We start from the raw sequence: 115,343 nt of genomic DNA, 5'->3' as shown, positions 1-115,343 counted from the left end.
CATACCGTTATTTGTGTTTTAGGTGCCGGTTTAGGAGCAAGGAGCCGGTGGTTGCTGAGGAATTGCCGTTACTTGCTGGCATTTTTTCCTGCGTTAGACCAAAGGGTGTAATTTTTCACGCCAATTGAATGAGTGCAAATACCGGCAGGCTTTACACATCCCATATTGTGGACTAACCTCATCGACTCTTTTGGTATTACCAACTTTTAGATTTTGGTGTCACTTAATGTAGTAATGACAAACCAATATCGGTGCCACCTGTCATTCCAGGTGAGCGCACTTCTGACTCACCATAAAACAACCGGGTCAGAGAGAAATAATAAAAATTTAAAAATGATAACAAGATGAACGTGATGAGCATTTCAGCAGCTAACCCATTTATATCCCTGGCAGGTTGACTCCTGCGTACTTCATTTTTGTCGACAGCTGATCGCTGAACAGCTGGTAAAGCGTTCGCAGCGTCTCGCGCGTTTGCCGATACCCAGAACAACAGCACAGTTGAAAAGAAACGGGCCGAGTGCCCGGATTTTTTGCACCAGTTTCATTTGTCATACCGTAGATCAAAAGGGGGCGGTAGGGCAGTGAAGGAGGGCCGGCGGCTGCACAGCCGTTGGCTAACAACAATAAAACAGAAAACCAGGAGTATTCGATGAGAGTCCCAAGCACACTGATGGCCACCTCCATGGCCGCGTTGCTGGGCAGTCTGATGACTGGCTGCAGTGACGAAGGCAGTAAAAAAGAGCTGGTGGAATTGAGCCCTATCGTGGCGGAAGATCCCGATCCGATCATTCCATCGCCGGATCCGCAACCAGAACCTGAGCCAGAACCCGAGCCAGAACCCGAGCCGGAACCCGAGCCGGAACCCGAGCCGGAACCCGAACCGGAGCCCGAACCAGAACCTGAGCCCAGCGCCTTCACCTGCCCGGAAACCGGCCTGTATTTCTGTGACGATTTCGAAGACGGTGAATTCGCCAGCAGCTGGGATGCGGTAATCGACGGTTATGGCCTCGCCGATCCCGGTGTCTTCGATATTCTCGACGAGGGCGAAAAAGGAAAGTCCCTGCGTTTTACCGCCGGTACCCGCGGTGAAAACCTGAGCGATGGCGAACTGATCCTGGTCAAGGAAGGCGCCTTCGGCAGTGTGCCTGCGGACTATTTTGTCGAGTACCGTATTCGTCCCCGCGCCAACGGCAACACCGGCAACAAATACCTGTACAGCATCGGCCGCTACCAGGGACCACTGCAGTGGTATTTCGGCGGCCTGAATATGCAGAATAGCAGCGAGTCCACCCAGGTGGAGGCGGGCTATGCCAACGGCAGTTCCGTCAGCCGCGAAGTGCAGGCGAAAAAACCGCTGTTGCTGGGTGAACAGGATGCTACCGATGGCAGCTGGTACACCGTGCGCTATGACATGGTCGGCAGTAATGTCACCGTATATCTCGACGGCGAAGAGCTGGGTACCTATTCCGACGCGGACAACCAGTACAGCACCGCTGGTCGTATCGGCTTCTTTACCTACAACCGCTCCTTTGAAGTGGACTACGTAAAAGTCGGCGATCCCGCAGTGAAGCCGGTACAGCTGACCATCGACTATACGGAACCTACCTGGGCCGCCACCGCCGGTGATCCCGCGTTGGAAATCAATGTCGTCGCGATGCAGAGCGACGGTGTCACTGCCGATTCGTTTAATGTCGTTTCCAGTGATAGCAGTGTGGCCGCGGTGGAAGTCACCGATAACCTGGTGAAAGTGATCCCGCTGGCGGAAGGCACCGCGGAAATTACCTTTATCAGCGGCTCTGACAGTAGCCTGCAGCGTAGCATCAGCGTGGAACTGGCCAAGGCTTTTGCCATGCCGACTGCGACCTACGGTGACATTGGTGCGCTGGTGACCCCGCTGCCCGGTGCCACCGGAGAGTATGAAGATACCCGCCTGAGTATCACCTTCGACAATGCGCCCACCCTGAACGAAGCCGTTGGCTCGGTGCGTATTTTCCGTGCTGATGACAACACCGAAGTGGACGCCATTCGTGCGGGCGGTGAAACCGATACCCTCGGTTACAACGGCCAGGCGCAAACCCGCGTTCTGAACGCCACGCCTTTCTATATCGATGGCAATACTCTGACCATCGCGCCGCACACCGATGTGCTGGAAGCCGGAGTGGAATACTTCGTGGCCATCAGCTCCGACCTGGTGCAGGGCGCAAAGCTGAACGGCAGCGACTTTGTCGGACTCGGTAAAGACGCCGGCTGGACTTTCACCACCCGCGCGGTACTGCCCATGGGGGCCGATGTGACCGTGGATGACGACGGTGCTGCGGACTTCCGCACGGTGCAGGGCGCGCTCAACCATGTGATGGAAAATGTCGGCGCAGACGATGCCGCCAGCATTTCCATTGCCGCTGGTGATTACCGCGAACTGCTGTTCCTGTCCGGTAAAAACAACCTCACCATCAAGGGTGCCGGTGCCGATCAGACCCGTATTCACTACGCCAACTACGAGGCGCTGAACGGTGGCTCCGAAGGCCGCGGTCTGTTCCTGGTGAAGGGTGGTGACATGCTCACCCTCGAAGACCTCACCATCGAAAATACCCACCGCCGCACCGGTGGTGGCGACCAGGCGGAAACGATTTACTTCAACAGTGAAGGTCGCCTGATCGCGCGTAACGCCGCGTTTATTTCCGAGCAGGACACCCTGTTGCTGAAGGGCTACAACTGGTTCCACAACTCGCTGGTTGCGGGCAACGTGGACTTTATCTGGGGTTACAGCACCGCCACCGTGTTTGAAGACACCGAGATTCGTTCTCTGGGGGATTCCAAAAGCACCGAGGCCACCAGCTCCGGCGGCTACCTGCTGCAGGCGCGCACCCCGGATCCCGCCGCCCCCGGTTTTGTATTCCTGAATGCAAAACTGACCCAGGGCGCGGGTCCCACCGGTGTCACCATCGAGCAGGGCACCACCCACCTGGCGCGCAGTGGTGGTAGCAGTAGCTATTACGACAACGTCACCTTCATCAACACCGCCATGGACACCCACGTTGCCGACATTGGCTGGGCTTACGAAGGTATCAACGGCCAGCCTGCACCCAACCCGGTTACTGCTTCGGCAACCGGCGGTTGGCGTGAATACGGCAGCACCGACCTGGCCGGCAGCCCCCTGGACCTGTCCAAGCGTTGCGACGGCAATGGCAGCTGTTACGAGCTGAGTGCGGAAGAAGTGGCGGCGAGCTTCTGCTCCCGCGCGCAGATTTTTGCCAGCTGGAACAGTGGCGAAGGTTGGGACCCCTATCCGGAAGACACCAGCGACGATTACTGTGTGACGGGCTCGGGTGCTCCTGAGGGAATCTGGCGCGCAACCGATGTGAAACTCGGCGGTACCACCACCGGTATTTCCGGCAGCATCGACGCGGAGACCGAAGACAGCGTCACCTTCACCGTCGAAGGCGGCAAATTTGAAACCCGCAAGTTTGCTTTCTTTATGGCCTCAAAAGAGGTCACCGGTGATTTCGTCCTTACTGCAAAGGTGAAATCTGTTGGCTCACTGCGGGAGAGTTCCTCCTACCAGTTCCAGGCGGGCCTGATGCTGTGTGAGTGCGACGCTACCAGTGCCACCAGCAGTCCGCTGGCGCATATCGGTATCAACGATATCACCGCGGATGAGGCGGTTGATCTGGTGGCCAGCTACGGCCACGTCACTGCGGATGATGCAGGTTGGGGCAAAACCGGTGATACGCCGGTCACGCCCGGCGATTCGCTCTACTACAAGTTGGAGCGTTCCGGTCAGTCCTACTCCGTTTCCTATTCCGCGGACGGCGGCGTTACCTACACCGGCATTGGCGGTAGCGGTTTTACCGACCTGGCGGACACCGTAAACGTCGGTATGTACGCGGCGCCCAACGGCAGCGGTGCACAGACTTTTGTGTTTGAAGATATCCAGCTGGTTCAGTAATCAACTGGAAAAATAAACCGTAAACAACCGTAAATAAAAGGCCCCGCGTACTGCGCGGGGCTGATTTTTCAGGATGTACACTATGCAACAGTCCTTGCGTTCACTACTGGCCCTGGCACTCTGCGCCAGCCTTACCGCCTGTGGGGGTGGCAGCGACGGTGGTAATGCCTCCGGCAGTTCGTCGAGCAGTTCCAGCAGTTCTTCATCGAGCTCCTCCAGTTCTTCATCCAGTTCCTCAAGCTCCTCCAGTAGCTCGTCTTCCAGTTCGTCGAGCAGTGGCTCGTCCAGTAGTTCTGGTTCCAGTAGCTCGGGGTCCAGCAGCTCAAGTTCCGGGTCGTCTGGCGGCAGCGCCGATGGCGGTTTTGCCGGTTACCAGTACAGCCTCACCGGCGGTGCTGGCGGTCTGGTGTACACCGTCAACAACGGTGCCGACCTACAGGACAAGCTGGATGCAGCCAAAGATGCGAGCCAGCCGGTGACCATCTACATCGATGGCACCATTACCGATTTCAACACCGGTACCGGCGCCAGTATCCAGATCAAGGATATGGATAACGTGTCGCTGATTGGTGTCGGCGAAAACGGCGAGTTTGACGGTATCGGCCTGTCCATCCGTCGCGCCAACAACATCATCGTGCAGAACCTGCTGTTCCATGAAGCCTGGCCCGGCCAGGAAAAAGATGCGATCAGTATCGAGGGCGATGACGACGGCTCTACCACCGGCCATATCTGGATCGACCACTGCGAACTTTACAGCTCGTTGACTGTGGACAAGGACTACTACGATGGCCTGATCGATTCCAAAAGCGGTGCGCGCTACATCACCCTGTCGTACAACTATCTGCACGACTCCTGGAAAACCTCACTGCATGGCCACACTGAAAATGACACCAATCCGGATACCGATCGCCTGGTGACCTTCCACCACAACCGCTTCGAAGATCTGGAATCCCGCGTGCCCTTGTACCGTCACGGCAAGGGCCACGTGTACAACAACTACTACAACAATATCCACTCCACTGCGATCAACAGCCGCGCCGGTGCAGAAATGCTGATCGAACACAATGTGTTTGAAAACACCCAGAACCCGGTGGTGTCTTTCTATTCCGATGTGGTGGGTTACTGGAATCTGAACGGCAATGTGTTTGGCAGCGGCGTCACCTGGACCAGCGGCGGCGGCACCGACATCACCGCACAAAATGGTGAGTCTACCTCCGACTACACCGTGCCCTACGAGTACACCCTGGATTCCACCGACGGCCTGAAGGAATACATCATCGCCAACGCCGGTCGCGGCAAGCTGGATCAGTCCGATCTGGAAATTCCCGACCCGGTGACTCCGGTAGATGAAGTGCCGGTGGAAGAAGAACCCACTATTGAAGATGTGGCGCTGCCCTACAGCGAAAACTTTGCGACTGATACCGCAACCTTCTTCACTAACAGCTATCGCGACCTGACCGGTGCACCCGGCAGCGGCACACCCATGTACCACAAGGTCACCGGTACCGCAGAAATCCAGAGCGGCGCTCTCAGCCTGACCGGTAGCCGCGTATCCATTGGCAACAGCACGCCGGACGTCAGCACCTCCAGTGGCGATGGCAACACCGGCGTGTTCGACCTGAGTGTGCCCTGGCAGATTACCTTTACCGTGGTCAGCGTGGGCGGCGATACCAGTCGCAACTTCCAGCTCTATGTGGATAACAACACACCATCCAGCGGTAACTCCATCTGGGGCAGCGCTTCCAAGTTCCATCAGGTGCTGCTGACCGATCTGGTGGCGGGCGAGACTTATACGGTCACAGGCCTGACCGCCAGTGCCAATTCGTTCGTGACCCTGAGAACCGAAAGTGGTGCCACGGTGGTGGTCGATGACATCTCCATTGAGGCGGCGCCCTGAAATAGCGCCCTCGGTCAGCCAGGTCAAATAGTGGTCTGGCCGATTTTGATCAGAAAAGCACCGCTTTAGGCGGTGCTTTTCTACATGTAATTACGGTTTTTTTGTAGTTTAACTACATGAATAGTGCTTTTTGCCCACAATTTGTGCGGCAAAGAGTGAAATCCCGCCTGCCTGACACAAGTCACAAATAACTTCATTACCAATTGGTACAAACGGTTGTATATGCCTAACCAATCTGGTTAGATTGCCAAACCAATAAGTATTAAAGCTGGGCCTGGATGGTTACCGAGCACGCAAAGTGCAGCATCCAGGAGACGTATCCAGGCTCATAAAAATAATGACTAACAATGAGAGAGAAGGGGTGAGCATGAAACCTTTACCTTGGGCAAAGTCCGCACTCGCGCTGTGCATTATGGGGACGCTGACCGCCTGTGGCGGCGGTGGCACTGATGAGAACAACCAGGGAGATGTGGTTACTACACCGCCTCCGGTTTCCAGCAGTTCCTCCGGCGGTAGCTCTTCCAGTGGTGGTTCATCCGGCGGCGGCGCCGAGGGTCCCATCCTTTCCGAAAACTTCGGTGACGACCTGTTCGTCAACTTCGACGAAGCCGATACCCAGTTTTTCTTCAGCCAGGAATACAAAGCCCTGGCCACCAACAATGCCGAAGATGCCTGGCCGTCTTTCTTCTATCCCACCTGCTGTTTCTTCCTGAATGACAATCCCGCAGACGGCGTAGAAGTTTCACTGGACCAAATGGGCATTGTCAGCGACGCGGGCAACCCGGCCATGCTGCTGAACACCGGCCGTTTCAGTGCCGGCCAGACCCGCCTCAGCATCGACGACTCCGATCCGAAAAAAGACACCACCACCTCTGACGATGTAACCACCTGGGGTGAACTGGATCTGAGCAGTCCTTACCGTATTTCGTTCTGTGTGAAAGATGCTTCCGGTACCCGCAACATGCAGGTGTATGTGGATAACAACACCTCCGGTGAAGCCAACTCCGTATGGGGCGGCGGCGGTTCCGGTTCGCGTATCTTCAACGTGCCGGCAGCAGACCTGATCCCGGGCAAGCGTGTACAGATCAATGTACCCGGCGATATCGCCTACGAGCAGGGCGGCGAAGTAAAAGACGTGCGCCCGGCGCAAGTGGGCAGCGCGACTTCTTTCCTGCAGTTCCGCGTGGAAGGCGGCAGCTCGATTATTTTCGATGACCTGCTGGTAGAGCGTCAGGAAGACGACGGCCAGGCAGACCTGCCGGCCTGTACCGTATTCCAGCCGGCCACCGCGCCGGAAGCACCGGAGGCCCCGAGCCTGTTTGCCACCGACGCACAGATGTCCGTTAGCTGGGCTTCTGCGATAGGCGCGACTTCTTATGACGTGGCCTATAACACCAGCGACGATGTAAATACCGCAATGCTGGTTGAAGGCCTCACCGAAACCACCACCACCCTGACCGAGCTGACCAACGGCAGCACATACTCTGTATGGGTGCGCGCAGTGAACAACGTCGGCGCCGGCGACTGGAGTGAAGCGACCACCGCAACACCGGAAGCACCGGTGGGCGACAGCTGTACGCCGACCACTTCCGTGGATCCGTCTGCAACCAACAGCATTATGTGGAATGTCTACGACGGCTGTGGCCATCCGGGTGAGCTGGGCTCCGTGGTAATCAACGGCAGTGAAGCGACCAACTTCAGCTTCAGCGATGAAGAGTTGCCCTGGTTCGAAGTGAGCGACCTGGGTGTAATGACCATGGATACCCGGGAAGGTGATGACAATACCAAACCGGTTGGTGACCTGGACGGCGTGATTGCCGGCGATGCCACCATCTATCCAAAGCACTTCACCTTTATCGCCCGTATCGACACTTCGCTCGCGACCACGCTCGACAGTGTGCGCGGTTTCGAGATCGAAACCCACCTGGGTGATGGCGGCGTTGCCGATCGCGGTCCCGCTCGCATCAAAACCATCCTGCGTCCAGACGGCAACAAGATCCAGTTGGACAAGTTCCTGTCTGACGATTCCACTGCGGAAGTGGACATGGATATGACCGATGGCTATCACATTTACCAGATCAGCTTTGTGGTGAATGATCCTGCGACGGCCGGTGACGAATACATCACCTCTAAGGTTTACCGCGATGGTGTCGAAGTCGGCAGCTTTACCGGTAACGGCCGTGATGGCGGTAACAGCGGCAGCCGACTGCGCATCGGTGAAGGTTCTGGTAGCCCGTTCTATGCCGACGTCGACTGGCTGGTATGGACCGACAGCGCCGCAGCCGCAAGCCTGACCCCGGCTGAGCTGGTGGGTGAGCTGCCGGCGGGTATCGGTGAGTTGGATGTTTACGCCGGTACAGATGCAAGTGCCGCGTTTGAAGAAAGCTTCAACGGTGTCGGCCTGGTGGAAGATTCCGAAACCGAAGATACCAACTTCTTCAGCGCCGATTACCGCGGTCTGTCTTCGGATGCCAGCAAGCCGATGTTCAACGTCACCAGCGGTAGCTCACGCATTGCCGTGGCCGACGGCGCCCTGGCTATCCACAACGCGCGCTTCTCCATTGGTGATGCGACTCCGGATGTGGACACCGCGGATACCGATACCAGCGGCCGCGGCGACCTCGACCTGAGCAAGCCGTACATCATCACCTTCGATGTGCTGGAAAACCCCAACACCTCTGTAGAGACCGGCAAGTGCCAGGTGTATATCGACAACAACACCTCCAGCTCCAGCAAGTCCATGCACGGTGGGGATTCCAAACTGGTTGAGAAGTTTGCGGCCCAGCTGGCGGATGGCGATCAGCCCACCGGCACCGTGACCATCACCAGCGACCCGGAAGATCACGTGGGTACTGCCAACTCCTTCCTGCAGGTGCGCTGTGACAGCGGCACGGAAGACAAGGCAGTCGTGATCGATAACTTCAAGGTCAGCTACCAGTAATCAGCGTCACTCACAGGATGCATTGGTAAGGTGCGCCGCCGGCAAGCGAGCAGTCTGTCGGCGGCCAGAATAAAACATCGCAACGGCCACAACGGAAACGGGGCCGGAATAAAAACGATGGGAGAGTCAAAAATGGCTTATAAAAAACAGATTCTCGCCGTGGCCATCGCCATGGCTGCTTCCTCAAGTCTTGTGGCACAGGAAGCGGAAAAAGAGCAGCAGGAAGATTCCAGCTTTGCGGTTGAAGAAGTCTACGTAGAAGGTGTGCGCAGTGCAGACCTGAACGCCCGCGCCGCTGAGCGCGACAAAGACAACTTCAGCTCCGTGGTAACCCAGGACGACGCCGGTAACTTCTCCGACCAGAACGTGGCCGAGCTGCTGCAGCGCATGCCCGGTATCACCCTGCAGAAAAGTGAAGGTGAAGGTAAGTTCGTCAACCTGCGCGGTCTCGGCGCCGGCATGGTGAGCGTGCGTATGGATGGCGGCGCCATGGCGAACGCCGGCGGCGGTACCAACGAAACCCTGGAAGACCGTGCCTTTTCTCTCGACAGCCTGCCGTCCGACGTACTGCAGTCCATCGAGGTTAACAAATCCTTGACCCCGGACATGGAGCTGGATGCCATTGGTGGCTCCATCAACGTGAGAACCCTGTCGGCACTGGACCGCGGCAAAAGCAGCCTGAAATTCCGTGCACAGAACTATTACCAGGACCAGGTAGAAGCGGATTCTCCCAAGGTGACCTTGCAGGGCACCAACCTATTCCTGAACGACACCATTGGTGTGGCCTACACCGGCTCCTGGGAAAAGCGTAAAACTCGCGGCTTCCAGACCAAGCATCACTCCGACACCCTGCCACAATACGTGGATATGGGCAGCGACCAGATGCTGATCCCGTGGGAATTCACCAACTACGAAGAAAACGCCGAGCGCGAGCGTATCGCGGGCTTGTTGAACCTGGAATACGCGCCCAACGACAACAGCCGTTATCACCTGAAGCTGAACCACACCAGCTACTCCGATAACGACATCGCCATGCGCGAGTACTACCGCTTCAACTGGGCCAACGGCGACGAAGACCTGGCATTTATCGATAAAGAAAATCAGGTATTTGGCGGCAGCAGTGTCGACCTGCAGCAGCAGTTCTTCATCCAGGAATCCGAAGTCACCACCGATACCGTCTCCCTGGGTGGTGAAAACCGCTTCGGCGACGGCTGGGAAGTGGACTACGAAGTGGTTGCCTCCCGCAGTGAAAACGCCAAGCCCGACGGCCGCCGCGTACAGTTCCGCCTGCGTGAACTGAATGCCATCGGCAGCTACGGCGACGACTTCCTGAACGGCCAGCTGATCTCCGGCCCGCAGCTCGACGAGCTGGCGGAAACCGGCAGCATCACCACCGGTGCGGTATCCGGCCCCAACGGCTACCAGTACGGCAAGGTCAAGCAGCCGAACCTGAACTACGACAACCTGTTCCTGGAAGATGCCCTGCGCACCGACGAGGTAAACCAGTTCTCTTTCAACCTGCGTCACGACTGGGATGCAGGCATGGTCAACTATGTGAAGACCGGTGTGAAAGTGAACCAGCGCAGCCGCACCAACGACAAGAACCGTGCGAGCATCGTACCGTTTGACCGCGCCGTAGCCGGTTGTGCGGGCGACCTGGAGTGTGTGTCCCTGGCCGGTGCCCGTCTCGGTGACTTCACCACTTACGTACCGCTCAACGGCAGCTTCGACCACGCGATGATTACCCGCGAGGACGCCGAGCGCCTGATCAACGGTACCCGCGCCATCGGTGACAACTACGACCCGGAACAGCAGGAACTGGATTCCACCAAGCTCGACTATGAGCTGAGCGAAGATACCGCTGCGGCCTACCTGATGGCCGAAGTGCAGGTACTGCCGCAAGCCACCCTGATTGCCGGTGCGCGTTACGCCTACACCGACTTCAAATCTACCGGCTACATGGCGCTGCGCAACGACCGCAACGAAGATACCCAGGGCCTGGAGTCTCTGGATATCGCGCTGCCGCTGGAAGAAACCGGCAATGACTATGGCCTGTTCCTCCCTGCGCTGCACTACCGTCACGAGCTGAGCGACAACCTGCTGGGCCGCGCGTCCATCTGGACCAGCTTCTCCCGCCCGGATTTCGGTAAGAGCCGCGCCTTCTTCGAAGTGACCGACCGCGTTGTCTTCTGTAACACCGATCCGGATTACACCGGTGAAGAAGTCTGCTCCGACGACCCGAATGCCATCGGTGCCTCTCGCGGCGGCGACCTGGCATACCAGGCCGAGTTCTTCGAAATGTCGGCGGACAACACCGTGCGTATCGGTAACCCGGGCCTGGATCCCATGCGCGCAACCAACCTGGACCTGTCTCTGAGCTACTACGGCGAGAGCACCTTCCTGGAAGGCGCACTCTTCTATAAAGACATCCAGGACTTCATCGTCGACGCCAATGGCGTGAAGTTGAATATCGGAAGCGACCTGTCCTTCGTACTGCCGACAGACCAGGTCACCATGTTCAATATCCCCGGTGACACCACCCTGACCAACGTCAACACCTACCTGAACGGTGAATCCGCTAAGGTATACGGTCTTGAGTTGAGCGCCAGCCACTACTTTGATGGCCGGTGGGAAAATCACGACATCGGTCGCTACCTGGACAACATCTTCATCCAGTCCAACCTGACCCTGCAGACCAGTGACGGTAACGTGGGCGACTCCGTACGCGTTGGCTCCATCCAATTGCCGGAAACTGCCGATACCGCCGCCAACCTGACCCTGGGTTGGGAGAACGACGACTTCTCCGTGCGCTTCATCGCCAACTACACCAGTGAAATCCTGAAGCGTATCGGCGGTTGTACCGCGGATGATATCGCTGCAGACAACGAGCTGGGCTACGCCGCCAACTGTCGCGCCTGGGCGGATATGTACCAGGACGAGTCCCTGACCTTTGATGTGAAGGCGACTTACCGTATTGCCGATGGCATCCGCGCTTACTTCGATGCCGTGAACCTGTCCGACAACGTCGACCAGCAGTTCTTCTCCGGCAACGCGGATTCCGGTGGTCACATCCTCTACAACGTGGAAGCTTACGGTCCCTCCTACCAGTTGGGCCTGACCGTCGACTTCTAAGGTTGTATTCAAGTTTTGCCATTGTTGCCCCGCTCTGCGGGGCTTTTTTCGCTTTGGGGTACCGGAAATAGCCGGGCACCAGTTCCATAAAACCCGGTTCCCGATTCATCGGCGGGACGTGATGTGTTTTTGTAGTGGAGGTTTTTATGCTCAGTAAACAATTATTGCCACTGGTGGCTGTTGCGCTTTCAACAGTGCTGACGGCCTGTGGTGGTGGCTCCGGTGGTTCCAGTGGTGGAGGTTCCTCAAGCTCCTCTTCCAGTTCTTCCTCCAGCTCCTCGTCCAGTAGTTCAAGCTCGTCCAGCAGTTCCTCGAGCAGCTCTTCCTCCGGTGCTGGTAGTTCAAGTTCCTCCAGCAGCTCATCCGGTGGCAGTTCCAGCTCCTCCTCCAGTGGCGGAAGTGCGGGCGTCTCCGCCGCCTGTGAACAACTGGCGAGCGATCCCGCAGTTAACTGGCGCGACTCTGCCGAACTGGATAGCGACCAGAAAATTGTCGAGTGCCTCGCCAAAACCCTCGGCACCGCCGTGGGCTACGGCGAAAATGCCACCGGCGGTTACGATCCCGCCGGTAACAGCCAGCTGGTGGTTATCCAGAAAAACCAATCCAAATCCGTCGAGCAGCAGATTTACGATGCCGTGAGCAGCGATGCCTACAACTGGATCGTATTCGACAAACTGGACTTTACCGAAGAAACGGAAGTGTCCTTCCATCGCCTCTACTGCAACCGCGACACGGTGCAAACCGCAATAGAAGGCACGGAGGCCCAGTGCCTGAACTACACCCAGTGGTGTGCCGACAAAGGCATTGATGGCGAGCAGGCCTGCCTGACCGAATTTTTCAATGTGGCGCTGAACAAAAGTCTTCCGATCGGAAACGCCAGTGTGGGCTCCAACACCACCCTGGACGGCCGCCAGGCCAAGGCCTACTTCCGCTTCAATGGTTTTGAAATCAAGGGTGAGGAAAATGTGATCCTCACCAATATCGACTTCCGCGGCGCCGGCCACACCGAAGACCACGAGGCGGACCCGGATATGATCCGTAGCGACGCCTCCCACGATATCTGGATTCACAAAAACAGCTTCAATTACACGGGCGATTCCGCGTTTGATGTGAAGCAGGGTGCCTCCGGTATCACCATGTCATTCAATCGCCTGGTCGACGTGAAGCGCGCGAGCCTGCACGGCTCCAGCGACGACCGCACCGTGAACGAAAACATCACCACCACCATGCACCACAATGCGTTTATCACCACGGACGCCAACTACAGCGCCTTCAGCGGCACCGCTCGCCGCGTACCGCTGATCCGCCGCGGCAAAACCCATATGTTCAACAACGTCTTCATGAATTACCGCAAAGACGTATTCAGCGCGCGCGTCGGCGCCCAGGTACTCTGGGACAGCAACGCCCTGTTGATGAACAGCAGCCACGGCGTATCCGTAACCACCCTCGCCAACGAACTGGCCCGCGACAACTATAGCAGCGACAACACCAGCAACCAGAGCAACTTCCGCTCCGAAGACTCTCACGTCTGGCTGGCCGATGCCGCCTGTACCCTGAACGAATCGTCCACCGCAGAAATCAGCAACAGCTGGGGCACCGTGGAAGACCTGAGTGCAGGCTACTCCGCCGACTCACAGGCAGCCATCAGCGCGCAGAAAGCCAATGCTGGCCAGCAACTGGTCGACTACGTACTCTCCACGGCGGGTGTTGACGGCGAACGGCCATTCAACTCACCCCTGGGGATGGCGCAGTCTTACGTGCTGGACCTGAACAAGGCGGTCTGCCAATAGCAGATTGCTGGTTTGAAAAGATGAAAATAGCGCCGGGCCAGTCCCGGCGTTTTTATGTCTAGATATGGATATATTGCCTGGAGCCCAGCCCTTCCAGATCTGGACATAATGCCCAGATATACACATATTCTTCCAGATATGGGCATAATGCCTAGATCTGGAGCTATTGAATAAACTGTTAACACTCTATGAACATCACAGATCTCGAGCAGAGAATAAGAGATTTTATAAATAGTGCCAGACGCCAGTCAGCACTATCAGAGAATTCTGCAGATTGGAATAGGCTGTGTAGCTCCTTGGATCTCATCGGTGACACTCAGCTGGCAATCCAATCGTATCCCACCTTGTGCAAAAGTGAGGGTGATGGAGCAAGCTACTTAATCGTATATGGGATTCTTCAAACACTCTTGTTGCAGCAGGATGCCGCAAAACATATAGCGGCTTCGCTTAAAATAAAAATTAAATTACCTAAAGAGCTAGAAAATATTCGAATTGTTCGAAATAGTGCTGCTGGCCATCCTGGATTTCAAAAGGAAAATGGCCAATCAAAATCTTGTTTTATATCAAGGATGTCATTGAGTCCTTTAGGATTTGATTTAATGACAACATACTCGGAAGGTGGCGATTACAAAATCGAGTATGTAAATATTCCAAAACTGTTAAAAACACAAGATTCCTATCTCGAAAAAGTTCTAGCGGGAGTTGTCAAAGAACTGGAAACACAAGAAGTGGAGCATAGAAAAATGCATAAAGAGGTTAAGCTGGTTGACTGCTTCCCACAAACAATTCGCTACTTTTTGGGAAAGTTGTTTGAGGCAACTTCAGGGGAAGATAAATATTCTCTTGGCGCAATGCATTTAGATCTTATTCAAAATTGCTTGGATGATTTTCGAAGTAAACTTGAAGCTCGAAGCGAGTGGGATGTTTACGAATCTATCAACTATCACTATGAACAGCTGTCATACCCGATGGCAGAACTTAAAATGTATTTTGATTCTAAAAGTGATTCAAAACTGAATGATAAAGATGCATATATTTTTGTTTCATTTTTAGTAGAACATATAGATACGCTGAAGCAGATTGCGGCGGAAATAGATGAGGAGTACGCGGAGGCTCCGTAGTGTTAACAAAGCAATGCAGCCGACGCCTTACTTTGTGCACTTTTTGCACGGTCGCTGCGCTCCCATTTTCGTGCAAAAAGCACACAAATTAAGCCGCGGCTGATTGCGGCGTTATATGTAAATGAAAACTGACGAGCTAATCATTTGGATCCTTCTGGTCATCGTTGTCGTGATGACCCAATATGTCGCATGGAAGAGACTCATATGTGGTTGTTTAGTTGTAAAGGCCTATAAAAACTATCAAGGCAAATACTGTTCGCATAGAAGATCACCATTGATGGTGATACTCAAAAATAATTCCTTTAGAGAACAGATCGTAGAAAAAATCGATCTCCTTGACCATATGAGAAACCATTTGTATTCCATGGACATGAAAGACACCAGTATCAAGTCTGGTAGCAGCTCAGGCATAGATATTGGAGGATTGGAGTTGCAGTTTGGAAACACGTCAAATCCAGCCTGTTTTGTTAGAGTATTGGTGCGGAGCGGTAAGGAATATCACGGAAAAATTAGTGAAAAACGGTGGTATCACATATAACAATCGCAGGCGGGATGCTCCGGCCCTTCGGGCCTCCGCGGGACGCCCAACGCAATGCACATTTTGTGCGGGTCGCTGCGCTCCCAGTTTCGCACAAAATGTGCAAAGCATTGGTCGCCCCTGCTGCGGGCGTTCTGGCTGTAGAAAAACTCTTAAAACATAGCTGTTTTTTGATAAAATATGAGGGTCAGAACTGAGAAACCCTCCATGCCAAACTTCAAGCCATATGATTACAATCAGGACGCGATGGTTGTAATCAACTTCGAAGAGCAGCTACAGCCAAATACCTTCGAATATACCCTTCATCAGTTAATTGATAACCATATCAATCTTTCAGCGTTTTACGACAAGTACAAGAACGATGCTGGTGGGCGCTCGGCATACGATCCAGCCATACTCTTGAAGGTCGTTCTGTTTGCCTATTCCAAAGGCATCACGTCCAGCCGAGAAATCCAGTGGCAGTGTGAGCACAATATTATTTTCAAGGCACTCTCCTGTGACAGCGTTCCACACTTTACCAGTATCGCCAGCTTCGTCAGCAGCTATCCAGATGCTATTGAGTCAGTCTTTGAACAGGTCTTGATGGTTTGCGACCAGGAAGGACTTCTCGGGAATGAGCTGCTTGCGATCGATGGCTGCAAGATGTCATCCAATGCAAGTAAAGCGCATTCCGGTACCTTTAAGGAGCTGGAACAGAAGCGGACGAAGATTCGCAAAAAGATTCAGCACTGTTTGAAGGAACACAAGAAGTTGGATGGCCGCAAGCCTGTGGAGCGGGAACGAAAACAGCGTTTAAAGCAGGCAAGTGCAACCCTGAAAAAACACTTTGAAAAGATCGATAAATTCCTAAAGACGCAAGCCCCAAGGATGGGGCAAGGCAAACAACCGAAAGAAGTAAAAAGTAATCTTACCGACAACGAGTCGGCCAAGATGACCACAAGCAAGGGAACTATCCAGGGCTATAACGGTGTTGCCGCCGTGGACAAAAAGCATCAAATTATTGTCGAAGCCTTGGCCTTTGGCGAAGGTGCCGAGCACCATACTTTAAAACCTGTTCTCAATGGTGTGACTTCCCGTTATCGGAATGCGGGCATTCACCAAGATATCCTTGGGGAACAGGTCATCGTTACTGCGGATACCGGTTTCTCCAATGAGAGTAATTATGCGTACCTGAGAGAAGAAGGTATCAACGCTTATATCCCGGATAACCAGTTCCGCTCACGGGATAAAGCCTTCGCTCGACAAAAGGAAAAGCACGGTAAGCGTCACCGGGAAATGCTGGTCGGAGTAAAGGCGGTGATTCCGGCGAGTGAATTTCAGTTCGACAAACGGCGCAAGCGCTGTATCTGCCCGGCAGGTAAAGAGCTTCTTCTATATAGAGAAGAGCAGGTCAGCGAAGGTAAGCGCAAGCTGTTCTTTGAGGGGCGCCTGACCGACTGTCGACATTGTCACTTGAAACACCAGTGCATGCGTAATCCCAGCTCGGCCGATACGCGAGAGGGGCATGGTCGACAAGTATCCACCACCTGGACCAATGGCCGTACTGCAACAGACTGGATGAAGAATCGCGTTGATAGTATCGAAGGTAAAACGATTTACAGTCACCGAATGTCGGTAGTGGAGCCGGTCTTTGGCAATATCGGCACGAATAAGCGGCTTAGTCGCTTTTCTTTGCGTGGAAAAAATAAGGTTCAAGGTCAGTGGCGAATGTTTTGCTTGGTGCATAACATCGAGAAATTGATGCGATATAGTGCTCTCCATTAATGCACAGAGATATCCACATTCGGTTGCGTGAAAATCACCGTGAGTACACGGAAGCGTGATTATGTTAAAGGTTTGTGGTTAAATCTTGGCCAGGTAATGGTCAATTGAAAAGAGCTGGACGAGAGTAGTGATGAATATCGTTTTTCTACAGGCTCGTTAGGGCACCATGAAGAAATTTATCCTCATCTCAATATTTTTATTCCCAGCGTCCTCATCCGCCTGGGAGTGCCCGCATTATTTTGAAGAGCATGGTGAAGAGGATTCTCTAGAGCACCTTTGGGAAAATAAGAAAAATGTATTTATTGGTAGTTTGGAGAAAGGCGAGGTTAAAAATAGCAGAAACGAGTTTCTGTACGTGATAGACGTTGAGGATGTTCTCAAAGGCGACACAGGTAAAAAAATCAGTCTTGAGGCTGACTGGATGTCACCGCTAACTTTTGGGGAAACTTATATCTTCTTTATAGATGATGATCAAAAGCTCGATTTCTGTGACTTTTCAAGAAGCTTCTCTCTTGAGTGGCTTCATCAGGAAGATATTCCATCTCACCGTGAGTTTGTAGAGAGGATCGTTGAGATCACCGGATACGGTGGTTCGCCCTAACAATTTGCTGCAGCTGACGTCTTACTTTATGCACATTTTGTGCGGTCGCTGCGCTCCCAATTTCGCACAAAACGTGCATAAAATAAGCCGCCGCTGAGCAAAGCGTTAGGCATTCGCAAAATATCATGCAAAATTCGGTTTCATTATCGCAGTACGTTAAGAAGCGAAACGGTGTTGCGCTGGGTGCAAACCGTTCCATGAGAAATATGCTATCTCGCTCTTTAGGTGCCGGTTCATTCCCGATCTTTTGGCATTATTGGAACCCAATATGGGGCTACTATTTGTCTCGCAACATGATGAAACCGCTCGGTTTATTCCTGCCGAGCTGGTTAGCAGTCATTTTTACGTTTCTTGTTAGTGGTGCGCTTCATGATTTAGCGGTATCGCTCGTTAAATGGAAAGTAATTACATTTTTCACGCCATGGTTTGCCTTTATGGGTATTGCAGTTGTTCTTTCCAAGTATTTATCTATTTCTTATCGCCCATATCCATGGTTTGTTCGCGCATCAATAAATGTGCTTTTTATCGGTAGTACGCTGCTGGTAACATATTTCGTAGAGGGTAAGTATGCCTAGCAAGGCACTGCAGGCCGACGGCCAACTTTGTGCACTTTATGCGCGGTCGATTCGCTCCCATTGTCGCGCATAAAGCGCCAAAAATTGTCCGCCGCTGAGCGCGGCGTTATGCACTAATCGAGTTCATTCCAACGAAGCAGCGATTGAACGTAAGGTAAGGACATAGATATGAACACTCATTCAGAGGTGATTGAGCTTCATCGAAATGCTTGGAGTGATTACAGTAAATATACGGAATATTTGGAGAAAGCTATATCCTTATGCGAAGTGGAGTACGAAGCTGGCGAAAGGTCGTTACTTTTCATAAACAATTATGCAGCTTTGCTTCTTGATCTCCATCGGGATGCAGAGGCTTTGCGGCTTCTAAAAGACCAAACTCCAGAATTTTCTGAGTATTGTTCAAACTATGCAATCGCAATTGCAAAGTCAGGGTATGACATTGAAGCAATCCGAAAATGGAATAGGGCGGCCTCGAATTATCCAAAACGAGAGAATGCAATAGTGGCTTATATGGACTGGCAGGCGCTGTAAAGGTTGAAGTTGCTATATGGGCGAAGCAATTGCATAACAACAAATTGGTGCAGTGGAGCCGGTTACGTTACGTAAATTTTATGGTATCGCTCCGCTCTTTTTACCGTAAAATTCACTCCGCTACACTGGTCCACTGACCAAGGTGTCATCCAACATCAAGGAAAATATGAAGTACGAAGTCGATTGGAAAAAACTTTGGAGCTCGCTCACAAAGTATATGTCTCTAACCATCATTTTTTCAGTGACTGCAATAGTGTTGGTTCGCTACGTGTCTTCTGGGTTTAATTTTGGAGAAACCTTTAAGCATTTAACCCCACTCGGCACGGTTGGCCTGATCGCTGGTTGCTGGCTATTCTCAGCTTTTTTTGCCCTTATAATTTCTGTCTGGTTTAAATTGGCATATGTGACTATTAAAGACGGAGTGATCGCAGGGCGTAACTACTGGGGTAGGAAGAAGTCATTCCCTCTAAGTCAGCTAAAATCGATAGATAGTTTCAGTGACAATGGTATTAATGCTGTGGTAGCAAATGGCGGTAAATGCGGAAAGGTTTTTGTTTACTATCAAACTGAAAAAATCGAGGAGATAGTCAAGATTTTAGAGGCGCACCTTCCTGAGAAAATGGAGGCGTAATGCATACAATGCGCTGCAGGCCGACGGCTAACGTTGTGCACTTTATGCGCGGTCGCTCTGTTCCCATTTTCGCGCATCAAGCGCCCAAATTTGTCCGCGGCTGAGCGCGGCGTATGGATCTTTAGCATGAAGTCAACCCTTCTAGCTTTTTCACTGTTCTTTTCCATCAGCTCCCAGGCTTCATGCGTGGTACTTTTGCATGGCCTCGCTAGGTCACCTAGTTCGATGGAAAAATTGGAAGAATCCCTTTCAAAAGAAGGCTTCATCCCAATAAACCGAGGTTACTCTTCACGAGAATATCCAATAGAGCAGCTGGCTGATTTGGCAATCACTCCTGCTATCGAAAAATGCCCAGAAGGCACGACAGTAAACTTTGTGACCCATTCACTCGGCGGGATTCTCGTGCGGCAATACCTCAGCAACCACACGATCCAAAATTTGGGTAGAGTGGTTATGCTTGGCCCACCTAATAAAGGTAGCGAGGTTGTCGATAAGCTTAGGGATGTTCCTGGCTTTCACTTTATAAATGGCGATGCAGGCATGCAGCTTGGCACTGGAGAGCTAAGCATTCCAAACACACTAGGCAAAGCCAATTTTGATGTCGGCATCGTTGCCGGAACACGCAGTATCAACTTGATATTATCGGCTCTTATACCAAGCACGGATGATGGAAAGGTTTCTATCGAAAGTACGAAGCTAGAAGGGATGAAAGACCATATTACAATGCCAGTCACACACCCATTTATGATGAAGAACGATAGAGTCATAGATCAGGTAGTTAACTATTTAAAAAATGGTCGTTTCGAGCATGACAGTAATCCATAGCAAATTGCTCAACTCACCTCCGGCCGTAAACGGCCTACGCGGGACAAACTGCTGCGCAGTTTGCCCCTTAGCAAGGTGTTGTGCACTTTAGCTGCGTTCTGTGAATTTAAAAATAATCGCTATTTACACATGCTTTTCGATCGTGCTAGGGATTATTGCTGGTATTCCTTTCGGTTTCTGGATGGCGCATGACGAGGAGATTATTGATTCTCCCATCTACTATTCCTTAAATTATATGACTGGATTTATGGTAAGTTTTTTCGTTTACTATTTTCTATTCAAAGTAAGAATGGAGAGGCCGATTCTGCATACTGTGATCGTCGGAGTTTTGAGCTACGTATTAGCAGCCTTGGCTCTCTATGTAGTGGCGGGCGTGTTTTCTCCAGATCTATTTTTGTTTGTAGACTCATTGCTGATGGTTTTCACCATAGGTCTAGCGCGCCATACTTGTGAAGCGAGGGGAGAGTTCGGCGTTCGCATATAAAAAGGCCGGGCAATTTTCTCCGGGCCTGCGCCCTTCCGCGGGGCAGCTTACCTTTTGAACATTTTGTGCAGGTCGCTCCGCTCCCGTTTTTACGCAAAACGTGCAAAAAATAAGCTGACCCTGAGCGCGGCGTTACGTGTCCAAGTTACGGAGAATCGAGCATGGAAGTAAGAATAGTTTCCGTAGGTGATGCGGCTCAGCTTTCAAGATTCTACAAGGAAAATGAAGAGCATTTGCGTGCTTGGGAGCCTCGCAGAGATAGCGGGTATCATTCTGTAGAGGCTTGGAAGCATCGATTAAAACAGTGTAGCTCTACTAAACACGACAGTAGCTCGGTACATTTCGTTTTAACCGAATCAGATTGCGATAACATTATGGGCATTTGTTTTCTCACAAATATTGTGAAAGGTCCATTTATGGCATGCAATATGGGTTATGCGGTAGCGTGTAAATATGAAGGCAAAGGCTTCATGAAAATCCTCTGCCAAAAAGCTTTAGATTATGCGTTTAAAGAGCTAACCCTAAATCGGGTTATGGCAAACTACATGCCGAGCAATCACAGGTCGGCTAAGTTACTCAAGAGCCTCGGTTTCACTAAAGAGGGTGAGGCCAAGCGGTATCTTAAAATAAATGGTTCCTGGGAGGATCATGTTCTTACATCGCTCCTCAACCCCGGCAACACGTAACAAGGCCTGGCAGTTTGCTACGGGCCTTCGGCCCTCCGCGGGACAGCTTAGTTTGTACACATTTTGCGCGGGTTGCTACGCTCCCATTTTCGCGCAAAACGCGCACAAGGTAAGCTGCCCATGCTGGCGGCGTTATGGAAAATATGAAAATACTAATCGAGCCTGTTAGCTGGTTTAACGTCTCCCTATTCGTATTGATATTCGCTCTCGAATGGTGGGATGGCGGCTTTTCCTCCGCGACTTGGATGGCTTCGTTTGTGCTGTATCTAGTTGCGGGGTTTAGAACGGCCGCATCCTTATCGCTTCAAGCTGTCAATCGCCCATTCCGGCCCAGTTTTTGGGATACAGTCTGTTTGGCTTACATCGTTTTTTTTATTCCTGTTGGAATCTTCGAATTAGGATGGGGGAGACCGAGTATATTATTGCTTACGCCTTTAATTTGCTGCTTCTTATTTTCGCTGATAGTACTTGTTGCAAGACGGATTCAGCAGAGGTAAAGCCACAACAATGCCAACCAGCGGACCTCCGTTCCCAGGTATTTTGAGCCTCCGCTACGGCCGCTGTTGGCGACGTTATACGAGTACATTAATCGAGATTCGGCATGGAAGATTGAATTATGCTTAAGAAATCTATAGAAAAATACTTGGAAGTACTCAAGCAATCTGGTTCTTCTGCAGCAGATACCTTAGATCAAGTTGACCCAAACTCAATACGAGAGGGGGTTCTATTTGACGAGGTTGATCTCACTGATGAACTTGTAAACTATTTTTCTATGGTCAATGGATATGACTACAAAAAATGTGATGATCTAGGAGTTGATAATCCTGATTTCGCATGGGGAATGTATGCTCTGTCTTGGAATCAGGCTCGGGATCAATATAGTGAGCTTTCTGGGATAGGTGGAGATGAAAATCCAGATTATTGGCCTAAAGGGTTTTTTCCTATTTTGTATGATGGCTCTGGCGACTTTGTTTTAGTTAATTGTATATCTAGTTCTATTACTTATGGCTCGCTATATGATTTAAGTGAAGGTGTTGGATGTAATCGTATTTCTGATTCAATATCTGAATTTCTCGATGCTTCAAGTGTTGAATTGGAAGAGAAGTTTCGAATATTTGAAAATGAAGAAATCTCACTTATTCCTGATGTAAGAGCACAGCTAGAGAAAGGAAGAAAGATCTTCGGAGAAACACCATACTTTTCGCGTATGGGTAAAATGGACACGCAGATCATAGATTGGAAATGAGAGAGCTGTATATCAAAGCGCTGCAACCGACCTCCGGCAACTCTTACTTTTTTTGCGGAGCAAAAAAGTGCCAGTTACCTACAGCGGCCGAGCGCGGCGTTAGAGCCACACCACAATGAAGAGCCTGCTGATATTAATACTATGCCTAGAAAGTTTTCCGGTGCTAGCAATAAACTTGGATCTTGATTATCAAGAGCCAGATGAAGCAATTATGCACTACATTGGCGGCCTTCGGTCTGGCGATTTACCGACCATTAAAGAGGTCTTGTTGCCACTCCCAGGAAAAGAGTTTCAATTTCATCTGCCTGGGCCAATATCAATTCATCATGTAGAGAAAACTGGCAAACGAGTATATACAGCAGAAATGGTTAAGGCTTGCAAAGCCACGCCAAAGCCCGAAGAGGGAGATGTAGAACTTGAGGTTAAGCAATACATGGGGCCACGTAATGACGCTTTTATGTATACCTACATACTGCGAAAAATAGAAAACAGCTGGTATATTTTGTCGGCTACGTCATGGGATCAACCTTGAAAGTTCTAACAAGTCAATCAGCTTCGCGCTTTCGCCCCCGGGCAGCTAAAAGCGTGGCTCCGTCACAACGCTGCCGGCTATTGAAGCATTATGGCATATGAGGTGGCATGATCTTTTTCGCTTGCTGGTCATTTGGATTATTATTAATTGCTTTCTGGTTTTACTGCCATGGGAAATTTTTAGGCCGCCTCAAGAGTGCTTACCCTCAGATTTATAGTGAGCTCGGTGAGCCACGAACGTTTACAAAATATCCTATATCTACGAGCTTTATCGTAAATGATTCGAGTCCAAATAAAGCTCTCACGAAGTACGCGGAGTTCATGTCGGGCAAGAAATGGAAGGAACTGCGTGATAGTGAGCTTGATTGGTGTGTTCGCTATAGGCGGTTCACACAGTGTGTCCTGGTGGCAGTATTTGTCGTGGCGTTCATGAGTGTTGAGCCTAGGTCATAACAATGTCGAGGACAATAATCCAGGCCTTCGTCCGTCCATGAGGCGGCTTGCCTCATGTGGTGGGTGATATGACTTCAAGAAGAGTAACCAATGAATCTTAGATATTTGATCGCTTTATTAGCAGTTACAGTTTTAGTGTCGGGTTGTAGTTCAAGCGAAGATGACTCCAGTGCTGAATTTTCCGATATTAGAATGGGAGAACAGCAGAAAGAGAAAAATAAATATCTAGCTTATACACATAGAATTTCAATTGATTTACCTGTCAATAAGGTGAAGGATCGATACGACGAGCTAGTTGAATGGTGTGTAGATGATAGAGAATTTAAATGCATGCTGTTAGATAGCAGTTTGTCTACGAGTAATTTTGTGCATGCAAAGATTCGTGTGAGGATTGTTCCTGAGGGCGTTGTCCCTTACCTCACAAAAGCATCTGATCAGGGATCTACTACGGAAAAATCAACTGAAGTTGAAGATCTGGCCGAATCGATTGTTGATAATCAAAAGCGATTAGAAATGCTAAGTGATTATCGGGATAAGCTGGAGGCGCTAAGTGAGCGATCCGATGGAGATGTTGAAGCGCTAGTAAAAATTGCATCTGAGCTGGCCAAGGTGCAGTCCGATCTTGAATATTCATTGGGGAAGAAAGCGCATTTGATGCAACGGGTTGAAATGGATGTCGTAAATTTAAACCTGTTTTCCAGGTCTCAAAAATCATTTTGGCGCCCAATTGGGGAGTCTATCTCTGAATTTGGAAGTAATCTTTCAGAGGGGATCTCTTCCGTAATAACTATTATCGCGTACCTTATCCCTTGGACAATTTTGCTAAGCATTATTGTGTTTGTAGCAAGAAAATTATGGGTTCGGCGTAAGAGGCTATAGAAGTAGCTACGGTTGATCTGGGCCTTTGGCCCTGCGCAGGGCACGCAAAGCGTTGTTTCGCCATGGATTTATTGCTGAAGGAGTCTTTGTTGGGAATCTTGTTAGTTCGACGAACGGGAGCGTTTAAATTACTGTCTGTGATGTTTTTTCTTTGCTTTGGAGTTCCAGCAATTCTTAAGGCAAATGAGATCAATGCATATCTATGTGTGTTCACGGTCATAGTGTTTTTTACGATTTTATTTCATTTTTCCTTTAATCATAAAGTTTTGGTGAAAGACCTTAGGGGTGATATTTTTATTTCCTTTAGTCCATTTCCTTTGTTAAAAACGAAAGTTGGAAATGTGAGGAATGCGCTCTTTATTGGTGTTCAAGAAGGAGGCTACTCGAGACTCTCTTCAATTAATGAGTATGGTGGTCGCGCAGCGTCAGGAGAAATGCGGTGGGTATATGTTGCATTTCGTGGGAATGTTAAGAAATACTTGGTTGGTTACTTCGATAGTGCATCGCGTCAAATGGCCAGTAGCACAGCAAAGGCATTAAGTGACTTCCTGAATATAAAGTATATAAAAGGCACTGAAGTCCGAAGGTCATAACGGGTTCAAGGAGTTTGCTGCGGTCCTTCGGGCCTCCGCCGGGGGTTCGGCGCCATACAAATTTTATGCAGACGCTACGCATCCAGTTTTACAAAAATGTGCATAGTAGTGGTCGCCCTTTTTATGAGTGTTATGTTTAAAACGAAAATATGAAATTTATTACCTGGCAGTTCAAATTTTTTGTATGTTGGTTTGGTATATTTTTTTCATGCACAGTGGTTGCAATGGCAACAGCGCATGAAGCTGCTATCGATGCGGTTCTGCTGTTACTGATCGTTTTGGGTCTTGTCATGTTGGCTACGACTGGAAGGGATGCTTTTCTTTCTGTGGCAAGTAAAGATTGGCCGAGGACTGAGTTCTCTGTATTGGATTCAGGAATCCAAATTCAATCCTCGACTGAAGGGGCAAGAGTCTTTTATAAGGCTTATTTCGAACTTGGATATAATGTAATTGGTCGTGAGTATCGCTTGTTGCATCATCATTTCAATGTCCCGAATCACGATAGTAGATCGGACGCAAATGCATATATAGAGGAAGTATATAATGGGAAGCACGGGAAACATGTCTACTATATGCCTGGTTCTCCTGAAAAAGCTTATGTGAGTCCCGGGTTGAAAATTAATCACATCCTGGCCATTTTTTTGGTTTAGGATTTGTGGTTATACCAATGGCAATCATGCTTGGATATGTATCAGCATAAAAGGTTTTTTTATTCTCCCATTAGAGTTTTGAGTGTTAATAATGAAAAAAATAGTAATTTTCGGCCTGCTGGCCTTCGCTGGCTGGAAGCTGTACCAAGATAAATTCGCTGGTCATGGCGTTCGCTGGGGAGACTACGAGGTAGAAAGTGTTGGTCATTCTGTTGATGGCATGGAAACTATCAAACTTTCTCCATCCAAAGAGCCAGTGAAATCTAGCCAGGCTTCATATCAAAGGTTTAAATGTGATGGCCGGCAGCATTGTAGCCAAATGACGTCCAGAGAAGAGGCGGTTTTCTTTATAAGAAACTGCCCCGATACAAAAATGGATGGAGACAATGATGGAATTCCCTGTGAGAACGACTCCAGGTTCTGAGTCCGCCAGCTCTAATAGTCATAGGTAGCGTACCGACACAGAAAGAATGTCTCATCAAGTGACAAAGTGCTTCGAGGCATGATCTGACAGTGAAGGGTTTAACATCGTCACCTGCGATGTTCTCGCTTGATTAGTAGCCGTAGGAAATGAATCTGGGATTATTTACCAATTTGTGGCGGTGAATGGGTAGGTGTAAATTGAATTTCTCAAGGAATGATAGTGATTGAACAAGTATCAGAAGAGAATCTGAAAGAGGTTTTGCCTCTGATTCGAGCCTATCAGGAGTTCTACGAGGTATCGGATATCTGCGATGAGAAGAATTTTGAATTCTTCTTGCAGTTCTGTAGAAACCCCTCGACAGGAAGCCAGTTCGTGTGCTGGAAGGATGGGCGGGTAGTTGGATTTGCCACCGTGTATTTTACCTTCGCTTCTTCAATCATCTCGAAAGTTGCAATATTGAATGACCTCTACACGGTGCCGGAGAGCCGCGGTAACGGTGTAGGGCGGAAGTTGATCGAGCATTGCCGGGGCTTCGCAGAAAAGCATGGCGCGGTAAGGCTGCAGTGGGTTACTGCACCAGAAAACGAGGCCGCACAGAAGCTCTATGATTCCATGAATACCAGCAAGAGTTCCTGGTATTTCTATACCTATCGCAGTTAACCCGGCAATTGCCCTATTGGGGCTATCGAATAAGTGTGACACCAACATGGATGACCAAAAATCTGACGCGCGCAAAAGGGCTGACGAAATAAAGCCCTATCGCTGTAAGAACCTGATTGCCATTCTCGAATGCCCGATGGATGTCAAGAATATTGGCACCGTCATTCGTAACGTCAACGCGTTGGGTGTGGAAAAGACCTATATCGTAGACCCGAGAAATGCACTGCCGGACGACTGGGAGGAGATGCGAGAGCGGAAGTCCCTGACCAAGACTTCGGTTTCCGCGATCAAGTGGAGCTTCGTCAAAAGGTTCGACAGTACCGAGCACTGTCTGGAGCATCTGGCCAAAAACAGGTTCACGTCCATTGTGACCTCGCCACACGTCAAGGGAAAACAGAACTTCATCTTGCACGAGGCGGATTACACCCATCCGAAACTGGCGGTGTGGTTTGGCAATGAATCCCGTGGTATCAGTGACCTGGCGGTGGAGAACAGTGCGTTCTGTGTGTCTATTCCCATGTTCGGGATGATAGAGAGCCTGAACCTTGGCACTACCACGGGTATCGTGCTTTACGAAATTACCAAACAGCGGCGTGAGTATCAGGAAAGATACAAGCGAGCCAACCGCGGACCAAATAATCGCGACTCTTAGCCCTGGAGCTGCCTTTGCATGGTTCAATTCTGTTTCACTTCTGGAGTAATACAGTGAAAATCATCAATCTACGTTTTCTTTTCTTGTTGTCACTGCTGGCGGCTTCTCCGCTGCAGGCAAAAACCTATCAGGTGTATTTTCTCGGTGGCCAGTCCAACATGGTGGGCTTCGGATTTAACCGGGATTTACCGGAAGTACTGCAAAGCCCCATTTCCAAGGTCCGTATTTTCAATGGTGCGCCGCGGATGGACGAGGCAACAGATGGTGGCAATGGCCACTGGACAGCGCTACAGCCGGGTTTTGGTCTGAATTCTGACTACCAGAGTGGCAAGTACGTTTTTTCTGACAGATTTGGCCCTGAAGTGAGCTTCGGTCACACAATCCAGCAACTCGCGCCCGACGAGAATGTCGCCCTCATCAAGTATGCCTGGGGTGGCAGTGCATTGGTCGATGGGGCCTCCGGCTTTGGCTCCTGGGACCCGAATGTTTCCAAGGTGAACCAGTACGATTACTTTCTGAATGCGGTTAGCCAGGCACTTGGCACTGCGGATATTGATGGGGACGGGGAGGAAGATACGCTTGTCCCCGCGGGTATCCTGTGGATGCAGGGGGAGGCGGATGCCTTCGACAATGAACGAGCGGCAGTACAGTATCTGGATAACCTCAATTTGCAGGTAAAGCTGATGCGCGCTGCGCTGCACAACAATGCGCTGCCGGTTGTGATCGGCCGGATTACCGATTCGAAACGTGGCCAGGCGCAGACGGTGATGCAGTTTTCCGAGTCGGTGCGCAACGCCCAGAAGGCATTTACCGAGATCGACAGGTGTGCCGCGCTCTCAACGGCGACCGAAGATTTTGCGTACGCCGATGGGGATGACTGGCACTACCGCTCTGAGGGCTATATCGCACTGGGCCGTGACTTTGCGCAGAAGCTGCACGCTCTTAAAACCCAGTGCGCCAGAGGTTGATACCAATGCGTTTTTAATAGCGCTTTTACAGGTGATCCATGACCGACAATTATTTCTCCATTGTAAACGGCGCCGGGCTTTTTCTTGCGGCTGCAGCGTTCATCTACTTCGGTTTGGTGTTCCGAAGGAACAATTGGTCTGCGGCTAAGGCAAAAGTCGAACGCAGTGGGGTAGACCGGGAGGTGGACACGGGCTTTGTCTTGACCGGAAGCGACTATGCCCCGGTCAAGAAAATTACTTCGGTTAGCTACACCCCGCAGTTGCGTTATCGCTACAGCGTTGCGGGGCGTGAGTATGTGGGGGCGAAGTTATTCTCGGTCAATCTGCTCCCGATTTCGACATCTGACCTGCTACCCATTATCGATGGATCAACGGTGCCGGTTTTCTACGACCCAAATAAGCCTGAGCGGTCATATCTGGTGGCAGCGTCATACCGTTGGCCTGTTGGGGCCTTGGTGGCAGGGGTTTTGCTGGCGCAATTCAATGAGAGTCAGTACTCACAGCTGCTGGCGGCTCTCGGTAGCCTGCTAGCGGCAATCTAGGCGGTGGAACTGCCGCGTTATCTACACGGCTTTTGAAGTGGGCCTGACTGCCCGGGGGTGCTTCACGCTGGTCAATTGGTCATTTCTATCAGGGCGAGAAGCATAAGTAATTTTTGCAAATAATAATCGTTCTCAATAATGCACATGGTGTTCTGATGGTTTTTGAGCAGCTGTGCGGTTGTCGGGCAGTGCTCAGTGCAAGAGGGTGATTCCATGAAACAGCAAACCATGACCAAAACCTGTAGCTTCGCCGCTATACATATGGCCGTCGCCTTTACGGTGGGCTATGTGATGACCGGTGACATCTGGGTTGGAAGTGCACTGGCGCTGGTGGAACCTGCCTGTAATACCGTGGCGTTTTACTTCCATGAGAAGTGGTGGAACCGGAGCAAATCCGAGTCAACGGTTACTGCGGGAATGCATGCCGCCGCTGCGTGACCTGTGGCTGTCTCACAAGTCATATCCTTGATTTCGCCGGCTAGCTGCACATCGGCGTACGGTGGGCGGCTAGTGGCCAACAGGCATATACAATCGCCACTTTCGTGGCACCTCCTCAAAAATCGTCGGGTGCCAGTCGGCGGGTCCATTTCGCCAGGGCCTCCACCAGATCTCCGATAAACTTCCGCGTATCCTCATCGGTCAACTGGCCGCTCTCATCAAATTTCTTGTGCGCAAAGCTGATCATCACTTCCGGTTTATTCACGAAGTGGGCGTTCAGGTAGATCAAAATCCGGCGCAGGTCGTACTGGGCGCGGGCACCGCCGAAGGCGCTCATGCTGGCGCTCATCACTGCGACCGGCTTGTCCGCAAACGGCTGCGGGTCCACGCGGGAGAGCCAGTCGATGGTGTTCTTGAGTACCCCGGAAACCGAGTAGTTGTACTCAGGGGTGGAAAACAGAATGGCGTCCGCTTCCAGTATCTGCTGCTGCAGGGTTTCCACCGCTTCCGGCACGCCCATATCCCGCAGGTCCTGGTCGTACAGGGGAATGCCGGACAGCTTGGCGAAAGTGAACTCCGCAGTGCCACCGGCAATGTCGGCGGCGACCTGCAGGGCGGCGCTGTTAAAGGAGCTTTTGCGCAGGCTGCCGGAGATGGCGAGAACTTTGAAGGGCGCTGATGTCACGGCTGTTTTCCTCGTGGCTTACTGGTGAACCAAGTGAACCTCAAAGATAGCAGCCGGACACGTCTGTCATGGTTTGATTGTATTAATGCGAGTGGCGCCCGACCGGGTGCGCATCGAGAATCCGCACAAACTGTTCGTCGGTCTCCATTACCGCCCCGGTATCCAGCTGGCTCACGGTTTTGCGATAGATTTCCTGCCAGGGCGTCTGGTTGGCCAAGGCGGGCGCCTTTCGTTGCTGTTGCCGCTCTGCCAGGGCTTCGTCGGACAGCAACACATCGACCCGGTGATTACCGAGGTCTACGCGAATCCGGTCACCGGTCTCCAACAGGGCAATACCGCCACCGGTGGCCGCCTCGGGGGAGATATGCAGGATCGAGGGACTGCCCGAGGTACCGCTCTGGCGACCATCACCCAAGGTGGGGAGGCAATTGATGCCCTGTTTGACCAGCCGCTTGGGCGGCAGCATGTTGACCACTTCCGCAGAACCGGGGTAACCCACCGGGCCTACATTGCGGATCACCAGCATACAGTGCTCGTCGATATCCAGGGCTGGGTCGTCAATGCGCGCGCGGTAGTCCTCGGGGCCTTCGAAGACGATGGCGCGGGCGGTAAAGCAGTTCGGGTGCTCGGAGTCCTGCAGGTATTTTTGGCGGAATGCCGGATTGATGACGGACTTCTTCATCAGCGCCGAGTCGAAGAAGTTGCCGCGCATGATGGCGAAGCCGGCTTTTTCCATTAACGGTTTGTCCGTCGGGAAAATCACGTCGCGATTGCGCACGCGGAAGCTGCGGCAGTTATGGGCCAGGCTTTGGCCGGTGACGGTGTTCTGCTCGCCGTCGATGAGGCCGTCGGCGATCAGCTGATTCAACAGGGCGGGGACGCCACCTGCACGGTAGAACTCTTCCCCCAGGTATTTCCCCGCGGGCATACAGTTGACCAGCAGGGGAATATTCTCGCCGTAGTCTTGCCAGTCATCCATGCTCAGTTCCACGTTTTTCAGCCCTCGGGCCAGCGCCAGCAGGTGTACCACCGCATTGGTGGAGCCGCCCAGTGCGCTGCAGGCGACCACCGCATTGAGGAAGGACTGCCGGGTGAGAATGTCCGACGGTTTCAGGTCTGCAAAAGCCATTTCCACGATGCGCCGCCCGGTGTGGTAACCCATTTGCGCGCGCTCTTTGTAGGGGGCCGGAATCGCGGCGCAGCCGGGCAGGGACATGCCGAGTACTTCCGCCAGTGCGTTCATGGAAAGCGCCGTGCCCATGGTGTTGCAATGGCCGACACTGGGCACGGATTCTGCCGAGGCATCCATAAAGCCGGCGTAGTCCAACTCACCCTTTGCGAGCCGTTCGCGGTTTTGCCAGATAGCGGTGCCGGAGCCGACACGCTCTTCGTGTGCCTGCGGTTCGGGTTTGTCGCTATCTCCTTCGCAACTGATGGGCCGCCAGCCATTTAGCATGGGGCCGCCGGAATAGACGATGGCGGGGATATCCAGCTGCAAGGCGGCCATCAGGGTGGCCGGCGTGGTTTTGTCGCAACCGGTGGTAAGCACCACGGCGTCCACCGGGTAGCCGTGCAGGATTTCGATCAGCCCCAGGGTGGCGAGATTGCGATCCAGCGCGGCGGTGGGGCGGCGCCCCTGTTCGAAGATCGGGTGCACCGGAAATTCCATGGGGATGCCACCGGCATCCCGGATGCCGTCTTTTACCCGCTGCGCCAGCTCCTTGTGGTGGCGATTGCAGGGGGTCAGGTCGCTGCCGGTTTGGGCAATACCGATAATCGGCTTGCCGGACTGCAGTTCTTCCCGGGTGAGGCCGAAGTTGAAGTAACGCTCCAGATAGAGGGCAGTGTGATCCGCATGGGCCTTGTCGTCGAACCAGCGCGCGCTGCGGAAGATACGGGATGATTTGGGAGTTGTATTGCTCATGGGGGTATGGGGCGCTACTCGCGGTTGTTTTTGTTATTCGTTGCTAATGCTATTACTGCTGCGCTTTGCCGGTATCGGCCGAGCGCGGTTTTTAATATTCAGGCAGGTTATCAAGCGACTGTTCTTATACTGAAACAGTTTAAAGCGACCGACTGCTCTTATGGGCGTTCTTTTAACTGTGACGGATCACGCCTGGAAAAAATCCCCGCCGGAGCGGGGGAAAGTCCAACTAAAAAGCTCACTAAAAGAGTCCAACGAAAACCGGTCATGGATGACCGCCACAAGACCTATGAATATCTGTGGCGGTATCTGTATCAGTGATCAGTTATTTCCGAGCACAAAACAGCGTTCCAGTTCTTTTGGATAACGCAGCTCCAGATTTCCGCGACTTCGACCGGTCTTGGCATCCGGGTTCTGCGTCTGCTGGTCGGTCTTTTCCTGTGCCGCCAGCATCGCTGGCTTGGCGGATCTCTGGGGGTTGACTGGTAGCTGCGTATTCATGGTGTTGACCTCGACTGCGTTATACGCGCGAATCCCTCGCGGCCTGAGGAATTCAGGCCAATGTGTATGCTGTTTTAACTGTAGTGTAAAACTCGCGGGCATAGCTCCCCTGTTCCCGCGCGCCGTAGCTGGATCCCTTGCGACCGCCAAAAGGAACGTGATAGTCCACGCCGGCGGTGGGCACATTCACCATGACCATGCCGGCCTGCGCATGCCGCTTGAAGTGGGTGGCGTATTTCAGCGACTGGGTAACGATGCCCGCAGAAAGGCCGAACTCGGTGTCGTTGGCCAGTTCCAGGGCGTGGGCGTAGTCGCGCGCCCGGATCACGCTGGCTACCGGCCCGAAGACTTCCTCACGGTTAATTCGCATTTCGGGGGTGGTGTTGATAAACAGCGCCGGCTGCTGGAAAAAGCCATCGGTTTCCAGCTGCAGCCGGCCGCCGCCGAATACCAGGTTGCCGCCTTCCGTCTTCGCGATCTCGACATACTCCAGGTTCTGTCGCAGTTGCCGCTCGTCCACCACCGGGCCGATATGGGTGCCGGCATCGAGCGGGTTGCCTACCTTGAGGGTCTTCAGTCGATCGATCATCGCCTCTATAAAGCGGTCGTGAATACCTTCGGTGACGATCAGCCGGCTGGAGGCGGTGCAGCGTTGCCCGGTAGAGAAGAAGGCGCCGTTGATGGCGCATTCCACGGCGGTATCGAGATCGGCGTCGTCGAGGACTACCAATGGGTTTTTCCCGCCCATTTCCAGCTGCACTTTGGCCATGCGCCCGACCGCGGCGGCGGCAATATTGCGCCCGGTGTTGACCGAGCCGGTAAAGCTGATGCCATCGACCCGCGCATCATTGACCAGGGTGTCACCAACTACGCGGCCGGGTCCCATGATCAGGTTGAAGACGCCGGCGGGAACGCCGGCCTCGGCGATGATCTCTGCCAGTGCGTGGGCGCTGCCGGGCACCAGTTCGGCGGGTTTGAATACCACACAGTTGCCGTAGGCAAGGGCCGGGGCAATCTTCCAGGCGGGAATGGCGATCGGGAAATTCCACGGCGTGATCAGGCCGATGACGCCGAGCGCTTCGCGGGTGACGCTCGCTTCCAGGCCGGGGCGCACCGAGGGCTGGATTTCGCCGCGCAGCTGCAAAACCTCCCCGGAAAAGTATTTGAAAATTTGCCCGGCACGGCCCACTTCGCCGATGGCCTCGGGTAGTGATTTGCCTTCTTCGCGGGCCAGCAGTTCACCGAGCGCCTGTTTGCGCTCGAGGATGAGCTGCCCGATACGGTCGAGCAATTCACTGCGCAGCTGAATGCCAGAGAGCGACCAGCTTGGGAAGGCGCCGCGGGCAGCCGCGATGGCGGCCTTGGTCTGCTCAGCGTCGGCGGTTGCGTATTCGGCGATGACGTCGCTGGTATCTGCCGGGTTGATATTGTGGCTTGTGCCGCAGCCCTCCACCCATTCGCCGGCAATGTAATTTTTTTTGATGGTCATGGTGATGTCCTGTAAACAATCCCTGGATCGAGACAAGGTACGGTCAAGCCATCGCGTCTCGGCGAGGCTGGTTGCACCCTTGCGATGAATGATTAAAGCAGCCCGCGCTGGCTGAGATTTTTCATCAGCGCGGAAATGCCAAACTCCCATTGGGGGGCTTTGTTGGTATGGGTCACTGTGTTGACCAGTGCTCCCAGTTTGGGGGTGGCAATGGTGACGGTGTCGCCGAGCTTGTGGGTGAATCCCTGCCCTAGGTGATCGCGGTCCTGGGTCGGTGCAAACAGGGTGCCGGTGAACAGGGCGATGCCGTCGGGATACTGGTGGTTTTCGTTAAAGGTCTGGCCCACCAGGTCGAGTATGTCGCGACTGATGGCGGTCATTGGGCTGACCTCGTTCAGCGCAAAACCATCGTCGCCGCGGATATTCAGGGTGACTTCGGCAGTGCGTACATCGTCCAGGGTGAAAGTCTGGTCGAATAGGCGCACCAGGGGGCCAATTGCGCAGGAGGCGTTGTTGTCCTTGGCCTTGCCCAGCAGCAGTGCGCTGCGGCCTTCGATATCCCGCAGGTTTACATCGTTGCCCAGGGTAGCGCCAATCACCGTGCCACGATTATTGACCAGCAACACGATTTCCGGCTCGGGGTTGTTCCATTCGGAGAAAGGCAATACGCCCACTTGGTGACCGCTGCCGACGGCGGAAAGAACCTGGGACTTGGTGAAGACTTCCGCGTAGGGGCCGATGCCGACTTCCAGGTACTGCGACCACAGGCCTTCCTGTTGCAATACAGTTTTCAGCGCATCCGCTTCCTTTGAACCCGGTTTGATATCGGAAAGGTCGCGCTGTTCGCCACCGATCATTGACGAAATCTGCGCGCGAATGCCGGCGGCGCGGGCGCTGTCGCCCCCCGCGCGCTCTTCGATAATGCGCTCGAGCATGCTGCACATAAACGTAACCCCGCAGGCTTTTATTGCCTGTAGATCAACGGGGGCCAGCAGGTGGGGCAGCTCGCTGTCCGGCGCATCGCTGTGACTGTTGTGAAACAGGTCTTCGGTCTGGCACAGGTAGCGCAGCTTGCTGGGGTCCAGCTGAGTGCGGTCAAAACCGCTGTTGACCAGTTCGGCAAAGGTTGGAGCAATGGCGCTGAGGTCAAAGACGCCGTCTTCTGCCACCAGAATAGGGCTCGGCCCCGCCACTTTATTCTGGCTGCGAGCGGCCGGGATCCAGGCCCGCCCGACCAGGGTGCCGCGGGTACCGTCTGCCGGTAAAAGATCGTCAATGGAAAGTGATTTATTCATGATTCTGGTCACTAGCAATGATTGGTTTTCAACGAGTTTTTTCAACCGGAAAAAATTCCGGGCGCGATTCCCCGAACACCCGGTTCGACCCGGAATAGCCCGCCCGCTAGCGGTTGTTGTGCGAGTTGTTCGTGGTTGAGCCCTTTGCGCGCCGTGGTGATATACAGGGTGTCCAGTTTGTCGCCGGCAAATGTGCAACTGGTGACGTTGGCCACCGGTAATTCGATACGACCGACGATATTTCCTCTGGGGGAAATGCGGGTAATCCCCCAGCCGGCAAAATGACACACCCACAGGCAGCCTTCTTCGTCCACCGTCATGCCATCGGGAAAGCCGCTGCTGCCGTCAAAGCGGAAAAATTCCCGCTTGTTTCCGATGCGTCCGTCTGCCGTCAGGTCAAACGCGTAGATGACTTTCCCCAGGGTATCGGTGTGATACAGGGTGTGTCCGTCGGGACTGAAGGCTGGTCCATTGGTGATGATGTAATGGTCATCCATCTTCAACCAACGGCAATCACTGTCGAGCCGGTAGAGTGCACCGGTGGGATTCAATTCCGAGTCGTCCATACTGCCCGCCCAGAAACGTCCTTTGCTGTCTGCCTTGCCGTCGTTAAAGCGATTACCGGCGAGGTCTTTTTCCGGCCCGCCGAGTTTTTTGATATGAACCCTGTCGCCCAGCTGTGGAATTTCCAGCAAGGCAAAACCATCGCGCAGGGTGGCAATAAAGCCGCCGTTTCTGCGTGGTGCCAGTGCCGTGATTTGATCGGCAATATGCCAGCTGCGGCGCTGGTCGGTGACAGTGCACAGGCGGTGCAATTGAAACTGATTGATATCAACCCAGTAAATCGCCTGTTCACGCGCGACCCAGCAGGGGCCTTCACCCAGGGTGGCGCCGGCATCCCATACGCAGTGCACTCGGTCTTGCGCAATGTTTTTTACACTGTTGCTGGCGGTTGTTATTTTTTTGCTGCTGTCCATTACTGGCGTGCCTGTGCTCTGGCGGACTGAATTAATCGAATAAACTCAGCCTAATGTAAACGTTTACATTTTGCAACGATGTTTGGTGGAGGAAGTTTTACAGAGGCTGTGTTGTGGAAGCGGCGTTGTGGATGGGACGTTGTGGAAGCGACGTGGAGGAAACAGGCGCGTCGCTTGGAATTGTGGCGCCGGCTGCCGGCAAATGTGAGGACAAGTAAGGAAAAGTAGCGGTGCTGGTTATCCAGCACCGCCAGAGGGAAGCTAGCGCGGCGCGTTCGCGGTGGACTTACGCACGATTAATTTATGCGGAACAATTTCCGCTTCATTGTCGGCATCGCTACCTTCAATGGCCTGACACAGGCGGCGCATGGTGCGCTCGCCAATTTCTTCCGCGGGCTGCGCGATGGTGGTGAGCGGCGGATCCATAATCTCGGCATAGCGGATATCGTCAAACCCGATTACGGAAATATCTTCCGGCACTTTCAAACAGGCAGATTTGATTTCGTGCATTGCACCCAGTGCCATTTCATCGTTTGCGCAGAAAATTGCGGTGGGGCGTTCCTTGTGGGACAGCAGGCGGCGGGTGGCGCGGCGGGCACCATCGAGCGTCTGTTCCCCTTCAACAACCCAGCCGTTGGCCACCGGCAGCTTGGCCTTGCGCATGGCCTTGCGGTAGCCCTTTTCGCGGTCGTGGGTCAGCAGTGAATTGCGTTTGCCCGCAATAAAGCCAATGCGCTGGTGCCCCAGTTGTATCAGGTAGTGGGTGCCGTCGGCGGCGGCGGCAACATTATCCACACGCACGCTGGGAAACTGGTTCAACTCGGAGGTCACACTTTCCAGACCGAGCACGATGGGCGGGTGAGCCTTGTTGCTGGCCTTGGGTTTACCGGTGGGCTCATCAAACGGAGAAATACTCGCAAGCAGCAGAATCCCATCGGCCTGCTTGGAAAACACCATATCCGAATATTCATCGAACCCGTGGGAATTGGACTGGGTGTCCCGGATCAGGATGCTGTAGCCCTGTTCGTCGGCCACCTGCCAGATACCCCGCATCACATTCTCCAGGAACGGGTCACCCACCGTCGGCAGCACGACAACGATCAGGCTGGTGCGGCCGCGGCGAAAGTTGCGCGCGAGGGTGTTGGGGGCGTAGCCGGTCTCGTCGATGGCCGACTGTACCTTGAGGCGCGTGCGCTCTTTTACCTGCTCGGGATTGTTGAGGTAACGGGAAACTGTGGCGGTAGACACGCCGGCGAGCTTCGCAACTTTTTTGATGGACACCGGAATACCTGTTGTTGGTTTTGTCTGGCGCTTTGCTGCTCTGGCCTTGGGTTAACGCGGTGTAGACGAGCGTTTGCGGGGTTGTCGTGCAGCGTGCAAAGGCAGAATGGTAACGTTTGCACGGTGAAATTGGTATCTGTTGTGCTTTCACAGAACGAAAATGCCGAGGCACTCTGCCGATGCATGATTTTTCGAGGTTCCGGTTGCAAGCCAAAATGTAAACGTTTACATTTTGCTTCGATAGGGTTCCACGGCGTTGGTGCCCCGAGAGGCCAGGCGATCTCACATTGCGGTTCGCCTCGCGTGTCGCGCTTTGGGCGCGATCTTCCTGGTGATTGTGGAAATGGATCAATGAATAGTGACAAGAAGCTCGCGGTGGTCACCGGGGGATCTGCCGGAATAGGCCGTGAAATAGCACTGCAGCTGGCCGCCGAAGGCTGGGATATTGCGGTGAATAATCTGCGCGACGACGCGCAGGCGCAGTCACTGATATGGGAGTGTGCGCAGCTGGGTAAGCAGTGCTTCTTCTCCCCCTGTGATGTGGGTGACAAGGCACAAGTACAGGGGTTTTATATTCGCGTACGCGAGCATTTTGGTTGTGCGCCAAACCTCATCGTGAATAACGCCGGGGTCCAGACCTGGGCGCCGCTACTGGAATTGCAGGAAGAGGATTGGGACCGGGTAATCCGCACAAACCTGAAGGGTGCTTTTCTTAATCTCCAGCTAGGTGCGCGCATGATGGTGGAAAACGCGGTAAACGGCAGCATTGTGAATATCGGCAGTGGCTGCAACAAGCTGGCCTTCCCCAATCTGGTGGATTACGCCGCATCCAAGGGCGGTATAGAGATGCTGACCAAGTCTGCAGCAGTAGAGCTTGGTCCACATGGCATCCGCGTAAACTGCGTAGCTCCCGGTGGCATTTTGATTGATCGGACCCGAGAGGAAGCCCCGGACTATGAAAAAGTCTGGGGTGATATTGCTCCTCTCGGCAGGGTAGGGGTGCCCGCGGATATTGCCAACGCCGTGATTTACCTGGCAGACCCGCGCGCGTCCTTTGTTACCGGGCAAACGCTGTGGGTGGATGGTGGCGTTTTTTCAAAAGCAAATTGGCCCTACTGAAGCGGGAGAAATCTCGGATGCTGCTTATTTTTTAGAGTTTCTGAAAAATGGGCACCGCAAAAAAATTATGGAAAAGTGGTGAATTCGCCGGGAGGCGAGAAAAAATTTTATGGACCTTGTTGTCATCCTGTGCAAAACAAGGTTTTATCTGCCACAGTGTTGTAAACGATTACATTTGAGCGTAGCGTCAATAGTCCGGTAACCCGCGAACACGCTGCGCCAGCTGACCGAAACTTCTGGTGAACACTGGAAGCGCGGAATTCAGAATTTTTCACAGGATGGTGTTTCGTCGATTGCGGTACCCGGGCTGGCCCGGGTGCCGTTTTTTTTGCGCTTACCGGCCAGTAATTAATACAAGCAGTAAAAAAATAATAGTAACGGCAGGTGAGAGATAGATGAAAAAGATCCTTGCCCGGGCTCGCGGCCCGGCGGCACGCGTATCGGCGTGTGCAAAAAAAATCCCATTTACTCGTGAAATTAAAGCGAGCGTTGCAGTAGCAGCACTGCTGTGTGGTGCGCCACTAACGTCATACGCCGCTTCGGGTATTCAGGCAACCAGCAGTAGCGATGGTGTCATTTACTTTGACGACCAGGGTTGGTCCGGCAGCTGGAACTATGTCTGCCTTGGGAGCAATTGCGTTGCCGGCAGTCTCCAGAATGGCCAGTGGCAGCGACCGGTCAGCGGACTGGTTGACGGCAATCAATACCAGATTCAGTTGAAAGTACAGGACAACGCGACCGGGCAGTATATCTCCCCGATGGAAACGGTGGTTTTCTCGTTCGCTTCCTCTGGTTCCTCGAGTTCTTCCAGCTCGTCGAGTTCCTCCAGTTCTTCGTCGAGCTCCTCCTCGAGTTCGGGAGGTTCTTCCGGAAGCAGCTCCAGTTCGAGCGGCTCGAGTTCCGGTTCCGGCTCTAGCTCCGGGGCAGGCGGCAATCTGCCTCCGAATGTCTCCCTCAACGACCCGCAAGGTGAGCTTGTCGCCGGTGGCAGTATGAGTGTTGCGGCCGTGGCCAGCGACAGCGACGGCAATGTCAGCTTTCTGGAGTTGTTTTACTCCGCACCGGGTACTGGCAGTGAAGTGTCGGCCGGTATCGTGAGTAATACCCCCTACAGCTGGACCTTGAATGACCTGGAGGCGGGCAGTTACGGTTTGCGCGTGGTTGCCACCGACAACGACAACGACAGTGCGCAGGCCAGTCGCTTTGTGGAGGTCGCCTCCGCACCGGAGAACCCCGCGGGCGATGACTTTGCCGTGGTTGCCAGTGGCAGCAACGCCGCCGTTTATTCGTTCAAGGCGCAGCCCGGTTGGCCTACGAGCGGTACCTTCTACAACTGTAAGGACCTGGAGGCCGAGTGTTACACCGCGGAGCTGGTCGACGGTCGCTGGGAGCGGCTGCATAACAATCTTGTTGCCGGCCAGACTTACACCGCCCAGCTGAAAGTGCCGGGGATGTCTGCCAGTGATTTTCCCAAGTACACGTTTACCTGGGATGGCTCCGGCACTGGTAATCCCGACGAGCCTGAAAATCCGGGCGATCCGGATTTTGCGCACCTGGACTGGACCAGTAATTCCCTGACCAATCATCAGGTCGGTCCGCCGCCGCGCGCTAACGCACCTGCCGCTCTGCGCACGCCGATCAATGGCGCGGCACCCACCTCCCACGGTTTTGCCTTTGATATCCAAAACGGCCAGCTGAGTTGGCGTTGGGGGCCGCAAATCGTCAAAGGCAATGGCGATTCCGGCCTGGAGATGCACTGCTCCGAGGACGATAACGCGACCTTCAAGAAAGTCGCCGTCAGCGGGGGTAGTGCCGCTATTCCCTGTAGTGGTAATTACAATTACTTTTTCCGTTACCTGCACCCGAGCCACTCGCTGAATAATAACCCGGCGCACCAGTGGATCTGGACTGGATTCTTTACCACTGAAGGCAGTCGCGTTGATCCGCACAATTACCCGGCGTTTACCGATGGCTCTGCCAACTGGATGCGTTTCCGGCATCCGGTTTCCCACGACGGAACCACCGCGGCAATTCTGGACGCCCAGCACAATAATGACCTGCTGCGTAACCTGGATCGCTACAACATCTGGATCGACGACACGCCGGGCAATGTGCAGGTGGGCTTTGATGTGGATGGCAACGTTATTCGCAATGAATCCATGCGCAATACCGCCGGCGGCCCCAATGGCCAGCAGTTTTTTGCGCTGACCCAGAACCCCGGTTTCGGCGGCGTATATTCCTATGGCCAGGTAATCCAGTTTGAAATTTCTGCAGTGGCGGGCAATACCGGTGCCCAGACCTACAACGATTTTTCTTACTACACCGTAGGCCTGGGTTGGGGAAACTATGGTGACCCTCGATTGAATCCCGCCGGTAAAGCCACAACCAGCATGATTCTGTCGGACAATGGAACCTACTCGCACCTGGAGTACAACGCGATCTTTACCCAGCCGGTCACTACTCTGCACTCCGAGGATATGGTGGATGACTTCTTGCTGGGGCACCATCTGTTCCACGGCATTGATCCCAACAAGCAGGGCTCGACCGATTTTGATGAAGTGAAAATAGGTAGCCGCAGCTGCGGTGACTGCCACTTCCGGGACGGCCGCGGCTCTGAAATCATCCAGACCGCAAAAGGGCCGCGCCTGCCGCCACCCACCTATGGTGTGAAACTACTGGAAATGATTGAGGGGCGTGAAGCGGGATTCAGCTGGGATGGCTCCGCAAACACCGTTGCCGATCAGGTGCGGAATGCGCTGGTGGCAGACCACGGTGTCGATCCGGACGCGCTTCCCGGGCGCGTGCTCGAGTTGCTGACCACCTACACCGAGGTGCTGACGGTGCCGGCGCGAAACCCCGGCAGCTACGACTTGCCCGGTGTGGCGCAGGGCGATGTGCTGTTCAATCAGGTTGGCTGCGCAGGTTGCCATACGCCGGTGCAGAAGACCCGCAGTGATGCACCTACGCACCTGCGCAACCTGACCCTGCGGCCCTACACCGACATGAAAGTCTGGGATCTGGGTGATGGCGATTTCCGCACGCCACCACTCTGGGGGCTGGGGCACAACATCCGCATGCTGGAGAAAAATGGTCGCGCCCTCCTGTTCATGCACGATGGGGCATCGACCAGCCTGGAAAATGCGATCCAGCGACACGGCGGTGATGCAGCCAGTGCGCGGGGAGCCTACAACAACCTGAGTAGCGCCCAGCGCTCTGCGGTGAAGGCCTTTATCGAGACACTGTAAACCCGCGTCGGGTACCGGCTATGTCGGCCCCCACTGATGGTTGATTACATTCAGCGCCCCGGAGTACTGCTCCGGGGCGCTTTTTATTTAAAGGCTTGTTTGGAGGGCTGTGTAACGAGCTGTACGGCGGCGCTGCACGCTCCGGGTCACTTCGGATTTGAGCTGTAAATCACAATATGTGCTCTGATAAAAAAATATTTCCGGTTTTTTTTACACGGTGCAAACGGCGGTAAATCGTCGTACGAATGACAACAAAATTATGCTACCTGTGGCAAATCCGGGAGTCCGAGCAACAAATTACTATTGGCGAGAGGGGGGAGGAAGCCGGCGTGAAACCGGGGCCGAAAAGACCGTTGTAAACGTTTACATTGTTGGTTAGTCTGATTCTGACGCTCGAAAACGGGCGCGAAAAAAAACAATAAAGCGATGGCGAACAGCCAGGCGGGAGAAGACTATGCATCACATCACTCTGCAGTTCTTGCAAATAGATTCTTTCACCGAGTTTGGTTCCTGACCGAGCGACCTCTACCCGATGAGCGGGCATCCTTCCACGTAACGCCAGCTTCCGGGTAAATGCAGCTCAGTAAATGTAAACGTTTTCATTTTGGCGCAAATTACGCCCTTGTTAAAGGGTGGTACTCTTAAACAATAAAGCCTATTCGGGAGGCATAATAATGATGAGAAAGACTACTTTGGGCCTGAAGCCCCTGGTGATCTCAATTGCGATGGTGAACTCCGGTGCCGTACTGGCGCAGGACGGTGTCGAGGCGATGGAAGAGATTGTGGTAACCGGTATCCGCGGTTCACTGCAAAAAGCCGCCGACATCAAGCGCGATGCCAACGGTGTTGTGGATGCCATTTCCGCAGAAGACATCGGTAAGTTCCCTGATACCAACCTGGCGGAATCCCTGCAGCGTATCAGTGGTGTGTCCATTGACCGTAAAAATGGCGAAGGTAACCAGATAACCGTGCGCGGTTTTGGTCCCAACTTTAACCTTGTAACCCTGAATGGCCGCAATATGCCGTTTGCGGACTCCCCCAAGCAGGAAGGTGCTGGCGGCACCCAGAACCGCAGCTTCAACTTTGAGCAGATTGCCCCGGAATCTGTGGTGGGTGTTGATGTTTACAAAACCGCGCGTGCCGAGCAGGCATCCGGCGGTATCGGCGCGACCGTGAATGTGCGCACCGCCAAGCCATTTGATTACGATGGCTTTAAATCTGCATTCAGCGTAAAGACCAATAGCGACACCACCAACGTACAGGGTGACGACTTTACGCCGGAAGTTTCCGGTATGTTCTCCACTCAGCTGTTCGACGGCAAACTGGGTGTGCTTGCGGCACTGTCCCACTCCCAGCGTGACAGCTCGCAGGAAATTATCGCGACCGATGGCTGGCTGCGCCAGACTGCAGGCAACTGTGAACTTGGATTCAGCACCTCCACCGACGCCTGTGGCGGCGGAGCGATTGACGATTCCGCGATCAACCGCAGCAATAACCCCGGTGGCACCATCTGGATGCCGCAGAACTACAACATGGACCAGAGCCACCACGAGCGCGCGCGTGATAACGCCCAGGTAGTGGTTCAGTACGCGATCAGCGATGCAGCGGTTGCCAGTCTGGATTACTTCTATTCGAGCTATCAGGACGATATCGAGCGCTACCAGACCGCACACTGGTTTGGTAACTGGGTAAGTGGTTCCACCGATGAAAATGGTTCCATCGCACAGATCGTCAATGGTGCCGGCGGTACCGACTACATCGGCTACATCGATGAACTGGAAACCGAAAATGAATCCATCGGTTTCAACCTGGAGTGGGACCTGAGCGAAAATCTCAGCGCCAAATTTGATATTCATCACTCCACCTCCCACGCGCAGCCCGACGGCAACCTGTCGGAAAAGTCCATTCTGCTGAGTAACGCGGATTTTTACTGCGCGACCTATGAGCAGTGTTATGCGGGCCAGTTCACCATCGACTACGGGCAGGGTACCCAGCTGCCGATCCTGAACGACCCGGCATCCATGAATGCGTTCGGGTTCGATGGCAACGTGCACTACCTCTATGACGGTGCTACCAAAGGGGAGCAGTACGACCTTGCCAGTGTTGGTGGCAACCTGGTGATCGGCCGCGGCAATGAAGTGTTGAATACCATCGACCAGGCCAAACTCGATTTCAACTGGGTGAACAGCAACGACAGCATGCTGAAGTCTGCCCAGTTTGGTATCGGCTATGTCGATTTCGAATTCGATACGACCTGGCGCATGAACATGACCACCCTCGGTCGCGCCTGGAACCCATCTGTCGATCAGCTGTCGCTGATCAGTAGCGCCGGTACCGGCAGTGCCTTTAGTGGCAATGAAGCGCTCTTCCCGTACTTCCTCAAGTTCGACGTGAAATCCATGTACGACCAGATCGGCGATGAGTTTGGTTTTACCTTCAACCCGGAGGTGTACAACACCGTCACCGAACAGAGCACTTCTGCTTATTCGCAGTTTAATTTTGAAACTGAAATTGCGCAGATGCCACTGACCATGGTTGCCGGCTTACGCTACGAGGCGACCGATGTGACCGGTGAAACCCGCCAGGTGACGCCTTACGCGCTGCGTTATGAAAGCCTGACCGAACTGCGTCCGCAGTTCAGTGAGGATCTGGTTTACGGTGTAACCGAGCTGGATGGCGACTACGCCTATTTCCTGCCAAGCCTGGATGTTCGCCTGGATATTACCGAAGAGGTGGTCGCACGCGCCTCCATCGGTCGCACCATGACGCGTACCGACCTGACCGCACTGCGCCCGGCAGTAAGCATCGCCAACAGTCGTCCCAGTGGCCCCTATCTCGCCTATCAGGGTAATGCAGACCTGAAACCCTATCTGGCGGATAACCTGGACCTGGCGCTGGAGTGGTACTACGCAGACGGCAGCTACGTTTCTGTCAACCACTTCCAGAAGTTTGTGGATAACTATGTGTCTGCAGATACCACGTCCGGACTGCTGTACAACGCCGATGGCGTAGCCTATACCGACCCGAGCCGCGGTGATGTGGGCATCAACGGCAATACCTGCGGCCTCAATGGTGAAGATGTACCCGCCTGTGATGGCACGGTGATTGCCAACTCTCCGGAAATCAACTGGCTGATCACCACACCGGTAAACAAGGGCGACTCCCACGTTCAGGGATTCGAGCTTGCGGTACAGCACATGCTGGGTGACAGCGGGTTCGGTCTTCAGGCGAACGCTACCCTGGTCGACGGCGACCTGGAATACGACGTATTTGAAACCGCAGAACAGCTGGCACTGAACGGTCTGAGCGATTCCTACAACCTGGTGGGCTTCTATGACAAGAATGGCTTCCAGGCGCGACTCGCTTACAACTGGCGTGATGACTTCCTCGCATCTACCGATCAGTTGCGCGCTCCGGATGAGCCGGTGTTCACCGAAGCCTATGGCCAGTGGGACCTGAGCGCCAGCTACGAGATCTCCGACAATATGACCGTATTCCTCGAAGGCTTGAACCTGACAGGTGAAGACTTCCGTCAACATGGTCGCTTCAGCAATCAGCTGATCAGTGCTCAGGAGTTCGGTGCCCGCTACGCACTGGGGCTGCGCGCTAACTTCTGATCCAGGTGTGCACGGGTACCTGCGCCTTTTGGCGCGGGTACCCGGCTAACGTCGAACGTCAGTGTTTAATTGTTACTCTCTTCTTCGACTTTTGCGGCAACCTGGATTCAGGTTGCCGCTTTTTTTTAAATCAATAAAAACAATAGCGGAACCGTTATGTCACATGCGCTACGTTACGCTCTCATTGTCTCGCTGGGTGGATTTGTTTTTGGCTTCGATGCCTCCGTCATCTCCGGTGTTGTCGGCTTCACCGCTATTGAGTTCGGCCTGAATGAATTTCAGCAGGGCATGGTGGTCAGTGCGCCAACACTCGGGGCGATCATCGCCTCATTTCTCGCCGGGTCTTTGGCCGACCGCTTTGGCCGGCGCACGGTGTTGAAGCTGATCGCGGCACTGTATGTGGTTTCAGCCATTTGTTCCGCTTTTGCAACAACCTATTTTCTTCTGGTGCTTGCGCGCTTTATTGGCGGTCTGGCCTTTGCGTCCCTGCATATCGCACCCATGTACATTGCCGAAGTCGCGTCTGCGCGGTCTCGGGGGCGGATGGTGTCCATAAACCAGCTCAATATCATGCTGGGCTTTTCTGCCGCCTATTTCGCCAACTACCTGATTCTGCAATTGAGTGCCGGTGATCTTCCCTGGGTTGTGGCGCTCGGTATTGACGTACACACCTGGCGGTGGATGCTGGGGATCGAAATAGTGCCTGCACTGATGTATCTGGCATTGCTGTACACCATTCCGGAAAGCCCGCGCTGGTTGTTGTTGAATGACCGCGAGCAGGAGGCGCGTGGAATTTTTTCCCGTTTGATGAGCCGGAATGAAGTGGAGGTGCAAATTGCCTGTATCCGCGAGTCGGTATCGGAAGGGCGCCAGGCGGTTCTCGATGCCGTGCGCAGGTTGTTCGGTCGCCCCATGCGGTTGGTGTTGGTGCTCGGTCTCATTGTCGGGGTGTCCCAGCAGATTACCGGTATCAATGCGGTTTACTTCTATGCACCGACAATATTCGAACAGAGCGGCGTTGGTACCGATGCAGCCTTTGTTCAGGCAGTGTGGGTAGGCATTATCAATATTGTTTTCACCCTGTTGGCGATGGCACTGATTGATCGTCTGGGTCGAAAACCGTTGATGCTAATCGGGCTGGCAGGGGTGGTTGTGAGCATGGCCATTTGCGCTGGCAGCTTCAGTCGCGCCAGTTACGAACTCCCGGAGAACCGTGCCGGTGAAGTTTTTGCATTGACCGAATCGGAAGTGCTGAAGCCACTGGTCGGCGTACGATTTGAAAATGATGTGGCGTTCAAAAATGCACTTAAACAACGTTTGACCCAGGAGGAATACCTCAGTCACCAGAGCGCTCTGATGCAGCTGGCGATTGATGTGAATGCGAAGCTGGTTCTGATTGGAATCCTTGGTTTTGTTGCCTCTTTTGCCTTTTCTCTGGGGCCCGTCATGTGGGTGCTGCTGTCGGAAATTTTCCCGAACACCATTCGTGGTGTTGCCATCTCTTGCATTGGAGTGGCGAACAGCGCGGTGAGTTACGTTGTGCAACTTGCCTTTCCCTGGGAGCTCGCGCATCTTGGGATTGTTGGCACCTTTTCAATTTATGGTGGTTTCGCGCTTTTGGGGTTTGTCCTCGTCGCCTGGCTGCTGCCGGAAACCCGTGGCAAAACGCTGGAGCAGTTGGAAAAGGCCCTGGGTGTAAAGTCGGCATCAAACGTCGTTGCACATGATCCACAAAAAAATGCTTGCGCGGTGTAAACAATGAACGAAAAGGAACGGGTAATGAACAAGGTGCGCTGGGGAATTATTGGGGCGGGGCGCATAGCCCATTCGTTTGCAGGCGACATTCAGCATGTGGATAACGCCGAGCTGGTTGCGGTTGGTGCGCGCAGTGCAAGAAACGCCGAACTCTTTGCCGCCAAATACGACATTGGGATGGCTTGCGAGGGGTACCAAGGTCTCTTCGATTCCGACGAGGTGGACGCAGTCTATATTGCAACCCCCCACAACCTGCATTTCTCCCAGGCCGTGGCTGCCCTGACCTCTGGTAAGGCAGTGCTGTGCGAGAAACCTCTGGTGGTTAATCCGGATGAGTGTCGTGAGCTGACAAAATTCGCCACGGATCAGAATTGCTATCTGATGGAGGGGATGTGGACCTGGTTTCTACCGGCGCTGCGCAAGGCAAAACAATGGGTAGACCAAGGCCGCATCGGCAAGATTCGCCACATTAAAGCGGATTTTGGGTATCCGATCCCCTTTTCCAATGATCGTCGTGAATACGACAACCGACTCGCCGGAGGTTGCCTGTTGGAGATGGGTATCTACCCGGTTGCGATTGCCCAGTACTTCCTGGAACAGGAACCTGAGGATATTTCGGTGCGGACACATCTTGCGCCGAACGGCGTGGAAGATGATGTGGTCATTCTGGCGGAGTACCAACAGGGAGCGGTGGCCACCCTGGCTACTTCTTTCCGCTGCAAATTGCAGAACTGGGCGTACATCATCGGTGAAGAGGGCTATATCGCGATTCCGGATTTCTGGCGTGCGGACCGCTGTAGCCTGTTCCAGCTGGACGAGCAGATTGATCAATTTATTGATTACCGCAAGGGGCTCGGGTTCGAGTTTGAAATTGCAGCAGCCAGTGCCGATATCCAGTCTGGCCGCCTGCAGTCAGAACAGATGCCTCATGAGATGTCCATCGCATTTCAGCAGGTGATGGCGAGGGTGCGCAGCCAATTTGGCAGTTAGTCATTTATAGTGGCCAGTAGAAAAATAATGAAACACAGGTCCTTATCCGATGAGAGGCTTCTATGAAGCGCTAAGCAAACCGGTATTCAATGGCTACGATATCCTGATCTGGATACTGTTTATCGAGTCTGCACTGTTTGCCATATTCTACCTGCTACACAGCCGGGCGTTGATTCGTCTGTATGCCGAAGTGCGGGGCGATTCACCGGTGCAGATTCGATCGCGCCGCCACAGTGCGAACATCCTGGCCGGCTTTGTTTTTCTGGTGGGTTTGACGGAACTGGTGTTTTTGCTCACCTACAATCCGATCATCTCTGGCTGGTTTGGGCACAATGTCGGGGGCTGGTTTTTCAGTGCCCTGGCGCTGGTTTTTTACTTTCCCGGTGCGTTTCTCTTTCACTATGTCAATTCCCTGATTTATCCAGGTTCTGTCAGGGGCAGCTTCTTGCTCGTCCCGCTGGTCGCCTTTTCACTTGCCGCGGTGGTTTCACCACTGGGCTTGTTTGGTGAGGGAATGGTGGACATTTTCTGGCGACCCCACATTTTTATTGCAACCGTGTCCTTTGGGATGAATACCCTGTACGCGTTGCTCACTCTTTGGCACTTGCGCCGCTACAAGCAACAGATTCAACATTACTACGGAAATCTGGATGCGGTGGATCCACTGTGGCTGATGGTAATGACCAGTGGTTTTGCGCTGATCTGGGCAATGGCGCTGGTGCCGCCGTTTATGCCGGTCACTGGCTGGCCGGTGCTGCGGCATACGGTCATTCACCTTCCCAGTCTGCTTGAGATTTTCCTGCTGACCGGCGCCGTCCTTTTTGGGCTTACCCAGGGCATGCGGATCGTCGGTATTGCCCTGAAACTGCCGGCAGCCGATGTTCCTGAAGCCGAGAAAGAAGTGCCGTTTAGTGATGCGCTACTCGCAAAACTGCGTGAATTAATGGAAGTGGAACACTGGTACCGACGTCCGGATCTGACGGTCGAACAGTTTGCGGAAGCTGCAGATCAGCCCTTGCGTGTGGTGTCGCAGGCCATCAATCGGCATTTTGAGAAAAACTTTTATGAGTTTGTAAATCATTACCGGATTGAAGAGATCAAGCAGCGGTTGCGCAGTGAAGACCCGGCTTGCGTCTCGATCCAGAAGATTTATGAAGACGCGGGATTCCGCAGCAAATCTTCCTTCAATACGCTGTTTAGAAAGCGTATGGGGATGACCCCTTCGCAATACCGGGGACAGTACGGCCCCAAAACGGGGCGGAAGCCGGCAACCCAGGAGTGAATCTCGGATAGCGCCGATTTTCGAGGGTAATTCTGGTTCGAATCTTAAAATTCACTAAAAAAAAGAATTCGAACCCGAAGCGGTTGGTTACTCGAACCCGCTTGAAGCGCAACGGGTTTATTGACGGAAGCCCCCGGCGCTACTGGAGTTTAGGGTTCGGGTTCTGGTGCCGCGTGAGTTCGAACGCGCGCTGAACGCTCTGCCTGAGCATGGGGATTCGAACACCGTATTTCTGGCGTGGATTGCTATTGAAGCTGCTGATCAGTGTGCTTTTCTATGCACTGGATCTGTGCGATTCCAGTGCTCAATGACCCACGTTAAAACATACCTGTGATTGTTTTATGACGATCGGTTTTTAGTGGAGTACCTGTATGGGTGCGAGATTGCGTCGCACCTGTTGTCGCCCAGATTCGCTGATGAGAAAAGATGCACCCAGTGCATACCCGAAACTAATAGCGATAAATTCAGGGTGGCGAATGAACAGTCCCATGAACAGAAATATGTTACGCAGTAGCGGCAGCGACACCTGCGTAGCCTCTCCAGCTGTAGCTGCAAATGAACGGCGCAGCGCAACCCCGCTGAAGTTGGCGATTGCCGTTGCCGGCATTGCGTCGATGAGTGCGCTGCCGGCCATTGCCGCGTCGGTATGTACCGAAGATGGCAATCTGGTTTTCAAGGATGATGCTATTACCGCAAATGGCAGTGTCTGGGTTGGTGGATATAACAACGGCAGCTGGATGTGGACATCCGAGCTGAGCTGCACGAGCGGCCAGTGCGCAAGTAATATCGCCTATAGCGGCGGTGAAGTGGAATTTCGCCTCGAGGGTCCGGGTGTTGATGGCTATTACTCGCCATATCCCCAGAGCAGTATGCACCCGTCGGTAATGCCGTCTGCCTGTGATGGCTCATCTGCGCCTAGCCCGACACCCACTCCGACACCTACTCCGACACCCACACCTACGCCGACACCTACCCCGACGCCTACCCCGACGCCTACCCCGACGCCGACTGGAACCCATGTGGAAGCGGAGGCCGCGACACTGATGGGCGATGCGGAAGTCTACAGTGACGGCGCCGCTTCCGGCGGCCAGGGCGTGGCCTATATCTATACCGATGGTTCCGGTTTCCGTATCGACAATGTGCCGGCGGCCAATGGCATCCGGGTGCATTATGCTTCAGAAAATTCCGGCAAGCTCAGTGTGCGCGTCAACGGCAGCGATGCCGGAGACCTGCAGTTCAGTGCCACCGGTGCCTGGGGTGGCAGCTATGCGATTGCCAGCCTGAACATTGCACTTGCTGCTGGTGATAGCATTGAGATTCTTTTCGAGAATGGCGATGCGGCAATGAACGTGGACTTCGTGGAGTTCACCGAAGACACTGCTCCGACTCCGACTCCGACTCCGACTCCGACTCCGACTCCGACTCCGACTCCGACTCCGACTCCGACTCCGACTCCGACTCCGACTCCGACTCCGACTCCGACTCCGAGCTGCGAGGCTCCCGAAGGGGATCCGGCTGCGGACTTTGGCGATGGCTTTGAAGCGGGGCTTACCAGCAGCGGTATTGCCTACCATTCCGAGCAGGCGGGCGCGAGTCGCGGCTTTGCGATCTGGGGCCTGCAGGGCAGCGCGCCCAATCAGGCCGGCAACCAGGTGCTGCACACCACTGCGGCCGGCGACAGCTATTACCGCTATGAGACCGATCTCGGTGCCATAGACCCGGAGACCACCTACACGCTGGAAATGCGTTTACAGGGTGATGAATTCGGTGGTGGCCAGTGCATTTCCCAGATCACGGTCAAACCCGGTGAAGGGATTACCGATGCCGTCTGCTATACCGCGGGCAGCGGCGGCGACCCGGTAGCACCGCCTGCGCCCAAGCCTACCGTGGGAATGGTGGTCACCAATGGTGAAGCCGGCCTCGCGCGCCTGATCGGCGGTGAGGCTACCGGACGCGAAGGTTATGCGCTCTACACTTTCCTGAACGACAGCGACAACGTCAGTAATTGTGTTGGCGACTGTGAAACCAACTGGCCGAAAGTCATCGTTGCCGATCCGATGGATCTCGTGGGGGCCGGTGGTGTGACCGGTAGCTTCGGCACCATCGAGCGCGCTTACACTACCGAAGACGATTGCGGTAACACGGTAGAAGTGACCGATTACCATGTCACCTACAACAGCCAGCCACTGTACTTCTACGCCGGTGACCACAGCCCGGCGGATACCAAAGGTACCCAATTCAGTACCTGGGAACTGGCGGATGCGCAATTGATTCCCCAGTTGCCTCTGGTGGATCACCCGGCGCCGGCCCTCAAGACGCCGATCAATGGACTCACTCCACGGGTGATGGGCATGGCGATTGATATCGAAGGCCGCACCTTAACCTGGCGTCCCGGGCATACGCCGGACCTGAGTGGTGGTTTGATCGCCCAGTTCTCGCCCTGGGGCGGTGACGGTTACCCGCGCTCTGCCAAGGATCCGAATCTAGAGTTGTGGTGTTCCAACAACCAGATCCAGTTCCACAAGGCTGACATGCCCGGCACTTTGGCGGGGCCCTACAACGCGGAAATCCCCGGGGCCTGTTACGGCAAGTTCTATTACTTCCTGCGCTACCGTATTTACGGCACGGTAAACGCTGAGCCGGAAGATAACTGGGTTTACACCGCGCTGTTCGAATACGACGAAAGTAATCCGAGCGATCGCATCGATCCGCGCAACCGTGCAACCAAGACCTATACCAGCGCTAACTGGCAGCGCCACGGTCACCCGCACTCCCGAGATCGTCCGGAAGAATTTGTTTCGTTCGACGCGACGCCCTACAACAATTCGCTGACTTCCGGTCTCGAGCGTTACACCACGACGTTTGTCGATGGGGAAGGGGAGTTTGCCATTCAGCCCAATGCCAGCACCGGTCCATTGCGGATCGAGGCATTTGAATGGGGAGCCGGTAACTGTCAGGGCCCGCAGTACATCGTCAACAGTTACCCGCTGCCGGCGAACAGTTTCGACTACGGCCAGATCATCAGCTGGGAGGCGACCTTTCCCACCGCCCAGAACAATTTCCCGGGCGGAACCTCGATCAGTTCCCAGGTGTACAACACCATGCAGAACACCACCCTGGGGCAGGGCTTTACGACTGCCACCGGTGACCCGCGCCTGAACCTGGCCGGGCCCGCCGGCGTGCGTATGGTGCACTCCAATGGCTGTAACCCGGTGGAAGACGAAGAGCGCAACGCGCGCTTCACCCAGCAGTTGACCACGGTGCAGAGCGCCGAGGATGTGGACGACTTTATCTGGGGTCACCACGCCTTCCATGGCCTGTCGCAGGTCCCGGGCGGTCGTCCCAATCAGGATGGGTTTGATGGTGGTGTGGCGATCACCGATGTGAACGGCACCGTGATCAAGGACGCCGGCGAAGGCTCCTGTGGTGACTGTCACTTCCGTGATGGGCGCTCCGACTTTGTGGTGCAGACCGCGAAAGGCCCGTTGGTAGCGCCGGCTACCTTCGGCGTTGGTCTTCTGCAGTGGATTGCCGGTGCGGAAGTGGCGCTTACCTGGGATGGCTCTGTGGCAAGCGTGCGTGAGCAGTCGGAAAACGCGCTGCTGGCAGACCTGGGATTGACCCCGGCAGATATCGGTGAAAACACCTTCGATCAGATCGTGAAGTACACCGAAACCCTGCACGTGCCGGTGCGTGATTACGACACCTATGTGGACCCGCAAGTGGCGGAAGGTGAAGTGGCTTTCCATGAGGCCGGTTGCGCCGGCTGCCACCAGCCGACCCAGAAAACCCGCAGCGATGCACCGGCGTGGGCGCGGGATCTGAGCATCCGCCCCTACACGGATATGAAACTGTGGGATGTCGGTACCGGCGGAGACTTCCGTACCCCGGCGCTCTGGGCCATCGGCCAGAACGTGGAGCTGTTGGAACGCAATGGCAAAGCCACCCTGTTTATGCACGACGGTCGCGCGACCTCGCTGGAAGCTGCCATCGATGCCCATGGTAACGGCAGTGTTCCGGCACTCAGTGCGGGTGAAAAAGCGGATATAGCGCGTTTCTTGCGCTCGCTTTAAACCTGTCCCTGTCTCTCAAAAAGACGACCCCGATTGCGCGCAAAAGACACCAACGGCGCAATGGGGGTCGCGCCTTTGAAAACTTCTCATCGAAAAACAACTGAAAATAAGGATTAGCGATGATACAAAATAATAATCAACCGAAACTGTTAGCGACGGCGATCGCCTGTGCACTGGTCGGCTGTGGATCCGGCCTCGCGTCCGAGCGCGCCCAGGCGGCATCCGTGTGTACCGACAATGGCAATCTGGTATTCAACGATGCCACTATCACCGCCAGTGGCAACGTGTGGGTGGCCGGTTACAACAACGGCCAGTGGATGTGGAACTCCGACAGCAGCTGCGCCCCCGGCCAGTGTGTGAGCAATATCGCTTACGCAGGTGGTGAGGTGGAGTTCCGCCTGGAAGGACCGGGTGTGGACGGCTATTACTCGCCGGCGCAGTACGGCGAAATGCACCCGCCGATGACTCCGGATTCCTGCTCGGCTGCGCCCAGCCCAACACCGACTCCAACTCCAACACCCACACCCACACCTTCACCTAGCCCTACGCCAACGCCAAGCCCGACGCCCACACCCGCGACCACCAAACTGGAAGCGGAGAGCGGTAGCCTGTCCGGCGTTGCAGAAATCTATAACGACGGTGCTGCTTCCGGTGGTGCCGGTGTGGCCTACATCTACCAGAATGGCGCCGGCTTCAGTTTCAGCAATGTACCGGCTTCCGAGTCTCTGACCATTTACTTCGCCTCTCAGAACAGTGGCAAACTGTCCCTGAAAATCAACGGCAGTGACGCCGGGGATATTCCGTTCAGTGGCAATGGCAGCTGGACGGGTAACTACACCTCCGCAACCCACTCGGTGGCGATCCCGGAAGGGGCGACCGTCGCACTGGTCTTCGAATCCGGCGATGCAGCGATGAATGTGGATTATGTCGAGTTTCATGGCAGCAGCGGTTCTACACCGACTCCTACTCCTACTCCTACTCCAACGCCGACACCGTCCCCCAGTGCCGGCAAACCGGTTATTCCCGCCGATGGCCAGCGCTACTTTATCGTCGGCCAGGACAAGGCTTCCATTCAAGGGTATATGGCGCAGTCAGACCTGCCGCGCCCCAGTGGATTCACCATGTACACCACCCTGTCTCGCGGCGAGTCCAATTACGACGGCAGCTACTGCTTCAAAGGCCTCGACGGACTGAAGAGCGTCGGTGATTACAGCTCCAACTCCGCCAGCGGTTGTTTCGACAATGGCTACCGCCAGAATCACTGGGGTTCCGGAGAAATGAACATCGACTGGCTGATTGATACCTACAGCCCGGCAGTGGTTTCCATCGGTTTGTGGTGCCCGAGTAATGACCGGATGCCGTCGCTGTATAACGGTGGTGCCTACGACGATTTGCTGACAGAGCTCGCGGACTTTTTCAACGAGCACGGGAACACCCGCTTCTTCCTGCGCACCTGCTACGAGTTCAATGGCGATGCGGGTGGCTGGTCCGATGTAAACTTCCGTGAAACATTTAAATATATCCGCACGTTTATGGATGGTCGCGGAGTCAACAACGTGGCCCACGTGTGGCAGTCGGACTCTTTCCACGGCACCGGACGCACCACCTCGACCCTGGGCAATACCGAGCAGGGTTACTGGCCCGGAAAACAGTATGTAGACTGGGTGGGCTCGTCGCAGTTTGACTCCGACGTGGGAGAAGAGGCCGCTATTGCCGAGGCCGAAGGCCTGCCGCACTTCATTGCCGAGGCCACGCCGCACGGCGCCCTGTTCCATCAGTATGATTTCAAGCTACCGTTCAACAGCACCGGTCAGAGCCCCGATGGCAGTGTGACATTGCACAATGACCTTCAGTGGTTCAATAACAAAAATGGAGAGATCAATCGCACCTCCACCAAAGCCTGGCATTACATCAATGCCGACTGGAGCAACCAGCCCCAGTGGGCCAATGCGCAGGACCAGGCCGGGCAGAACTACTTCAAGTACTCGGATACCCGGGTGCAGATGGACTCGACGGTAAAAGCGCACTTCAAGTCACTGATTACAGAGGGGAATGGGTTTATTCTGTCGGAATAAAGTAGCTGCCCGGTTCCGTTGGCGTCGCCAACGGGGCCGGGCGCTCATTTAAAAATAATAAAGAGACAGGCGAAGAGCGATGGCGATCACCCAATTTGATGTCAGCTGGCGCGACTGGATCCAGACCAATATCAACCGTGGCTGTGAAACGGCTGAGCTCTACCGGATATTGATTGGCCACGATTTCTGTCCCGACCTGGTGGCGCGCACACTGAATTACTGGCCGGTAAATCCCCGGCTTGCTTCCGCTAATGCAGCGCAACGGGCCGATAGAAGTTACACCTCCACGGCCACCGAAATCGAAGCTTCCGGCGCGCAACCACTGGGCGCGTTACCGATTAATACAGGCGGTCGCCTGCAACTTTTCCTGTGGGAAAATTTTCTCACTGCCGATGAATGTCGGCAGATCATTGATCTGGTCAGGCCCCACCTGCGACCGTCCACGACCACCAATGCCATGGACCAGTACCGTGACTTTCGAACCAGTTGCACCTGTGACCTCGGACTGATGGAGAGCCCCCTGGCGCAGGAGCTCGATCGGCGCATCTGTCATTCCCTCGGTATCAACCCTGCGTATTCGGAATCCATTCAGGCACAGTGGTATCGGCAGGGGCAGCAATTCAAGCCGCATACAGATTATTTCGAGCCGGGCAGCGAGGAATATCAGCGGTTCGCCAGTGAGCGCGGCCAGCGCACCTGGACATTTATGATCTATCTGAACGACGACTGCGATGGCGGGGAAACCCGGTTTACCCGGTTGCAGAAAAGTTTTGTCCCGCAAGCCGGCTGTGCCTTGATCTGGAATAGCCTGAACACGGATGGATCGCCAAACCCGGACAGTATCCACTGGGGCATGCCGGTTGTGCGCGGGGAAAAGGTGATCATCACCAAATGGTTCCGTGCGCGAGGGCAGGGAGCCCAGCTTATCCGTAGATAACGGGGTATAAGCCGGGTAAATCAAAAGCGAGAAAATGAGAGGTGAATTCAAGCCGTGCAGCCTGCACATGTACCTGAATATCACCTCATATCACTTTATATGGCCAGCAAGCGGTCCTCGATCACTTCGCTGGTAGAGAATTGGTAGCGCATATTTCGATATACACAAATATCGGTAATGTCTTCCGGGGTGCCCAGGGAGGCGCAGCGGTAATTGGTGGAAACCCGGTATTTTCCCGAAACCGGCAACACCCGGTGCCAGGTATGGCCGTGCAGTAATACCAGGGTGCCTTTCTTCGGTTTCAGAACCACCTGATCGGAAAAATCCTCATCCACCGGGCCGGTAGAAATGGTGCCGCGTTTGTGCGAGCCGGGTACTACCAGCGTCTGGCCGCCGATTTCATCGGTGATATCAGCGGTATAGATCAGCCGGTTCACATTAAACAGGTTCGGGTCATCGGTGCGGCAGTCCTGATGCCAGGCCTGTCCCTTGGTGCCCTGACGGGAGAACATCACCATGCTGTACTGGGAGTACCAGCCAGCACCAAGAATTTCCTCGGTCAGTACTTTCAGTCGATGGTCCTGTTCTGCAATGTCGAAAGCATCACAGCCTTCCCGTTGCGGAAACCAGGGAATCACCTGGGTGGCTGACTTTTCCAGGAACTCATCGTTGTGCACAAATTCCGGGTTCTCGCCGAAATGGTCCAGAATCAGCTGCTGATAGTTATCCATTAACGCCGAAGGGAAAAAATCCTCGAGAACCAGATAGCCCTGATCCCAAAACTGGGCAGCCAGTGCCTTGATATCCATAATTGCTAACCTCGATTAATACTGTTGCACGCGTGATGTCATCGCGCCGCTTGTTGATCCGGTGAGTGCGCCAGGCTTTGCTTGTGTGCGTGCACCCAGTGTGGTTTTTGAATTTCCTGTAACCAGTAATCGCGGATGATCGGGTTGGTTTCGACCCGGGTGTCGCCCCAGAAGCCGTTGTCGTATGGGTGGCCCCACATGGGTTGCTCATCCCAGTTGCAATTGATGTAGGCGACGGCGCGGATAATGTCCCGGTTTTCGTGCATGTAATCAAAGTAGGGCGCAAACCACTGCTGCCATATCTGTTCACCAGAGGCGGCTACCTTGTTCTCGGCGGCTGGGCCATCGATCATTACATTGATATTGGCATTGAACTGTTGCTTCAGGTCGTAACCCTGTGGCGCCGACTCGGCAACAAACACCGGTTTGCTGTGGGCGCGGGCAAAATTGAGAATCTGATCCGCCAGCTGGCGCTGGGTGGCCATCTGCTGCCTGGGAATTTTCGGGTGTATGCCGGATTCATCGATTAACAGGAACCAGGACAGGCCTATCCAGTCCACATAGCTGTCGCCCGGATACCAGATGCCGATATCGCCCTCGAACTTACCTTCGATGGCGTCATCCGCAGGAGAAGCGGAACCCTGCCAGACAAAAACGACATTGTCGGGCCCCAGCTGGTCGCCACCGGGGTGACGGATTCGATCTACGATGTGCCGCCAGGCCGCCACATACTCGCTGGCTTTCTCGTACCCCTGATTCCAGACACCGTCGAACTCGTAGCCGATGCGCAGAAAAACCGGGGATTCTGCCAGCCGGATAAAAGCGGCCAGCTTGTCGATCTCTGCATCGAACTTCCCATCGGCAATTTCCGACAATCCGTTTGCGCGGAAGGATTCATTGATATCGAGACCGATGGCCAGTGCGGAATCCGGAAAATCTTTCGCCAGCTTCCAGGCATTGGCGGGACCGCCGCCCCAATCCGCAGCGCGCTCTGTGGGTTGCAGGTTATTATCGAGGCCCATTCCACCGAAATACTTGTCAGGGTTGCGCAGCTCATAAATCGGGACGATATAAGCCGTGACGCCTCCCGGCGCCGGGAAATGCCCGCTATTGACGTAACCGTCGATGGACTTGCGATCCTGGCCGATAAACAACAATTGCCGCTGTTCCTCGGGAACAAACATTGCGGAGAAGCGGTGACCGTTTTTGGCCGCAGCTTCGTCGGCCGATGACATCTTTGTGCTCGGGGATTGAGGCTGAGACGTACTTTCCCCGCGGTCGCAGCCAACAACAAGAAGTAGGGTTGCCGCTATCAGGGGGAAAATACGGATACGATTTCTGAGGTGATCTCTGAGGTGATGAGTGAGCACGGATTTCATGATACGACTTCCAGCGCAACGGATTCCTGTACAGTGTCAGGTTCGCCAACCGTGCTTTCTTCTGCGAGCTGTTGATAAGAGAAATGGCTGAAGTCTGCGTATCTGCCCTGCTCATTTACATCGCAGGCGAAGATTCCCACCATGCTGCCGGTAAACTTGAAAATCAGGTTCCCGTACTCGTCGGATAGTGGTGTGCTGTTCAGGCGCGGGCCAATATTTGCCCAGTGGCGCCCGTCGGTGGAATAGCTGAACTGGTACCACTGGGTATCCAGGGTTACCCGTAGATACAGCGGGTCACTGTTTTCAATGATCGCCTTTTCCCCTTTCTGTCCCGCCCCGCCGGGCTCGCTGTATGCGCCGGCGATGGATGCGCAAACCTGCACAATTTTTTTGCCGTTGTCTTCGCTTGTGATCTTGAGGAAGTAGTAGTTGGTATTGTCGTAGTAGACCACCAGCCCCGCCATTTCCATCGGCGATTCCGGGTGAAAGTCCACGCGGGTTTCCGCGCGCATCCGGTGGTGTTCAATTCGTCGCGCCAGCAGGCTCTGATCAAATCTGGACGCCAGGTAATGGCGACCGGTCAGGCGAAGGTGACCCGCTCTTTGGGAGAGTGAACACCAGGACGCTTCCGCGGGCTCGCGCAGTGTCTGCCACTGCGGGGAAAGGGTCGGTTCGTCAAAATGATCGATGTATTGGGATGATTGTGGCCAGGGGTGCTGCTGGAGGTCGGGAGCGGCAACCTGTAATTGCGGTGCATTGCCACCGCAGGCGAGCCATGGCCAGCCGTCGCGCCACTCCACTTTCTGGATACCGGTCTCGCGACCGAGAATGGAAAAGCCGGTGCCGTATTTTGGCCCAAAACCGTAGGCCTCAGGATCGTATACCGGGCGGCCGCACAGATGCGTGAGGTACCACTCTCCCTTGGGGGTATCCACCAAAAATCCGTGGCCGGCTCTTTGCAGTGGATTGTCTTCCTGAAAGCGCGAGGTGAGCACGTGTTTTTGCGGGTGCAGTTCGTAGGGACCGAACAGGTTTTTAGCGCGGCAAACGGTGACCGCGTGATTCCATTCGGTGCCGCCCTCGGCCGTGATCAGGTAATAGTAGCCATCCTTCTTGAGAATCTGGGGACCCTCGGTGCAACCCAGCTCGGTGCCGGAGAAAACCGGAATGCGCGGGCCCTTGAGCTTGCGGTGTTCCGCATCAAATTCCTGAAGGGTGATATCACCGAACTTATTGTGACCCGCTCTGCCGTCCCAGGTCATGTTGACTACCCATTTGCGGCCGTCGTCATCGTGAAACAGGGAGGGGTCAAAACCGCCACCACCAATCGCAATCGGGTCACTCCATGGGCCTTCAATCTTATCTGCAGTAACCACAAAACAGGGCGTGCTCATCCAGGCGCCGCCGCGACTGTTGTGGGTGCAGGAAAAGGTCAGCCAGAATTTTCCATCCGCATGACTGAGTGCGGGAGCATAGACACCGTCGGAATTATTGAAACCGCGCATGTCGATCTGGTCGCGCCGTGTGAGCGCGTGTCCCACAAGCCGCCAGTGCACCAGATCTTTTGAGTGGTGGAGCCGAATACCCGGGAACCATTCGAAGGTAGAGGTGGCGATATAGAAATCCTCTCCCACCCGGATCACGCTCGGGTCCGGGTTGAACCCGGGAAGTATGGGGTTCTGAATGAAATGCTGCACCGCTATCTCCGTAGACTTTATCGTTGTTTGCAGTATGATATTGATATGAATTGCAGATATATGTAATCGAATTACCAATAAATATAAAAATGTTGCTCTTTGGCGGTTTGCCGGCGCAAGAGCATTGATGACAAGCGATGGAGAGCGAGGAAGCCTGCGATGAACAGCGCCCTCTTGTACGAAAATATCGAGCTGCCCCAGGGGCAGACGGTAAAGTCTGCTTACTATCAGTTTTCGCCCGAAGACCGGTGCGATATCGCCCCGCATTTCCATATGATGTTCGAGGTGATGTTGTTCGTGAAGGGCGCCGGAAAAATATTTCTGGACGGTACTGAATTTCCCATTCAGGACGGAACCCTGCTCTACCTTCCCTCACTTTCTGTGCATGAAATGGTGATGGAATACGGCGAACAGGAATTTTTTCTGCTGCAGTTTGAGCCGCAGGTTATGGATGAATTGTCTCTGGGCTATACCGCACAGGATATGCCCAGTGCTGTCTGCCGTTTGCAAGACAAAATGTTGCAGCGGCTGACCATGATGCTGCACTGGTGCTGTGAAGTGAACGTCAGCTCCGAACAGTTGTTACTGCGCAATCGGGTGTTGCAGCTGTTGTTGATCCAGATTGAAAAAGTAGTGATCCAGGAAGATGCGGCGGATGTGTCCCGCTCTACCGGCCTCGGGCGCCTGGAGCCAGTGCTGAAATATTTTCAGGACAGCAGCAAGCTCTCGCTCACCCTGGATCAGGCCGCAGATCTGTGCGGCATTTCCCGCAGCCATTTTTCCCGCCTGTTTCACGCAACCCTGAACCTGCGTTATCAGGACTTTCTGTTGAAGAGGAAGTTGCAGCACGCGGTGCAGTTGCTTTCGACCTCCAATCTCCGTATTGCGGATATCGCCTTCCAGTGCGAGTTTAGTGACAGCGCGCATTTCTGCAGCAAGTTCAAACGCGTTTTTGGTGTTACACCTCAGGCCTTTCGTAAAACGACGGTGGAAAGCTTGTGAGTATGACGAGAGAAAATGCGTCGGGGAACACCGACGATTACTGCAATATCCTAGGCCTGGAAGAAGACTCTCCGCTGTTGCGGGAGGACTTTATTTTTGGCGTGGCCACCGCTGCATTTCAGATTGAAGGCGCGTCGGATGTGGACGGTCGGGTTCCGTGTATCTGGGATACCTTCTGTGCAGAACCGGGCCGGGTAGCCAACGGTGACGACGGTAGTCGCGCCTGCGAAAGTTACCGGCGTTGGGAGCAAGACCTGGGCCTGGTGCAGGATCTGGGTGTAGACGCCTACCGCTTCTCCATCGCCTGGCCGCGGGTGATTACTGATCTTCATGGAACCGTCAACCAACTGGCGATGGACCACTATCGTCGCCAGCTCGATTTTCTGAACGAGCGCGGTATCAAACCGTTCGTGACCCTGTACCACTGGGATCTCCCACAGTATTTGCAGGAGCGGGGCGGCTGGCTGAATCGGGATACTGCTTACGCGTTTGCGCACTACGCCGATGTGGTCAGCCAGGCGTTTGGCGACCGGGTATTTTCTTACGGCACCTTGAACGAGCCCTGGTGCAGTGCATTTCTCGGATACCTGTACGGTATCCATGCGCCCGGTATCCGGGATCGAAAGCAGGCCTATCAGGCGGCACATCACCTGCTGCTGGCCCACGGCCTCGCGGTGCCGAAGATTCGTGTAAATGCGCCAGCCGCGGACGTGGGCATAGTGCTGAATATCTCCCCCAGCGACCCGCTGGAAAACAGCCTGGCAGATCGCAATGCCTGCCTGCTTGCCGATATGGAAAACCGCGACCTGTTTTTGCAGCCACTGCTTGAAGGCTGTTATCCGGAACCGGTGCTCAACCGACATCCGGAATCCGCACCGTTAGTGTTGCCCGGTGATATGGCGCTGATCAGTGCAGAGCTCGATTTTCTCGGCCTCAATTACTACACACGCAATCGTGTCGGTGCCGCTGATAATGATGCGGGCTATGTGACCCCGCCCTACGACGGTGCCGATGCAACGGATATGGGGTGGGAAATTTTTCCCCAGGGCTTGACCCGCACATTGCGGCATCTGGCCAGGCATCCGCGCACCCCCGCGCTCTATGTGACCGAAAATGGAATGGCATCGGCAGACAGGCTTGAGGTCGATGATCAGGGCAAAGGCGTTGTGAACGACAACGCGCGGGTTCGCTACCTGCAGCGCCACCTGCAGGCCGCGGAAGTGGCTCTCGCGAGTGGTGTAAAGCTGCGCGGATACTTTGCCTGGAGCCTGCTGGATAACTTCGAATGGGCCGAAGGCTACAACAAGCGCTTTGGGCTCTACTATGTCGATTATGCAACCCAGCAACGTACACCCAAGGCAAGCGCCCTGGCATTAAAGGCGCTCATGCAGCTGCGTCGAAAATCACTGACCAAACAATAAAAATTTACAGGTGAGCTAGCGAGATGACCGATAACGGAAAAGTGTCCAAAGGCGAGGGTATGGGCAATGACACGCAAGCCCTGACGCTAAAAGAGAAACTGGGTTACGGGTTGGGAGATACCGCCAGTAATATCGTCTTCCAGGTGATTGTCAATTTCATGATGATCTTCTACACCGATGTGTTCGGAATTTCTGCCGCCGCCGTCGGTACCCTGATGCTTGCGGTTCGCCTGTTCGATGCCGTGACCGATCCGGTGATGGGTGGGCTTGCCGACCGCACCCGCAGTCGCTGGGGGCGCTATCGCCCATGGTTACTTTTTGCCGCCGTACCTTATGGTGTACTGGCGGTACTCGCTTTCACTACACCAGATCTTTCTGCGAACGGTAAGCTGGTGTATGCCTATGTGACCTATGCGGCGCTGATGACGGTGTACACCATTATCAATATTCCCTATTCGGCACTGGGCGGCGTGCTCACCAGCGACCCTCGCGAGCGGGCCTCGGTACAATCCTACCGCTTTGCCATGGCCATGGTTGGCGGCGCGATTGTGACTGCCTTGACCATGCCACTGGTGCACTATTTTGCTGGCGGACTCGACGGCGATCTCGCTTTTGGTTATCAGATGACACTGGGGGTACTGTCGGCCGTAGCGGTAGTGTGCTTTATGGTGTGCTTCTGGACCACCCGTGAGCGCCTTGTCGAGGCCCCCGCGCCGGCTAAGAAATCCATCTTCGCCGACCTTGTGGAGTTATTGGGTAACCGCCAGTGGCTATTGATTGCGGGTGTGGCGTTTTTCCTGCTGGTGTTGGTGGCGGTACGCAGTGCTGTTACCCCTTATTACGTCAAATATTTTCTCGGTCGCGAAGACCTGGTGAGCCCGTTTATTACCGCGGGTATGCTGGCAGCGGTTGCCGGTGCCCTGCTTACCAATCTGCTCACCCGCTACCTGTGCAAGGTGCGACTGTTTCAGCTGGCGAATATCGGTGTGATCGTATTTCACCTGGTGCTTTACCTGGTTCCTGGCGAACAGCTGGTGCTGGCATTTACGGCCTTTATGCTGGCGAATTTTTTCCAGATGATTGTGGTACCACTGATGTTTTCCATGGTGCCGGATACGGTGGATTACGGTGCGCAGCAATCGGGCAATAAAAATATGGCCATGGCCTTTTCTGCCCACCTGTTGGTGATCAAACTCGGACTCGCCGTGGGTGGTGCATTGACCGGCTGGCTGCTGGCGTTTTATGGCTACGAAGCGAATCAAAGTCAGAGCGCGCGCGCCATGGGCGGCATTGTGGTTCTGGTCGCGTTGATGCCCGCAGTCTGCGCCCTTGCCAACGGCATCATCATGAAATTCTACCGCCTTACCAGCGCTGAAATGCGTGCGATTCATGCCCGTTCTGTCGAAGCGCCGGCTGGCGTGCTGTGTGAAGCCGATCAGCAGCAGGCGCAGAATCGGAAGCCTCCGCATACGGATTCCGCAAACGCGTTGTAATCACCACAAGGAGCAGGCAGTGACCGAGCATCGCAAAGAAATGTCGAGAAAAGTGGGCACGGCGGCACTCGCCAGTGCAGTCGCGATGGCGGTGGGCATCGGTACCAGTATGGCAATCAGTTCGGGGGGCTGGGGATGGCTGGATAAAGCAGCCAATACCGACGGCGGTTCCGCGAACGCTACCCATACCCGCTATGAACCCAGGGATGGTCGGATTCTGGTTGTTGCCGGCCAGAACCTGGCGGCAACGCGCGCTTACTACCAGCTGGCGGATCAGAATATCCTGCCCCGCCCGGCCGGATTTACCGATTACATCTCTTACCAGGTCGGCAACCAGTACCCGGATTTTGCGCCCGACTATCCGCAGAACTATCTCGGCAATGACGGGCTGTTAAAAGCCACTAACTGGGGCGGCGGTGAGCAGTGCACCGACTGCCTGCTACAGGAACCGGGATTTGATGAGGCGGTTGTGGCCATCGGCATGTATATCGCCGGTCCGTTGGGGAAAAATGGTGAGGTGTGCAGCGGCAAGGAACACTGCAATACTGCCCGTATTGCCCGGGGGGAATTCGATCACCTGTTGCTGAATTTCGCCAACTGGGCCAAGGCCCAGGGGGAACGTCCGCTGTTACTGCGTATTGGTTATGAGTTCGATGGCTCCTGGAACGGCTATGATCCAGAGCAGTACCAGGCCGCGTTCAAGCATATCCGGCGCTTTCTGGAGCAGCAGGCTGTGAAAAATGTGGCCTATGTCATGCAGTCATTTGGCTACGCCAGCTACGAGACCATGCAAAAGTTCTACCCCGAGGCGGATACCGATGGGGCTTATGTCGACTGGATAGGCTATTCGTATTTCACCAGTAGCAATGAGGAAGTAGGGCAACAAGAGCTTCGGTTTGCGCGCGATCATGGCCACAAGGTATTTATCGCCGAGGTCACGCCGCATACCGGTGATTGTGCTGCGCAAATTGATGTAACCCGCTCCCCGGAGTTGGCGAAAGCGTGGATCGAAAAATTCGACCGGCATGTGCGGGATAACTCTGATGTAGTCCGTGCGATTTCCTACATCAATGCCCGCTGGAATGATCGCGAGTATTCGCCCATGTGGAGCCAGCAGCTGGATCACAATTGCCCGGGTTATTTTGCCGAGTCCAATGCGCGGCTGAATGACAATCTGGATGTGGCAAAGTTCTGGGGTGAGAAAATTTCAGCCCCTATATACCTGAATGGCGAACCGGATCTATATCAGAAGCTCCATCGCTGACCCTCATCGCGGTCGGCTCCTTTCAAAAGTGCAAACCATTCAAAAGCTCAAACCATTCAAAAGTTCAAACGATTTTCCATTCTGACAACAAAAAAGGGCCCGCAATAGCGGGCCCAAATGAGAGTCATCTGACGTTGAGGTGACATCAATCAGAGCATACAGATTAAATGTACTGATTGATCACGTTCTCATACAGTTCCTGCTTGCCGCTGGTCGGGCGTGGTTCGCCGTTTTCAACGGCCAGGTTGCGCAGGTCTGCCAGGTTCAGTTTACCTTCGGTAAACGCCTTGCCGTTGCCCTCATTGAAGCTGGCGTAACGCTGTTGCTTCCAGCTCTTGTACGGGGACTCGGTGAGAATTCGGTTGGCGATTTCCAGGCCACGGGCGAAGGTGTCCATGCCGCCGATATGGCCGAGGAAAATATCTTCCATATCGATCGATTCACGGCGCACCTTGGCATCGAAGTTGAGACCGCCGGTTTTGAAACCGCCGTTTTCCAGCACCACCATCATGCCGTGTACCGCATCGTATATATCGGTGGGGAACTGATCTGTGTCCCAGCCGTTCTGGTAATCGCCGCGGTTGGCGTCGATGGAGCCGAGCATGTCGGCATCCGCACACATCTGCAGTTCATGGGCGAAGGTGTGGCCGGCGAGGGTGGCGTGGTTGGCTTCGATATTGAGTTTGAAGTCCTTGTCCAGGCCGAAGTGGCGCAGGAAACCGATCACGGTCTGGGCATCAAAGTCGTACTGGTGTTTGGTGGGCTCCATGGGCTTGGGCTCGATCAGGAAAGTGCCTTTAAAGCCGATGGAGCGACCGTAGTCACGCGCCATGGTGAGGAAGCGGGCGAGGTTTTCCTGTTCGAGTTTGGTATTGGCATTCTGCAGGCAGATATAGCCTTCGCGACCGCCCCAGAATACGTAGTTCTCTCCACCCAGTGCCACGGTGGCATCCAGTGCGGCTTTTACCTGGCTCGCCGCATAGGCGACCACATTGAAGTCCGGGTTGGTTGCAGCGCCGTTCATATAGCGCGGATTGCTGAACATATTCGCCGTGCCCCACAGCAGCTTCATGCCGGAAGCTTTCTGGCGTTCTGCCGCCAGCTCAACCAGTTTTGACAGGTTGCTCTCGGTTTCAGCGATGGTGCTGCCTTCCGGCGACATGTCAATATCGTGGAAGCAGTAGTAGGGCACACCCAGTTTGGTGGCAAACTCGAATACCGCATCCATACGCTGCTGCGCAGCGGTCATCGGGTTGGGCGCGTCGTCCCAAGCAAACGTCTGGGTATCGCGGCCGAAGGGATCTGCACCCTTGCTGCAGAAGGTGTGCCAGTAGCACACCGCATAGCGCAGGTGCTCTTCCATGGTCTTGCCGCCGATGACCTTGTTGGCGTCGTAGAATTTGAAGGCCAGCGGGTTGTCGGACTCGCGCCCCTCGAACTGGATCTGACCGATTTCGGGGAAGTATTCTTTGTCGCCGATAAATAGATTTCTGCTCATTGTTTGTCTCCAGTTTGATCCTGAATTTTTATGAAATATTGGGATACTGCTGGCGGAGCAGATCCAGGAAATGTTCGTAGTGGGTTTGATAGGCTGCAGCGGTCGCGCTATCGGGATTGCAGCCCAGGGATTCATTCATCGTCAGGTGTTCCGCAACGAGTGACGGCAAGTGTTTATGGTCACTGGTTGCCCACAGCGCCTGCAGTGCTGCGCCAAAGGCGGCACCTTCCTGTTGTGCAGGTACTTCCACCGGCAAGTTAAATACGTCTGCCACCATCTGCCGCCAGTGCGGGCTTTTAGCGCCGCCACCGGTCAGCCGAATGGATGTGAATGTTTGTCCCGCTCGGGCAAAGGCATCGAGACCGCGACGCAGGGTAAACGTGGCTCCCTCCATTGCGGCGCGGTAGAGATTGGCCGGGGTGTAATTGCTGTCGGTCATACCGTGCAGACTGGCGCGGGCGTGGGGTAGGTTTGGAGTGCGCTCGCCGTTGTAAAACGGCAGGCTGATCAGGCCGCTGGCACCGGGGGTGGATTCTTCCAGCAGTTGCTCGCATTCGGCGATGGATTTTCCCACTGCCTTGCGCGTGAGTTCGGTCGCGACGGTGCAGTTCATGGTGCACTGCAGCGGCAGCCAGCCACCACTCGATGAGCAGAAGGCCGCCAGCTCGCCATTGGGATCGATTGCGGGTTTGTCGCTGTAGGCAAACAGGGTGCCGGAGGTGCCCAGGCTCATGCTGAGGACTCCGGGTGTAATGGCGCCGGTCCCGAATGCGGCCATCATGTTGTCGCCACCACCGCTGGAAATGGTGACCTCTGCGGGCAGGCCAAACTCCCGGGCTTTTTCTGCAGATATTGCGACGGTGCAATCGGCTTCTAGTAGTGGCGGTAACAGGGGCAGCAGATCGCGCTCCGGGTCTATGGCGGCCAGCATTAAACGATCGTATTCGCGGCGCAGGACATTCAGATAGCCGGTGCCGGAGGCATCGCCGTACTCGGTGTAAATCCTTCCTGTGAGAAAGAAATTCAGGTAGTCGTGGGGCAGTAGTATGTGTGCAACTTCTGCGTAGACTTCTGGCTTGTTTTTCTTCAGCCATAGAACTTTGGATGCTGTGTAGCCGGGCAGAATAGGGTTGCCCACGGCATCGGCACAGCGATCAGCGCCGCCGAATCGCGCGGTTATTTCCTCGCATTCGGCAATGGTGCTGGTGTCGCACCAGAGTTTGACCGGGGCAATGACCTCGCCGGCCTTGTTCAGTGGCACAAAACCGTGTTGTTGTCCGGAGATGCCAATGCTGCGTACCCGGGATTTTATTTCGGCGGGTAACTGCTGCATGCAGTGGCGCAGTGCGTCCAGCCACCACTCGGCTATTTGCTCGCGGCTGCCGTCGTCGCGGCTGATCAGCTCTAGCGGCGCGGTGCTGACGTGCATGATTTGTTTGTGAGCTGCGTCATAAGCCAGCAGTTTCAGACTCTGGGTGCCCGCATCAATCCCCAGGTAGACGTTCTGATCGCCGCGCATTACGCCGGAACTCCCTGTTGGGCACGCGCCTTGATCTGGTCTTCCAGTGCGATCTGGTCCAGCACAAATTTGCGAATGCCCTCGCCGAGTTTTTCGTGGGCCATAGCGTCGTCATTGTGCTGAAAGCGGAAGTCGGATTCGCCAAGAGCGCGGACACTGTTTCCGCTTGCAGATTGCGGCGTGAGCGCGCGTGTTAGTTCGCCTCGATCCTCCGCGAGTTGCGCCAGCAGGTCCGGGCTGATGGTCAGGCTGTCGCAGCCAGCCAGGGCCTCAATCTGCCCGGTATTGCGAAAACTGGCACCCATGACCGTGGTGTCGAAGCCGTGTTCTTTGTAGAAGTGGTAAATGCGGCGCACGGACTGCACGCCGGGGTCCTCGTCCGGTGCAAAGCTGGTCGCGGAAGTGTTCTGCAGGTGCCAGTCGAGAATACGGCCCACAAATGGGGATATCAGCGTGACGCCCGCATCGGCACAGGCGCGGGCCTGGGCAAAGCTGAATAGCAGGGTCAGGTTGCAGTGCACTCCCTCGCGTTCCAGTATTTCTGCGGCCTTGATGCCTTCCCAGGTAGAGGCAACCTTGATTAGTACCCGCTCGGGCGCCACGCCCATCTGCGTGTAGAGATCCATGATGCGGCGTGCGCGTGTGAGGGTGGCTTGCGTATCAAACGATAGGCGTGCATCCACTTCGGTGGAGATGCGCCCGGGGACTATCTGCAGGATTTCATAACCAATCTTTACCGCCAGGCGATCACAGCAGAGTGCGGTTTGTTCCTCATTGCTGCCGCTCTGTGCCGCGGCCCAGGCGATGGCCTCTTCGATCAGCGGCTGGTATTCCGCCTGTTGTGCGGCTTTCAATAGCAGGGAGGGGTTGGTGGTGGCATCCAGCGGGGTGAATTGGCGGATGGCATTGATATCGCCAGTATCCGCCACCACGGCTGTCATCGCCCGCAGCTGACTGAGTTTGTCCATGATCTTATTCTTTCTCTCTGTCGCGTCTTCCGGCTTACTTCTACAAGTCGGAATGTAAACGTTTTCATTTTTTTATAGTTTGCCCCACGAAAGTTTCAATTGCCAGCCTTTCAATACATAGAAGATAAAAAATGAATACGATTACATCTATTGGGAGGGGTTAGCTGATAGCTCTTGCTTATAGGTATTTTTGATCAGGGTGAGAGTTTTATTTGATTTCTTCTATCGCGGGCATGTCGATATCCTGCAGCTGTTCTCAATAAACAGTCAGGGAGAGGAACCATGCAAGTATTCACGCTCTTCTCGGTTGCCGAAACCGAGTGCAACTACAGCGATAACTATTACGGTGACCAGGTATGTGTGCTGAAAAAGTCGTGACCGAACTGGTGACGAGAGTGGTTTTGAGTGCGCTGCAGTCACGCTACTGCGAGCGTAATCGTGCGGAACACTGCGACCTGTAACCGATTGATAGCCGTATTAGCTTGAGTGGTCGCACACAACCTTGTCGTCCCGGTCGATTTCTGGGGTTGCTAGCAATAGCCGGCAGCGTTAGATTCCCGGGCTGTAAAGGTTGCCGGTGCAGCCAGTAAGACCGGGTATCCAGATATGAAATTCCGCAAGCTCCATTTACCCATTCTCGCGGCGATAAGCGTGTTTGTGGCCGCCTGCTCCAGCCCCGAATCACCACAGGATGTGACCAAAGCATTCTGGCAGGCCGCCGTTCAGGGGGATGCCGCTGATGTTGCCGAGTATTCGACTCTCCAGGGGCCCGAGCGTTTCGATGACGATTTTGCGCGCTGGGCCGAGTACCAGCCTTCCTGGGGGCGGGTGATCATCGATAGCGATGAGGCCAGTGTGGTTTCCCGTTTCTCCAGTAAAGAGTACCCGCAATACAAGGCGCGCTCCTTTACTACCTACCTGGTTCGGCGGGATGGCGAGTGGCTGGTGGATTACGAGCGTACTCTCAGCAGCGCCCGTGGCGACGCCTTCGGTGACCTGCTGCGCCAGTTTGACCAGCTGGGTAAAAGCCTGTCGGAACAGTTTGATCGCTCCGCAGAGCAGGCCGGGGATCAGGTGGACCTGATGCTTGAGCAGCTTGGGCAGGAAATGGAGAAAGCCCAGGACCAGATGAGCGAGCAGGCAACAGAGGCGGTGGAAAACTTTTCCGAGGAGTTGCGCAAGGCGCTGGAGGAAATGGATAAGTCCCTGCAACGCGCGCTGGAAGAGGAGCAGGAAGCACCAGCAGACACCAAGCAATTCCACTCCGCCGCGCTGAGAAATCCTCTGTATGCCGGGTGACCCTCCCTCTTTAATAGGTAGTTATTCCGAAAGACTACGTCTCCCAGCGGGCTCGGGCGGCCCGCTGGCATTGCTGCTGCTCTGTAGCTCGCTGCAGTTTTTACAAGCCTCTTTTCCCGATGCGTTTTTATATGAGCGCACCGCTATCTCAAGTGGGCAATGGTGGCGCCTGCTGAGCGGACACCTTGTGCACACGAATATGGCGCACTTGCTGTTGAATATGGCCGGGGTATTTGCGCTCTGGCTGCTATTCGGTCGCAGTGCATTGCTCGGTAGCGGCCATTCGGTTTTGAAGTATCTCGGACTGGTTGCTCTGCTGGCGCTGCTGATTAGTGGCGGGCTCTGGCTCTGGTTTCCCGATGTCGATAACTACTACGGTATTTCCGGGGTACTGCACGGACTTTTCTGTTTCGGCGCCATCAGTGAACTTTCCCAGCGTCGCTGGTCTGGGGCGCTACTGCTGGCGGGATGTGTTGGCAAGGTCGCCTGGGAGTGGATCGCCGGGCCGAGCGCGTCGACGGGTGCGTTAATCCAGGCAGAAGTCGCAGTATCCAGTCATCTTCTGGGCGCTATTTGGGGCTCTGTGATTGCCGCGCTACTGTGGGGTATTTCAATTTTGAAGTAGCGCCAGCAAATCCTCTTTACTGGCCGGAAGCTCCCCGGTACTTGTCGCATCAAACAGCGCGTCTGCAAGCGCCTGCTTCTGTTTCTGCATTTGCTGGATGCGCTCTTCCACGGTATCTGCCGCTACCAGTTTGTAGACGAATACCGGTTTGTCCTGGCCAATGCGATAGGCTCGATCGGTGGCCTGGTTTTCTACCGCCGGATTCCACCAGGGATCCATATGGATCACGACATCGGCAGCGGTCAGGTTAAGACCGGCACCGCCGGCCTTCAGGCTGATCAGGAAAATGCGCACTTCTCCGGCTTGAAAGCGATCGATAGCCTGCTGGCGTTTTCGAGTCTGCCCGGTAAGCTTTGTGTAGTCGACTTTCTTGGCGCCCAGCAGTTCCTCGATCAGCTGCAATACCTGAGTGAACTGGGAAAAAATCAGGATACTGCGCCCTTCCTCCAACAGCTGAGGCAGGTTTTCCTCGAGCCAACTGAGCTTGGCACTCTCGTTGACACCGGCTGCCTTGTCCAGCTTCACCAGGCGCGGGTCGATACAGGTCTGGCGCAATTTCAGCAGCGCGTCGAGAAATTCGATATGGCTTTTGCCCATGCCCTGGCGCTCAACCAGGTCGCGGATGCGTTTTTCCATACTGATACGCACACTCTCATAGAGCGCACGTTGTTTGCTGCCCAACTCCACGTATTGGATGGATTCGGTTTTCGGCGGCAGCTCGGAGACTACTTCGGATTTTGTGCGCCGCAGCATAAACGGGCGCACTTTGTTGGCGAGTTCCCGCTGCCGATCCTGATTGCCGTGATTTTCTATCGGGTTTCGGTAGGCCTGCTGGAATGTCTTGCGGGCGCCAAGAAGCCCGGGCAGGGCAAAGTCCATCAGTGACCAGAGTTCGCCTAGGTGGTTTTCCAGTGGGGTTCCGGAAAGGCACAGGCGGGTTTGGCTATGGATACCGCGCACGCACTCGGCAATTTTGGTGTCTGGGTTTTTGATCGCCTGGGCTTCGTCCAGCACCAGCACACTGAAGTGACGATCTTTATACTGGGCTTCATCCCGCACCAGTAGCGGGTAAGTGGTAATGACCAGGTCACTGCCGTCAATCTGCGCGAGGGACGCGCCCCTTTCCGGTCCGTGAATCAGGGTGACTTTCAGTTCGGGGGTAAATTGCGCAGCCTCGTGCAGCCAGTTCCCGGTCAGGCTGGTCGGGGCAATCACCAGCGCCGGGTCATTCAGTCGACCGGCTTCTTTCATGTGCTGGAGCAGGGCCAGGGTCTGCAGTGTTTTACCCAGTCCCATATCGTCCGCGAGAATGCCGCCAAAACCGTAACGCTGCAAAAACACCAGCCAGTTCAGCCCTTCCTGCTGGTAGGGGCGCAGGGTTGCCTTAAGGTGTGTTGGGACGGGTACCGCCTCCAGCCCGGAATAGCTCTGTAATCTATCGATCAGCTTGCGGGTGTTGGGTGCGCGGTGTTCGTCCGCTGTACCCGTGCCGGTAAATTGCGCGGCCTGGAAGGCGGGCAGGCGCACCGGTCCGTCGAGTCTTTTTTCTTTCAGCAGGTCCAGCAGCAGGCCGCGGATACTCTGGAGGGGTCTGGTATCCACGCTGATCCAGTTGCCGTCGACAACGATGCTCAGTTCATCCGGGGCATCCTGGGCCAACCAGTTTTCCACCAGATCCACAATGGGGTAGGGCCGTCCGTTGGGCAGGGTCAGTTCCAGGCCAACTTCGAACCAGTGGTTGTCGCTGTCGGTCAGCTCTATGGCCATATCCGCCTGCGTAACATCAAACCGGTAGCTGGGGTGGGTGTCGATGATCCAGCCCCGTTTTTTCCATTCCGGCAACTGCTCATTCAGCAGCGTGCGCCAGTGGTCGAATATCTTTTCAGGTGTGGTGACGTCCAGTACCCAGACATCTTCCTGTCCGCCGAGGTTCTCGGAGATCAGGTAAAGGCCCCGATCGTGAATCTGATCCGAGCAGCGTTGTTCTGCCGCTATGTCGCGCACGATTTGGAAGTAGCTTCCGTCCTGCTCCCGGGTGACCTCGGGGCCTTCAAAGTACCGGCTGTAGGATGGGGACAGCGCAAAGTCGCCGTAATTGAAGTGCAACTTCAGCGCCGGCAATTTGTAGTGCTCGAAGTCGCAGCCCACCAGGGTGATGTGTGGGGTAAATTCGGTAATGCGAATTAACCTGGGTTCAACCGGCAGTGGCAGTTGTGTCGCTGGTATTTGCTGACGCAGCCGCATCGACATCAGCCCGAAATCCTCATCGGTTACCGCGGGCATTTCCAGCAGGTGTGCCAGTTGCGCTGCGGGTAACGGGGTAGAGATATCCCCGATGGTGGGATTTTCAGTATCCAGATAGCAGGGTGGGCTGACGGGAATCAGTTGCCAGTGGATGGGGGCATCCTCACCACCTGAGTCGGTTACCAGCTCAGCGACCAGTTGGTGGTTACCGTTTTCTTCCTTTCGCCAATGCCATAGCAGGGAGCGGGAAGGGCCGCGTTGGATGCGCTGGTCGTCAAAATAGAAGCGGTTGCTGTCCAGCAGGTGGCTCAGGGCGCGACGCCCCTGCTCGCCGACAAGCCCCAATCGCCCGCTGGCGTTGATACGTGGCAGCAGCTGCAGAATGGTGACGTCTTCATCCAGCAGGTGACCGGGCCGGTTCCAGCCCAGCCGGGTTGTGTCCTGGGCGAAGTAGCGCAGCTGACTCCAGTCGCCGTCTTTCTTCAGATAGCCCTTTTTGGTGGAAAGCTGCAGGCGCCCCTGGGTATTTTCCTCCAGCACGTACAACAGGTAGTGCTGGCCGTGCTCCAGTGAGGCTGCTTCGGTGCGCGGAGCCGGGGGGAGGTCTTCGAGCCAGCGCTGCCATTCCGGTGTAGCGGCTTGTGTCGCCTGCACGGTAGATGTATCTGGTTTCGACGCATCCTGCTCTGATTCCAGTTCTGATTGCTGCTCCCGATGCAGTAGCGCCAGCGCGGTGGCTACCGCGTGTTTGCAATTGAGTGATACCGGGCAGGAGCAAAGTCCTACCAGACGCCCCCGCTCCACATCCAGCTCTACCCGGTATACCAGGCGCGCCGAACCCTTCACGCGACCGCGGTAAACCTGTACCTCTTCATCCCAGAAGGCCTCCTGCACCCGTCCGCGCCGGAAATAGTCCTCCCCGCGCTCGAAAGTACTTTCGTTCGCCATATTGAGGACACTGTTGCGGGTGAAATTGATCAAGGAGAGCTCCCGGCCTCGCGAATTCCATTTTTTCGGCAGTTCGAAAGGCCGAAACCTGCCACTTTAGCACGAGTTGATGCAGGGGTTAGCCGGAGCAGGCGGTAGCCGTTATGCTGCATCCTGTCGCCAGCCTGGAGAAGAGGATTTATATGTCGAACTCGACTACCGCCAAGTACGTGTACCGGTTATTGGGCATTACTGTGGTGCTCTGTTTAGTAGCCTGCGATAACCAGCAGTCCGTGGAAGCCGGGCCTCTGAAGTCCGAAATTGTGACCCTGGAAGAGCGTGCGCCGGATTGCACCCAGCCGGAAGAGTGCGCATCAGTGAGCATTACCCGTGAGGTTTTCGTCCAGCGCTCCGAACTCAATGACGCCGCCCGCAAACAGCTGCTCACTCAGTTGCAGGGATTTGGCGAGGCCGGAAAAGAAAATACCAGCGCCAGTCTGGAGCAAGTGGCCGAGGACTTTCTCGCGGAGGCTGCGCAAGTGGCCGATATATCCAGTGCGCACTGGCAGCTCAGTGGCGCGGTCAAATCTCTCGCTCGCCGCGGCGATCTGCTGACGCTGGAAATCAGCAGCTACCTCTTTACCGGCGGCGCTCATGGCATGCCGGCCACCCAATGGATGAACTGGGATCTGGCGCAGAATGCCCCGGTCACACTTGCCGATGTGATTAAACCCGGAAAAGAGGGGGATTTCTGGAAGCAGGCGGAGGCCGCGCATCAGCAGTGGCAGGATGAGCAGAGTGTGGATGAGGAATTTCGGGAGAACTGGCCTTTTGCTCGCACCGATGACTTCCGAATGACCGATAATGGCCTCCATTTGCTGTATGGCGTCTACACTCTCGGCCCCTATTCCATGGGCCAGGTGGAACTGACTTTGCCGCAGGAAAAGCTGACGGAGATACTGCGAGAGCCCTATCAGTAAACCGCCGATGTACTTTTCACCCCAGCTGGTTACCCCGGCTGGCGGAACCGCTGACTGACTCACCGAGAAAACAGGCATGGAATCAGATAACGCCCTGGCGACGGAAACTGCTGCAGCAATGCGTGTGCGCACGCAGCGCGCGAATATCTGGCGGCTTGCGATTGCCCAGGCACTGGCCGGTGCAAACTCCGTGGTGGTCTATGCGACCGGCGCGATTGTTGGCAACACCCTGGCGCCGACACCGCTGCTGGCGACTTTGCCGCTGTCGATCTTTGTTGTGGGTATGGCGCTCTGCATCCTGCCAGTGGGGGTGATTGCCGGCCGCTACGGTCGCCGCGCGGCATTTTTGGCGGGGGCGGGTGCCGGTGTGCTCGCGGGCCTGCTGGCCATGTACGCGACCTTTATGGGCGGTGTCAGTGGTTTCTGGCTTTTCTGTGTGTCGACGTTTTTTGGCGGTGCCTATGCCGCAGTGGTTTTAACCTTCCGCTTTGCTGCCGCCGATGCCGCGGCACCGGAGCGCAAGGCGCAGGCGCTGTCCATGGTAATGGCCGGCGGTGTTGCGGCTGGTGTGGTGGGGCCACAGCTGGTGACCTGGACCATGGATCTTTGGCCGCAGTATCTGTTTGCTGTCACTTTTCTGGCTCAGGCCACCGTCGCGGCGTTATCCGCGCTGATTCTTGTCGGTGTGCGTTTGCCAAAGCCTACGGTCGAGCAGGCGCACGGCGGTCGGCCACTGGCAACCATCGTGCGACAACCGCGTTTTATTGCCGCGGCAACCTGCGGAGCCATTTCCTACACGCTAATGAACTTTCTGATGACGGCGGCTCCATTGGCGATGCATATGCACGGGCACTCCACCGAGTCATCCAACCTCGGTTTGCAGTGGCATGTTATTGCCATGTTCGGCCCCAGTTTCTTTACCGGAAAGCTGATCGCCCGTTTCGGGGCCGAGCGGGTGATGATGGTGGGTTTGTTGCTGATCGGTATTTCCGCGGCCGTCGGATTGATGGGGGTCCAGGTCATGCATTTCTGGTGGACGCTGATTCTACTGGGGTTGGGGTGGAACTTCGGTTTCCTCGGCGCATCGGCGCTGGTGCTGGAGTGTCATACCGATACCGAGAAAACCCGGGTGCAATCCCTCAACGACTTTATCGTTTTCGGCCTGATGGCCTTGGGCTCGTTTTTCTCCGGTGGCATTCTGAGTGCCTATGGATGGAACAGTGTGCTGTGGGTTTCGTTTGCACCGCTGGCAATTACTGTGATTGCACTGGCTGTATTGATAGTGCGGAAACACTCGGCATCGGTACCGGTAGTTTAGCTGCGCACTCAGGTGCGCAGTATCTTTTCCATTGCTTTGCCCTTGGCCAGTTCGTCAATCAGCTTGTCGAGGTAGCGGATTTTTTGCATCAGCGGATCCTCGACTTCTTCCACCCGAACACCGCAGACCACGCCCGTGATCAGTGCGGTGTTCGGGTTCATCGCCGGTGCCTCGGCAAAAAAAGTTTCAAAATCGTTTTCCCGCTCTAGTTGACATAGCAGTCCGGCCTGATCGTAACCGGTGAGCCAGCAGATGATCTGATCGACTTCCGCTTGGGTGCGATTTTTCCGCTCCGCTTTTTTTACGTACATCGGATAGACCTTGGCGAAGGGCATTGAAAAGATCTTATGCTGAGTCACGCGTATTTCCAGTGAGGTTGGCTGGGGGAACTCGAGAGAAAGTCGGCCGAAAGTATACACCTGCCGCCTGCAGTTACTTGTCAGGAGCGCTGGTAGTCGGACTGGTTGGGCAGGGGGAGAAAATGGTGGGCCTTCCGGGACTTGAGCCCAGGACCTGCCCGGTTTTCGGGTAGAGAGGTGAGTTGGCATCCGACGGGCTCGGAGGGAAAAGCTTTGGGATAGAGATGGTGGCCTTCCGTCATTTGAACTCTGGTCTCAACTATTTGAAATGTATATGGATTTTTTATTCAAGGAAGGGTATGTGCCCCCAGATGTACCCCCATCTAGGCTTCAGTAGGTATCTGGGTGACGAATAAACCGGTTTGAATATTCGGCTTATGGTGATTCGGTAGTTATTAGTTTGGATCGAGGAAGGAGCCTAAAGTCCGCTTCAGCGGACTTTAGGTGGATGGGCGCAGCGTCATTTAAGCAATATCACGCCACCAGTTCTCCGTGGCGTCGGATACCTCGGAAATGGATGTCCCTTGCAAAACCTCTATGTTCAGTGCACGAGCGCGCTCGACTTGCTGTTCCACAATTTCAGTGATGTTTCTAATCTCACCTCTTGATAGATTCGAGTCATTACCTGGGATTAATAGAGACAAAGAGGCCTGTCGGCGGTCGCTGAATCTCTGAACGAGTGATATGTCACTGACCGCCCGCATTATATTGTTAGAGGCTACCATGGGACTTTTGAAGTAAGCGGAAGTTATTGCGCCGATTGTTCGGAGGCCTACCAGTGGTAGTTCAATGGTAAAGTTTCGCTCGTTATTTACTCTTACTTCGATAGGCTGGGAGCGAATAATACTCTCGGCTCTCGTAGGTATTTTTTCCCTTAAGTTATCTAAAATTCCCCGTTGGAGCCTGCTTACCGTTATATGCCGAAAAGTCCTTTCCCGACGCTTTGGTCTACCTAGGGTTACCGTATTTTCGTAAAACGTATCGATTATTTCATCGACACTACTTCCGGCAGCGTAAAGAGGGTTGCCTAGCGATATATGTGGTTTTAATTGATTTGCTGACCCAGCGCCATCTGCAAGTAAAATACTTTCAGTTTCACTCATTAGTGTCAGTAAATCCTGCTCAACTACGTTCTTATCGTACAGACACTGTAACCGCTCAAAGTGGTCAAGCATCTTAACGTAGCGATTCCCATCTATAGTTTGAATGTAAACGCCGATATTCAGTCGCTCATCCGCTGCCAAATCAGGGCAGAATCGAATGGATTGCCACTGACCGTTTACCGCGGGAACTTCCGAGATGGAAAGTTTTTGTCTGAGAGAGTCATGTATGCTCATGCTACTAGACCTACCTTTTCAGGTGTGTTTGCCGATCTAATGCGATGCTCTATGAAATTAATTACCGCTTCGGCAGTTTCTGGCTGGGACTCATATAAGGTCTCCCTTAATAAGCTGTGCACAGCGTCACGATTGCTGGAGTAGCTTGCGGCTTGGCTTTGGGCCGCATGTACCCTCTCTTGTTTGAATGGTAACTCAGCAGCATGTTCCTGCAGAAATATTAATATCTTGTTCATGGAGTTTGATTGATCCGCGACGGCATTTAGCTGGTCCGGGCTCCATGTTTCACTGCAAAGAATGCTACCGTGGTCGATCAGCGTATCATTCGTCAGAACATTTCCTGGGTTTCGGTCGACATTGAACACTGATTCGTCAAATGTCGCCCATGCCGCGGCCTTTTTGGGGCTTCTATTTAACTTTGCCTTCAACTTGGCAACAGCTCTTTCGCCTTCCAGTTCAGATAATTTTAGGAAGTTGGCGAGTGACGGGTGTTTTGCGTCCTCGCTAAACCAAGCCGGCACAGCCTCATTGGGCTGTAACCATTGAGGAGGTTGATTGATCTGGTCATAAGTTAAAAGGATCAATCCCGCCCGAGGGGCTACAGTTAAGCCCTTGGCTTCCGCTAAAGAATATCCAATAACTTCGTTCTCCAAGGACCGATTTACAAGTGAAGTACCTGTACCTTGGGGGCATTGGAAGTGGCTTGGGTAAATCTTGATGTGGGCCCTAATCGTTTCCCCGTTTCCAAGCTTTATATAGCCAAAAAAAGAGTGGGCCATTTGCCCCTCATTGGTCTGGCCCGCAGGGCCGATGTATGCGCCACTCCCCAACAGCAATATTGGCATAGCAACTCCATTTGAACTTATTGTTATCGATATGGCGCGCATCTTTCAAAACTGTGCGCGCCAAAAGGATAGATACTAACAAATACCCTTGGGGTAAAGCACGGTTCTTTCTTGGTAGTGTGATTTTTGATCAGCCAAGCTGAATTGTTAAGCTGTGCTGGATCTTTCAGCTGACTAGCGACTAAGCGCATTCTTGCTAAAAGCCATGGTTGGCTGCTGCCGAGCAGCAATTAGCAGCACGGCCGCAGTTTTTCGATCTTCTCATAGGTCCGGCTTTAGCATGCGAGTGTGCATGGTAGATATCTAAGAAGGGACCACTCTCAGCACCCATGAATAAGGGCTAGCCCAGTAGTTAAGGGCATTGAGAACCCCTTTAGTTGATTATTTAAGGGGCATTATGGGTACTGAAAGTGCCTTTAAGTGTCAGTTTTGGGCCTTTTGAATGGCCAAAAAAATCGAATCACCGAGGGATTCTTAGCGGACGACGAGGTTGTTTATATGCTTCAGGGTCAAGTTCTGGTTTACCAATCCACTTGTTGAGATCAAGCCAAGTAAGACGGTAAAGAACAGGCTCTCTCTTGGCCCTTGGCAGTCGCGTAATGGCTATCCAACCCCGTTCGATTAACTCGCGACGAGCTCGGAGCGTCGTATTTTTATCCCAACCCCTCGGCCCCATAATCGCGGGAGCTGCACTTAGATTCCCATTGTTATGACCGTTATACTGGCGACACAGATCCCATAGAAAGGCCCTGGCAGTCTTACTCAAGGCCAGGTAATCGGGATGATCGAAGATAGCATGCAAAGCTCGGAAGAATGACTCCTTGCCATGTCCGCGCCCATTCGGAAGCATCCCCTTACTGTTCGCTTTGGCCATTATTCCCCCATTTCCCGAAGCTGTTTAATCTTGGGCGGTTGCGGTTGCGGTTGCGGTTGCGGTTGCGGTTGCGGTTGCGGTTGCGGTTCCGGGTGGCCGATATAGCCTTGGTCGGGTATTTCTGTGCCTTCTATCAGTTCTTCAGCAATCCTTTGCGCCTGTTGGTGGCTCTCTGCGTAAATGACAGTGGCGGTAATTAGAGACTGCTCGATTTCAAGAAGGTACCTCATCGTGTGCCACCAATTTGCTGTAGGTCATCTTCAGAAAGACTGTATACGCCGTGCCGCCCACTGCACCCATCCCGGTCAATGTGAGCACGCCAGGCTAGTGGGATCACAAATCCACGCCGCCTTAGCTGGAAGATGGTATTTGGACTGTTGCTGGTGCCAATAATCTTGTCTAGCTCCTCCCGGCTGTGTGGGCGTTTTAAAAGCGCCTCTAACGCTCTTGCTTGACGGGGGCGGAACTGCTTGGTCCAGTTGTCCATCTCTGAGCGACGGAAAGGTGTGAGCTTTGTGCAGGTGTTTCTGATTCTAGAAATGAGATTTTTCATTTCTGGTCTCCCTGGCTTCCCGCCTCATCAATGAGCTGCTGTTTTAATTCCAGCAACTTGGAACCCTCCCAAACAGTTACCTTGGGGCTTAACTTTATGCCTTTCGGTGCTTTGCCTGATTTGGCCCAATGCCACCAAGTTGATAGACCAATTGAATAGAATCGAGCGCACTCTGATGCGCGATATAAGGCTTCAGGCTCGATTGAACGGGATGGGTTTGTATCTGTGTGCATGTATCAGCTCTCCTATAAATTTGTTGAGGCTGATACCTATTGTCTACATCAAATGGGCGAAAAATAGCCGGAAAATATTGGTTAGATTCTTGACGGAGTTTTACCCGGAAAACTTTGCCAGTCTTTAAGTCGGAATTTTCCGCCCTCCGGTGTCAGGTCCAGGTTCTTCCGTAAATAATCTACTCCCACTGATTTATCGAATATGGACGAAATCATGAGCGAGATGTTTTCTGGCAGGCGGTCGCCATAGCTCTTCTCGAAATAGATGGCCATATGGCGAGCAAATCGTGTTATTTCGTTGTCTTTGGTCTTTGCATGGATAAGTGAATGAGCACCGACAGGTGATTGGTTTAGGCTTTCACTGAGCCTTTGCAGTAGCTCGCTAATGCTGGGAGAGCACATTTGGCGCATAAAGCGATCAAGGGCCTTCCCTCTTCCCAGAATGTTATCCAGCTCAAAATCTGTCCACAGTCGGAGGCTAGGCTGATTAAGTTGAAAGGATTGAAGGAGATCCGTAAGGGTGGCTATTTGTGCCTGAATTTGCTCCGTTTTCTTTTGTCTCTGACTCGGGGTAAGGCCATCTGCTGCTGCGCAGTAACCATATAAGCCCAAGTACACCTCTTGAGGGAGTCTGGCGGAGTAGTCCTTCCCTGCCTTAAGGTCATGCTTGCGAAGGCGGCGCCAAACTCGCTCCATTTCGGGTTTAGTGCACAGCGTTTTCAATATTGCAACTTCCTCCTCCATGCTTGCGGAGCCAGTGTCTTTGACTAGCTGCAGAACGCAATATGTAGGTGCCCACTCGGGGTAAGGGAGCGCGGCCTCCAGTTCCGGGGGAGTTAAAACTGTTTCTCTTACTTCCTTGGTAAAGAACCAGTCGCGCTCCCGATCTAGATTTCTTGTAGTAGCTTCTCTCTCTGTCATCACTATCCCTTTTTGATGTTAGCCTCGCAGGCAGCGCTATCCTAAAGCTCAGGTTTTCTCAGGCTGCGGTTGTCGGAAGGAGCCCATGATTACATTGGAGGCACTGGCCTGGGCCCTTAGATCGTCAAGGTAATTTGCCCAGCGCTGCATCATGTCTTTACGTTGTGGGAGATGTTTGGTGCGGTTGTAGGCGGTTCCATTGGCGTCCTTAACTGAGTGGGCGAGCTGATGTTCAATCCACTCGACACGCTGATTAAGTACCTCATCCAATAGCGTACGCGCCATAGCTCGAAATCCGTGGGGAGTAATCTGCTCATTGGTGTAGCCGAGGTTGCGCAGGGCCGTTCGTACGGCGTTTTCCGACATCCACCTACTCGCTCCTTTTGGAGACGGGAAAACGTAACGGAAGCGGCCTGTGAGGGGCTTCAGTTCGCGTAGAACCGCCAAGGACTGGTTCGCTAGGGGGATTATGTGAGGATGGCGCATCTTCATCTTTGCCGCGGGTATTTCGATGCGCCGGTCTTCCCAATTGATCTCGCCCCATTCAAGCGCGCGTAACTCGCCGGGCCGGCAAAAGAGCAAAGGGGAAAGTTTCAACGCGGCGCGTACTGTGGGGGTGCCTTGGTAGCCGTCGATAGCGACCAGCAGTCTGCCCACGTCTGCGGGGTTCGTGATGGTCGGGAAGTGTCGGGTCTGGGTCGGCTGAAGCTGAGCGCCAATTAAGGCGCTTGGGTCATTAGTGGCTCGACCGCCCGCAATGGCGAAACGGAATACCATGCTCGCAATTTGTTTCGCCCGTTTGGCAGTCTCAATCGCACCGCGATCCTCGATCCTTTTGAGGATGATCAAAAGTTCCGGAGGGGAGATTTCTGCAATGGGGCGATTCCCCAAGTAGGGGAACAGGTCGCGCTCTAACAAGCGGAGAGTCCGTTTGCGATGACTTTCCGATTTGTCCCCCATCCTTGTCGTAAACCAGTCGCGGGCTAGAGTTTCGAAAGTATTGGTGGCAGCAGTCTGGCTTTCAGCCTGGCGGGCTTTACGGTTGTCGGAGGGATCTATGCCTTCTAGTAAAAGCTGGCGTGCTTCGTCTCGCATTTTGCGGGCGCGTTTAAGGCTTGTTTCGGGGTATACCCCTAGAGCTAACTGGCGCTCTTTCTTGGTGTGGGGGTGGCGATACTTCAGGCGCCAGTACTTTGCGCCAGTCTTCTTCACAAGAAGATGCATCCCCCGCTCGTCGGATAGCTTGTAATCCCGATCTTTTGGTTTGGCCTGTTTAACCTGAAGTTCCGTCAACGGCATGGCTCTATCCCTTAAGCGGCGGGGGCTCCAGCCGATTCTGGGGGCATCACTTGGCGTGATTTACCCAGATGCCCCCAAATGTACCCCCAGATGCCCCCAGTTTTGGTGGCATCAAATAGACTTGCTGAGACTAAGGGTAACTTGGAAAGCTAAGCCTGTCGCGGGGTAGCGAAAAGGCTGAGAATTACTGAGGTTGTAAGTTGGTGGGCCTTCCGGGACTTGAACCCAGGACCTGCCGATTATGAGTCGGATGCTCTAACCAACTGAGCTAAAGGCCCCCACAGAAAGGTGCTTGCGGCAGTGCGCGAGCGGGTTGGCAAAGTACTCGATTTTTCCCGCTAAATCAACGCTTTGAGGTACGGGGCTGCGGGGTTTACCAGGCCCAGTTGAATCCCAGACTGGCGCTGCCACCGGACCAGTTGAGGTCATCCAGGGAGCGCTGGTAGCCCAAGTTGAAAAAAGCGCTGCCGTATTGGCTCTGTAGCAGGACGGCACCGCCGCCGAATTCTCCCCAGGTGGCCTGGCGCTCAAGATCGGTCTGCAGGTTGCCGTCGAAGAGTAACTGGTCGTTGCCGCCGAGGGTGTGCCAGACATTCCCAAACAGATAGACGCGAAGGTTGCCGTCAAACCAGGCGGTGTCGGTGTTGTAGCCTCTGAGCCCCGCGCGAAAGTTGGCTTCCGGAGTCATGTCGGGCTCTACCCAGGAGATGCCGTCGTTAAACGCACTGAGGTTGCTGTAGTTGGCGATGACCTGCAGTTGTGGTTCCAGGTTGAAGTGTTCCGCGGCCTGCCAGGTGAAGCCCTTTTCCACAGACAGGGTCAGCTGCGGGCCGCTGATGGTGTCACCGATTCCCCGGGACGAGCGGCTTTCCAGTGTGAGGTGGGCGACTTTGGCGGTGAAGTCGAAATAGCCCATGTCCGGGCGGTAGTCGTTGAAGTAGAAGCCGATGTGGTGACTGGTGAGCTGATTCTGGCCCGAGCTGTAGTCGCTATAGCCGCGGGCGAAACCACTGACATCACCGCTGGCGCGGGTACTGCCGACGAACAGCCCGGTTTCGCGAGCGCCGCCCGTGCAGGTGGGGCCGGACCAGAGGTTGGTGCCGAGCTGAATACCGGTGATGCTGCCATCGAAGCGGTTGTCGATGTCGCCGCTCCAGTTGTAGTCGGCGCTCATATGGTGGACCCGCAGCCAGTCGTCATTGATGCCGTCAAACCAGCTGCGCTGCTCACCCCGGCGTTTGTGGTAACTGCCGATCTCTTGTAACGAGCTGAGGCGGGCGAGGGATTTGGCCTGGGCGTAGAGCGGGATTTCGGGGCGGTAGATGGGTATGGGGGCTGCCCCTGATTCCGGCGCGGCCGCAATAATCCCTTCAGAGGGAGCGAGAGATACCTGGGCGTCTGACGCTACTGAAGCATCATCAGCCACGCTACTGAAGCGGATACCGGACTGGGCGTCAGCTGGCTGTGTAACCGGAGTACTACTGGGTTGGAGGTTGGATCGCAGGTACCAATTGTTGGCGTCTTCGGGATCCTGGCTGCCACGGAACAGGAAGTATTCATAGGGGCCGGCGGACACTGAGCCGTCCATAAAAAAAGCGCTGTTTGTGGTGCTGCCGCCGTCGCGGGCTTCCACTACTAGGATGCCGTTATCGGTATCGGCTCCGTTGCCCGTGAGGCGGTTGAATAGCAGTTGTGTGCTGCCGCTGGCGCGCCCGCCGCTGATGATCAGGCGGTCGGCGAGACTGTCGTCACCACCGGCCACCATGTCCATGAGAATACTGCCGCTGCCGGTGTAGTCGCCCCGGATCAGCAGGCTGTTGGCGGTGTTGTTGCCACTCATGTTGATCACACCGTGATTGATCACGGAGAGAGGCTGGCCATTACCGGGCACTATGCCGGCGCTGAAGTAGGGCAGCAGCAGCCGGCTGCTGGAATCGATTTCCAGGAGTCCCGGCAGGGCATCGCTGCCGCCAAGTACCAGGCTGGAATCCAGTGTGAGGTCGGCGGAGTGTTCGAGCGAGATGGTCTCCCACTGCTGTAGTCTCGATGGGTTACTCAGCGAGACTCCCTGGATGCTCAGGCGGTCATTGCCCGCGCCACCGTCGATCCGTTGACCGCTGTCGATATTGGCGCGGTTGTCGCTGTTCAGGGTGTAGTGGTTGTCTTCACTGCCAAACAGTATCTGCCCATAGCCGGTGGTTGGGGCCAGACAAACTGGCAGGGCGACGATGAGAGCTGGAAGTGTGGGGCCAAATGCGGTGATACGCAGAGCGGGGGCGCCGGCGTTAAACGCACTAGCCGCGCGGGGGTACGACATAGTTCCGTCCCTGAGTCTTATTCGTCAGGCGCACATCCATTGTGGGCCCAATTGGTACGTCAGTACCGGAAGTCTAGGTCGAGAGTCTGGGGGTTGCCGGGCCTGGTGCCCGGCGGTCACAAATTTTGTCGGGCTATGCCGCGCTGTAGTGAGAGGGTAATAAAGCGGGGCTCTTGTCTGTCAATCCATTGCCAGCCAATCAAGGTCAGCCAATCCGGTGTCAGCCAATCCAGCGCGGCAGCAGGATGCAGCCCCAGGTAGTGAGCCACATCAGTAGGGAAATGGACACGGCGGCGGAGCCGGTGTCTTTGGCGATTTTGGACAGCGGGTGCTTCTCTGGCCCAACGCGATCCACCACGGCCTCTACGGCGCTGTTGAGTAGCTCGACGATCATCACCAGTAGGGTCACGCCGATCAGCAGCGCGCGCTCCACGCCGGTTTCGCCCAGCCACAGGGCGGCGGGAATCAGGAAAATGGCGAGGGATACTTCCTGGCGGAAAGCCGCTTCATTGCGCCAGGTGGCGATCAGACCCTGGCGAGAATATTCGCTGGCATCGATCAGTCGGGAGATGCCGGTTTTACCAGGTTTGTTGACGAATTCGTCTTGCATGGCTGGTTTCTTGCGCCCCATTGTTTAGGTTTGGTCGTTCAGCTTGGATGGTTCAGTTTGAGCGCTTTCGCGCGTGTATCGCACCGGGTTCGAACGGTGCTGTAGCGGATCTTAGCTTGTGAAGTGTCAATAAAATGTCATAAAAAAAGCCCGGCGTTGCCGGGCTTTTCAGGTTACTCGTCCAGGAAGCTGCGTAGGTGCTCGGAGCGCGAGGGGTGGCGCAGTTTGCGCAACGCCTTGGCTTCGATCTGACGGATACGCTCACGGGTAACGTCGAACTGCTTGCCCACTTCCTCAAGGGTGTGGTCAGTGTTCATGTCGATACCGAAGCGCATGCGCAGTACCTTGGCTTCCCGTGCCGTCAGGCCGGCGAGCACGGAGCGGGTGGCGTCGTGCAGGCCAGTGGCGGTAGCGGTGTCCACCGGGGAAGACTGGTTCTGGTCTTCGATGAAGTCGCCCAGATGGGAGTCTTCGTCGTCGCCGATGGGCGTCTCCATGGAGATCGGCTCTTTGGCGATTTTCAGTACCTTGCGGACCTTGTCTTCCGGCATCTCCATGCGCTCACCCAGCTCTTCCGGGGTGGGTTCACGGCCCATCTCCTGCAGCATCTGGCGGCTGATGCGATTGAGCTTGTTGATGGTCTCAATCATATGCACCGGAATCCGGATGGTGCGCGCCTGGTCGGCAATGGAGCGGGTGATGGCCTGGCGAATCCACCAGGTAGCGTAGGTGGAGAACTTGTAGCCGCGACGGTATTCGAACTTGTCCACGGCCTTCATCAGGCCGATGTTGCCTTCCTGGATCAGGTCCAGGAACTGCAGGCCGCGGTTGGTGTATTTCTTGGCGATAGAAATAACCAGACGCAGGTTGGCCTCGACCATTTCTTTCTTGGCGCGACGGGAACGGGCCTCACCGATGGACATGCGGCGGTTGATCTCTTTGATCTGGCCGATGTCCAGCTGGGCTTTGTCCTGGGCCTGCTGCAGTTTGCGCTGGGCGCGCTGGATCTCTTCCGCTACCTGGCGCAGGGCGTCGGAGTAGTCGCGCTTTTTCTTGATGATGGACGGGATCCAGTCATCGTTGGTCTCGTTGCCGGGGAATTCCTTGATAAAGGTTTTGCGCGGCATGCGGGCGCGTTTGATACACAGATTCATGACGGTGCGCTCTTGCTCGCGCACGTTGTCCAGAATGCTGCGCACCGCGTTGTACAACGGGTCGAATTGGCGCGGGGCCAGCTTGAAGAAGCGGAACACTTCGCCCACGGCTTCCATGGCCTCACCGGCCTCTTTGGAGTCGCGGCCGTACTTCTGGATCGCGGCATCGGCATTCTTCTGCGCGGCGATCAGGTTGTTCATGCGCTCGGCGAGCTCTTCCGGGTCGATGCCGCCGACGTTTTCTTCTTCCTCCTCGGAGGAGTCGTCATCGCTGTCATCGTCACCGTCGGACTCTGAATCATCGTCGCTATCGTCGCTTTTCGACTCCTGCGCAGCCTGGCCGGCCTGGGCGCCCGGGGGCACTTCGTCGGCGGGGTCGAGCCAGCCGGCGATCACGTCGGGGATGCGGCGCTCTTCTTTTTCGATCAGCGCGTATTCATCGATGATCTGCTGTACCGCACCCGGCCAGTAGGCAAGGGCAGCCATCAGTTCACGCAGGCCTTCTTCGATGCGCTTGGCGATGGCGATCTCGCCCTCGCGGGTCAGCAGTTCCACGGTACCCATTTCGCGCATGTACATGCGCACCGGGTCGGTGGTACGGCCAACGTCGGACTCAACCGCGGCGAGGGCGGCGGCGGCTTCGGCGGCGGCGATTTCATCGGCGGAGCTGTCGCCTTCGGCCATCAACAACTCTTCGGCATCCGGTGCTTGTTCAAACACCTTGATGCCCATGTCGTTGATCATGCCGATGATGTCTTCGACCTGATCGGGATCGGAGATGTCTTCGGGCAGGTGGTCATTTACTTCCGCATAGGTGAGATAGCCCTGCTCTTTACCGCGGGCGATCAGCTCCTTGATACGGGAAGTAGTCTGCTGCTGCTGGGTTTTGTCGGTCATGCACAACCCTGAATTCTGGGAATTGAAAGTCTGGACTTTTGTCTGGACAAAGACGCGGGATTATAACGTATCTGCGATAGCAATAACCACAGTGACTGTCAAGGCAGGCTGGTGGTTCAGGGTGTCCGGGCGCGCTTGTCTTAGGCATTCCCGCCGACTTTGGTCGGCGGGTCAGTGTATATGGAGATGTTAGTGGGGAATTCAAGGGGTTGTGTGAAAAAGCTTGGCTGACGCTAAAGATCGCCCGTTGCCTCGATTTCAGCCGAACGCTATTTGCGGCGAAATTGTGCCAGCAACGCCAGCTGTTCCGCACTGAGCTGATTGCCGTTGCTCTTCAGCTGATCCACCAGTCCCCGTTTGCGCTGTCTTTCCGCCGCCAGCTCCAGGTTGCGCAGGCAGTCGCTGAATTCGGTCTGGGGGTCGTATTCCATCCCCTGACCCTGCCCGCCCACGATGGGGTGGCTCATGGCCAGGCGCGGCAGCAGCTCGCGGGCATCTTTGCTTTCCAGGTTCATCAGGCGGCCGAACAGCTGGTTGCTGTTAAGGGCCGGGTTTTTATGCAGAACCTGAAGAATTTCGCCGAACAGCTGTAAATCGGCGTCGTTACTGTTGCGATATTGCGCGTTGTCGTCGATCAGCGTTGCCAGCTGAGGGTGGTGCAGCAGCAGCGCGATCAGCATGCGCTCGGCGGGCAGGCGGTACTGGCCGCTGCGCCGGCGCGGTGCTTCGTGGGGCTGCCCGCTGTCTTCGTGGTATTCCGGTGGCTCGTGGCCGTAGTCTTGTTCACCGTATTCAAAACCTGGCGGTGGGCCATCGTAGGCTTCTGGGGGCGGTGTTTCCTCGCCATAGCTGGGGGCCTGGAATTCTCCCGCGCTGCTTGGCGCCCCAGTGGGTTTTGTCACAGGTTTCGGCGCGGGTGCTGGGGCCGGCTGGGCCTGGCGGTTGAGTTCTGCGGCGCGGGCTTTTTCCGCGGCGATGATCTCTTCCAGCATGTCCTGTTCGAGGCCGGTACGTCGTGCCAGTTGCTGGAACATCAGCTGGCGGTAGACGCCGGCCGGCAACATGTCGAGCAGTGGAGCGGCGGCCTTGGACAGGCGCGCGCGGCCGTCCATGGTCTGGATGTTGATGCCTTCGCCTACCAGATCGAACAGGAAATCTTCCAGTGGGCGGCCCTGCTCGTCGATCAGTTGGTCGAAGCGCTCGCCGCCGATCTGGCGCACCAGGGTATCGGGGTCTTCCCCTTCCGGCAGCAACAGGAAGCGCAGGCTGCGGCCATCCTGCATGTGCGGCAGGGCCGACTCCAGAGCGCGGCGGGCGGCGGTGCGGCCGGCCTTGTCGCCATCGAAACAGAATACGATTTCCCCGGTGTGGCGGAAGGCCAGCTGTATGTGGTCCTCACCGCAGGCGGTGCCGAGGGTGGCGACGGCGCAGCGGATGCCGAACTGGGCCAGGGCCACGACGTCCATATAACCCTCGACCACGATCAGCCGCTTGAGCTCGCGGTTGGCCTGGCGGGCTTCCCACAGGCCGTAGAGTTCGCGGCCCTTGTGGAAGATGGGGGTTTCCGGGGAGTTAAGGTATTTGGGTTTGTCGTCTCCCAGTACCCTTCCGCCGAAGGCAATGGTGCGGCCGCGCTGATCGCGGATGGGGAACATGATGCGGTTGCGGAAGCGGTCGTAGTGATGGCGCTTGCCCGGTTCGTTCTTTCCCGGATTGCCGTCACTGTCGGTGCGGCGGATCGCGAGGCCCGCCAGTTCCAGCTGTTCCGCTTTCTCGGAACTGGTGCCGAGATGGTTGAGCAGATTGTCCCACCCGGGCGGCGCCAGGCCGATGCCGAACTCCTTGGCCACGGCGCCGGAAAGGCCACGGTTTTTCAGGTAGGTGATGGCGGGGGTAGAGACCTTGTGGTCCTTCAGTTTTTCCCGGTAGTAGTCGGCGGCTTTTTCCGTCAGCTGGTAAAGCGACTGGCTTTCCTGCTGGCGTTTGAGCTGCCCTGGCGCCAGCTGTTCGCGGGGGACTTCAAGCCCGAGACTGGCGGCCAGTTTTTCCACCGCTTCCGGAAACGGCAGGCGGTCGTATTCCATCAGGAAGCCAACGGCATTGCCGCTGGCACCGCAGCCGAAGCAGTAGTAGAACTGTTTGTCGGGACTTACGCTGAAGGATGGCGTTTTTTCATCGTGAAATGGACAGCAGGCGGAATAGTTTTTCCCGGTTTTGCGCAGTTTTACCCGGCTATCGACGACCGGAACTATGTCGGCACGGGCCAACAGGTCGTCGATAAAGTACTGGGGAATCTTTCCTGCCATAGGGGGCTCTTAACACGCAGCCTTTAGAAGGCCGCTTTGACCAGCTTGCTGACGGCGCCCATATCGGCGCGGCCCTGCACCTGGGGTTTTACCAGTGCCATCACCTTGCCCATGTCCGCCATGCTCACCGCGCCGGTCTCCTTCACCGCCGCGGTGACGATCTCCTGGATCTCCGCTTCGCTCAATTGCTCCGGCAGGTATTCCTGGATGACGTCAATTTCCTGCTGTTCCACTGCGGCCAGCTCCGGGCGACCGGCTTTTTCGTACTGGGCGATGGAGTCGCGGCGCTGCTTGGTCATCTTGTCCAGCAGGGCCAGGATGCGGGCATCATCCAGTTCGATGCGTTCGTCGACTTCCACGCGCTTGATCTCGGCATTGATCAGCCGCAGGGTGGCCAGGCGCCCTTTGTCACGGGCCTTCATGGCATCTTTGGTGGCGGTAGTCAGGGTTTCCTTGAGGGTGCTCATGGGTTCGTCCGGTGGTCGATTACTGTGGTTGGGTAAACAGAGGCCAATAATGGGGGATCGGGGAGAATTGGCAAGGCCCGGTTGCTCGGATCCGGGCAATAAAAAAACGGCGCGCGAGAAACCTCGGGCGCCGTCTTGTTGCGAACCGCGTTCGCATCAGCGTGCTGTGAGCGAGAGAGAGGGCTCGGTTAGAGCCTCGAACTCAGTAGAGACGCTGGAACTTGCGGTTTTCGCGCTGCATTTTCTTGGCGTGACGCTTAACAGCAGCGGCAGCCTTGCGCTTGCGTACGGAAGTGGGCTTCTCGTAGAACTCGCGACGACGTACTTCGGAAAGTACACCGGCTTTCTCGCAGGAGCGCTTGAAACGGCGCAGGGCGATGTCAAATGGTTCGTTGTCTTTGATGCGTACTGAGGGCATTAGATTACCTGTAAAATTTGTTTCTCTCTGCCAGTGCCCAAATACAGGGGTTTCTGGCGGTGGCCTTCCGGCAAATTGCTCATCTCGCGGAGTGCAATCCGGAGGCCGGTTCACAGCGAGGGCGCAAATTCTATACAGATGATCAGGCCTTCGCAAGCCTTGCCGGTGCAATCCGCGGATGCCTCTAGGGCCTCGTGGGGCTACAGAGTATGATAGCGCCCCTGCAAGTCCATCAGCAGCGGTCAAATGACCGGTTTTCTGCTCTTTGGGGCGCAATGGGCACTGAAAGACGAGCCAATACATCTTAGATTGAGGGTTTAACGAGCGCCGTGCGAGTACTCGGAATAGAAACATCTTGCGACGAAACCGGCGTCGCCCTGTACGACAGTGAGCAGGGGCTGCTGGGTCACACACTTTACAGCCAGGTGAAGCTGCACGCGGATTACGGCGGAGTGGTGCCGGAACTGGCCAGTCGCGATCACGTGCGCAAATTGCTGCCGCTGATCCGTGAAGTGATGGCGCAGAGCAACACCGAAGCCGCAGATATCGACGGCGTCGCCTATACCGCCGGCCCCGGTCTGATCGGCGCGCTAATGGTGGGCGCCTGTGCCGGTCGCGCCATTGCCTACGGCTGGGGAGTGCCCGCCATCGGTGTGCACCATATGGAGGGGCATTTACTGGCCCCGATGCTGGAAGAGCAGCCACCAGAGTTTCCCTTTGTGGCGCTACTGGTATCCGGTGGTCATACCCAGTTGGTGGATGTGCAGGGGCTCGGCCAGTACGAGTTGCTCGGTGAGTCTCTCGACGACGCCGCCGGTGAGGCCTTCGACAAAGCCGCCAAGATGCTCGATCTCGACTACCCCGGTGGCCCGCGCCTGGCGGCTCTGGCGGAGCAGGGCGATCCGCTGCGTTTTACCTTCCCGCGGCCGATGACCGACAGGCCCGGACTGGATTTCAGTTTCTCCGGCCTGAAGACCTTTACCCTGACTACAGTGCAGAAGCACGCTCTGGAAGACGGCCTGCCGGACGATCAGACCTGTGCCGATATTGCCGCGGCCTTTCAGGAGGCGGTGGTGGACACTCTGGTGATCAAATGCCGCCGGGCACTCAAGCAGGCCAAGCGCAAAACCCTGGTAATAGCCGGTGGTGTTTCCGCCAACAAATTGCTGCGCCAGCGCCTGGAAGCGCGATTGGCAGAGGACGGTTGCAGTGTGTTTTATCCGCGCCACGAATTCTGCACTGACAACGGCGCCATGATTGCCTATGCCGGCTGCCTGCGCCTGCAGGCAGGGCAGCGAGCTGACCTGGATATCGAGGTGCGCCCCCGCTGGCCCCTCACCGAATTGACCGGCGCCCTCGGCGCGGATACTACGTCGAACAAATAAGAGCGGAATAAAAGGAGATTAGTTTTGGACATCGTTTATATCCGCGATCTCAAGGTCGACACCATTATCGGGATCTACGACTGGGAGCGGGAAGTAAAGCAAACGGTCAGCCTCGATCTTGAGATGGCATTTGATATCCGTGAGGCCGCACGCACCGACAATATCGAGCACACCCTCAACTACAAGGCGGTGGCCAAGCGTCTGATCGCGTTTATCGAAGGCAGTGAATTTCTGCTGGTGGAAACCATGGCCGAGCAGGCCGCGGAAATCGTGCGCAAGGAATTCAATGTGAGCTGGCTGCGCCTGCGCCTGTCCAAACCCGGCGCCGTACGCGGTGCCCGTGACGTGGGCGTGATCATTGAGCGTGGACAAAAGCAGACCTCGGAGGCCTGAGATGGCGACCGTTTACCTGAGCCTGGGCAGCAATATTGATCGCGAAAAAAATCTGAGCGCGGGGTTGGACGCATTGGTAGAAGCGTTCGGCGATCTGCGTATGTCACAGGTGTATGAAAGCGAAGCGGTGGGCTTCGATGGCGATAACTTCTATAACCTGGTCGCCGCCATCGATACCGAATTATCGGTTGGTGAGCTGGCATTGCGCCTGCGCCATATCGAAGACGATAACGGCCGCCTGCGCAGCGGCCCCAAGTTCAGCGCCCGCACCCTGGATATCGATATCCTGACCTACGACGAGCTCACCGGTGAAGTGGACGGGGTAAAACTGCCCCGTGGTGAGATCCTCAAGAATGCCTTTGTGCTGTTACCGATATCGGAACTGGCGCCGGATATCCTGCATCCCGTTGCAGATAAAACGTACCTGCAACTGTGGGATGAATACGATCAGGATTCGCAGAAGCTGTGGCCGGTGGCGTTTGATTGGCCCGCTGCCTGAGTTCATCTGCGCGCGCCTACAGTCGACTAACCAGTGCGTCGATGTAATTGCCGGGAAGAATATGGTTGCCTTTAAAAGTGAGGTGTTCCTTCTTACTGCTTGCAATCGCGGTGTAGAGGTGCTGATTCTCTTTGTGTGATGCGAATTCATCATCACTTGCTGTGATCAGAAGCACCTCGGGGTTCACGATCCGTGAGGCGAGATTTTTTGGTGCCACGGCTGCCGTCTTGTCATCCAGGTAGGGTGGCGCCACCGCGATAACCCGGTTTATCTCCGCATCTAGCCCGCCGATCAGCAGGGCGATCTGGGCGCCCATACTGTATCCCACTAGATTCAGGTTACTGCTATCCAGCTTTTTCTGCGTGCGAATCCAGTCGATCAGAACTCGGTAGTCCTGGACGGTATTCCGGACCATTTCTTCATAGTCGGTTTTGTCTCCGAAAAAATGCAGGTTGTTCATTATCGAGCGCAGTGTCTTTTTCGGGTCCTTTCTCATGCCGTGGTACCGTGCGTCGATGGCCACTACCACATAACCTTTCTCGGTGGCACTGCGCCCGATCTCGTTGACCCGGGTTACTGTCGGGCGTCCCTTGTATGAGCCCGTCCACCAGCGTTGGTGGCTCCGCCCCATTGCGGAGATGCCGATCACTACGGGGTAGCTTTCCTGTTCTATCGATGGGTAGCTGATTTGCCCGTTAACTACTGCGCCGTCAAAACTCCTGTAGGAAAAAGAATAATTCCTATCGCCGATGTCCTTTAACGTCATTTTGATATCTTCCGGCGCCTGGTAAGTGTAGGAGTCCAAAATTTCATCCTGTGGTATCGGTTGCTGTTTTATCGCGAAAAAGGTGTACCAGAGCAGAGCGAGGAAACAGATTGCCAGGCAGGCAATAGCAGATGCTTTGACTAATTTGGATGGTGTATGGTTCATGATGAATGCCTCCTGATTGATGAAGGCACTCTACAAAGTCGTTGGTGAAACCCGGGTGAAATTTCGGGGATAGCAGGGCGATACGTACCGGGCTTATTGTGTCTTGTCAGAAAAAACGGATATGGAAATAGAAAAAGTGCCATTATGGCATTCAGCCGCGTAATGCCACTGTTGTGCGGTGAGGATCCGGTTTGCCAGGTAAAGCCCCTGCCCAATCCCTTCGCTGTTCTCTCTACTGCTCTCTCCGCGAACGCCAGCGTTAAACAAGGTCGCGGTTTCAAACGTAGTGCGAACCGGATTTTCAAAAACGATGGCATCGCCGCTGTAAAAGATGGTGAGCTTGGGCTGCAACGCGTAGCGAATGGCATTATCCAGCAGGATATCCAGAAGCAGCTCCGTGAGATGCGGGTTGCCTGTGACAGGAAGTGTGGCGGGTAGGGTAAGGTCTACCTCGAAACTGTCTTCGAGGGATATTTCCGGACGTGCCAGTAAGCGGCTCTCCAGCAGTGGGCGAAGGTCAAATGTCTTGCGCGCGAACGACTCCGATCTCGCGAGTGCCAACAGTGTGGTTACCGTCCGATTCATGTTTGCCAGTATTGCACCCAGTTCCTGGGTCTCGGAGACATTCAGGCCCTTGTTCCCGCAGAGGGTAATCGTATTGGATGCTACCGCAAGGTTGGTGCGGAACTCGTGGCTGACATCGCGCGTAAATTCCGCTTCTCTTTGTCTCGCCTGCTGAAGTTCGCGCAGATTCCGCTCCAGAGTGCGTGCGAGAAAACCGATTTCATCATTGCGGTTGCTGGTCGTTAGCGCCAGAGAGGGGGTGTTGACCGCCTGTGATTCCAACTCTCGCGCGAGAGAGAGAATCGGTCGGACGGTACTGGTAATCAGTTGATGGGCAAGCCAAAGTGCCAGCGCGGTTGTGCAAAGAAAGGTAGCGATCAGTGTCCAGACCAGTCGGCCCGACTGACTGGATACCGTGAGAAGATTACCCACTTCTGAAGCAAGGATCGCGCCTGTCTCTGGTGTCAGCTCTCGCAGGTGGTAATGCTCCTGACCGGTAACAAATAGCTCGGCTCTACGCCGTTCACCACCCAGTGCGGCTACAAACTCCGGCGGCGTTTCGGCGGGCGAGGTGTAGAGGGTGAACTGCGGTAGTCTGGGTGAAGGCAGTTCACCGTGCTCGCGAAAATGCTGCTCGATATAGTCGATCTCGCTTTTGATCAGGTTGTCGATCAACTGATCTTCAATCACATAGGCAGCGATTACGCCAATACTTGAATAGATCAGGCACAGCAGCAGGGTGAATCCCCCGAAGAGCGTGAGAACCTTGCGTTTCAGCCTCCCCTTTGGAATTTCAGTTTGCACCCGGTTGCTCCAACCGGAAACCGATACTGCTGATGGTTTTCAGCATGGGGTCGGGAAAGGGGCGGTCGAGCTGACCACGAAGACTGTAGATGTGGGATTTTAATGCATCGCTGTCCGGTGGGTTGTCCCCCCAAATGCGGTGGCTGATTTCACTGCGACTGAGTGGCTCGGGGTAGGCCCGGGCCAGTTCCCACAGAATATTAAACGTGATGGTGGTGAGCCTTAGTGGCTGCCCGTTTCTTGTCGCTTCGCGGCGGCGCGCGGAAATCCGCAAGTTACCGATATTGATTTCATCGCTGCGATGTAGCTCCCGGCGCCGTGCAAGCGCCTCGCAGCGCAGCGCCAGCTCGCGTGGATCGAAGGGTTTACAAAGGTAATCGTCTGCGCCGGAGTGAAAGCCCTGCGCTTTATCGGCAAAGGCATCGCGGGCGGTGAGCATCAGAATCGGTGTGGCAACGGGAGCCTGCTGGCGTAGCTGGCGGCAAACTTCGATGCCGTCCATGTCCGGCAGGTTCAGGTCCAGCAGAATCAGGTCGTAGATTTCGGTAAGGGCGAGTTGCAGGCCGCGTTGCCCGCCGTTGGCGAAATCCACCTGCCAGCCGTGGCCCTCCAGGAATTCACCGGTCTGACGCGCGAGGGTCGGATTGTCTTCAATCAGAAGAATTTTGAGTTGCTTCACCGGCAGCTGCCTGTCCTCTTATCCACATAATTGGACATTGTGACAAGCTACCGGTGAAATTGAAGTGAAATATGGCCGGGGTTTATGATCGGCCTGGTGTCCGATCAGCTCAGGTTTGCCAAAGCTTCCTTGGTGAATGGCACTATCTCTTCCTCGCGGCCTTGCTTCACTTTCTGCAGCCAGTTCGGATCCTGCAGTAAGGCGCGGCCCACGGCGATCATGTCGAATTCGCCGTTGTCCATGCGGCGGGTAAGCTCTTCCACGCCGGTGGGGTTGGCTGTGCCACCCATGCCCTGGTTGTTGCCGCCAATAAAGTCATCGTCCAGGCCGACGCTGCCCACGGAAATAACCGGCTTGCCGGTAAGTTCCTTGGTCCAGCCCGCCAGGTTCATGTCGGAACCTTCAAACTCCGGTACCCAGAAACGTCTAGTAGAAGCGTGGAAGATATCCACACCGGCTTCGACCAGCGGTGTCAGGAAGCGCTTCAGCTCTTCCGGGGTGTGTGCCAGACGCGCGTCGTAATCCTGCTGCTTCCACTGGGAATAGCGCAGCACGATGGCGAAGTCTTCGCCCACGGCTTCGCGCACAGCTTTCACGATCTCCACCGCGAAACGGGTGCGGTTTTCGATGGAGCCGCCGTATTCGTCGTCACGCACGTTAGTGCCTTCCCAGAAGAACTGGTCGATGAGGTAGCCGTGGGCGCCGTGGATTTCCACTCCGTCAAAGCCGACTTCCTTGGCCGCCTTGGCGGCATCCGCGAATGCGCGCACCACATCTTGAATGTCTTCTTTGGTCATGGCGTGGCCGTTGGCTTTACCAGGCTTGAACAGGCCGGAGGGGGAGTAGCCGGGCACGGATTTGTCTGGTCCGGTTCCCTCTTTGCGCACGGAGCCCACATGCCAAAGCTGCGGAATGATCTGGCCGCCGGCCGCGTGAACCTCGTCGACCACCTTCTTCCAGCCGGCCAGCGCTTCGTCACCGTAGATGGCCGGCACATTCTCGTAGCCATTGGCGGCCTTGCCGTCCACGAAGGTGCCCTCGGTAATGATCAGGCCCACTTCGCCCTCGGCGCGGCGGCGGTAGTAGCCGGCCACCTGGTCGTTGGCGACGTAACCGGGGGAGGCGGTACGGGTCATGGGGGCCATGGCCACGCGGTTGCGCAGCTTCAGGGATTTGTGCTCGAAAGGACGCAACAGGCTGTCCAGGTTACCGCTCATATCACTCTCCGAAATCTCGTTTACAGACGCTTCAGTTATCCACAGGTGGGTCCCGATGTGGGGGTAGCCACCAATAAGGTTGCGTTATGAAACTTTATTTGGTTTTTTAATGCAACCCTTTTCGCTTATACTGATTTGCATGACACGTAAACGATTTGACGATATGGGCTGCTCCATCGCCTGTGCCTTGAACGAGGTGGGAGACTGGTGGTCCCTGCTGGTGATCAAGCAGGCGATGCTGGGTACGCGGCGCTACGGTGATTTCCAGAAGAGCCTGGGAATTGCCAAGAACATTCTCTGTGACCGTCTGTCCCGCCTGGTGGAAAACGGGGTGATGACGCGGGTGGATGTGGGGGAACACGGCACCCGTTACGAGTATCGCCTGACGGAAAAGGGACGCGACCTGTTTGCGGTGGTGGTTGCCCTGCGCCAGTGGAGTGAGCGCTGGAATGGCAACAAGGATTCCATGCAGCTGGTCGCACGCACTAGTGGTGAAGCGATTGCGCAGGTGGCGGTGCAGGATCGCGACGGCGAGGTGCTCACGGTGCGCGATGTGCTGTTTGTGGATAACGAGGGGCAGCCAATAGAGCAGGCTGGCTGAGCCTGTTGTTCGCGGGTGCGAGGACGGGCGGCTGACAGCGGCCGCCCGTTTTCCCCTCTGTATTTCGCTGCCGGTTATCGGCTTATTTCTCGCCGTTCATTACCTTTCTTAGTAGCGCCTGGTGCCGGCGCAATTCCGGTTTATTCTCCAGAATTTCCTCTTCAGACAGCCCCTTCAATTCGTGGGGAACACCAGCCATTCGTCGGTTTTGTGCAGGTAGTAATCCGGCTCCTGATCGGTGCGATTGCGTGTGGGCTTGAAGTAGGGGCAGGCAATGCGGATTTCCGGGGTATTCTTTTTGCACGCCTTGCGCAGGTCGGTAATCGCCTGCTGAATGCTGAGTCCGGTGTCGTAGACATCGTCGACGATCAACAGCTTCTGGTGAGACTCCACCCGTTTGATCAGATAGGTGAGCCCGTGCACGATCACTTCCTTGCTGCGCTGGTCGACGCCGCTATAGGACGAGGTGCGGATGGCGATGTGGTCGGCGTGGAAGCCGAGAAAATCGAACATCTCCTGCACTGCGATGCCAATGGGCGCACCGCCGCGCCAGACGCCGACGATATAGTCCGGGTGGAAGCCGCTCTCGACGACTTTCAGGGCCAAGGTGAAGGAGTCCTCCAGCAGTGACTGGGCGGAAATAAACTGTTTGTCGCTCACAAGGTACCTCGAGCTTTTAAATGTTGAGGCTGCGGCCGCCGTCTACGGCGATGACCTGGCCGGTGATATAGGGAGCGTCAGCGGCGAGAAAGCGCACGGTACGCGCAATGTCTGACGGGTCACCGCTTCGCTGCATGGGGATTCGCGCCAGAATCTGCTCCTTGTTATAGCCTTCACTCTCCTGTTCTGGCCACAGAATCGCACCGGGGGCTACGGCGTTGACCCGTATCCGCGGCGCCAGCTCCCGTGCCAGGCTCTTGGTCATCATCACCAGCCCGGCTTTGGCGGCGCTGTAAATGGTATGGCCGGGCATGGGCTTTTCGGCGTGGATGTCTGCTAGATTGACGATGCAGCCACCGGCATCCGCCAGGGCGGGCGCCAGTGCCTGGCTGAGAAAGAAGGGCGCCTTCAGGTTGCTGCCCATCAGTTCGTCCCACTGCTGCTCGTCGGCGTCGCCGATGGGGGTCGGGTAGAAAGCGGAGGCGTTATTTACCAGCAGGGAAATTTCGCCAAAGCAGATGATGGCGGCGGTGGCCAGCTGCTGGCAGTCCGCCGCACTACCCAGTTCGCTGTGTATGGCTACGGCAGAGTTGGCGCGGCGGTGATTCAGTATTTCCGCCAGTGACTGCGCCGCCTGAGAGGAGTGCCGGTAGTGGATCACTATCTGGTGGTCCCGATGTAACTCCTCAGCGATGGCGCGTCCAAGTCGGGCGGCGGCACCGGTGATCAGGGCTGTGGCCATGGTGGTATTCCGTGTGCAGAAATGATCGGCGGCAGGCCGGGTTTTACCCGGGGGTGCCGTAGGTATTTTTCAGGTTGGTCAGCGCTTGCAGTCGCGCCCGATCCAGGGCTTTACCCAGTTCGGCACCTTGGAAGCCCTCGGCAATCAGGACCTGGGGATCGACATTGGCGGCCGCATCCCGGGCCGCGCGCAAATAGTCGACCTGTGGGTACTCCCTGTCCTCCAGGCCAAGGCGGCCGCGGGCATCGGCCTCACAGCTTTCCAGAAACTGTTCGAATCGTTCCGGCCGCCGCAGGGCGTCCAGCGCACGCAACATTTTCAGAATGGTTTGCGGGCGCAGTTCAAACGCTTTGTGGCAGTGCAGATGGTATTCACATACGCCGAGGGAGAGCGCGGTAATCGGGTTGGGAACACGCAGGCGCTGGCAGACCTCTTTTACCAGTGGCAGTCCCGCGGCCTCGTGTCCGCGGTGGCTGGGAAGTACATGCTCCGGCGTTATGCCCTTGCCCAGGTCGTGCACCAGTACCGCAAAGCGTACCGGCAGGTCCGCTGGCGCCTGGCGCAGGGCCCGCAGTATATGGTCGCCAGTGTCCACTTCCGGGTGGTGCAGCGGCGGCTGGGGTACACCGAACAGGCAGTCCACTTCCGGCAGCAGTACCTTCAGGGCGCCGCAGTCGCGCAGCACCTGGATGAATATGTCTGGCCTGGGTTCGGTGAGGGCGCGGCTTATTTCCTTCCATACCCGCTCGGGTACCAGATGTTCCACTTCCCCTGCATCCACCATGCCCCGCATCAGCGTCATAGTTTCCGGGGCGACAGAAAATCCCAGCGGCGCGTAGCGGGCGGCAAAGCGTGCGACCCGCAGAATACGCAGCGGATCCTCGCTAAAGGCGGGTGATACGTGGCGCAGCAGGCGGGCGTCGAGGTCGGCGCGGCCCTGGTAGGGGTCGATAACCTCGCCATCTTCGGTTTCCGCCATGGCGTTGACCGTGAGATCCCGGCGCTCCAGATCCTGCTCGAGGGTGACATCGGGACTGGCGTAGACGGTAAAGCCGCCGTAACCGTGGCCGCTTTTGCGCTCGGTGCGGGCGAGGGCGTATTCCTCGCCAGTTTGGGGGTGGAGAAATACCGGGAAGTCTTTACCTACGGGACGAAAGCCCTGGGCCAGCATCTCGGCCTCGGTGGCGCCGACGACGACCCAGTCGCGCTCGTGCACCGGGCGATGGAGGAGTCTGTCGCGAACCGCGCCGCCAACCAGGTAGGTTTTCACGATCCGCCCCCTGACTGAGGGTTGCTTCCAGAGTCACGGAATCTGTTGGTCAAAAGGGGGGCGGAAGATGCCATATAAGCCGCTGAACCTGACAAAACGTCGGAAAAACCCGCGGGTATCAGGTAAATACTAGGGAATTGAAGGTCGGGGAAGATAAAAAAAAGGCCCCAAAATTACAAGGGGGCCCAGGGTCTTAGGGTATTCGTGAAGAGAGAATCCCAACAAGCTCGTGTGCGCCAGGTTTCCCGAAGATGTCTGTATTTTTCTGTAAATAGTTACAAAAGGCTACAGAATCGGGGTAGATAGCGCATGTTGCTGGCGGTTAAATGACCTCATGCAACATGCTGTCCATTCTATTTAACCTGTCTTAACTGTCAACCGTAGCAATCAAACTTTTATTGAGGGATGTGCCAGTTGGTTCGTTAAACATATATAGGCATAGAATTAACGCCTGTTTATTTGGTTTAATTCAGCATAATTAATAACTAAATGCGCGATTCGTGGGGGATAGTAATAAGATGAGCGAAGTGCATGTTCTTACCACCGGGGAAGCGGCTCGCTACTGCGGAGTGAATTTCCGTACCGTCATTCGCTGGATTGAGCGTGGCCAGCTGAAGGCGTACAAGCTGCCGGGCCGCGGAGATCACCGTATTTGTGTGGAAGATTTCGTCGGCTTCCTGCGGGACAACGCTATGCCGGTGCCTGCCGAGCTGGGAAGCGCCAGCCGCAAGGTACTGCTGGTGGCGAATTCACCGGAACTGATTGCCGGCCGCCAGCTGCTGCAGCAGGCCGGGTTCGAGGTGGATATTGCCGGGGACAGTTTCAGTGCCGGCGCGCTGATGGTAACGGCAAAGCCCGTATTACTGGTGCTGGACACCAACCTGGACGGCGTTAACGGCTTTCAGGTCCTGGATATGATCCGCTCGAAAGGCGAGTTCACCTCCCTGAGCGTACTGGTGATTGCCCCTGAGGGTGACCCGAGCCAGCAGCGTTGGCTGGACGCCGGTGCCGATGCGGTGGTTGCGGCGTCTTGTGACCGCAATGAGCTGGTCGGACGCATCAACCTGTTGATGGATGTCTGATGATCGGCGCAGTTGGAGTCAGCCGCTGAGTTTCGACTCATAGGCTGGACTTCAGGCGTGCTGACCCCGGGCCGATTTTCACATCGGCTTGGGCACCAACATGGATTCTTCTTCCTCCGATCTGTCTCTGCCCATTTCCGGGCAGTGGAAGCTCGCGGTAATGTCATCACCGTTGAGGCTGTGCAGGTGCACGTCAAATCCCCACAGGCGGTGCAGGTGACGCAGAACCTCGCTGGTATCCCGGCCCAGTGGTCTCCGCTGGTGCTGGGTGTGATGCAGCGTCATTGAGCGGTCGCCGCGGGTGTCCACCGAATAAACCTGAATGTTCGGTTCGCGATTACCCAGGTTGTACTGCCCCGCTAGCTTGGCCCTCAACTCCCGATAACCATCCTCGTTGTGGATGGCATTCACCACAATTTCCTTCTCGCGATCGTCGTCGGAAATGCAGAAAAGTTTCATGTCCCGCATTACCTTCGGGGACAGGAACTGCAGAATAAAACTCTCGTCCTTGAAATCGCGCATGGCGAACTGCAGGGTTTCCTTCCAGTTACTGCCGGCGATATCCGGGAACCACTCTCTGTCTTCATCCGTGGGGTTTTCACAGATGCGACGCAGGTCGGTAAAAATGCTGAACCCGAGTGCGTAGGGATTGATACCGTTGTAATAGGGGCTGTCGTAGGGCGGCTGATAGATGACACTGGTGTGGCTCTGCAGAAACTCCATCATAAAGCCGTCGGTCACCTTGCCTCGGGCATAGAGTTCGTTCAGCAGGGTGTAGTGCCAGAAGGTCGCCCAGCCCTCGTTCATCACCTGGGTCTGGCGCTGCGGGTAAAAATACTGGGCCAGCTTGCGCACGATGCGCACCAGCTCACGCTGCCAATTCTCCAGTAATGGCGCATTCTTTTCGATGAAGTACAGGATATTTTCCTGTGGCTCTTCGGGAAAGCGCCGCGTGTAAACCTGTTCTTCCGCACCGCCCATTTTGGGGATGGTGCGCCACAGGTCATTCAGTTGCCGCTGCCGGTATTCCTCGCGCTCCTTCTGGCGGCGCTCTTCTTCGTGGGCGGAAATGGGGTAAGGGCGTTTGTAGCGGTCCACCCCGAAATTCATCAGCGCGTGGCAGCTGTCAAGCAGCGCCTCCACTTCGTCTACACCATGGCGCTCTTCACAGCGGGCAATATAATTTTTCGCGAACAGCAAGTAGTCGATAATGCTGCTGGCATCGGTCCAGGTACGGAACAGGTAATTGCCCTTGAAGAAAGAGTTGTGCCCGTAACTGGCGTGGGCAATGACCAGCGCCTGCATGGTCATGGTGTTCTCTTCCATCAGGTAGGCAATGCAGGGGTTGGAGTTGATCACAATCTCGTAAGCCAGCCCCATGCGCCCGCGCTGGTAATTGTTCTCCACACTGATGAACTGTTTGCCGAAGGACCAGTGGTTGTAACCCACCGGCATGCCCACGGAAGAATAGGCATCCATCATCTGCTCGGAGCTAATGATTTCTATCTGGTTGGGATAGGTTTCCAGGCCAAATTCCTTGGCCAGCAGCGCAATTTCCCGGTCGTACTCCTGAACGAGTTCGAAAGTCCACTCGGAAGTGGTGGAGATGGGCTGCTTGTTGGTGATCGCTGTATCTAGCATCAGGCGGCAACCTTCTGTGAAAAGAGTTGGCGGAATACCGGGTAGATATCCTGCACATCGATAATCTGCTCCATCGCAAAGTGCTCCGGGAAGGCCCGCTCAACACTCTGGTATTCATCCCACAACGCCTGGTGATCCCGCGGGGTAATTTCTACATAGGAGTAGTACTGCACGTGGGGCATGATGTCGTCGATCAGGATTTTGTGGCAGGTACTGGAGTCGTCATTCCAGTTGTCGCCGTCGGACGCCTGGGCACCATAAATATTCCATTCGCTGGCGGGATAGCGATCACGCATGATGTCGCGCATCATTTTCAGTGCGCTGGAAACAATGGTGCCGCCGGTTTCACGGGAGTAGAAAAACTCCTGTTCATCCACTTCCTTGGCGCTGGTGTGATGGCGAATGAACACCACCTCGGTGTATTCGTAACTGCGCTGCAAGAACAGGTACAGCAGTAGGAAGAACCGCTTGGCCATATCTTTGGTGGCTTGGTTCATCGAGCCGGACACATCCATCAGGCAGAACATGACGGCTTTGGAGCGGGGGCGCGGCTGGCGTACCAGCAGGTTGTATTTCAGGTCGAAGTCGTCGAGAAAGGGAATGCGATTGACGCGGCTTCTCAGGTCCTCGATCTTAAGGCGCAATTCATCCACCTTGCGCTGGTCGCGCAACGCGGGATCTTTTGCTTCTTCAATCTCCAGTTCCTGCTCAAACAGTTTCAGGTTGCGACGCTTGCCGCCACTGAGGGCAATACGGCGGGCATTGGCGGAGCGCATGGAGCGGACCACGTTTAACCGGCCGGGGGTGCCTTCATTACAAATACCGGCGCGCACGACCTGGAAGGATTCGTTACCTGCCAGTTTGCGTTTGACCATGTTCGGCAATTCCAGGCCTTCGAACATGAAGTCGAGGAATTCTTCCTGGGAAATCTGGAAGGCAAATTCATCCATGCCTTCGCCGCTGTCGCTGGCACCGCTGCCGCCACTGCCTTGCCCCTGTCCCTGGCCTGGGCGGGGGATACGGTCGCCGGTAATGAATTCTTTGTTGCCAGGAAGTACTTGTTCCATATGGCCGCCGCGGCCATTGGAGAAAATGGGTTCGTTGAGGTCGCGGGTGGGAATGCTGATCTTTTCGCCTTTGTCCATGTCGGTAATGGACCGGCTGTTCATGGCTTCGCCGACGGCTTTTTTGATGTGGGATTTATAGCGCCGCAAGAAACGCTGACGGTTGACGGTGCTCTTCTTCTTGCCGTTCAGGCGACGGTCGATGATGTAGCTCATTGTAATACTGCCTTATGTTGCGGTGTCCGCTCCTGCCGCAGTGCGCGAGTCGTCGCGCGCTGTGGCAGGGCAATCACCGTAAGACTTCGAGACGCTAAACCGCTCTGAACTTACTGCGATTTACGCACTCGCAGGTACCACTCGGAAAGCAGGCGAACCTGTTTCTCGGTATAGCCGCGCTCTACCATGCGGTCGACGAAGTCTGCATGTTTTTTCTGATCGTCCGCCGATGCCTTGGTGTTGAACGAGATTACTGGCAGCAAGTCCTCGGTGTTGGAGAACATTTTCTTCTCGATGACAGCGCGCAGTTTTTCGTAGGAGCGCCAGTCCGGATTCTTGCCCTGGTTGCCGGCGCGGGCGCGCAGGACAAAGTTGACGATCTCGTTGCGGAAGTCTTTCGGGTTGGAAATGCCTGCCGGTTTTTCGGTTTTCTCCAGCTCCTCGTTCAGGGCGGCACGATCGAGGATTTCGCCCGTTTCCGGATCGCGGTATTCCTGATCCTGAATCCAGAAGTCCGCATAAGTCACGTAGCGGTCGAAAAGGTTCTGACCGTACTCGGCATAGGATTCCAGATAAGCGGTTTGGATTTCCTTACCGATAAATTCCACATAGCGCGGTGCCAGGTACTCCTTGATAAAGCCCAGGTAGTTTTCCTGCACTTCCGGCGGGAACTGTTCCTGTTCAATCTGCTGTTCCAGTACATACAGCAGGTGCACCGGGTTGGCGGCTACCTCGGTGGCATCGAAGTTGAATACCTTGGACAGTATCTTGAAGGCGAAGCGGGTGGACAGGCCGTTCATACCTTCATCCACACCGGCATTATCGCGGTATTCCTGAATGGTTTTGGCTTTGGGGTCTGTGTCCTTCAGGTTCTCACCGTCGTAGACCCGCATTTTGGAAAAGACACTGGAGTTGTCCGGATTTTTGACCCGGGACAGCACCGAGAACTGGGCCAGCATGCGCAGTGTATCGGGTGCGCAGGGAGCCTTAGAGAGCGAGCTGTGTTCCAGCAGTTTGTCGTAAATTTTGATCTCTTCTTTCACCCGCAGGCAGTAGGGGACCTTGACGATATAAATACGGTCGAGGAAAGCTTCATTGTTGCGGTTGTTGCGGAAGGACTGCCATTCGGACTCGTTGGAGTGGGCCAGGATTACCCCGTTGAAGGGGATGGCGCCGAGGCCTTCGGTACTGTTGTAGTTGCCTTCCTGGGTGGCGGTCAGCAGTGGATGCAGCACTTTGATCGGTGCCTTGAACATCTCCACAAATTCCATCATGCCCTGGTTGGAGCGGCACAGGCTGCCGGAGAAACTGTAGGCATCCGGGTCGTTCTGCGGGAAATCTTCCAGCTTGCGGATATCGACCTTGCCCACCAGTGCGGAAATGTCCTGGTTGTTCTCGTCGCCCGGTTCGGTTTTGGCAATGCTGATCTGGTCGAGAATCGAGGGGCGAATTTTCACGACCTTGAATTTGCTGATATCGCCCTTGTACTCGTGCAGTCGTTTAACCGCCCAGGGGGACATGATGGTGTTCACGTAGCGGCGTGGAATACCGTAATCCTCTTCAAGGATCTGGCCATCCTCGGTGGGCGAGAAAAGAGCCAGTGGCGATTCGAATACTGGTGAGCCCTTGATGGCATAAATCGGGATCTGTTCCATCAGCGCCTTGAGGCGCTCGGCGAGAGAAGATTTACCGCCGCCGACCGGGCCGAGCAGGTACAGGATCTGTTTCTTCTCCTCCAGCCCCTGGGCCGCGTGACGGAAGAAGGAGACGATCTGTTCGATGGCCTCTTCCATTCCATAAAATTCATTGAACGCTTTGTAGCGCTTGATCACTTTGTTGGAAAAGATGCGCGACAGTCGCGGATCACGGGAGGTGTCCACCAGCTCGGCTTCGCCAATCGCCATCAGCATGCGCTCTGCGGGAGAGGCATAGGCACTGCGGTCGTTTTTGCACAGCTCCAGGTACTCCTGGATGGTGAGTTCTTCCTCCTGAATCGACTCGTAGCGTTCCAGGTAGTGATTGAATATCGACATGGTGTACGACTCCCTGTAGCGTACCGCGTCAGTAACCGGCCTCCTGCCGTGGAGTGCCTACCGCGCTGCAGCGTAGTGATGACCGCGAATACTTCTCGCAACGAATGCTGAAGAGCGCTGACGCGCGAGAACGCTATCTTTATTACCTATTGATTGCGCGACGGTGCTGCTGTCGCAACAGGGGGACTGCTATCAGTTCCCGCACTTTCAGGATAGCCACCGCTGTAGCTTTCAATGGGGGAAGGGCTCAAGATGGGTAGATTCTGGCGTCAGTTTTGCGAAAGCCGTTTACGGCGTAAAATGCCTCATTCGCTTTTAACGCCCTCTGGGTAGCCAGCTGGCCCCGTTGAAAGCAGTGAATATCGCGACAAGAATACGACCATAAAAGGAAGATCATGAAAGTTCTGGTAACCGGTGGCGCCGGCTATATTGGCAGTCACACCTGTGTGGAGCTTCTCGAGGCGGGGTTTGAGCCGGTTGTGGTGGACAACCTTTGCAACAGCAGCGAAGAGGCTCTGCGGCGGGTTGAGGCCATCACCGGCAAAACGGTACCTTTCCACAAGGTGGATATCGCCGACGCCGAGGGATTGCGGGAAATATTTCGCCAGTATTCCGTCAGTGCCGTTATCCACTTTGCGGGGCTCAAGGCCGTGGGGGAATCCGTTTCCCAGCCGCTGCGCTATTACCAGAACAATGTTGCGGGCACGCTCACGCTGTGCGAAGTGATGGAAGAGTTTGGCGTGCACCAGTTGATCTTCAGCTCTTCGGCCACCGTCTACGGCGACCCCGCCACTGTGCCCATTCGCGAAGACTTCCCCACCGGTGCGACCAACCCCTATGGCGCCAGTAAACTGATGGTGGAAGATATGCTGCAGGACCTGTGCAAGGCACCCGGCAGCCAGTGGAAAGTCAGTTTGCTGCGCTATTTCAATCCCATCGGTGCCCACGAGAGTGGCACCATCGGCGAAGACCCCGCCGGCATTCCCAATAACCTGCTGCCCTACGTGGCCCAGGTGGCGGTGGGGCGCCTGCCGCAACTGCAGGTCTTCGGTGACGATTACCCGACCCCGGATGGCACCGGTGTGCGCGATTATATCCACGTGGTCGACCTGGCCCGTGGCCATCTGGCGGCGCTCAGTAAGCTGCAGAAAGCGGAGACCGAGGCCGGCTGTTACACCTATAACCTCGGCACCGGTCGCGGCAGCTCGGTGCTGGAAATTGTGCGCGCTTTTGCCGAGTCCTCGGGCAAAGAGATTCCCTTCAATATTGTTCCGCGCCGTCCTGGCGATATTGCGGAATGTTACGCGGATCCCGCGTACGCGGAGATTGAGCTGGGCTGGAAAGCGGAGTTCGATCTCAAGCGCATGGTGGTCGATACCTGGCGTTGGCAGTCGCAAAATCCCAACGGTTACGCGGAGTAAATCGGTTGCGGATACGCGGGCACTACACTACGGAATAAACGGGCCTTCGAGCCCGTTTTTTATGTGTGTCACCGTTGGGTATACCCTTGGGGATAGGTCAGGAATTGACAGGCCTTTCCGGGATCGCGGTGTAATAGCCTGTAATGTCGGACTCTTGATTTGGAAGGCGATTCGCATAACTATTTCGTACAACTAGTTCGTATATCTATGCGCCAGTATCTTTGCCGGCTTGGGTAATCGGTCCGCAGCAAGCGAATAGATAGCGAATTCATAGATAGAATCGCAAATCGACATGGAAAGGAAGCCTTATGGAACCCACTGCTGTACCGCCCGCTGCCGGGCTACTGGACGAAACCCCGTCATCGCCTGAGCCCGTGGCCGGACCAAACCCCTGGCGAGCGGCCGGCTGGTTGCTGGTTTTTGTGCTGCTGAATCTGGTATCTGTGTTTCTGTATGTTGGTGGCTACGGCGGATACCTTGGTGCGCAGCTGGGGGCTCAGGGCGAGGTGGTTGACCCGGTGGCGATACAGGCTCAGGTGATGGAGCATATGGGCACGCCGTCGGGTATGGCGGGCATGTATCTGGCCCAGATTGCGCTGATTTTGCCGGTATTGTTGCTGGTCGCTCGCTTCAAAACCCAGACCGCGGGACAGACGCTGGGGATTCGCTCATTTCCGCAAAAACTGGCGTTGCCCTGGGTGGGCCTGCTGGTGGTATTTCTTGCGGTGCAGGCGGTCGTGGTTCAGGTGTTCGATGTCGAGCAGGGCGAGTTCATGCATATGCTCGCGGGCAGCAAGCATCTGTTGCTGGCACTGGTGCTGGTGTTTGCAGCACCGCTGCTGGAGGAGCTGGTGTTCCGCGGATATCTGTTTCGTGCCTGGAGAAATACCCGCCTCGGGTTCAGCGGCACCCTGCTGCTGACCTCGACGCTGTTTACCCTGTTGCACTGGGGGCAGTACAACGTGATTCAGTTGAGTTTCATCTTCGCCCTGGCACTGCTTCTAGGCATCGCCCGCGAGAAAAGCGGCTCGGTGTTGCTGCCGATGTTACTGCACCTGTGCAATAACCTGGTGGCGGCGGTGGTGGTCGTCTATCTCGGTATTTTGTGATTTTGCTGATACCGAGATAAGTGTCGCGCGGGGTTAAAAAGTGCAGTCCGCACAGAAGAATGCCTCGTCTTCCAGTCGTAGGGCGGTGAGATAGCCGCCCCACACGCAGCCGGTATCCAGGGCATACACATTTTTGGTGTGTGCCTCCCCCTCCAGGGCCGCCCAGTGCCCAAAGATTACCCGGTCGTTTTTGGTTTTGCGGTTTGCATAGCTGAACCAGGGCTTGTAGTCGTGGTGCGCCGCCAGTGGCCCCTGCTTGGTGATCAGGTCCAGGGTGCCGTCCGCTTTGCAGAAGCGCATGCGGGTAAAGTAATTGGTGATGGAGCGCAGCCGTTCGACACCGATCAGGTGATCGTTCCACAGGTGTGGTTCGTTGCCGTACATGCCAAAGAAAAAGGCCTCCGCCATGGCGGGATCCTGCAGTGCCTGATGCACCTCCCCCGCCAATTCCAGTGCCTTGCTCATGCTCCACATTGGGGGAATGCCTGCGTGCACCATGGAGAAGTACTTGTCGTTGACTTTCTTGTGCACCATCAGCGGCTGCTTTTGCAGCCAGCTCAGCAGTTTGTCTGCATCCTTGGCTCGCAGGACTTCAGCGAGGTCGTGTTCTTTATCCGTCAGCCGTTTGGCGCCGTGGGCAATGGCCAGCAGGTGCAGGTCGTGATTGCCGAGTACCGCGGTAATCTGCTTGCGGTGTTCGTACAGGAAACGCAGGGTGCCGAGGCTGTCCGGCCCCCGGTGCACCATATCGCCGGCGAGCCACAGTTTGTCCTTGTCCGGGTTGAAGTGGACCTTTTTCAGCAGTTGCTGTAATGGCTCGAGGCAGCCCTGGATATCGCCGATTGCGTAAGTTGCCAATGCTCTGCCCCGTTACTGCTCTGGCTTCTGGGTCGTATTCAGGTTGCTGCAAAAATCTGCCAGCTCTACATACTCCTTCACACTCAGCGTTTCCGGGCGACGGCTGGTATCCACCGGCAGCTGGTCCGGATCCAGGTCCGGGAACAGTGGTTTGAGTGCGTTGCGCAGGGTCTTGCGGCGCTGCTGGAAGGCGACGCTGACGATGCGCTCCAGCAGCTGTTCATCCTTCGCCGGGTACGGCAGCGCCTGGTGCGGCACCAGGCGCACGATGGCGGAGTCCACCTTTGGGGCCGGCCGGAAAGACTGCGGTGGTACCGGAAAGAGCCCCTGCACCCGGCAGTAGTACTGGGTCATGACGCTGAGGCGCCCGTAGGACTTCACGCCCGGTACTGCGCTGAGGCGATCCACCACCTCTTTTTGCAGCATAAAGTGCATGTCCTGCACCTTGCCGCGGAAGCTCAGCAGGTGGAACAGCAGCGGGGTGGAGATGTTGTAGGGCAGGTTGCCGACGATCCGCAGCTGCTCTCCTTCGCCGGAGGCCAGGCTGCCAAAATCAAACTTCAGGGCATCTTTTTCGATGATGGTGAAGTCCGGGTAATCGCGGAATTTGAATTCCAGCATCGGGATCAGGTCGCGATCCAGCTCCACCGCCGTCAGCGACGGGCAGCGGGCCAGCAGCAGCGCGGTGATGGCGCCCTGGCCTGGGCCAATCTCGACCAGCTTGTCGGTCTCTTTGGGGCCTATGGCGCGCACTATGCGCTCGATGATGTTCTCGTCTACAAGAAAGTTCTGGCCGAAGCGCTTGCGGGCTTTGTGCTGGAAAAAATTGTCCATGAATTCGTGTTCGATTGTTTGGGTAAGTCGGGTGATAGTGCGCCTGAACGTTTAAATGTGGCGCAGCTTCACCAGCTCGATGGCCTGGCTCAGGGCGGCAATAAGGCTGCCGCTGTCGGCAATGCCTGTGCCTGCAATATTGAGTGCGGTGCCGTGATCCACGGAGGTGCGGATAAAAGGCAGTCCCAGGGTGATATTGATCGCGCGGCCAAATCCCTTGAATTTTAACACCGGCAGGCCCTGATCGTGGTACATGGCCAATACGGCGTCACAGCGCGCCAGTTGCGGCGGCGTGAACAGGGTGTCGGCGGGCAGCGGGCCGATCAGGTTGACGCCGAGCGCGCGCAGGGTGTTCAGGGCGGGCTCGATCACGTCGATCTCTTCCCGGCCCAGATGTCCGCCTTCGCCGGCGTGGGGATTGAGCCCGCAAACACCGATACGTGGCTGCTCGATGCGGAACTGCTGTTGCAGGCTGCGGTGCAGGATGGTCAGGACCTGTTGCAGGGATTCCCCCTGGATCGCATCGCTGACATCCTTTAGCGGCAAATGGGTAGTGGCCAGTGCTACCCGCAGGTCGTCGGCGGCGAGCATCATTACCACCTTGTCTACCCCGGCCTGCTCCGCAAAAAACTCGGTGTGACCGCTGAAGGGCACGCCGGCATCGTTGATCACACCCTTGTGTACCGGGCCTGTGACAATGGCATCGAAGGTGCGGTTTATACAGCCATCCGCGGCGCGGCGCAGGGTTTCCAGCACATAGGGCCCGTTGGCCGCATTGAGTTGCCCGGGTGCGGCGGTTTCCGCCAGAGATACCGGAAGAAGGTGCAGGCTGTCGGCCGGGGTGGCTTCTGCCGCGAGGTCAGGCTGGAAGGGCAGCAGTTGCAGAGTCTTGCCCTGGCGGGCGGCTTCCTGCTGCAGTAGATCCGGGTCAGCAATGGCGACAAGTTGCGCAGCGGCAATGTCGGGGGTGCGCGCGGAGCAGGCCAGTTTGACCGCCAGCTCCGGGCCTATCCCGGCGGGTTCGCCGGGGGTGAAGGCAATGCGAGGAATCATTGACCGTTACTGTTCTTCGGTTTTTTCAGCACTGTCGGCCGCGGCGGGGTCTTTTAGCTCCGGCAGTTTGATTTCCACAAAAGCCTGGTCGCGGATTTCCTGGCGCCAGTTCTGCAACTCTTCCTCATAGCGGCGGTTGCGCAGCAGGTTGGCGGCCTGGTTGCGGATGTACTGGTCGGTCATATCCTGCTGACGGCGGCCTTCTACCTGCAGCAGGTGCCAGCCGAACTGGCTGCGGAAGGGCATGCTCATTTCACCGGCGGGGGTGTTGTTCATCGCCTGGGTGAATTCGGGCACAAACTGGCCGGGGTTGGACCAGCCCAGATCACCGCCCTGCAGCATGGTGCCGATGTCTTCGGAGTTGTCTCTGGCGGCATCTTCAAACTTGAGGTCGCCGGCTTCGATTTTGCCACGCAGGTCCATCAGCAGTTTGTAGGCGGCATCGTCGTCGCGGATGGCGGAGGTTTTCACCAGGATGTGGCGTACCTTGGTCTGCTCTACCACCTGCTCGGTAGCTCCGCGCTGCTCGTGGATCTTGAGCAAGTGGAAACCGGCGTCGCTGCGGAAGGGCTTGGTGGTGTCGCCTACCTTGAGGCCCTCGAGCGCATCGGCGAACAGGGTGGGCAGTTCCACGGTCTTGCGCCAGCCCAGGTCACCGCCCTGCAGGGCGTTCTGGCCGGAGGAATTGGAGATGGCCAGGGCGCGGAAGTCTTCGCCACCGTTGGACTTTTCATAAATGGATTCCGCCTTGGTGCGGGCTGCGGCCACTTCTTCCGCCGGCGCACTGGAGCCCACCGCGATCAGGATATGCCCAAGCTGGTACTGGGGCGACTTCCAGAACTCCCCCTCTTTGGAGCGCAGGAAATTGTTGATGTCCTGGTCGGTGATCTGGATCCGGCGGCTGACGCTGCCCTGTTCCACCCGGCGGATGATCAGCTCCTGACGAATCTGCTGGCGGAAGGCATTGTTGGAGATGCCGTCGGCCTCCAGCTTGCGCTGAAACTGCTCCGGACTGGCCCCCATGTTTTGCTGTACCCGGGCAATGGCCTGATCCAGTTCTTCGTCGGAAATGGTGACACCGGCGCGGGCGCCCATCTGCAGTTGCAGGCGCTCGACGATCAACTGCTCCAGGACCTGGCGGCGCAGGATGTCGATCGGTGGCGCCTGTACATTCTGCGCGGCGATCTGCGCGGTGATGGTGTTCATGCGCTGCTGCAGCTCGCTGGCCATGACCACGTCGTCGTCGACCACCGCGACAACGCGGTCGAGCTTCTGTACCTGGGCCAGGGCGGGCATGGCCAGGGCGCAACAGGCAAGGGCAGCCAGGGCCAGCAGGCCGCGGCGGGGGGCGTTGAACATTTGCATTATTGTCATCACTGTTTCAGTACTTCTCTCTGTTCAAAGTTGGCAATGCCCTGGCTGAGCATACGGGTGACGGAACCGCCGAGGCCGGCCAGGCCTTTCAACTGCAGTTCAATATAGATGCCTTCGTCAAATTCCAGCTCTTCGGGAGGAACGACATCGGCCAGGTCATTGTCCAGTTCGCGGCGCCACAGCACCCGGGTGCGGTAGCAGCATGTGTCGTATTCGAGTCCTGCGAGGTACTCCAGTTCCCGATCAAAGGTGAAATCGTAGTTGGCCCGGGCCAGAAGGGAAAGGCGCGCATTGATCGGCCAGGCGGCGGAAATGTCGCCCTGTTTCACCGGCCCGCGGATCAGGAAGCTGTTGGTTTCGTCAAATACTTCCTCATTGCGCAGGTAGCGATAGCTGACGTTAAACAGACGAAAATCTTCATCCAGGTAGCGCAGGGTGACGCTGCCGCGGTCGACCACGTGGTCGGAGTCGTCGTAAATAACCTCGCTGCTGATGCGCAGGTCATTGGTGGGGCGGCTTTCCAGGCGCGCGGCGAGCTCGGAGCGAGGCGCGTCTTCGATAAAATCCCGCAGTTCAACGCGGTCGCTTTCCGAATAAAACACCTGGCCCGCGCTGGCGGTGAACAGATCCCGGCCACTGGCGGGGTCCACAAAGCGGGTGGTCAGGCCGAAGGCGGCGCGGTCGGCGTCGTCGATACGGTCGTTGCCATTGAAGCGGCTGCTGCGGAACAGCTGGTCGTAGCTGAAGGTAAACAGCGAGGTATCGAACAGCAGGTTATCGCTCTTGGCGTCAGTTCCGCGCACGTCGCTGACGTTGAGAAACTGCTCCTGGTCGGCATCGCTGCTGGCCAGCAGGAACAGGTGCGGCTCCAGGGTCTGCACATAGTCGAAGCCAAACAGCTGGCTGTCGCGCTCGAAGAACAGGCCGGTGTCTAACGAAACCTGGCCGGCAGAGGTCTCGGGCGTGTTCTGGGTGGGATCCGTCAGAAAGGTCTTGTCGAGATCGTAGCCCAGGTAAATACCGGTGACCCGAGGGGTGAAAAAGCCCCACAGCCACTGCTTGTCCCAGCCGAAGCTGTATTCCATATGCGCGCGGCGCGCATTGATGAAATTGGCCGTTCTGGTGCGGACGCTGGTG

Annotated in this window: 90 protein-coding genes and 1 tRNA gene (1 of these 91 cut by a window edge); 49 read left to right on the top strand and 42 right to left on the bottom strand. The window is 55.4% G+C overall.

The window, feature by feature from the left end:
- Positions 1 to 649: 649 nt before the first annotated feature.
- The 25 genes from GRX76_RS19130 (at position 650) to GRX76_RS00675 (ending at position 29,498) form a co-directional block, all read left to right on the top strand.
- On the top strand, positions 650 to 3,946 hold the full coding sequence (locus tag GRX76_RS19130) for a pectinesterase family protein (RefSeq protein WP_201276878.1): 3,297 nt from the start codon (positions 650 to 652) through the stop codon (positions 3,944 to 3,946).
- Positions 3,947 to 4,028: 82 nt separating this feature from the next.
- Positions 4,029 to 5,843, top strand: coding sequence for a polysaccharide lyase family 1 protein (locus tag GRX76_RS00790; RefSeq protein ID WP_201276877.1), 1,815 nt, complete (start codon positions 4,029 to 4,031; stop codon positions 5,841 to 5,843).
- A gap of 367 nt (positions 5,844 to 6,210) precedes the next feature.
- Positions 6,211 to 8,784 (top strand): fibronectin type III domain-containing protein, encoded by a 2,574-nt coding sequence (locus GRX76_RS00785; protein ID WP_160151553.1) that lies wholly within the window; start codon positions 6,211 to 6,213, stop codon positions 8,782 to 8,784.
- 132 nt (positions 8,785 to 8,916) lie between these two features.
- Positions 8,917 to 11,916 (top strand): TonB-dependent receptor, encoded by a 3,000-nt coding sequence (locus GRX76_RS00780; RefSeq protein ID WP_160151552.1) that lies wholly within the window; start codon positions 8,917 to 8,919, stop codon positions 11,914 to 11,916.
- A gap of 146 nt (positions 11,917 to 12,062) precedes the next feature.
- Positions 12,063 to 13,706, top strand: a complete 1,644-nt coding sequence (locus tag GRX76_RS00775; protein ID WP_160151551.1) for a pectate lyase — start codon at positions 12,063 to 12,065, stop codon at positions 13,704 to 13,706.
- A 188-nt stretch (positions 13,707 to 13,894) separates the two neighbouring features.
- Positions 13,895 to 14,827, top strand: coding sequence for a hypothetical protein (locus GRX76_RS00770; protein ID WP_160151550.1), 933 nt, complete (start codon positions 13,895 to 13,897; stop codon positions 14,825 to 14,827).
- A 745-nt stretch (positions 14,828 to 15,572) separates the two neighbouring features.
- Positions 15,573 to 17,129, top strand: a complete 1,557-nt coding sequence (locus GRX76_RS00765) for an IS1182 family transposase (protein ID WP_160151549.1) — start codon at positions 15,573 to 15,575, stop codon at positions 17,127 to 17,129.
- Between the two features lie 166 nt (positions 17,130 to 17,295).
- Positions 17,296 to 17,730 (top strand): hypothetical protein, encoded by a 435-nt coding sequence (locus GRX76_RS00760; protein ID WP_160151548.1) that lies wholly within the window; start codon positions 17,296 to 17,298, stop codon positions 17,728 to 17,730.
- 125 nt (positions 17,731 to 17,855) lie between these two features.
- A complete protein-coding gene (locus GRX76_RS00755) occupies positions 17,856 to 18,305 on the top strand; it encodes an acyltransferase (protein WP_160151547.1) in 450 nt (149 codons plus the stop codon).
- Positions 18,306 to 18,473: 168 nt separating this feature from the next.
- The gene (locus GRX76_RS00750; RefSeq protein WP_160151546.1) at positions 18,474 to 18,836 is read left to right on the top strand and encodes a hypothetical protein; all 363 of its coding nucleotides are present in this window, start codon (positions 18,474 to 18,476) and stop codon (positions 18,834 to 18,836) included.
- A 166-nt stretch (positions 18,837 to 19,002) separates the two neighbouring features.
- Positions 19,003 to 19,467 carry a hypothetical protein gene (locus GRX76_RS00745; protein WP_160151545.1) on the top strand — a complete coding sequence of 155 codons (465 nt, stop codon included), beginning with the start codon at positions 19,003 to 19,005 and terminating at the stop codon, positions 19,465 to 19,467.
- A gap of 225 nt (positions 19,468 to 19,692) precedes the next feature.
- The gene (locus tag GRX76_RS00740) at positions 19,693 to 20,292 is read left to right on the top strand and encodes a triacylglycerol lipase (RefSeq protein WP_201276876.1); all 600 of its coding nucleotides are present in this window, start codon (positions 19,693 to 19,695) and stop codon (positions 20,290 to 20,292) included.
- 100 nt (positions 20,293 to 20,392) lie between these two features.
- Positions 20,393 to 20,776 carry a hypothetical protein gene (locus GRX76_RS00735; RefSeq protein ID WP_160151543.1) on the top strand — a complete coding sequence of 128 codons (384 nt, stop codon included), beginning with the start codon at positions 20,393 to 20,395 and terminating at the stop codon, positions 20,774 to 20,776.
- 161 nt (positions 20,777 to 20,937) lie between these two features.
- Positions 20,938 to 21,462, top strand: coding sequence for a GNAT family N-acetyltransferase (locus GRX76_RS00730; protein WP_160151542.1), 525 nt, complete (start codon positions 20,938 to 20,940; stop codon positions 21,460 to 21,462).
- 616 nt (positions 21,463 to 22,078) lie between these two features.
- A complete protein-coding gene (locus GRX76_RS00725; protein WP_160151541.1) occupies positions 22,079 to 22,708 on the top strand; it encodes an SMI1/KNR4 family protein in 630 nt (209 codons plus the stop codon).
- A 115-nt stretch (positions 22,709 to 22,823) separates the two neighbouring features.
- Positions 22,824 to 23,240, top strand: coding sequence for a hypothetical protein (locus tag GRX76_RS00720; protein ID WP_160151540.1), 417 nt, complete (start codon positions 22,824 to 22,826; stop codon positions 23,238 to 23,240).
- A gap of 542 nt (positions 23,241 to 23,782) precedes the next feature.
- Entirely contained in the window at positions 23,783 to 24,571 is a 789-nt protein-coding gene (locus GRX76_RS00715) for a DUF4349 domain-containing protein (RefSeq protein WP_160151539.1), read from the top strand.
- Between the two features lie 62 nt (positions 24,572 to 24,633).
- Entirely contained in the window at positions 24,634 to 25,164 is a 531-nt protein-coding gene (locus tag GRX76_RS00710) for a hypothetical protein (protein ID WP_160151538.1), read from the top strand.
- 149 nt (positions 25,165 to 25,313) lie between these two features.
- Positions 25,314 to 25,814: a DUF3592 domain-containing protein gene (locus GRX76_RS00705; protein ID WP_160151537.1), complete on the top strand. Its 501-nt coding sequence runs from the start codon at positions 25,314 to 25,316 to the stop codon at positions 25,812 to 25,814.
- A gap of 91 nt (positions 25,815 to 25,905) precedes the next feature.
- A complete protein-coding gene (locus GRX76_RS00700) occupies positions 25,906 to 26,238 on the top strand; it encodes an excalibur calcium-binding domain-containing protein (RefSeq protein WP_160151536.1) in 333 nt (110 codons plus the stop codon).
- A 219-nt stretch (positions 26,239 to 26,457) separates the two neighbouring features.
- Positions 26,458 to 26,898 (top strand): GNAT family N-acetyltransferase, encoded by a 441-nt coding sequence (locus GRX76_RS00695; RefSeq protein WP_160151535.1) that lies wholly within the window; start codon positions 26,458 to 26,460, stop codon positions 26,896 to 26,898.
- Between the two features lie 46 nt (positions 26,899 to 26,944).
- A complete protein-coding gene (locus GRX76_RS00690; RefSeq protein WP_160151534.1) occupies positions 26,945 to 27,550 on the top strand; it encodes an RNA methyltransferase in 606 nt (201 codons plus the stop codon).
- Positions 27,551 to 27,603: 53 nt separating this feature from the next.
- A complete protein-coding gene (locus GRX76_RS00685) occupies positions 27,604 to 28,518 on the top strand; it encodes a sialate O-acetylesterase (RefSeq protein ID WP_160151533.1) in 915 nt (304 codons plus the stop codon).
- A 38-nt stretch (positions 28,519 to 28,556) separates the two neighbouring features.
- A complete protein-coding gene (locus GRX76_RS00680) occupies positions 28,557 to 29,060 on the top strand; it encodes a DUF3592 domain-containing protein (RefSeq protein WP_160151532.1) in 504 nt (167 codons plus the stop codon).
- Between the two features lie 213 nt (positions 29,061 to 29,273).
- Complete coding sequence (locus tag GRX76_RS00675; protein WP_236250489.1) at positions 29,274 to 29,498, top strand: DUF2061 domain-containing protein; 225 nt, start codon at positions 29,274 to 29,276, stop codon at positions 29,496 to 29,498.
- Positions 29,499 to 29,613: 115 nt separating this feature from the next.
- Here GRX76_RS00675 and GRX76_RS00670 read toward each other — a convergent pair whose 3' ends face one another.
- The 7 genes from GRX76_RS00670 to GRX76_RS00640 all read right to left on the bottom strand — a co-directional run bounded on the left by GRX76_RS00670 (position 29,614) and on the right by GRX76_RS00640 (position 37,650).
- Positions 29,614 to 30,183, bottom strand: a complete 570-nt coding sequence (locus GRX76_RS00670; protein WP_160151531.1) for an NADPH-dependent FMN reductase — start codon at positions 30,181 to 30,183, stop codon at positions 29,614 to 29,616.
- 82 nt (positions 30,184 to 30,265) lie between these two features.
- Positions 30,266 to 32,107 (bottom strand): IlvD/Edd family dehydratase, encoded by a 1,842-nt coding sequence (locus GRX76_RS00665; protein WP_160151530.1) that lies wholly within the window; start codon positions 32,105 to 32,107, stop codon positions 30,266 to 30,268.
- Between the two features lie 321 nt (positions 32,108 to 32,428).
- Positions 32,429 to 32,608: a hypothetical protein gene (locus GRX76_RS00660; RefSeq protein ID WP_160151529.1), complete on the bottom strand. Its 180-nt coding sequence runs from the start codon at positions 32,606 to 32,608 to the stop codon at positions 32,429 to 32,431.
- A 52-nt stretch (positions 32,609 to 32,660) separates the two neighbouring features.
- Positions 32,661 to 34,097, bottom strand: a complete 1,437-nt coding sequence (locus GRX76_RS00655; RefSeq protein WP_160151528.1) for an aldehyde dehydrogenase family protein — start codon at positions 34,095 to 34,097, stop codon at positions 32,661 to 32,663.
- A 92-nt stretch (positions 34,098 to 34,189) separates the two neighbouring features.
- Positions 34,190 to 35,392: a fumarylacetoacetate hydrolase family protein gene (locus tag GRX76_RS00650; protein ID WP_160151527.1), complete on the bottom strand. Its 1,203-nt coding sequence runs from the start codon at positions 35,390 to 35,392 to the stop codon at positions 34,190 to 34,192.
- Positions 35,393 to 35,433: 41 nt separating this feature from the next.
- Entirely contained in the window at positions 35,434 to 36,369 is a 936-nt protein-coding gene (locus GRX76_RS00645; protein WP_160151526.1) for an SMP-30/gluconolactonase/LRE family protein, read from the bottom strand.
- Between the two features lie 261 nt (positions 36,370 to 36,630).
- Positions 36,631 to 37,650, bottom strand: a complete 1,020-nt coding sequence (locus GRX76_RS00640) for a LacI family DNA-binding transcriptional regulator (protein WP_160151525.1) — start codon at positions 37,648 to 37,650, stop codon at positions 36,631 to 36,633.
- A 351-nt stretch (positions 37,651 to 38,001) separates the two neighbouring features.
- Here GRX76_RS00640 and GRX76_RS00635 point away from each other — a divergent pair, with 351 nt between their 5' ends.
- The 9 genes from GRX76_RS00635 (at position 38,002) to GRX76_RS00595 (ending at position 56,743) form a co-directional block, all read left to right on the top strand.
- On the top strand, positions 38,002 to 38,769 hold the full coding sequence (locus GRX76_RS00635) for an SDR family NAD(P)-dependent oxidoreductase (RefSeq protein WP_160151524.1): 768 nt from the start codon (positions 38,002 to 38,004) through the stop codon (positions 38,767 to 38,769).
- A gap of 395 nt (positions 38,770 to 39,164) precedes the next feature.
- Positions 39,165 to 42,014 carry a di-heme oxidoredictase family protein gene (locus GRX76_RS00630; RefSeq protein ID WP_160151523.1) on the top strand — a complete coding sequence of 950 codons (2,850 nt, stop codon included), beginning with the start codon at positions 39,165 to 39,167 and terminating at the stop codon, positions 42,012 to 42,014.
- Positions 42,015 to 42,688: 674 nt separating this feature from the next.
- A complete protein-coding gene (locus tag GRX76_RS00625) occupies positions 42,689 to 45,631 on the top strand; it encodes a TonB-dependent receptor (protein ID WP_160151522.1) in 2,943 nt (980 codons plus the stop codon).
- Positions 45,632 to 45,787: 156 nt separating this feature from the next.
- Positions 45,788 to 47,386: a sugar porter family MFS transporter gene (locus tag GRX76_RS00620; RefSeq protein WP_160151521.1), complete on the top strand. Its 1,599-nt coding sequence runs from the start codon at positions 45,788 to 45,790 to the stop codon at positions 47,384 to 47,386.
- A gap of 3 nt (positions 47,387 to 47,389) precedes the next feature.
- Positions 47,390 to 48,376, top strand: coding sequence for a Gfo/Idh/MocA family protein (locus tag GRX76_RS00615; protein WP_236250488.1), 987 nt, complete (start codon positions 47,390 to 47,392; stop codon positions 48,374 to 48,376).
- Positions 48,377 to 48,425: 49 nt separating this feature from the next.
- The gene (locus GRX76_RS00610) at positions 48,426 to 49,658 is read left to right on the top strand and encodes an AraC family transcriptional regulator (RefSeq protein ID WP_160151520.1); all 1,233 of its coding nucleotides are present in this window, start codon (positions 48,426 to 48,428) and stop codon (positions 49,656 to 49,658) included.
- 488 nt (positions 49,659 to 50,146) lie between these two features.
- Positions 50,147 to 53,731 carry a di-heme oxidoredictase family protein gene (locus GRX76_RS00605; protein ID WP_160151519.1) on the top strand — a complete coding sequence of 1,195 codons (3,585 nt, stop codon included), beginning with the start codon at positions 50,147 to 50,149 and terminating at the stop codon, positions 53,729 to 53,731.
- Positions 53,732 to 53,850: 119 nt separating this feature from the next.
- A complete protein-coding gene (locus GRX76_RS00600) occupies positions 53,851 to 55,806 on the top strand; it encodes a hypothetical protein (RefSeq protein ID WP_201276875.1) in 1,956 nt (651 codons plus the stop codon).
- 79 nt (positions 55,807 to 55,885) lie between these two features.
- Positions 55,886 to 56,743, top strand: a complete 858-nt coding sequence (locus GRX76_RS00595) for a 2OG-Fe(II) oxygenase (protein ID WP_160151517.1) — start codon at positions 55,886 to 55,888, stop codon at positions 56,741 to 56,743.
- Between the two features lie 95 nt (positions 56,744 to 56,838).
- Here GRX76_RS00595 and GRX76_RS00590 read toward each other — a convergent pair whose 3' ends face one another.
- From GRX76_RS00590 to GRX76_RS00580, 3 genes are all read right to left on the bottom strand, one after another.
- Positions 56,839 to 57,552, bottom strand: coding sequence for a phytanoyl-CoA dioxygenase family protein (locus tag GRX76_RS00590; RefSeq protein ID WP_160151516.1), 714 nt, complete (start codon positions 57,550 to 57,552; stop codon positions 56,839 to 56,841).
- Between the two features lie 38 nt (positions 57,553 to 57,590).
- Positions 57,591 to 58,787, bottom strand: coding sequence for a glycoside hydrolase family 26 protein (locus GRX76_RS00585; protein ID WP_160151515.1), 1,197 nt, complete (start codon positions 58,785 to 58,787; stop codon positions 57,591 to 57,593).
- A 140-nt stretch (positions 58,788 to 58,927) separates the two neighbouring features.
- A complete protein-coding gene (locus GRX76_RS00580; protein ID WP_201276874.1) occupies positions 58,928 to 60,628 on the bottom strand; it encodes a glycoside hydrolase family 43 protein in 1,701 nt (566 codons plus the stop codon).
- A 159-nt stretch (positions 60,629 to 60,787) separates the two neighbouring features.
- On the opposite strand from GRX76_RS00580, the gene GRX76_RS00575 reads away from it, so the two are divergent.
- From GRX76_RS00575 to GRX76_RS00560, 4 genes are read left to right on the top strand one after another with little or no spacing between them, the layout of a single operon-like run.
- Positions 60,788 to 61,630 carry an AraC family transcriptional regulator gene (locus GRX76_RS00575; protein WP_201276873.1) on the top strand — a complete coding sequence of 281 codons (843 nt, stop codon included), beginning with the start codon at positions 60,788 to 60,790 and terminating at the stop codon, positions 61,628 to 61,630.
- A 2-nt stretch (positions 61,631 to 61,632) separates the two neighbouring features.
- Positions 61,633 to 63,051 (top strand): GH1 family beta-glucosidase, encoded by a 1,419-nt coding sequence (locus GRX76_RS00570; RefSeq protein ID WP_160151513.1) that lies wholly within the window; start codon positions 61,633 to 61,635, stop codon positions 63,049 to 63,051.
- 23 nt (positions 63,052 to 63,074) lie between these two features.
- Positions 63,075 to 64,544: a glycoside-pentoside-hexuronide (GPH):cation symporter gene (locus GRX76_RS00565; RefSeq protein ID WP_201276872.1), complete on the top strand. Its 1,470-nt coding sequence runs from the start codon at positions 63,075 to 63,077 to the stop codon at positions 64,542 to 64,544.
- 19 nt (positions 64,545 to 64,563) lie between these two features.
- The gene (locus tag GRX76_RS00560) at positions 64,564 to 65,808 is read left to right on the top strand and encodes a hypothetical protein (protein WP_160151512.1); all 1,245 of its coding nucleotides are present in this window, start codon (positions 64,564 to 64,566) and stop codon (positions 65,806 to 65,808) included.
- Between the two features lie 163 nt (positions 65,809 to 65,971).
- Here GRX76_RS00560 and xylA read toward each other — a convergent pair whose 3' ends face one another.
- The 3 genes from xylA to tal are packed head-to-tail and all read right to left on the bottom strand — an operon-like array spanning position 65,972 to position 69,796.
- A complete protein-coding gene (xylA, locus tag GRX76_RS00555; RefSeq protein WP_160151511.1) occupies positions 65,972 to 67,306 on the bottom strand; it encodes a xylose isomerase in 1,335 nt (444 codons plus the stop codon).
- A gap of 28 nt (positions 67,307 to 67,334) precedes the next feature.
- On the bottom strand, positions 67,335 to 68,825 hold the full coding sequence (gene xylB, locus GRX76_RS00550; protein ID WP_160151510.1) for a xylulokinase: 1,491 nt from the start codon (positions 68,823 to 68,825) through the stop codon (positions 67,335 to 67,337).
- Complete coding sequence (gene tal, locus GRX76_RS00545) at positions 68,825 to 69,796, bottom strand: transaldolase (RefSeq protein ID WP_160154742.1); 972 nt, start codon at positions 69,794 to 69,796, stop codon at positions 68,825 to 68,827. The genes xylB and tal overlap by 1 nt, the downstream gene beginning before the upstream one ends.
- Before the next feature lie 603 nt (positions 69,797 to 70,399).
- On the opposite strand from tal, the gene GRX76_RS00540 reads away from it, so the two are divergent.
- Together GRX76_RS00540 and rrtA are read left to right on the top strand one after the other, a co-directional pair.
- Entirely contained in the window at positions 70,400 to 71,092 is a 693-nt protein-coding gene (locus GRX76_RS00540; protein WP_160151509.1) for a hypothetical protein, read from the top strand.
- Complete coding sequence (rrtA, locus tag GRX76_RS00535; RefSeq protein WP_236250487.1) at positions 71,082 to 71,717, top strand: rhombosortase; 636 nt, start codon at positions 71,082 to 71,084, stop codon at positions 71,715 to 71,717. Before GRX76_RS00540 ends, rrtA begins: the two co-directional genes overlap by 11 nt.
- Here the strand turns inward: rrtA and GRX76_RS00530 are convergent.
- Complete coding sequence (locus GRX76_RS00530; RefSeq protein WP_160151507.1) at positions 71,703 to 74,942, bottom strand: SNF2-related protein; 3,240 nt, start codon at positions 74,940 to 74,942, stop codon at positions 71,703 to 71,705. The genes rrtA and GRX76_RS00530 overlap by 15 nt on opposite strands.
- Before the next feature lie 149 nt (positions 74,943 to 75,091).
- On the opposite strand from GRX76_RS00530, the gene GRX76_RS00525 reads away from it, so the two are divergent.
- Together GRX76_RS00525 and GRX76_RS00520 are read left to right on the top strand one after the other, a co-directional pair.
- The gene (locus GRX76_RS00525; RefSeq protein WP_160151506.1) at positions 75,092 to 75,868 is read left to right on the top strand and encodes a DUF3298 and DUF4163 domain-containing protein; all 777 of its coding nucleotides are present in this window, start codon (positions 75,092 to 75,094) and stop codon (positions 75,866 to 75,868) included.
- A gap of 76 nt (positions 75,869 to 75,944) precedes the next feature.
- Positions 75,945 to 77,186 carry an MFS transporter gene (locus GRX76_RS00520; RefSeq protein WP_160151505.1) on the top strand — a complete coding sequence of 414 codons (1,242 nt, stop codon included), beginning with the start codon at positions 75,945 to 75,947 and terminating at the stop codon, positions 77,184 to 77,186.
- An 8-nt stretch (positions 77,187 to 77,194) separates the two neighbouring features.
- Here the strand turns inward: GRX76_RS00520 and GRX76_RS00515 are convergent, their stop codons facing one another.
- The 13 genes from GRX76_RS00515 to rpsU all read right to left on the bottom strand — a co-directional run bounded on the left by GRX76_RS00515 (position 77,195) and on the right by rpsU (position 91,776).
- Positions 77,195 to 77,545: a DUF2200 domain-containing protein gene (locus tag GRX76_RS00515; protein WP_160151504.1), complete on the bottom strand. Its 351-nt coding sequence runs from the start codon at positions 77,543 to 77,545 to the stop codon at positions 77,195 to 77,197.
- 464 nt (positions 77,546 to 78,009) lie between these two features.
- Positions 78,010 to 78,882, bottom strand: a complete 873-nt coding sequence (locus GRX76_RS00510) for a hypothetical protein (protein WP_160151503.1) — start codon at positions 78,880 to 78,882, stop codon at positions 78,010 to 78,012.
- Positions 78,879 to 79,727: a hypothetical protein gene (locus GRX76_RS00505; RefSeq protein ID WP_160151502.1), complete on the bottom strand. Its 849-nt coding sequence runs from the start codon at positions 79,725 to 79,727 to the stop codon at positions 78,879 to 78,881. The genes GRX76_RS00510 and GRX76_RS00505 overlap by 4 nt, the downstream gene beginning before the upstream one ends.
- A gap of 873 nt (positions 79,728 to 80,600) precedes the next feature.
- Positions 80,601 to 80,831: a hypothetical protein gene (locus GRX76_RS00500; protein ID WP_160151501.1), complete on the bottom strand. Its 231-nt coding sequence runs from the start codon at positions 80,829 to 80,831 to the stop codon at positions 80,601 to 80,603.
- A 637-nt stretch (positions 80,832 to 81,468) separates the two neighbouring features.
- The gene (locus GRX76_RS00495) at positions 81,469 to 82,308 is read right to left on the bottom strand and encodes a hypothetical protein (protein ID WP_160151500.1); all 840 of its coding nucleotides are present in this window, start codon (positions 82,306 to 82,308) and stop codon (positions 81,469 to 81,471) included.
- Between the two features lie 48 nt (positions 82,309 to 82,356).
- Positions 82,357 to 83,607, bottom strand: coding sequence for an integrase arm-type DNA-binding domain-containing protein (locus tag GRX76_RS00490; RefSeq protein ID WP_160151499.1), 1,251 nt, complete (start codon positions 83,605 to 83,607; stop codon positions 82,357 to 82,359).
- Positions 83,608 to 83,808: 201 nt separating this feature from the next.
- Positions 83,809 to 83,885: transfer RNA gene (locus GRX76_RS00485), tRNA-Ile, on the bottom strand.
- A gap of 95 nt (positions 83,886 to 83,980) precedes the next feature.
- The gene (locus GRX76_RS00480; RefSeq protein ID WP_160151498.1) at positions 83,981 to 85,924 is read right to left on the bottom strand and encodes an autotransporter outer membrane beta-barrel domain-containing protein; all 1,944 of its coding nucleotides are present in this window, start codon (positions 85,922 to 85,924) and stop codon (positions 83,981 to 83,983) included.
- Between the two features lie 220 nt (positions 85,925 to 86,144).
- Complete coding sequence (locus GRX76_RS00475) at positions 86,145 to 86,534, bottom strand: diacylglycerol kinase (RefSeq protein ID WP_201276871.1); 390 nt, start codon at positions 86,532 to 86,534, stop codon at positions 86,145 to 86,147.
- A 173-nt stretch (positions 86,535 to 86,707) separates the two neighbouring features.
- Positions 86,708 to 88,585, bottom strand: a complete 1,878-nt coding sequence (rpoD, locus tag GRX76_RS00470; RefSeq protein ID WP_160151496.1) for an RNA polymerase sigma factor RpoD — start codon at positions 88,583 to 88,585, stop codon at positions 86,708 to 86,710.
- A 269-nt stretch (positions 88,586 to 88,854) separates the two neighbouring features.
- Positions 88,855 to 90,891, bottom strand: coding sequence for a DNA primase (dnaG, locus tag GRX76_RS00465; protein ID WP_160151495.1), 2,037 nt, complete (start codon positions 90,889 to 90,891; stop codon positions 88,855 to 88,857).
- A gap of 23 nt (positions 90,892 to 90,914) precedes the next feature.
- The gene (locus tag GRX76_RS00460; protein ID WP_160151494.1) at positions 90,915 to 91,358 is read right to left on the bottom strand and encodes a GatB/YqeY domain-containing protein; all 444 of its coding nucleotides are present in this window, start codon (positions 91,356 to 91,358) and stop codon (positions 90,915 to 90,917) included.
- Between the two features lie 202 nt (positions 91,359 to 91,560).
- A complete protein-coding gene (gene rpsU, locus GRX76_RS00455) occupies positions 91,561 to 91,776 on the bottom strand; it encodes a 30S ribosomal protein S21 (protein WP_010133379.1) in 216 nt (71 codons plus the stop codon).
- 329 nt (positions 91,777 to 92,105) lie between these two features.
- Between rpsU and tsaD the strand changes: the two genes are divergently transcribed.
- From tsaD to folK, 3 genes are read left to right on the top strand one after another with little or no spacing between them, the layout of a single operon-like run.
- Positions 92,106 to 93,161: a tRNA (adenosine(37)-N6)-threonylcarbamoyltransferase complex transferase subunit TsaD gene (gene tsaD / locus GRX76_RS00450; RefSeq protein WP_160151493.1), complete on the top strand. Its 1,056-nt coding sequence runs from the start codon at positions 92,106 to 92,108 to the stop codon at positions 93,159 to 93,161.
- A 24-nt stretch (positions 93,162 to 93,185) separates the two neighbouring features.
- Positions 93,186 to 93,554 (top strand): dihydroneopterin aldolase, encoded by a 369-nt coding sequence (gene folB, locus GRX76_RS00445; protein ID WP_160151492.1) that lies wholly within the window; start codon positions 93,186 to 93,188, stop codon positions 93,552 to 93,554.
- Position 93,555: 1 nt separating this feature from the next.
- Positions 93,556 to 94,053, top strand: coding sequence for a 2-amino-4-hydroxy-6-hydroxymethyldihydropteridine diphosphokinase (folK, locus tag GRX76_RS00440; RefSeq protein ID WP_160151491.1), 498 nt, complete (start codon positions 93,556 to 93,558; stop codon positions 94,051 to 94,053).
- 16 nt (positions 94,054 to 94,069) lie between these two features.
- Here folK and GRX76_RS00435 read toward each other — a convergent pair whose 3' ends face one another.
- The 4 genes from GRX76_RS00435 to GRX76_RS00420 form a co-directional block, all read right to left on the bottom strand.
- A complete protein-coding gene (locus GRX76_RS00435; protein WP_160151490.1) occupies positions 94,070 to 94,984 on the bottom strand; it encodes a dienelactone hydrolase family protein in 915 nt (304 codons plus the stop codon).
- A gap of 93 nt (positions 94,985 to 95,077) precedes the next feature.
- Positions 95,078 to 96,352, bottom strand: coding sequence for a HAMP domain-containing sensor histidine kinase (locus GRX76_RS00430; protein ID WP_160151489.1), 1,275 nt, complete (start codon positions 96,350 to 96,352; stop codon positions 95,078 to 95,080).
- Positions 96,342 to 97,031 (bottom strand): response regulator transcription factor, encoded by a 690-nt coding sequence (locus tag GRX76_RS00425; protein ID WP_160151488.1) that lies wholly within the window; start codon positions 97,029 to 97,031, stop codon positions 96,342 to 96,344. The genes GRX76_RS00430 and GRX76_RS00425 overlap by 11 nt, the downstream gene beginning before the upstream one ends.
- A 104-nt stretch (positions 97,032 to 97,135) precedes the next feature.
- Complete coding sequence (locus GRX76_RS00420) at positions 97,136 to 98,248, bottom strand: NADH:flavin oxidoreductase (RefSeq protein WP_160151487.1); 1,113 nt, start codon at positions 98,246 to 98,248, stop codon at positions 97,136 to 97,138.
- Between the two features lie 139 nt (positions 98,249 to 98,387).
- Between GRX76_RS00420 and GRX76_RS00415 the strand changes: the two genes are divergently transcribed.
- On the top strand, positions 98,388 to 98,849 hold the full coding sequence (locus GRX76_RS00415; protein ID WP_160151486.1) for a helix-turn-helix domain-containing protein: 462 nt from the start codon (positions 98,388 to 98,390) through the stop codon (positions 98,847 to 98,849).
- Between the two features lie 174 nt (positions 98,850 to 99,023).
- Here GRX76_RS00415 and GRX76_RS00410 read toward each other — a convergent pair whose 3' ends face one another.
- The 3 genes from GRX76_RS00410 to GRX76_RS00400 are packed head-to-tail and all read right to left on the bottom strand — an operon-like array spanning position 99,024 to position 101,521.
- On the bottom strand, positions 99,024 to 99,509 hold the full coding sequence (locus tag GRX76_RS00410) for a phosphoribosyltransferase (RefSeq protein ID WP_370463937.1): 486 nt from the start codon (positions 99,507 to 99,509) through the stop codon (positions 99,024 to 99,026).
- A 16-nt stretch (positions 99,510 to 99,525) separates the two neighbouring features.
- The gene (locus tag GRX76_RS00405; protein ID WP_160151485.1) at positions 99,526 to 100,251 is read right to left on the bottom strand and encodes a pteridine reductase; all 726 of its coding nucleotides are present in this window, start codon (positions 100,249 to 100,251) and stop codon (positions 99,526 to 99,528) included.
- Positions 100,252 to 100,294: 43 nt separating this feature from the next.
- A complete protein-coding gene (locus GRX76_RS00400; RefSeq protein ID WP_160151484.1) occupies positions 100,295 to 101,521 on the bottom strand; it encodes a multifunctional CCA addition/repair protein in 1,227 nt (408 codons plus the stop codon).
- 518 nt (positions 101,522 to 102,039) lie between these two features.
- Here GRX76_RS00400 and GRX76_RS00395 point away from each other — a divergent pair.
- Positions 102,040 to 102,603, top strand: a complete 564-nt coding sequence (locus GRX76_RS00395; RefSeq protein ID WP_160151483.1) for a response regulator — start codon at positions 102,040 to 102,042, stop codon at positions 102,601 to 102,603.
- 78 nt (positions 102,604 to 102,681) lie between these two features.
- On the opposite strand, the gene GRX76_RS00390 is transcribed toward GRX76_RS00395, so the two are convergent.
- The 3 genes from GRX76_RS00390 to GRX76_RS00380 form a co-directional block, all read right to left on the bottom strand.
- Positions 102,682 to 104,244, bottom strand: coding sequence for a SpoVR family protein (locus GRX76_RS00390; RefSeq protein WP_160151482.1), 1,563 nt, complete (start codon positions 104,242 to 104,244; stop codon positions 102,682 to 102,684).
- Complete coding sequence (locus GRX76_RS00385) at positions 104,244 to 105,524, bottom strand: YeaH/YhbH family protein (RefSeq protein WP_160151481.1); 1,281 nt, start codon at positions 105,522 to 105,524, stop codon at positions 104,244 to 104,246. The genes GRX76_RS00390 and GRX76_RS00385 overlap by 1 nt, the downstream gene beginning before the upstream one ends.
- A 110-nt stretch (positions 105,525 to 105,634) precedes the next feature.
- Positions 105,635 to 107,557 carry a PrkA family serine protein kinase gene (locus GRX76_RS00380; protein WP_160151480.1) on the bottom strand — a complete coding sequence of 641 codons (1,923 nt, stop codon included), beginning with the start codon at positions 107,555 to 107,557 and terminating at the stop codon, positions 105,635 to 105,637.
- 395 nt (positions 107,558 to 107,952) lie between these two features.
- Here GRX76_RS00380 and galE point away from each other — a divergent pair, with 395 nt between their 5' ends.
- Both galE and GRX76_RS00370 read left to right on the top strand, forming a co-directional pair.
- Positions 107,953 to 108,978 (top strand): UDP-glucose 4-epimerase GalE, encoded by a 1,026-nt coding sequence (gene galE / locus GRX76_RS00375; protein ID WP_160151479.1) that lies wholly within the window; start codon positions 107,953 to 107,955, stop codon positions 108,976 to 108,978.
- 308 nt (positions 108,979 to 109,286) lie between these two features.
- Positions 109,287 to 110,087 carry a CPBP family intramembrane glutamic endopeptidase gene (locus GRX76_RS00370; protein WP_160151478.1) on the top strand — a complete coding sequence of 267 codons (801 nt, stop codon included), beginning with the start codon at positions 109,287 to 109,289 and terminating at the stop codon, positions 110,085 to 110,087.
- A 33-nt stretch (positions 110,088 to 110,120) separates the two neighbouring features.
- On the opposite strand, the gene GRX76_RS00365 is transcribed toward GRX76_RS00370, so the two are convergent.
- The 5 genes in view from GRX76_RS00365 to GRX76_RS00345 are tightly spaced (at most 51 nt apart) and all read right to left on the bottom strand, a layout consistent with a single transcriptional unit that may run on beyond the window.
- A complete protein-coding gene (locus GRX76_RS00365) occupies positions 110,121 to 110,945 on the bottom strand; it encodes a symmetrical bis(5'-nucleosyl)-tetraphosphatase (RefSeq protein ID WP_160151477.1) in 825 nt (274 codons plus the stop codon).
- 12 nt (positions 110,946 to 110,957) lie between these two features.
- The gene (gene rsmA, locus GRX76_RS00360) at positions 110,958 to 111,779 is read right to left on the bottom strand and encodes a 16S rRNA (adenine(1518)-N(6)/adenine(1519)-N(6))-dimethyltransferase RsmA (RefSeq protein ID WP_160151476.1); all 822 of its coding nucleotides are present in this window, start codon (positions 111,777 to 111,779) and stop codon (positions 110,958 to 110,960) included.
- Positions 111,780 to 111,830: 51 nt separating this feature from the next.
- Entirely contained in the window at positions 111,831 to 112,832 is a 1,002-nt protein-coding gene (gene pdxA / locus GRX76_RS00355) for a 4-hydroxythreonine-4-phosphate dehydrogenase PdxA (protein WP_160151475.1), read from the bottom strand.
- Between the two features lie 6 nt (positions 112,833 to 112,838).
- Positions 112,839 to 114,206, bottom strand: a complete 1,368-nt coding sequence (locus tag GRX76_RS00350) for a peptidylprolyl isomerase (protein WP_160151474.1) — start codon at positions 114,204 to 114,206, stop codon at positions 112,839 to 112,841.
- Positions 114,206 to 115,343, bottom strand: the end of a protein-coding gene (locus GRX76_RS00345; protein WP_160151473.1) for an LPS-assembly protein LptD. Its footprint extends 1,478 nt past the window's final position; 1,138 of the gene's 2,616 nt are visible here — the last part of the coding sequence; the start codon falls outside the window, past its right edge; its stop codon occupies positions 114,206 to 114,208. Before GRX76_RS00345 ends, GRX76_RS00350 begins: the two co-directional genes overlap by 1 nt.

This window comes from Microbulbifer sp. ALW1 (genome assembly GCF_009903625.1).
GTDB lineage: Bacteria > Pseudomonadota > Gammaproteobacteria > Pseudomonadales > Cellvibrionaceae > Microbulbifer.
The sequence above is the reverse complement of the archived record's forward strand: the minus strand, read 5'-3'. Positions and strand labels throughout refer to the sequence as shown.

Bases quoted from the DNA above. Each gene is read 5' to 3' on its own strand.
- GRX76_RS00435 (WP_160151490.1), bottom strand. From the start codon at position 94,984: ATGAACCATACACCATCCAAATTAGTCAAAGCATCTGCTATTGCCTGC.
- GRX76_RS00390 (WP_160151482.1), bottom strand. From the start codon at position 104,244: ATGCTAGATACAGCGATCACCAACAAGCAGCCCATCTCCACCACTTCC.
- GRX76_RS00585 (WP_160151515.1), bottom strand. From the start codon at position 58,787: ATGTCATCGGCCGACGAAGCTGCGGCCAAAAACGGTCACCGCTTCTCC.
- GRX76_RS00350 (WP_160151474.1), bottom strand. From the start codon at position 114,206: ATGACAATAATGCAAATGTTCAACGCCCCCCGCCGCGGCCTGCTGGCC.
- GRX76_RS00625 (WP_160151522.1), top strand. From the start codon at position 42,689: ATGATGAGAAAGACTACTTTGGGCCTGAAGCCCCTGGTGATCTCAATT.
- GRX76_RS00750 (WP_160151546.1), top strand. From the start codon at position 18,474: ATGAACACTCATTCAGAGGTGATTGAGCTTCATCGAAATGCTTGGAGT.
- GRX76_RS00420 (WP_160151487.1), bottom strand. From the start codon at position 98,248: ATGAGCGGTAACCTGGACAGCCTGTTGCGTCCTTTCGAGCACAAATCC.
- GRX76_RS00715 (WP_160151539.1), top strand. From the start codon at position 23,783: ATGAATCTTAGATATTTGATCGCTTTATTAGCAGTTACAGTTTTAGTG.
- GRX76_RS00395 (WP_160151483.1), top strand. From the start codon at position 102,040: ATGAGCGAAGTGCATGTTCTTACCACCGGGGAAGCGGCTCGCTACTGC.
- GRX76_RS00765 (WP_160151549.1), top strand. From the start codon at position 15,573: ATGCCAAACTTCAAGCCATATGATTACAATCAGGACGCGATGGTTGTA.
- rsmA (WP_160151476.1), bottom strand. From the start codon at position 111,779: ATGGACAATTTTTTCCAGCACAAAGCCCGCAAGCGCTTCGGCCAGAAC.
- GRX76_RS00520 (WP_160151505.1), top strand. From the start codon at position 75,945: ATGGAATCAGATAACGCCCTGGCGACGGAAACTGCTGCAGCAATGCGT.
- xylB (WP_160151510.1), bottom strand. From the start codon at position 68,825: ATGCGCGGCGATCAGAACGTCTACCTGGGGATTGATGCGGGCACCCAG.
- GRX76_RS00405 (WP_160151485.1), bottom strand. From the start codon at position 100,251: ATGGCCACAGCCCTGATCACCGGTGCCGCCGCCCGACTTGGACGCGCC.
- rpoD (WP_160151496.1), bottom strand. From the start codon at position 88,585: ATGACCGACAAAACCCAGCAGCAGCAGACTACTTCCCGTATCAAGGAG.
- GRX76_RS00610 (WP_160151520.1), top strand. From the start codon at position 48,426: ATGAGAGGCTTCTATGAAGCGCTAAGCAAACCGGTATTCAATGGCTAC.
- GRX76_RS00540 (WP_160151509.1), top strand. From the start codon at position 70,400: ATGAAATTCCGCAAGCTCCATTTACCCATTCTCGCGGCGATAAGCGTG.
- GRX76_RS00745 (WP_160151545.1), top strand. From the start codon at position 19,003: ATGAAGTACGAAGTCGATTGGAAAAAACTTTGGAGCTCGCTCACAAAG.
- GRX76_RS00480 (WP_160151498.1), bottom strand. From the start codon at position 85,924: ATGTCGTACCCCCGCGCGGCTAGTGCGTTTAACGCCGGCGCCCCCGCT.
- GRX76_RS00790 (WP_201276877.1), top strand. From the start codon at position 4,029: ATGCAACAGTCCTTGCGTTCACTACTGGCCCTGGCACTCTGCGCCAGC.
- GRX76_RS00710 (WP_160151538.1), top strand. From the start codon at position 24,634: ATGGATTTATTGCTGAAGGAGTCTTTGTTGGGAATCTTGTTAGTTCGA.
- GRX76_RS00705 (WP_160151537.1), top strand. From the start codon at position 25,314: ATGAAATTTATTACCTGGCAGTTCAAATTTTTTGTATGTTGGTTTGGT.
- dnaG (WP_160151495.1), bottom strand. From the start codon at position 90,891: ATGGCAGGAAAGATTCCCCAGTACTTTATCGACGACCTGTTGGCCCGT.
- GRX76_RS00635 (WP_160151524.1), top strand. From the start codon at position 38,002: ATGAATAGTGACAAGAAGCTCGCGGTGGTCACCGGGGGATCTGCCGGA.
- GRX76_RS00665 (WP_160151530.1), bottom strand. From the start codon at position 32,107: ATGAGCAATACAACTCCCAAATCATCCCGTATCTTCCGCAGCGCGCGC.
- GRX76_RS00720 (WP_160151540.1), top strand. From the start codon at position 22,824: ATGAAGAGCCTGCTGATATTAATACTATGCCTAGAAAGTTTTCCGGTG.
- GRX76_RS00780 (WP_160151552.1), top strand. From the start codon at position 8,917: ATGGCTTATAAAAAACAGATTCTCGCCGTGGCCATCGCCATGGCTGCT.
- GRX76_RS00645 (WP_160151526.1), bottom strand. From the start codon at position 36,369: ATGGACAGCAGCAAAAAAATAACAACCGCCAGCAACAGTGTAAAAAAC.
- GRX76_RS00380 (WP_160151480.1), bottom strand. From the start codon at position 107,557: ATGTCGATATTCAATCACTACCTGGAACGCTACGAGTCGATTCAGGAG.
- GRX76_RS00570 (WP_160151513.1), top strand. From the start codon at position 61,633: ATGACGAGAGAAAATGCGTCGGGGAACACCGACGATTACTGCAATATC.
- rpsU (WP_010133379.1), bottom strand. From the start codon at position 91,776: ATGCCCTCAGTACGCATCAAAGACAACGAACCATTTGACATCGCCCTG.
- GRX76_RS00650 (WP_160151527.1), bottom strand. From the start codon at position 35,392: ATGAATAAATCACTTTCCATTGACGATCTTTTACCGGCAGACGGTACC.
- GRX76_RS00605 (WP_160151519.1), top strand. From the start codon at position 50,147: ATGAACAGAAATATGTTACGCAGTAGCGGCAGCGACACCTGCGTAGCC.
- GRX76_RS00770 (WP_160151550.1), top strand. From the start codon at position 13,895: ATGAACATCACAGATCTCGAGCAGAGAATAAGAGATTTTATAAATAGT.
- galE (WP_160151479.1), top strand. From the start codon at position 107,953: ATGAAAGTTCTGGTAACCGGTGGCGCCGGCTATATTGGCAGTCACACC.
- pdxA (WP_160151475.1), bottom strand. From the start codon at position 112,832: ATGATTCCTCGCATTGCCTTCACCCCCGGCGAACCCGCCGGGATAGGC.
- GRX76_RS00495 (WP_160151500.1), bottom strand. From the start codon at position 82,308: ATGACAGAGAGAGAAGCTACTACAAGAAATCTAGATCGGGAGCGCGAC.
- GRX76_RS00730 (WP_160151542.1), top strand. From the start codon at position 20,938: ATGGAAGTAAGAATAGTTTCCGTAGGTGATGCGGCTCAGCTTTCAAGA.
- xylA (WP_160151511.1), bottom strand. From the start codon at position 67,306: ATGAGCAGAAATCTATTTATCGGCGACAAAGAATACTTCCCCGAAATC.
- GRX76_RS00590 (WP_160151516.1), bottom strand. From the start codon at position 57,552: ATGGATATCAAGGCACTGGCTGCCCAGTTTTGGGATCAGGGCTATCTG.
- GRX76_RS19130 (WP_201276878.1), top strand. From the start codon at position 650: ATGAGAGTCCCAAGCACACTGATGGCCACCTCCATGGCCGCGTTGCTG.
- GRX76_RS00620 (WP_160151521.1), top strand. From the start codon at position 45,788: ATGTCACATGCGCTACGTTACGCTCTCATTGTCTCGCTGGGTGGATTT.
- GRX76_RS00690 (WP_160151534.1), top strand. From the start codon at position 26,945: ATGGATGACCAAAAATCTGACGCGCGCAAAAGGGCTGACGAAATAAAG.
- GRX76_RS00475 (WP_201276871.1), bottom strand. From the start codon at position 86,534: ATGCAAGACGAATTCGTCAACAAACCTGGTAAAACCGGCATCTCCCGA.
- GRX76_RS00775 (WP_160151551.1), top strand. From the start codon at position 12,063: ATGCTCAGTAAACAATTATTGCCACTGGTGGCTGTTGCGCTTTCAACA.
- GRX76_RS00370 (WP_160151478.1), top strand. From the start codon at position 109,287: ATGGAACCCACTGCTGTACCGCCCGCTGCCGGGCTACTGGACGAAACC.
- GRX76_RS00655 (WP_160151528.1), bottom strand. From the start codon at position 34,097: ATGACCATCAAAAAAAATTACATTGCCGGCGAATGGGTGGAGGGCTGC.
- GRX76_RS00525 (WP_160151506.1), top strand. From the start codon at position 75,092: ATGTCGAACTCGACTACCGCCAAGTACGTGTACCGGTTATTGGGCATT.
- GRX76_RS00785 (WP_160151553.1), top strand. From the start codon at position 6,211: ATGAAACCTTTACCTTGGGCAAAGTCCGCACTCGCGCTGTGCATTATG.
- GRX76_RS00660 (WP_160151529.1), bottom strand. From the start codon at position 32,608: ATGAATACGCAGCTACCAGTCAACCCCCAGAGATCCGCCAAGCCAGCG.
- GRX76_RS00615 (WP_236250488.1), top strand. From the start codon at position 47,390: ATGAACGAAAAGGAACGGGTAATGAACAAGGTGCGCTGGGGAATTATT.
- GRX76_RS00565 (WP_201276872.1), top strand. From the start codon at position 63,075: ATGACCGATAACGGAAAAGTGTCCAAAGGCGAGGGTATGGGCAATGAC.
- GRX76_RS00415 (WP_160151486.1), top strand. From the start codon at position 98,388: ATGACACGTAAACGATTTGACGATATGGGCTGCTCCATCGCCTGTGCC.
- GRX76_RS00630 (WP_160151523.1), top strand. From the start codon at position 39,165: ATGAAAAAGATCCTTGCCCGGGCTCGCGGCCCGGCGGCACGCGTATCG.
- GRX76_RS00505 (WP_160151502.1), bottom strand. From the start codon at position 79,727: ATGCCAATATTGCTGTTGGGGAGTGGCGCATACATCGGCCCTGCGGGC.
- GRX76_RS00700 (WP_160151536.1), top strand. From the start codon at position 25,906: ATGAAAAAAATAGTAATTTTCGGCCTGCTGGCCTTCGCTGGCTGGAAG.
- GRX76_RS00500 (WP_160151501.1), bottom strand. From the start codon at position 80,831: ATGAGGTACCTTCTTGAAATCGAGCAGTCTCTAATTACCGCCACTGTC.
- GRX76_RS00760 (WP_160151548.1), top strand. From the start codon at position 17,296: ATGAAGAAATTTATCCTCATCTCAATATTTTTATTCCCAGCGTCCTCA.
- GRX76_RS00725 (WP_160151541.1), top strand. From the start codon at position 22,079: ATGCTTAAGAAATCTATAGAAAAATACTTGGAAGTACTCAAGCAATCT.
- GRX76_RS00490 (WP_160151499.1), bottom strand. From the start codon at position 83,607: ATGCCGTTGACGGAACTTCAGGTTAAACAGGCCAAACCAAAAGATCGG.
- GRX76_RS00460 (WP_160151494.1), bottom strand. From the start codon at position 91,358: ATGAGCACCCTCAAGGAAACCCTGACTACCGCCACCAAAGATGCCATG.
- GRX76_RS00385 (WP_160151481.1), bottom strand. From the start codon at position 105,524: ATGAGCTACATCATCGACCGTCGCCTGAACGGCAAGAAGAAGAGCACC.
- folK (WP_160151491.1), top strand. From the start codon at position 93,556: ATGGCGACCGTTTACCTGAGCCTGGGCAGCAATATTGATCGCGAAAAA.
- GRX76_RS00680 (WP_160151532.1), top strand. From the start codon at position 28,557: ATGACCGACAATTATTTCTCCATTGTAAACGGCGCCGGGCTTTTTCTT.
- GRX76_RS00675 (WP_236250489.1), top strand. From the start codon at position 29,274: ATGAAACAGCAAACCATGACCAAAACCTGTAGCTTCGCCGCTATACAT.
- GRX76_RS00595 (WP_160151517.1), top strand. From the start codon at position 55,886: ATGGCGATCACCCAATTTGATGTCAGCTGGCGCGACTGGATCCAGACC.
- GRX76_RS00575 (WP_201276873.1), top strand. From the start codon at position 60,788: ATGAACAGCGCCCTCTTGTACGAAAATATCGAGCTGCCCCAGGGGCAG.
- rrtA (WP_236250487.1), top strand. From the start codon at position 71,082: ATGCCGGGTGACCCTCCCTCTTTAATAGGTAGTTATTCCGAAAGACTA.
- GRX76_RS00755 (WP_160151547.1), top strand. From the start codon at position 17,856: ATGCAAAATTCGGTTTCATTATCGCAGTACGTTAAGAAGCGAAACGGT.
- GRX76_RS00600 (WP_201276875.1), top strand. From the start codon at position 53,851: ATGATACAAAATAATAATCAACCGAAACTGTTAGCGACGGCGATCGCC.
- GRX76_RS00740 (WP_201276876.1), top strand. From the start codon at position 19,693: ATGGAAAAATTGGAAGAATCCCTTTCAAAAGAAGGCTTCATCCCAATA.
- GRX76_RS00510 (WP_160151503.1), bottom strand. From the start codon at position 78,882: ATGAGCATACATGACTCTCTCAGACAAAAACTTTCCATCTCGGAAGTT.